111 protein-coding genes and 5 tRNA genes (2 of these 116 running past the window's edge) are annotated in these 115343 nt (G+C 68.6%); 61 read left to right on the forward strand and 55 right to left on the reverse strand.

The window, feature by feature from the left end; all coding sequences use genetic code 11:
* On the forward strand, nucleotides 1-164 hold the final stretch of the coding sequence (locus PV646_RS06515; protein WP_500340579.1) for a flavodoxin family protein. The gene continues 289 nt to the left of window position 1, outside the view; 164 of the gene's 453 nt are visible here — the last part of the coding sequence; the start codon falls outside the window, past its left edge; its stop codon occupies nucleotides 162-164.
* 71 nt (nucleotides 165-235) lie between these two features.
* Here the strand turns inward: PV646_RS06515 and PV646_RS06520 are convergent, their stop codons facing one another.
* From PV646_RS06520 to PV646_RS06535, 4 genes are read right to left on the reverse strand one after another with little or no spacing between them, the layout of a single operon-like run.
* On the reverse strand, nucleotides 236-1150 hold the full coding sequence (locus PV646_RS06520) for an aldo/keto reductase (protein ID WP_500342293.1): 915 nt from the start codon (nucleotides 1148-1150) through the stop codon (nucleotides 236-238).
* Nucleotides 1151-1197: 47 nt separating this feature from the next.
* Nucleotides 1198-1575, reverse strand: a complete 378-nt coding sequence (locus tag PV646_RS06525) for a MerR family transcriptional regulator (protein WP_452253671.1) — start codon at nucleotides 1573-1575, stop codon at nucleotides 1198-1200.
* A 34-nt stretch (nucleotides 1576-1609) separates the two neighbouring features.
* On the reverse strand, nucleotides 1610-1996 hold the full coding sequence (locus PV646_RS06530) for a type II toxin-antitoxin system death-on-curing family toxin (protein WP_500340580.1): 387 nt from the start codon (nucleotides 1994-1996) through the stop codon (nucleotides 1610-1612).
* A 32-nt stretch (nucleotides 1997-2028) separates the two neighbouring features.
* Nucleotides 2029-2235 (reverse strand): ribbon-helix-helix protein, CopG family, encoded by a 207-nt coding sequence (locus PV646_RS06535; RefSeq protein WP_093591654.1) that lies wholly within the window; start codon nucleotides 2233-2235, stop codon nucleotides 2029-2031.
* Nucleotides 2236-2291: 56 nt separating this feature from the next.
* Between PV646_RS06535 and PV646_RS06540 the strand changes: the two genes are divergently transcribed.
* Entirely contained in the window at nucleotides 2292-2891 is a 600-nt protein-coding gene (locus PV646_RS06540) for a TetR/AcrR family transcriptional regulator (protein ID WP_500340581.1), read from the forward strand.
* Nucleotides 2892-2982: 91 nt separating this feature from the next.
* Here the strand turns inward: PV646_RS06540 and PV646_RS06545 are convergent, their stop codons facing one another.
* Together PV646_RS06545 and upp are read right to left on the reverse strand one after the other, a co-directional pair.
* Nucleotides 2983-4281 carry a glycoside hydrolase family 18 protein gene (locus PV646_RS06545; protein WP_500340582.1) on the reverse strand — a complete coding sequence of 433 codons (1299 nt, stop codon included), beginning with the start codon at nucleotides 4279-4281 and terminating at the stop codon, nucleotides 2983-2985.
* 94 nt (nucleotides 4282-4375) lie between these two features.
* On the reverse strand, nucleotides 4376-4999 hold the full coding sequence (upp, locus tag PV646_RS06550; RefSeq protein WP_452253675.1) for a uracil phosphoribosyltransferase: 624 nt from the start codon (nucleotides 4997-4999) through the stop codon (nucleotides 4376-4378).
* A 34-nt stretch (nucleotides 5000-5033) separates the two neighbouring features.
* Between upp and PV646_RS06555 the strand changes: the two genes are divergently transcribed.
* From PV646_RS06555 to PV646_RS06570, 4 genes are all read left to right on the forward strand, one after another.
* The gene (locus PV646_RS06555; RefSeq protein WP_500340583.1) at nucleotides 5034-5645 is read left to right on the forward strand and encodes a maleylpyruvate isomerase N-terminal domain-containing protein; all 612 of its coding nucleotides are present in this window, start codon (nucleotides 5034-5036) and stop codon (nucleotides 5643-5645) included.
* Nucleotides 5646-5679: 34 nt separating this feature from the next.
* A complete protein-coding gene (locus PV646_RS06560) occupies nucleotides 5680-6672 on the forward strand; it encodes a Gfo/Idh/MocA family protein (protein WP_500340584.1) in 993 nt (330 codons plus the stop codon).
* Between the two features lie 128 nt (nucleotides 6673-6800).
* On the forward strand, nucleotides 6801-6998 hold the full coding sequence (locus PV646_RS06565) for a hypothetical protein (RefSeq protein WP_500340585.1): 198 nt from the start codon (nucleotides 6801-6803) through the stop codon (nucleotides 6996-6998).
* 19 nt (nucleotides 6999-7017) lie between these two features.
* A complete protein-coding gene (locus tag PV646_RS06570) occupies nucleotides 7018-7662 on the forward strand; it encodes a DUF1707 SHOCT-like domain-containing protein (protein ID WP_500340586.1) in 645 nt (214 codons plus the stop codon).
* Nucleotides 7663-7707: 45 nt separating this feature from the next.
* Here the strand turns inward: PV646_RS06570 and PV646_RS06575 are convergent, their stop codons facing one another.
* The 3 genes from PV646_RS06575 to PV646_RS06585 form a co-directional block, all read right to left on the reverse strand.
* The gene (locus PV646_RS06575; RefSeq protein ID WP_500340587.1) at nucleotides 7708-8937 is read right to left on the reverse strand and encodes a hypothetical protein; all 1230 of its coding nucleotides are present in this window, start codon (nucleotides 8935-8937) and stop codon (nucleotides 7708-7710) included.
* 27 nt (nucleotides 8938-8964) lie between these two features.
* Nucleotides 8965-10116, reverse strand: a complete 1152-nt coding sequence (locus PV646_RS06580) for a hypothetical protein (protein WP_500340588.1) — start codon at nucleotides 10114-10116, stop codon at nucleotides 8965-8967.
* A 135-nt stretch (nucleotides 10117-10251) separates the two neighbouring features.
* Nucleotides 10252-13155, reverse strand: coding sequence for an AfsR/SARP family transcriptional regulator (locus PV646_RS06585; protein ID WP_500340589.1), 2904 nt, complete (start codon nucleotides 13153-13155; stop codon nucleotides 10252-10254).
* 109 nt (nucleotides 13156-13264) lie between these two features.
* Between PV646_RS06585 and PV646_RS06590 the strand changes: the two genes are divergently transcribed.
* From PV646_RS06590 to PV646_RS06610, 5 genes are all read left to right on the forward strand, one after another.
* The gene (locus PV646_RS06590) at nucleotides 13265-14338 is read left to right on the forward strand and encodes a hypothetical protein (protein WP_500340590.1); all 1074 of its coding nucleotides are present in this window, start codon (nucleotides 13265-13267) and stop codon (nucleotides 14336-14338) included.
* A 5-nt stretch (nucleotides 14339-14343) separates the two neighbouring features.
* The gene (locus PV646_RS06595) at nucleotides 14344-14748 is read left to right on the forward strand and encodes a hypothetical protein (RefSeq protein WP_500340591.1); all 405 of its coding nucleotides are present in this window, start codon (nucleotides 14344-14346) and stop codon (nucleotides 14746-14748) included.
* 64 nt (nucleotides 14749-14812) lie between these two features.
* A complete protein-coding gene (gene deoC / locus PV646_RS06600; protein ID WP_500340592.1) occupies nucleotides 14813-15769 on the forward strand; it encodes a deoxyribose-phosphate aldolase in 957 nt (318 codons plus the stop codon).
* Between the two features lie 4 nt (nucleotides 15770-15773).
* Nucleotides 15774-17201 carry an aldehyde dehydrogenase family protein gene (locus PV646_RS06605; protein ID WP_500340593.1) on the forward strand — a complete coding sequence of 476 codons (1428 nt, stop codon included), beginning with the start codon at nucleotides 15774-15776 and terminating at the stop codon, nucleotides 17199-17201.
* Nucleotides 17194-18057, forward strand: a complete 864-nt coding sequence (locus tag PV646_RS06610) for an aldehyde dehydrogenase family protein (protein WP_500340594.1) — start codon at nucleotides 17194-17196, stop codon at nucleotides 18055-18057. Before PV646_RS06605 ends, PV646_RS06610 begins: the two co-directional genes overlap by 8 nt.
* 3 nt (nucleotides 18058-18060) lie before the next feature.
* On the opposite strand, the gene PV646_RS06615 is transcribed toward PV646_RS06610, so the two are convergent.
* From PV646_RS06615 to PV646_RS06625, 3 genes are read right to left on the reverse strand one after another with little or no spacing between them, the layout of a single operon-like run.
* Nucleotides 18061-18258 carry a helix-hairpin-helix domain-containing protein gene (locus PV646_RS06615; protein WP_500340595.1) on the reverse strand — a complete coding sequence of 66 codons (198 nt, stop codon included), beginning with the start codon at nucleotides 18256-18258 and terminating at the stop codon, nucleotides 18061-18063.
* A complete protein-coding gene (locus tag PV646_RS06620) occupies nucleotides 18255-18881 on the reverse strand; it encodes a response regulator transcription factor (RefSeq protein WP_189154391.1) in 627 nt (208 codons plus the stop codon). The genes PV646_RS06615 and PV646_RS06620 overlap by 4 nt, the downstream gene beginning before the upstream one ends.
* The gene (locus PV646_RS06625; RefSeq protein ID WP_500340596.1) at nucleotides 18878-20008 is read right to left on the reverse strand and encodes a sensor histidine kinase; all 1131 of its coding nucleotides are present in this window, start codon (nucleotides 20006-20008) and stop codon (nucleotides 18878-18880) included. The genes PV646_RS06620 and PV646_RS06625 overlap by 4 nt, the downstream gene beginning before the upstream one ends.
* A 109-nt stretch (nucleotides 20009-20117) precedes the next feature.
* On the opposite strand from PV646_RS06625, the gene PV646_RS06630 reads away from it, so the two are divergent.
* The 5 genes from PV646_RS06630 to PV646_RS06650 all read left to right on the forward strand — a co-directional run bounded on the left by PV646_RS06630 (nucleotide 20118) and on the right by PV646_RS06650 (nucleotide 24517).
* Nucleotides 20118-20807, forward strand: coding sequence for an ABC transporter ATP-binding protein (locus PV646_RS06630; protein WP_500340597.1), 690 nt, complete (start codon nucleotides 20118-20120; stop codon nucleotides 20805-20807).
* Complete coding sequence (locus PV646_RS06635; RefSeq protein WP_500340598.1) at nucleotides 20804-22981, forward strand: FtsX-like permease family protein; 2178 nt, start codon at nucleotides 20804-20806, stop codon at nucleotides 22979-22981. Before PV646_RS06630 ends, PV646_RS06635 begins: the two co-directional genes overlap by 4 nt.
* A 77-nt stretch (nucleotides 22982-23058) precedes the next feature.
* Complete coding sequence (locus tag PV646_RS06640) at nucleotides 23059-23580, forward strand: VanZ family protein (protein WP_500340599.1); 522 nt, start codon at nucleotides 23059-23061, stop codon at nucleotides 23578-23580.
* A 157-nt stretch (nucleotides 23581-23737) separates the two neighbouring features.
* Nucleotides 23738-23860, forward strand: a complete 123-nt coding sequence (locus PV646_RS06645) for a hypothetical protein (RefSeq protein ID WP_500340600.1) — start codon at nucleotides 23738-23740, stop codon at nucleotides 23858-23860.
* 66 nt (nucleotides 23861-23926) lie between these two features.
* Nucleotides 23927-24517: a MarC family protein gene (locus tag PV646_RS06650; RefSeq protein ID WP_500340601.1), complete on the forward strand. Its 591-nt coding sequence runs from the start codon at nucleotides 23927-23929 to the stop codon at nucleotides 24515-24517.
* Here the strand turns inward: PV646_RS06650 and PV646_RS06655 are convergent.
* Nucleotides 24514-25050, reverse strand: coding sequence for an SMI1/KNR4 family protein (locus PV646_RS06655; protein ID WP_500340602.1), 537 nt, complete (start codon nucleotides 25048-25050; stop codon nucleotides 24514-24516). The two genes, PV646_RS06650 and PV646_RS06655, sit on opposite strands and share 4 nt — an antisense overlap.
* Nucleotides 25051-25142: 92 nt before the next feature.
* On the opposite strand from PV646_RS06655, the gene PV646_RS06660 reads away from it, so the two are divergent.
* From PV646_RS06660 to PV646_RS06690, 7 genes are all read left to right on the forward strand, one after another.
* Nucleotides 25143-25469, forward strand: coding sequence for a type VII secretion target (locus PV646_RS06660; protein WP_500340603.1), 327 nt, complete (start codon nucleotides 25143-25145; stop codon nucleotides 25467-25469).
* A complete protein-coding gene (locus tag PV646_RS06665) occupies nucleotides 25466-26650 on the forward strand; it encodes a C40 family peptidase (protein WP_500340604.1) in 1185 nt (394 codons plus the stop codon). The genes PV646_RS06660 and PV646_RS06665 overlap by 4 nt, the downstream gene beginning before the upstream one ends.
* Nucleotides 26651-26706: 56 nt before the next feature.
* Nucleotides 26707-27060, forward strand: a complete 354-nt coding sequence (locus tag PV646_RS06670) for a YbaB/EbfC family nucleoid-associated protein (RefSeq protein ID WP_500340605.1) — start codon at nucleotides 26707-26709, stop codon at nucleotides 27058-27060.
* The gene (locus tag PV646_RS06675; RefSeq protein ID WP_500340606.1) at nucleotides 27057-27494 is read left to right on the forward strand and encodes a YbaB/EbfC family nucleoid-associated protein; all 438 of its coding nucleotides are present in this window, start codon (nucleotides 27057-27059) and stop codon (nucleotides 27492-27494) included. Before PV646_RS06670 ends, PV646_RS06675 begins: the two co-directional genes overlap by 4 nt.
* A gap of 54 nt (nucleotides 27495-27548) precedes the next feature.
* Nucleotides 27549-28766, forward strand: coding sequence for a SatS C-terminal domain-containing protein (locus tag PV646_RS06680; protein ID WP_500340607.1), 1218 nt, complete (start codon nucleotides 27549-27551; stop codon nucleotides 28764-28766).
* A gap of 81 nt (nucleotides 28767-28847) precedes the next feature.
* Nucleotides 28848-29591: a GntR family transcriptional regulator gene (locus PV646_RS06685; RefSeq protein WP_500340608.1), complete on the forward strand. Its 744-nt coding sequence runs from the start codon at nucleotides 28848-28850 to the stop codon at nucleotides 29589-29591.
* A 2-nt stretch (nucleotides 29592-29593) separates the two neighbouring features.
* Nucleotides 29594-30571, forward strand: coding sequence for a dTDP-glucose 4,6-dehydratase (locus tag PV646_RS06690; RefSeq protein WP_500340609.1), 978 nt, complete (start codon nucleotides 29594-29596; stop codon nucleotides 30569-30571).
* Here PV646_RS06690 and PV646_RS06695 read toward each other — a convergent pair.
* Nucleotides 30558-31649 carry an adenosine deaminase gene (locus PV646_RS06695; RefSeq protein ID WP_500340610.1) on the reverse strand — a complete coding sequence of 364 codons (1092 nt, stop codon included), beginning with the start codon at nucleotides 31647-31649 and terminating at the stop codon, nucleotides 30558-30560. The two genes, PV646_RS06690 and PV646_RS06695, sit on opposite strands and share 14 nt — an antisense overlap.
* A 401-nt stretch (nucleotides 31650-32050) precedes the next feature.
* On the opposite strand from PV646_RS06695, the gene PV646_RS06700 reads away from it, so the two are divergent.
* From PV646_RS06700 to PV646_RS06710, 3 genes are all read left to right on the forward strand, one after another.
* The gene (locus PV646_RS06700; RefSeq protein ID WP_500340611.1) at nucleotides 32051-33529 is read left to right on the forward strand and encodes a hypothetical protein; all 1479 of its coding nucleotides are present in this window, start codon (nucleotides 32051-32053) and stop codon (nucleotides 33527-33529) included.
* Between the two features lie 138 nt (nucleotides 33530-33667).
* Nucleotides 33668-36961 (forward strand): NACHT domain-containing protein, encoded by a 3294-nt coding sequence (locus tag PV646_RS06705; RefSeq protein ID WP_500340612.1) that lies wholly within the window; start codon nucleotides 33668-33670, stop codon nucleotides 36959-36961.
* 173 nt (nucleotides 36962-37134) lie between these two features.
* The gene (locus PV646_RS06710) at nucleotides 37135-38598 is read left to right on the forward strand and encodes a serine/threonine-protein kinase (RefSeq protein WP_500340613.1); all 1464 of its coding nucleotides are present in this window, start codon (nucleotides 37135-37137) and stop codon (nucleotides 38596-38598) included.
* Here PV646_RS06710 and PV646_RS06715 read toward each other — a convergent pair.
* From PV646_RS06715 to PV646_RS06740, 6 genes are all read right to left on the reverse strand, one after another.
* Complete coding sequence (locus PV646_RS06715; protein WP_500340614.1) at nucleotides 38595-39869, reverse strand: thymidine phosphorylase; 1275 nt, start codon at nucleotides 39867-39869, stop codon at nucleotides 38595-38597. The genes PV646_RS06710 and PV646_RS06715 overlap by 4 nt on opposite strands.
* On the reverse strand, nucleotides 39866-40255 hold the full coding sequence (locus PV646_RS06720) for a cytidine deaminase (protein WP_500340615.1): 390 nt from the start codon (nucleotides 40253-40255) through the stop codon (nucleotides 39866-39868). Before PV646_RS06720 ends, PV646_RS06715 begins: the two co-directional genes overlap by 4 nt.
* Nucleotides 40248-41489, reverse strand: coding sequence for an ABC transporter permease (locus PV646_RS06725; protein WP_500342296.1), 1242 nt, complete (start codon nucleotides 41487-41489; stop codon nucleotides 40248-40250). Before PV646_RS06725 ends, PV646_RS06720 begins: the two co-directional genes overlap by 8 nt.
* 8 nt (nucleotides 41490-41497) lie before the next feature.
* Entirely contained in the window at nucleotides 41498-42571 is a 1074-nt protein-coding gene (locus PV646_RS06730) for an ABC transporter permease (protein WP_500340616.1), read from the reverse strand.
* A complete protein-coding gene (locus PV646_RS06735) occupies nucleotides 42571-44151 on the reverse strand; it encodes an ABC transporter ATP-binding protein (RefSeq protein ID WP_500340617.1) in 1581 nt (526 codons plus the stop codon). Before PV646_RS06735 ends, PV646_RS06730 begins: the two co-directional genes overlap by 1 nt.
* Nucleotides 44152-44231: 80 nt before the next feature.
* A complete protein-coding gene (locus tag PV646_RS06740) occupies nucleotides 44232-45377 on the reverse strand; it encodes a BMP family lipoprotein (RefSeq protein ID WP_500340618.1) in 1146 nt (381 codons plus the stop codon).
* 564 nt (nucleotides 45378-45941) lie between these two features.
* Here PV646_RS06740 and sdhC point away from each other — a divergent pair.
* From sdhC to PV646_RS06760, 4 genes are read left to right on the forward strand one after another with little or no spacing between them, the layout of a single operon-like run.
* Nucleotides 45942-46364, forward strand: a complete 423-nt coding sequence (gene sdhC / locus PV646_RS06745) for a succinate dehydrogenase, cytochrome b556 subunit (protein ID WP_112264941.1) — start codon at nucleotides 45942-45944, stop codon at nucleotides 46362-46364.
* A 2-nt stretch (nucleotides 46365-46366) separates the two neighbouring features.
* Nucleotides 46367-46774: a succinate dehydrogenase hydrophobic membrane anchor subunit gene (locus PV646_RS06750; protein ID WP_500340619.1), complete on the forward strand. Its 408-nt coding sequence runs from the start codon at nucleotides 46367-46369 to the stop codon at nucleotides 46772-46774.
* A 22-nt stretch (nucleotides 46775-46796) separates the two neighbouring features.
* Entirely contained in the window at nucleotides 46797-48551 is a 1755-nt protein-coding gene (sdhA, locus tag PV646_RS06755; protein WP_500340620.1) for a succinate dehydrogenase flavoprotein subunit, read from the forward strand.
* A complete protein-coding gene (locus PV646_RS06760; RefSeq protein WP_500342298.1) occupies nucleotides 48548-49333 on the forward strand; it encodes a succinate dehydrogenase iron-sulfur subunit in 786 nt (261 codons plus the stop codon). The genes sdhA and PV646_RS06760 overlap by 4 nt, the downstream gene beginning before the upstream one ends.
* Nucleotides 49334-49445: 112 nt before the next feature.
* Here PV646_RS06760 and PV646_RS06765 read toward each other — a convergent pair whose 3' ends face one another.
* Together PV646_RS06765 and PV646_RS06770 are read right to left on the reverse strand one after the other, a co-directional pair.
* The gene (locus PV646_RS06765) at nucleotides 49446-50360 is read right to left on the reverse strand and encodes a hypothetical protein (RefSeq protein ID WP_500340621.1); all 915 of its coding nucleotides are present in this window, start codon (nucleotides 50358-50360) and stop codon (nucleotides 49446-49448) included.
* A gap of 39 nt (nucleotides 50361-50399) precedes the next feature.
* Entirely contained in the window at nucleotides 50400-50558 is a 159-nt protein-coding gene (locus PV646_RS06770) for an LPXTG cell wall anchor domain-containing protein (RefSeq protein ID WP_500340622.1), read from the reverse strand.
* On the opposite strand from PV646_RS06770, the gene PV646_RS06775 reads away from it, so the two are divergent.
* Nucleotides 50539-51048 carry a hypothetical protein gene (locus PV646_RS06775; RefSeq protein WP_500340623.1) on the forward strand — a complete coding sequence of 170 codons (510 nt, stop codon included), beginning with the start codon at nucleotides 50539-50541 and terminating at the stop codon, nucleotides 51046-51048. The two genes, PV646_RS06770 and PV646_RS06775, sit on opposite strands and share 20 nt — an antisense overlap.
* Before the next feature lie 96 nt (nucleotides 51049-51144).
* Here the strand turns inward: PV646_RS06775 and PV646_RS06780 are convergent, their stop codons facing one another.
* Together PV646_RS06780 and PV646_RS06785 are read right to left on the reverse strand one after the other, a co-directional pair.
* On the reverse strand, nucleotides 51145-51495 hold the full coding sequence (locus tag PV646_RS06780; protein ID WP_500340624.1) for a hypothetical protein: 351 nt from the start codon (nucleotides 51493-51495) through the stop codon (nucleotides 51145-51147).
* 8 nt (nucleotides 51496-51503) lie between these two features.
* The gene (locus PV646_RS06785; RefSeq protein WP_030478462.1) at nucleotides 51504-51731 is read right to left on the reverse strand and encodes an SCO4848 family membrane protein; all 228 of its coding nucleotides are present in this window, start codon (nucleotides 51729-51731) and stop codon (nucleotides 51504-51506) included.
* A gap of 61 nt (nucleotides 51732-51792) precedes the next feature.
* Here PV646_RS06785 and PV646_RS06790 point away from each other — a divergent pair, with 61 nt between their 5' ends.
* Entirely contained in the window at nucleotides 51793-53061 is a 1269-nt protein-coding gene (locus PV646_RS06790) for a D-alanyl-D-alanine carboxypeptidase family protein (protein WP_500340625.1), read from the forward strand.
* Nucleotides 53062-53119: 58 nt separating this feature from the next.
* On the opposite strand, the gene yhjD is transcribed toward PV646_RS06790, so the two are convergent.
* The 11 genes from yhjD to PV646_RS06845 all read right to left on the reverse strand — a co-directional run bounded on the left by yhjD (nucleotide 53120) and on the right by PV646_RS06845 (nucleotide 64106).
* Nucleotides 53120-54106 carry an inner membrane protein YhjD gene (gene yhjD, locus PV646_RS06795; protein WP_500340626.1) on the reverse strand — a complete coding sequence of 329 codons (987 nt, stop codon included), beginning with the start codon at nucleotides 54104-54106 and terminating at the stop codon, nucleotides 53120-53122.
* 24 nt (nucleotides 54107-54130) lie between these two features.
* On the reverse strand, nucleotides 54131-55156 hold the full coding sequence (gene trpS, locus PV646_RS06800; protein ID WP_500340627.1) for a tryptophan--tRNA ligase: 1026 nt from the start codon (nucleotides 55154-55156) through the stop codon (nucleotides 54131-54133).
* Between the two features lie 28 nt (nucleotides 55157-55184).
* Nucleotides 55185-55376 (reverse strand): hypothetical protein, encoded by a 192-nt coding sequence (locus PV646_RS06805; protein ID WP_500340628.1) that lies wholly within the window; start codon nucleotides 55374-55376, stop codon nucleotides 55185-55187.
* Between the two features lie 123 nt (nucleotides 55377-55499).
* A complete protein-coding gene (locus PV646_RS06810; protein ID WP_500340629.1) occupies nucleotides 55500-58022 on the reverse strand; it encodes a bifunctional FO biosynthesis protein CofGH in 2523 nt (840 codons plus the stop codon).
* Nucleotides 58023-58084: 62 nt separating this feature from the next.
* Nucleotides 58085-59710: a TIGR03767 family metallophosphoesterase gene (locus tag PV646_RS06815; RefSeq protein WP_500340630.1), complete on the reverse strand. Its 1626-nt coding sequence runs from the start codon at nucleotides 59708-59710 to the stop codon at nucleotides 58085-58087.
* A 180-nt stretch (nucleotides 59711-59890) separates the two neighbouring features.
* Nucleotides 59891-60424, reverse strand: a complete 534-nt coding sequence (locus PV646_RS06820; RefSeq protein WP_500340631.1) for a hypothetical protein — start codon at nucleotides 60422-60424, stop codon at nucleotides 59891-59893.
* Between the two features lie 9 nt (nucleotides 60425-60433).
* Nucleotides 60434-61237, reverse strand: a complete 804-nt coding sequence (locus PV646_RS06825) for an exodeoxyribonuclease III (RefSeq protein ID WP_500340632.1) — start codon at nucleotides 61235-61237, stop codon at nucleotides 60434-60436.
* An 11-nt stretch (nucleotides 61238-61248) separates the two neighbouring features.
* Nucleotides 61249-61467 carry a hypothetical protein gene (locus PV646_RS06830; protein WP_500340633.1) on the reverse strand — a complete coding sequence of 73 codons (219 nt, stop codon included), beginning with the start codon at nucleotides 61465-61467 and terminating at the stop codon, nucleotides 61249-61251.
* Nucleotides 61468-61477: 10 nt separating this feature from the next.
* Nucleotides 61478-61780, reverse strand: coding sequence for an SH3 domain-containing protein (locus PV646_RS06835; RefSeq protein WP_500340634.1), 303 nt, complete (start codon nucleotides 61778-61780; stop codon nucleotides 61478-61480).
* 180 nt (nucleotides 61781-61960) lie between these two features.
* The gene (locus tag PV646_RS06840; RefSeq protein ID WP_191298294.1) at nucleotides 61961-63184 is read right to left on the reverse strand and encodes an NADP-dependent isocitrate dehydrogenase; all 1224 of its coding nucleotides are present in this window, start codon (nucleotides 63182-63184) and stop codon (nucleotides 61961-61963) included.
* 79 nt (nucleotides 63185-63263) lie between these two features.
* Entirely contained in the window at nucleotides 63264-64106 is an 843-nt protein-coding gene (locus PV646_RS06845) for an SDR family NAD(P)-dependent oxidoreductase (RefSeq protein ID WP_500340635.1), read from the reverse strand.
* A 116-nt stretch (nucleotides 64107-64222) separates the two neighbouring features.
* On the opposite strand from PV646_RS06845, the gene PV646_RS06850 reads away from it, so the two are divergent.
* The 4 genes from PV646_RS06850 to PV646_RS06865 all read left to right on the forward strand — a co-directional run bounded on the left by PV646_RS06850 (nucleotide 64223) and on the right by PV646_RS06865 (nucleotide 68050).
* Nucleotides 64223-65029, forward strand: coding sequence for a metal-dependent hydrolase (locus PV646_RS06850; RefSeq protein WP_500340636.1), 807 nt, complete (start codon nucleotides 64223-64225; stop codon nucleotides 65027-65029).
* A gap of 78 nt (nucleotides 65030-65107) precedes the next feature.
* The gene (locus PV646_RS06855) at nucleotides 65108-66616 is read left to right on the forward strand and encodes a PHP domain-containing protein (protein ID WP_500340637.1); all 1509 of its coding nucleotides are present in this window, start codon (nucleotides 65108-65110) and stop codon (nucleotides 66614-66616) included.
* Nucleotides 66613-67095: a hypothetical protein gene (locus tag PV646_RS06860; protein ID WP_500340638.1), complete on the forward strand. Its 483-nt coding sequence runs from the start codon at nucleotides 66613-66615 to the stop codon at nucleotides 67093-67095. The genes PV646_RS06855 and PV646_RS06860 overlap by 4 nt, the downstream gene beginning before the upstream one ends.
* Before the next feature lie 10 nt (nucleotides 67096-67105).
* Complete coding sequence (locus PV646_RS06865) at nucleotides 67106-68050, forward strand: ribose-phosphate diphosphokinase (protein ID WP_500340639.1); 945 nt, start codon at nucleotides 67106-67108, stop codon at nucleotides 68048-68050.
* Here the strand turns inward: PV646_RS06865 and PV646_RS06870 are convergent, their stop codons facing one another.
* Entirely contained in the window at nucleotides 68051-68677 is a 627-nt protein-coding gene (locus PV646_RS06870; protein WP_500340640.1) for a TetR/AcrR family transcriptional regulator, read from the reverse strand.
* A 111-nt stretch (nucleotides 68678-68788) separates the two neighbouring features.
* On the opposite strand from PV646_RS06870, the gene PV646_RS06875 reads away from it, so the two are divergent.
* Genes PV646_RS06875 through PV646_RS06885 form a run of 3 tightly spaced genes read left to right on the forward strand, consistent with a single transcriptional unit; the run spans nucleotide 68789 to nucleotide 70883 of the window.
* Entirely contained in the window at nucleotides 68789-69838 is a 1050-nt protein-coding gene (locus PV646_RS06875; protein ID WP_500340641.1) for a medium chain dehydrogenase/reductase family protein, read from the forward strand.
* Nucleotides 69835-70311 carry a TetR/AcrR family transcriptional regulator gene (locus PV646_RS06880; protein WP_500340642.1) on the forward strand — a complete coding sequence of 159 codons (477 nt, stop codon included), beginning with the start codon at nucleotides 69835-69837 and terminating at the stop codon, nucleotides 70309-70311. Before PV646_RS06875 ends, PV646_RS06880 begins: the two co-directional genes overlap by 4 nt.
* Complete coding sequence (locus PV646_RS06885; protein ID WP_500340643.1) at nucleotides 70308-70883, forward strand: ABC transporter permease; 576 nt, start codon at nucleotides 70308-70310, stop codon at nucleotides 70881-70883. Before PV646_RS06880 ends, PV646_RS06885 begins: the two co-directional genes overlap by 4 nt.
* Before the next feature lie 5 nt (nucleotides 70884-70888).
* Here PV646_RS06885 and PV646_RS06890 read toward each other — a convergent pair whose 3' ends face one another.
* Entirely contained in the window at nucleotides 70889-71224 is a 336-nt protein-coding gene (locus PV646_RS06890) for a nitroreductase/quinone reductase family protein (RefSeq protein WP_500340644.1), read from the reverse strand.
* 60 nt (nucleotides 71225-71284) lie between these two features.
* Between PV646_RS06890 and PV646_RS06895 the strand changes: the two genes are divergently transcribed.
* Entirely contained in the window at nucleotides 71285-71899 is a 615-nt protein-coding gene (locus tag PV646_RS06895) for a TetR/AcrR family transcriptional regulator (protein WP_500340645.1), read from the forward strand.
* On the opposite strand, the gene PV646_RS06900 is transcribed toward PV646_RS06895, so the two are convergent.
* From PV646_RS06900 to PV646_RS06915, 4 genes are all read right to left on the reverse strand, one after another.
* The gene (locus tag PV646_RS06900) at nucleotides 71896-72156 is read right to left on the reverse strand and encodes a metallothionein (protein WP_030478439.1); all 261 of its coding nucleotides are present in this window, start codon (nucleotides 72154-72156) and stop codon (nucleotides 71896-71898) included. The two genes, PV646_RS06895 and PV646_RS06900, sit on opposite strands and share 4 nt — an antisense overlap.
* Nucleotides 72157-72176: 20 nt before the next feature.
* A complete protein-coding gene (locus PV646_RS06905) occupies nucleotides 72177-72548 on the reverse strand; it encodes an MmcQ/YjbR family DNA-binding protein (RefSeq protein WP_500340646.1) in 372 nt (123 codons plus the stop codon).
* Between the two features lie 31 nt (nucleotides 72549-72579).
* Nucleotides 72580-73815 (reverse strand): glycoside hydrolase family 18 protein, encoded by a 1236-nt coding sequence (locus PV646_RS06910; protein WP_500340647.1) that lies wholly within the window; start codon nucleotides 73813-73815, stop codon nucleotides 72580-72582.
* A gap of 140 nt (nucleotides 73816-73955) precedes the next feature.
* Nucleotides 73956-74030, reverse strand: a tRNA-Trp gene (locus PV646_RS06915).
* A gap of 106 nt (nucleotides 74031-74136) precedes the next feature.
* On the opposite strand from PV646_RS06915, the gene PV646_RS06920 reads away from it, so the two are divergent.
* From PV646_RS06920 to PV646_RS06970, 11 genes are all read left to right on the forward strand, one after another.
* Nucleotides 74137-75252 (forward strand): J domain-containing protein, encoded by a 1116-nt coding sequence (locus PV646_RS06920; protein WP_500340648.1) that lies wholly within the window; start codon nucleotides 74137-74139, stop codon nucleotides 75250-75252.
* Nucleotides 75253-75298: 46 nt separating this feature from the next.
* Nucleotides 75299-75865, forward strand: a complete 567-nt coding sequence (locus tag PV646_RS06925) for an HhH-GPD-type base excision DNA repair protein (RefSeq protein WP_500340649.1) — start codon at nucleotides 75299-75301, stop codon at nucleotides 75863-75865.
* 109 nt (nucleotides 75866-75974) lie between these two features.
* Complete coding sequence (locus tag PV646_RS06930; RefSeq protein ID WP_500340650.1) at nucleotides 75975-76877, forward strand: SdiA-regulated/phytase-like domain-containing protein; 903 nt, start codon at nucleotides 75975-75977, stop codon at nucleotides 76875-76877.
* A gap of 135 nt (nucleotides 76878-77012) precedes the next feature.
* The gene (locus PV646_RS06935) at nucleotides 77013-86324 is read left to right on the forward strand and encodes a LamG-like jellyroll fold domain-containing protein (protein WP_500340651.1); all 9312 of its coding nucleotides are present in this window, start codon (nucleotides 77013-77015) and stop codon (nucleotides 86322-86324) included.
* On the forward strand, nucleotides 86321-86563 hold the full coding sequence (locus PV646_RS06940) for a hypothetical protein (RefSeq protein ID WP_500340652.1): 243 nt from the start codon (nucleotides 86321-86323) through the stop codon (nucleotides 86561-86563). The genes PV646_RS06935 and PV646_RS06940 overlap by 4 nt, the downstream gene beginning before the upstream one ends.
* Nucleotides 86564-86638: 75 nt before the next feature.
* A complete protein-coding gene (locus tag PV646_RS06945) occupies nucleotides 86639-88015 on the forward strand; it encodes a serine/threonine-protein kinase (protein WP_500340653.1) in 1377 nt (458 codons plus the stop codon).
* Between the two features lie 34 nt (nucleotides 88016-88049).
* Entirely contained in the window at nucleotides 88050-88553 is a 504-nt protein-coding gene (locus tag PV646_RS06950) for a hypothetical protein (protein WP_500340654.1), read from the forward strand.
* 110 nt (nucleotides 88554-88663) lie between these two features.
* A complete protein-coding gene (locus PV646_RS06955) occupies nucleotides 88664-89374 on the forward strand; it encodes an ABC transporter permease (RefSeq protein WP_500340655.1) in 711 nt (236 codons plus the stop codon).
* Complete coding sequence (locus PV646_RS06960) at nucleotides 89367-90164, forward strand: ABC transporter permease (RefSeq protein ID WP_500340656.1); 798 nt, start codon at nucleotides 89367-89369, stop codon at nucleotides 90162-90164. The genes PV646_RS06955 and PV646_RS06960 overlap by 8 nt, the downstream gene beginning before the upstream one ends.
* Nucleotides 90161-91132: an ABC transporter ATP-binding protein gene (locus PV646_RS06965; RefSeq protein ID WP_500340657.1), complete on the forward strand. Its 972-nt coding sequence runs from the start codon at nucleotides 90161-90163 to the stop codon at nucleotides 91130-91132. The genes PV646_RS06960 and PV646_RS06965 overlap by 4 nt, the downstream gene beginning before the upstream one ends.
* Nucleotides 91133-91177: 45 nt before the next feature.
* Entirely contained in the window at nucleotides 91178-91525 is a 348-nt protein-coding gene (locus tag PV646_RS06970; RefSeq protein WP_500340658.1) for a DUF8711 family protein, read from the forward strand.
* A gap of 48 nt (nucleotides 91526-91573) precedes the next feature.
* Here PV646_RS06970 and tnpB read toward each other — a convergent pair whose 3' ends face one another.
* Nucleotides 91574-92944 carry an IS607 family element RNA-guided endonuclease TnpB gene (tnpB, locus tag PV646_RS06975; protein ID WP_500340659.1) on the reverse strand — a complete coding sequence of 457 codons (1371 nt, stop codon included), beginning with the start codon at nucleotides 92942-92944 and terminating at the stop codon, nucleotides 91574-91576.
* Between the two features lie 193 nt (nucleotides 92945-93137).
* On the opposite strand from tnpB, the gene PV646_RS06980 reads away from it, so the two are divergent.
* Nucleotides 93138-93329 (forward strand): DUF1918 domain-containing protein, encoded by a 192-nt coding sequence (locus PV646_RS06980; protein WP_189154448.1) that lies wholly within the window; start codon nucleotides 93138-93140, stop codon nucleotides 93327-93329.
* On the opposite strand, the gene PV646_RS06985 is transcribed toward PV646_RS06980, so the two are convergent.
* On the reverse strand, nucleotides 93326-94138 hold the full coding sequence (locus PV646_RS06985; RefSeq protein WP_500340660.1) for an inositol monophosphatase family protein: 813 nt from the start codon (nucleotides 94136-94138) through the stop codon (nucleotides 93326-93328). The genes PV646_RS06980 and PV646_RS06985 overlap by 4 nt on opposite strands.
* Nucleotides 94139-94180: 42 nt before the next feature.
* Nucleotides 94181-95161: a malate dehydrogenase gene (locus PV646_RS06990; protein ID WP_090067175.1), complete on the reverse strand. Its 981-nt coding sequence runs from the start codon at nucleotides 95159-95161 to the stop codon at nucleotides 94181-94183.
* 95 nt (nucleotides 95162-95256) lie between these two features.
* Here PV646_RS06990 and PV646_RS06995 point away from each other — a divergent pair, with 95 nt between their 5' ends.
* On the forward strand, nucleotides 95257-95856 hold the full coding sequence (locus PV646_RS06995) for a pentapeptide repeat-containing protein (RefSeq protein WP_500340661.1): 600 nt from the start codon (nucleotides 95257-95259) through the stop codon (nucleotides 95854-95856).
* A 57-nt stretch (nucleotides 95857-95913) separates the two neighbouring features.
* Here the strand turns inward: PV646_RS06995 and PV646_RS07000 are convergent, their stop codons facing one another.
* Nucleotides 95914-98724 (reverse strand): glycohydrolase toxin TNT-related protein, encoded by a 2811-nt coding sequence (locus PV646_RS07000; RefSeq protein WP_500340662.1) that lies wholly within the window; start codon nucleotides 98722-98724, stop codon nucleotides 95914-95916.
* A 138-nt stretch (nucleotides 98725-98862) separates the two neighbouring features.
* Here PV646_RS07000 and PV646_RS07005 point away from each other — a divergent pair, with 138 nt between their 5' ends.
* Genes PV646_RS07005 through PV646_RS07015 form a run of 3 tightly spaced genes read left to right on the forward strand, consistent with a single transcriptional unit; the run spans nucleotide 98863 to nucleotide 100935 of the window.
* Nucleotides 98863-99783 carry a DMT family transporter gene (locus PV646_RS07005; protein ID WP_500340663.1) on the forward strand — a complete coding sequence of 307 codons (921 nt, stop codon included), beginning with the start codon at nucleotides 98863-98865 and terminating at the stop codon, nucleotides 99781-99783.
* A complete protein-coding gene (locus PV646_RS07010; RefSeq protein ID WP_500340664.1) occupies nucleotides 99780-100628 on the forward strand; it encodes a bifunctional methylenetetrahydrofolate dehydrogenase/methenyltetrahydrofolate cyclohydrolase in 849 nt (282 codons plus the stop codon). The genes PV646_RS07005 and PV646_RS07010 overlap by 4 nt, the downstream gene beginning before the upstream one ends.
* Nucleotides 100615-100935: a DUF3017 domain-containing protein gene (locus tag PV646_RS07015; RefSeq protein WP_500340665.1), complete on the forward strand. Its 321-nt coding sequence runs from the start codon at nucleotides 100615-100617 to the stop codon at nucleotides 100933-100935. Before PV646_RS07010 ends, PV646_RS07015 begins: the two co-directional genes overlap by 14 nt.
* Here PV646_RS07015 and PV646_RS07020 read toward each other — a convergent pair.
* Complete coding sequence (locus tag PV646_RS07020) at nucleotides 100932-101507, reverse strand: TetR/AcrR family transcriptional regulator (protein ID WP_500340666.1); 576 nt, start codon at nucleotides 101505-101507, stop codon at nucleotides 100932-100934. The genes PV646_RS07015 and PV646_RS07020 overlap by 4 nt on opposite strands.
* Nucleotides 101508-101582: 75 nt before the next feature.
* Between PV646_RS07020 and PV646_RS07025 the strand changes: the two genes are divergently transcribed.
* From PV646_RS07025 to PV646_RS07045, 5 genes are all read left to right on the forward strand, one after another.
* The gene (locus PV646_RS07025; RefSeq protein ID WP_500340667.1) at nucleotides 101583-102149 is read left to right on the forward strand and encodes a dihydrofolate reductase family protein; all 567 of its coding nucleotides are present in this window, start codon (nucleotides 101583-101585) and stop codon (nucleotides 102147-102149) included.
* Nucleotides 102150-102407: 258 nt separating this feature from the next.
* Nucleotides 102408-102478 (forward strand) — tRNA-Arg (locus PV646_RS07030).
* Between the two features lie 118 nt (nucleotides 102479-102596).
* Nucleotides 102597-102681 (forward strand) — tRNA-Ser (locus tag PV646_RS07035).
* A gap of 8 nt (nucleotides 102682-102689) precedes the next feature.
* Nucleotides 102690-102778 (forward strand) — tRNA-Ser (locus PV646_RS07040).
* Nucleotides 102779-102791: 13 nt separating this feature from the next.
* Nucleotides 102792-102863 (forward strand) — tRNA-Asn (locus PV646_RS07045).
* A gap of 1 nt (nucleotide 102864) precedes the next feature.
* Here the strand turns inward: PV646_RS07045 and PV646_RS07050 are convergent.
* The 9 genes from PV646_RS07050 to sucC all read right to left on the reverse strand — a co-directional run.
* On the reverse strand, nucleotides 102865-106152 hold the full coding sequence (locus tag PV646_RS07050) for an error-prone DNA polymerase (RefSeq protein WP_500340668.1): 3288 nt from the start codon (nucleotides 106150-106152) through the stop codon (nucleotides 102865-102867).
* 60 nt (nucleotides 106153-106212) lie between these two features.
* A complete protein-coding gene (locus PV646_RS07055; RefSeq protein WP_500340669.1) occupies nucleotides 106213-107715 on the reverse strand; it encodes a DNA polymerase Y family protein in 1503 nt (500 codons plus the stop codon).
* Complete coding sequence (gene imuA' / locus PV646_RS07060; protein WP_500340670.1) at nucleotides 107712-108482, reverse strand: DnaE2-dependent mutagenesis accessory factor ImuA'; 771 nt, start codon at nucleotides 108480-108482, stop codon at nucleotides 107712-107714. The genes PV646_RS07055 and imuA' overlap by 4 nt, the downstream gene beginning before the upstream one ends.
* Nucleotides 108483-108902: 420 nt before the next feature.
* Nucleotides 108903-110474 carry a bifunctional phosphoribosylaminoimidazolecarboxamide formyltransferase/IMP cyclohydrolase gene (purH, locus tag PV646_RS07065; RefSeq protein WP_500340671.1) on the reverse strand — a complete coding sequence of 524 codons (1572 nt, stop codon included), beginning with the start codon at nucleotides 110472-110474 and terminating at the stop codon, nucleotides 108903-108905.
* Entirely contained in the window at nucleotides 110471-111088 is a 618-nt protein-coding gene (gene purN, locus PV646_RS07070) for a phosphoribosylglycinamide formyltransferase (protein WP_500342300.1), read from the reverse strand. Before purN ends, purH begins: the two co-directional genes overlap by 4 nt.
* Before the next feature lie 45 nt (nucleotides 111089-111133).
* The gene (locus PV646_RS07075) at nucleotides 111134-112714 is read right to left on the reverse strand and encodes a cell division protein PerM (protein ID WP_500340672.1); all 1581 of its coding nucleotides are present in this window, start codon (nucleotides 112712-112714) and stop codon (nucleotides 111134-111136) included.
* Nucleotides 112715-112832: 118 nt separating this feature from the next.
* Nucleotides 112833-113558, reverse strand: a complete 726-nt coding sequence (locus tag PV646_RS07080; protein WP_500340673.1) for a DUF5336 domain-containing protein — start codon at nucleotides 113556-113558, stop codon at nucleotides 112833-112835.
* 175 nt (nucleotides 113559-113733) lie between these two features.
* A complete protein-coding gene (gene sucD / locus PV646_RS07085; RefSeq protein WP_189154468.1) occupies nucleotides 113734-114621 on the reverse strand; it encodes a succinate--CoA ligase subunit alpha in 888 nt (295 codons plus the stop codon).
* Between the two features lie 5 nt (nucleotides 114622-114626).
* On the reverse strand, nucleotides 114627-115343 hold the 3' portion of the coding sequence (sucC, locus tag PV646_RS07090; protein ID WP_189154469.1) for an ADP-forming succinate--CoA ligase subunit beta. Its footprint extends 450 nt past the window's final position; 717 of the gene's 1167 nt are visible here — the last part of the coding sequence; the start codon falls outside the window, past its right edge — the gene reads right to left on this strand; it ends in the stop codon at nucleotides 114627-114629.

A 115343-nucleotide genomic window follows, 5' to 3' on the forward strand; every position in this document is an offset into this window, starting at 1 on the left:
ACAACGACACGACCGGGGCGGTGCGCAGCGTGGAGACCGCCACGACCGGGTTGGGCTGGGAGAAGGCGGCTCAGCACGTGGTCGTCACGGGCGAGCCGACCAAGGCCGACCTGCAGGCGTGCTGGGAGCTCGGCGCCACCGTCGCGGCACAGTTGTCCACATGAAACCCAGAGTTGTCCACAGCCTGTTGTCCCCAACCTGTGGACAACTCTGGGGATGATTTCGAACGTATGTTCTAGCGGCCGACCGAGCTCATGTCGGGGTACCGGTCACCGGCGACCTCGGAAGCCGGCACGGCCGCCTCGATGGCCGCGAGGTCGGCCTCGGACAGCTCCAGCGAAGCCGCCGCGACGTTCTCCTCCAGGTACTTGATGCGCTTGGTGCCCGGGATCGGCACGACGTCCGAACCGCGGTGCTGCACCCACGCCAGCGCGAGCTGACCGGCGGTGACGCCGCGTGCCTCCGCCAGCGCCCGCAGCGCGGCCACCATCTTCAGGTTCGTGTCGAGGTTGTCCCCGGAGAACCGCGGGTTCACGGACCGGAAATCGCCCTTGCCGAAGTCGGCGGAGGACGCGAACCGGCCGGTCAGGACGCCACGGCCCAGCGGTGAGTACGGCACGAGGCCGATGCCCAGTTCACGGGCGGTCGGCACGATCTCGGCCTCGATGTCCCGCGACCACAGCGACCACTCGCTCTGCAACGCGGTGATCGGGTGCACGGCGTGAGCGCGGCGCAGGGTCTCCGCGCCCGCCTCGGACAGGCCGAGGTGGCGCACCTTGCCCTCGGTCACCAGCTCGGCCATCGCGCCGACGGTCTCCTCGATGGGCGTGTCCGCCGGCACCCGGTGCAGGTAGTACAGGTCGATCACGTCGGTGCCGAGCCGCTTCAGCGACCCCTCGACCGAAGCGCGCACGTACTCGCGGTCGCCGCGGATCGAACGGCCTCCGCCGTCGCGCACGATGCCGAACTTCGTGGCCAGCACGACGTCGGAACGGCGGCCGGCGATCGCGCGGCCGACCAGTTCCTCGTTCAGGTGTGGCCCGTACATGTCGGCCGTGTCGAGCAGCGTGACGCCGAGCTCCAGGGCCCGGTGGATCACCGCGACAGACTCCGCCTCGTCGCCGGCGCCGTAGAACTCCGACATTCCCATGCAGCCGAGGCCCTGCGGCCCGACCTGCAACGATCCCAATGAACGGCTCACGCCGTCGCCTCCAAGTCACGCTCGACCACCGCGTAGTGGTCGATCTTGTAGTCGAGCACTTCCAGGGACGTCTGCAGCTCCGCGATGCGGGCGCGGACGTCGTTGCGGTGCTCGACGAGGATCTGCTTGCGGCGGCCTGCCGTCAGGTCGCCGCGGTGTCGCAGCTGCGCGAACTCGCGCATCATGCGGATCGGCATGCCGGTCGTGCGCAGGCGCGTCACGAAGCCCAGCCAGCCGAGATCTTCCTCCGAGTAGCTGCGACGGCCGCCCGAGTCACGCGCGGGCGGGTCGACGAGCCCGATTCGTTCGTAGTAGCGCAAGGTGTCGATGGACAACCCACTGCGCTGCGCGGCTTGGGCTATCGAGTAACTCACGGACTCGACGCTATGACCTGGAGTGCACTCTAGGTCAAGCGGAATCCTTCGAGATTCCCCACGCTTCGAGATGACCGGCCATCTCCGCCACGTCGATCTTGTCGCGGCCGAGCGCGCGCACGAGGCCCAGCGCGTCGTCCTCGGCGGCGTCGATCCAGTAGCCGTTGATGTCGCACATGGTGACGGCAGCGACCCAGGCGAGCCGCCAGTTGCCCTCGACGAGAGGGCGGGTCCGGACGATCGAGTCGAGCAGGGCGGAGGACTTCAGCCACAGCGTGTCGTAGGCCTCCACGCCGAGCACGGTGGCACGGGGACGGTAGGCCGCCGTGTCCAGCAGGCCGATGTCCCTGACGAGGAGATCGCCACCGGTCACGGCCGTGGCCAGCACTAAGAGGTCCCCGGCGTCGAGGTAGGAGATCACGGCACCCAGTTGATCACAGAGGTCTGACAGATTCAGGAAGAACCGAGCCTATCCAAAAGACTTCGGTACTTGGGCAGGACTCGCCCGAGTACTTCGCCGAGCTTCTCCTCCTGCTGCATGCGCTGGTAACGGTCCGCGATCGCGAGCCGCACGACCTCCTGCTTGGAGCGCCCCTCGGACTGCGCCAGTTCAGCGAGCCGCAGGTTCTCCTCCTCGGTCAACCGCAAGGTCATCGCCATGCGGGTGACGGTATCAACCTGATACCACTGCGGCCAGCGGCCGTTAGGATTGCGTGATGCCCAGGCCCAAGACCCACGACGACGCTCTGCGACGGCGTCTGCTCGAACGAGCGGGCGAGCTGCTGAGCACCGAGGGCCCGGCCGCGGTCAGCCTGCGCAAGATCGCCACCGACGTCAACACGTCGACCACCGCCGTTTATTCCCTCTTCGGCGGAAAACCGGCGCTGCTCGAGGCGCTCTACGACGAGGCGTTCACGCGGTTCGGGACGAGCCTCGCGGCGGTGCCCGTCACGGACGACCCGGCGGAGGACCTGCTGGAGATCGGGCTCGCGTACCGGCGCAGCGCGCTGAGGGACCCGCAGTTCTACTCGGTGCTCTACTCGAAGGTCGTCGAACCGACGAAGGAGATGAGCCGCGCGGCGGGCAGGACGTTCGCGCCGGTGATCAATGCCGTGCGGCGCGCGGTGGAGCAGGGCGTCTACCTCGCCGAGGACCCCGAGCAGATCGCGATGTCGATGTGGGGCGTCGCGCACGGCCTGGTGAGCCTGGAGCTCAACGGGAACCTGCCGCCCGGCGTCGACGCGGCCGCCACGTACGAACTGGCGTTGCGCGCGCACGGCAGGGGCTGGCGGGCGGAGACCGGGAAAACCCTGTGAACACCACGGAATCCGGGGAGGCGGCCGCCGCGAAACCTCCCCGGACCCGCTGAACTGTCCGGTTAGGACAGTCCGTCTCGGTGGTGCGGCCTTACTTCAGAGCTCCGTCGAGCGCCTTGATCAGTTCGCCGTTGGCGGTGTCGCCGTCGAGCGACCAGATCATCGCGCCGCCGAGCCTGCGGTCGTTGATGTAGCGGGCCTTCCGCTTCATCTCGGTCGCGTCGTCGTAGGTCCACCAGGTCTTGCCGTCGTAGATCCACGCGAAGCCGGCCTTCTCGTCGCGGTAGATCTTGTACGCGTTGCCGGGCTCGGAGAGCTTCGCCTTGATGCGGTGGAAGTCCTCGTAACCGGCCTCGTACTTGGCGGGCGCCGGCACACCGGTGCCGAACAGGCCGTTGCGCGTGCCGGGGGCGACGCCGTCCCAGCCGCGGCCGTAGAACGGAACGCCGAGCACGGCCTTGGAACGCGGGGCACCGCGCGAAAGCCACGCGTTGACCGTCACCTCGGTGCTGAACTCGAACTCCGACGGGTCGCCCTTGGGCACCCGCAGCGCGGACTGCTGGTTCGCCGGGGCGTCCCAGGCACCGTGGTAGTCGTAGCCCTGCAGCGTGCCGAAGGTGAGGTAGCAGAACACCTTCGAGACCTCGAAGCCCGCGTCGACCTGCTTCGGGTCGGCCGGCAGGAACGCGGTCAGGTCGCGGTTCCAGCCCATCTGCCTGCGGTACTCGGCGAGCAGCTTGGTGAAGTTCTGCTTGTCCTCGGGACGCACGACGTTGGGCGGGAGCATGTTGCCGTTGCTGCCGGGCCATTCCCAGTCGAGGTCGATGCCGTCGAAGACGCCCTTGGCGGCACCCGCGGGCAGACCGGGCAGGTCACCCTTGATCCACATGTCGGTGCACGACTTGACGTGCGCGGCACGCGACTCGGGCGTCAGCGCGGCGTTGGAGAAGTAGCGCGAGCCCGTCCAGCCGCCCAGCGAGATGTTGATCCTCAGCTTGGGGTACTTGGCTTTGAGCTGCTTGAGCTGGTTCAGGTTGCCCGCGAGCACCTGGCCGGCCTCGTCGGCCTTGCCGCTCACGGACTGCTCCGCGGTGTGCGGCATCTGCCAGTCGGCCCACGGGTCGGCGCTGACGCACTTGCCGGCCTCGTCGAGGAAACCGAAGGCGTAGTTGAGGTGCGTGAGCCGCGCGGCGGCCCCGCTGTCCACGAGGTTCTTGACGCGGAAGTTCCGGTCGTACACGCCCCACTGGATGAAGTACCCGACGGTGCGGGTCTTCGAGTAACCGTGGTGCCCATTGGTCTCGACGTCGGCGTTCGCGGGCGCAACGGCCAGCGACGCGGACAGGGCGCCGGCCGCGAGAGCGGCGACACCCCATCTCCGTCTGGACATGAGTCTCCTTGATCGTTCGCGGCAGCGGCGATGTGGTCCACAGCACGATAGGCCTGAGGTCTAGACCACTGCTACGTCCGATCGGAGGTATGTCCTAAACCGCCCCGTACAGACGGTCACCGGCGTCGCCCAGCCCGGGCACGATGAAGCCGGAGTCGTTCAGCCGCTCGTCGACCGACGCCGTGATGAGACGGCACGGGAGCTTCGAGTCCTCGAGGTGGTTGATCCCCTCAGGAGCCGCGAGCACGCAGATCGCCGTCACGTCCGTCGCGCCGCGCTGGGTCAGCAGGCGGATCGTGTACGCCATCGACCCGCCCGTGGCGAGCATCGGGTCGAGCACGAACACCGGACGCCCGGCGAGGTTCTCCGGCAGCGACTCCATGTACGGCGTCGGCTGCAGCGTCTCCTCGTCGCGCGCCAGGCCCACGAACCCCATCTGGGCGTCCGGGATCAGCTTGTGCGCCTGGTCCGCCATGCCCAGACCGGCCCGCAGCACGGGCACGAGCAGCGGTGGGTTTGCCAGCTTGTAGCCGGTGGTACGAGCTACCGGGGTGTGCGTGCGGTCTTCCTTCAGCGGCGCCTCGCGCATCGCTTCGTAAACCAGCATCACGGTCAGTTCCTGCAGCGCGGCACGGAATGCGGCATTGTCCGTGCGCGCGTCACGCATCGTGGTGAGTCTCGCCTTGGCGAGTGGATGATCGACGACCAGGACGTCCATGCTCGACACCGTAACCCGCTGGGAGGAGCAAAGGGTGTTCGAAGAGATCTACCGCGAGGCACGTCAGCGCATCGTCGGCCTGACCATGGGCCTGAGCGCCGACGAGCTCGCACGAGCCGTACCCGCCTGTCCTGAGTGGACCGTGCACCAGGTGGTCGCGCACCTGTCCGGCGAGGCGTCCGATCTGGTCAGCGGACGCATGGAGGGATCACCGTCGGACGAGTGGACGGCGCGGCACGTCGCCGAGCGCGCGGACGTGCCCGTGGAGGACCTGCTGGAACAGTGGAACGTGTTCGGCGACAAGATCGCCGAGATGCCGCGCATCCCGTTCCAGCTGGCACTGGACGCCATCACGCACGAGGCCGACCTGCGTGCGGCGCTCGGCCGCGAACGCCTGCCGGACACCGTGTGGCAGCCGACGCTGGTGTGGATGGCCCCGCGCAGGCTGACCGACGTGACGGTGAGGACCGAGTTCGGCGACCTCGGCGACGGCCCGATCACCGTCGAGGTCGAGGGGTACGAACTGTGGCGCGCGTTCTTCGGCAGGCGTTCGCGGCGCCAGATGGAGTCGTGGAACTGGTCCGGCCCGGCGCCGATCGAGAAGATCCCGTTCTTCCCGGCCCGAGAGACCGACCTGATGGAGTAAACACCGTTAACCGACGAGGTGTAGGGTCGGCCGCGTGACAGACCACGTGCGCATCGGAGTGCTCGGCGCGGCCATGATCGCGCCGACCGCCGTCCTCCGCCCGGCCCGTTCCTCGACGGTCGCCGAAGTCGTCGCGGTCGCCGCGCGGTCAGCCGACCGAGCCCAGGCCTTCGCCGACAAGCACGGCATCGCGCGCGTGCACGGTTCCTACGAGGACCTGCTGGCCGACCCGACGGTCGACGCGGTCTACAACCCGTTGCCCAACGGCCTGCACGGCAAGTGGACGCTCGCCGCGCTCGAAGCCGGAAAGCACGTGCTGTGCGAGAAGCCCTTCACCGCGAACGCAGCCGAAGCGGCCGAGGTCGCCAAGGCGGCGGAAGCCTCCGGACTGGTGGTGATGGAGGCGTTCCACTACCGCTACCACCCGCTGGCCGTGCGCGTCGCCGAGATCATGAGCTCCGGCGTCCTCGGCCCGCTGCGGCACGTCGAGGCCACCGTCGCGTTCCCGTTGCCGCGGTTCTCCGACATCCGGTACGACTACTCGCTCGCGGGCGGCGCGACGATGGACGCGGGCTGCTACGCCGTGCACATGGCACGGTTGCTGGGCGGCGAGGAGCCCGAGGTGAAGTCGGCCAAGGCGTTGCTGCGCGGGCCTTCCATCGACCGCGCGATGCGTGCGTCGCTGCGTTTCCCCTCGGGCCACACGGGTTCCGTGCACACGTCGCTGTGGTCGTCGACGGTCCTGAAGCTGTCGATGAAGGCGATCGGCGAGAACGGCACGCTCAGCGTGCTCAACCCGCTCGGCCCGCAGATCCTCCACCGGTTGTCGTTGCGGCTCAAGGACAAGAAGTCGGTCGAGACGTTCGGGAAGCGCCCCACCTACGCCTACCAGCTCGACGCGTTCACCGACGCCGTGCTGCACGGCAAGCCGTTCCCGACGACCGCGGACGACGCGGTGCGCACCATGACGGTGATCGACTCGATCTACCGGGCGGCCGGGCTGCCGCTGCGCCGGCCGACCCCCTGACCCAGATCACGAACCGATTCCGATCACCACCTGATCAGGGGGCCGCACAACCCGATCCGGGCGTCAAGAACCGGCGAAGCGACTCCGAAAAGTCTCTAATAGCCAGTTGAGACGCGGAGGTGCGAACGGTGACGATCGAACAGAAGCCCGTCCAGCAGTGGTGTGAGTCCCCCCTGGTCATCCTGGGTGTGTCGGGATCACTCGCCGTGTTGATCGGCGTGCTGCCGCTGATGTGGGGCCACAACCCGGCCCTCGCGGTGGCCGTCGTGGCACTCCTGGCGGTGGCTGTCGCGATCACCGTCAAGTTCGCACCGAACCGCAGGTGACACATCTAGACTCGTTCGGGTGAGCGACGAGCTGGTACCGGCTGACCAGAGTCACATGCGCGCCTCGGACGCGGACCGGGAACGGATCGCGCAGGTGCTGCACCAGGCGACCGCCGAAGGCCGCCTGGACATCCACGAGCTGGACGAGCGGCTGGTGGCCGTCTACGCCGCGAAGACGTACGGCGAACTCGTCCCCATCACCGCGGACCTGGTCCTGAGCGGCCTGCCGCAGACCCCCGCCGTGCCGCAGTACCAGCCCGCGGTGAGCAACCGCGTCGGCGGCGAGCCGGGCAGCGCGGTGTCGGTGGCCTTCTGGTCGGGCGTCAACCGCAAGGGCGGCTGGGTCGTCCCCCGCCTGCACAACGCCGTCGCGATCATGGGCGGCATCGAGATCGACCTGACCCACGCGAACTTCGCCGAGCGCGAGGTGACGATCAGCTGCTTCGCGTTCTGGGGCGGCGTGGAGATCCGGGTGCCCGACGACATCAACGTCAAGGTCGACGGGTTCGGGTTCATGGGCGCCTTCGAGGAACAGCTGGCGAGCCGCCGGCACATCCCGGGCGCTCCGACCGTGCGGATCACCGGGCTCGCGATCATGGGTGCCGTCGAGGTGAAGGGTCCCAAGAAAAAGAAGAAGAGCATCCTGCGCGAACTGCTCGACTGAACGAAAAGGGGCCCTTCATCACGAGGATGAAGGGCCCCTTTCTCATCAGGCCGGTGTGCTGTGGCCCGGTCCGCCCCACGGGCGGGTGTAGGTGGAACCGTCGTTGTAGAGGATGAGCCACTCGCTGGTCGACGGGCGGTAGACCGTGAAGTCCGCCATGCCGTTGGCGTTGTAGTCACCCGCCACCGGAACATCCCCCGGCTGGCCCCACGGCCGGTGGTACTCGTGGCCGTCGTTGTAGAGGATGTGCCAGTAGCCGTCCGACGGCGTGTAGGTGGCGAAGTCGGTCATGCCGTTGCCGTCGAAGTCGCCGGACACCGGGACGTGGCCGGGGCCGCCCCACTTGCGGTGGTACTCGGTGCCGTTGTTGTAGAGGATGTGGAACATCCCGTCCGCCGGCGTGTACGTCACGAAGTCGGACATGCCGTTCGCGTCGAAGTCGCCCGCCACCGGCAGATGGCCCGGACCACCCCACTGACGCGTGTACTGGCTGCCGTCGTCGTAGAGGATGTGGAAGGTGCCTGTCGACGGCCGGTAGATGGTGAAGTCCGACAGGCCGTTGGCGTTGAAGTCGCCCGCCACCGGACGATCACCGGGCAGACCGCCCCAGTTGCGCGACCACTGGCGGCCGTCGTTGTAGAGGATGTGCCAGAAGCCGTCGCTCTCGGTGTAGGTGACGAAGTCGGTCATACCGTTGGCGTCGAAGTCGCTGGAGAACCGCGCTCCCATCGCCATCACGGCCTTCGCGATCAGCTCGGCGTCCGCGGCCTGGGGCTGGTACCTCTCCGGGAACCCCGAACGCTGCACCGCCTGGCACACGTCGCCGACCGGCCTGGTCTGCCAGTTGGCCACGTTCGTGACCATGTAGTCGAGGAACTTGTTCGTGGCGTAGACCGGGTTCCGGATCTGCTCCGGCGTTCCCCAGCCCATGCTCGGCCGTTGCTGGAACAAGCCCTCGGAGTCCCGATCCCCGTAGTCGAGGTTCTCGATACGGGTCTCGACGATCGTCGTGGCCAGCGCGATGGTCGCCGCCCGGTCGCTCAGCCCTCTCGACTTGACGGTCTTGACCACCTCACGGGCGCAGGAGATCTGGTAGCCGTTGACGCCACCGCGAAGGTAGCCGGTGAGTCGGCCGTTCAGCGACATCGCCAACCTGTTGTCCGCCGCTGTCACTCCGTGCGGCGTGCACGGCAGTTTCGAGTCCGCATGGGCGACAGGTCCGATCAGCGATGCCGTGCCCGCCCAGGTCGCCGCGACGGCAATCACTGAAATCAATTTCCGCATGATTGTCACTCCTTTCGATCAGGCGGGCGGGAGGTGGCCCCAGCCACCCCAGGGGAGGCCGCGGGTGTAGGTCGAACCGTCGTTGTAGAGGATGTGCCATTCCCTGGTGGACGGCCGGTACACCGCGAAGTCGGCCATTCCGTTGGCGTTGAAGTCGCCGGAGACCGGGATGTCACCGTTCTGGCCCCACGGGCGGTGGTATTCGGTGCCGTTGTTGTAAAGGATGTGGAACATGCCATCCGCCGGCGTGAACGTCGCGAAGTCGGCCATGCCGTTGGCGTCGAAGTCACCGGCGACCGGGACGTGGCCGGGGCCGCCCCACTTGCGGTGGTACTCGGTGCCGTTGTTGTAGAGGATGTGGAACATGCCATCCGCCGGCGTGAACGTCACGAAGTCGGACATGCCGTTCGCGTCGAAGTCGCCCGCCACCGGCAGATGGCCCGGACCACCCCACTGACGCGTGTACTGGCTGCCATCGTCGTAGAGGATGTGGAAGGTGCCTGTCGACGGCCGGTAGATGGTGAAGTCCGACAGGCCGTTGGCGTTGAAGTCGCCCGAGACCGGCAGGTCCTCGGGCAGTCCACCCCACTGCCGGTGGTACTCGGTGCCGTTGTTGAACAGGATGTGCCAGGTGGCGTCACCCGGCGTGAACGTCACGAAGTCCGTCATCCCGTTCGCGTTCATGTCGCTGGAGTACGTCGCGGCACCGCCGCCCTGGATGACGTTCTTGTAGCGACGCGCCTGGTACACCGAAGTCGGGTGACCGTCGAGCGTGCTCCCGTTGAAGGTCGCCCCCGTGACCTTGCGAACCGGGGTCGAGCCGAACGTGTAGTAGGTGAAGTGCACGCGGTCCGCGTCGTAGCCCGCGAAGAGGATGACGTGCTCGGAGAACGTCAGAACGTCACCGGGCTTCAGTTCCGCGCGGCTCACCGGACGGAACCGCGAGTCGTTGAGCATCATCCCGGAAGAAGGAGAGTCCGTGAGGTGCAACGCCATCGAGACGTACCCGGAGCAGTCCGTCCGATATCTCTTGCCGCTCGAATCGGGGTAACTTCCCGCCTGGTTGTACTGGATCCCCTTGTTCAGCCAGTACTCGGCACGCGAGATCACCTCGGCCTGACTGATCGGACCACCGACGTTGCTCGCCACTGCCGCTGAAGGCGCGATCACCGACGCGAGCATTATCGACGCAATGGCGGCCAGAACGATTGCCACTATCTTTCGAAACATTTCCCCACCTCTCGTTTGCCTGACACGAGAAAGCTAGGAAGAATTTCTGGACGAAACCTGGAAAGAACCTGGACGTCAGTCCAGGCGATCCTGGACGCCCATCTGCCGGTACAGGTCATCCGCCCGGCCCCCGTGCATGCTGGCCGCGGCGTGCCGCCCGCTCTCCCGGTGGACTCGCGCGAGCCCGTCCTGCGCGTGCGCCTCCTCGACCCGGTAGCCGATCCGGGAAGCGATCGCGAGAGCGTCCTGGTGGTGTCCGGTCGCTTCGGCCGGCCTGCCGTCCGCGCGCTCCAGCGCCCCGAACACGTTGTGCGCCGTACTCAGGTGGTCGAGCGCGGCGCCGTGCCCCAGCGCGCCGAACGCGCGTTCACCGACCACGCGTGCCTCGGCGAGCTTGCCTGCGCGGCGGAGCGCGTCCGCGGTCTTGATCAACCCTCGCATGACGTAGTGCTCGTTGCCCAGCTCTTCGGCGAGAGCCAGACCGGTGGCGAGCAACTCCAGCGCCTGATCGTGAGCACCGAGCCTGCTGTGGGCGGCGCCGAGTCCGCACAGCACCGACGCCTCCTCGCTGCGCTCCCCGATCTCCCTGCTGAGCACGAGCGCCTTGTCCAGGTGCACTCGCGCCTGTTCGGCGTCGCCGCGCACCAGGTGAGCGCGGCCGATGTTGGCGACACAGATCGCCGCCATCCGGTAGGAGTTGTTGCGCTGCAGCACAGGCAGCGCGGAACGCCCGAGTTCGAGGGACTCGTCGAACCTGCCGAGCCGATGCGCCAGCATCGCGCGCACGACGAGCGTGTCGCTCTGCCACTTCTCGTCGCCGAGTTCACACGCGAGCGCGATGGACTGCTCCGCGTGCCCCACCCCGTCCCGATAACGCGCCTGGGCGTAGGCGACCTGCATCAGCATGTACTGCCCGCGCATCTCGGCGGTGCGGTCTCCGGTGCGCCGCATCTCGGCGAGCGCCGGCTCCTGGACGGCGACGAGGTCGTCCAGCCGGTGGGCGACGATCAGGCTGTGCCCGACGTACCTCAAGATCTCCCAGGTGTAGCGCCCGGATCCGGTGCGGGCGGCGTGCACCGCGGTGGCGACGAGGTTCTCCCGTTCCGCGGAGAACCACGCCATCGCGGCTCCCTGTTCGTCGAACGACGGCACCTTCGCGGGTTCGATGCCGATCGTCGGCGCGTCGAAGGCCCTGCCGGGCTGAACCAGGTGAGCGGCGGAATGAGCAACGCGCAGGTAGTAGTCGTGCAGCTCACCGAGGTCACCGTCTTCGCCCGCCTGCGTCCTGGCGTAGGCGCGAACGAGGTCGTGGAACGTGTACCTGCCCCGGACGCGCTGGACGAGCAGGTGGTGGTCGAGCAGCTCTTCGAGCAGATCGCGCGCGTCGAAGAACGACACGCCGGCCAACGCGGACGCCGCGTACGCGTCGACGTCCGGCCCCGGATGCCGGCCCAGCGCGCGGAACATCTCCTGCTGCGCCGCGGTCAGATGGTCGTAGGACACCGCGAACGAGGCGACGACGTTCCGGTCGCCCGCAGCCAGTGCCGTCAACGTGCGCCGCTGTTCCCCGAGCCGCTCGACCAGGTCCGCGACAGTCCACATCGGACGATGCGCGAGTCTGGCCGCCGCGATGCGCAACGCGAGCGGCAGCCCGCCGCACAGTTCGACGAGTGCCGTGACCGCCTCGGGCTCCGCGGCCGCACGCGCCCCGACCATGCCGCCGACCAGGTCACGCGCCGCGCCGGGCGGCAACACGTCGAGTGAGATCGACGTGGCACCGTCGAGGACCAGCCTGCGGCGGCTGGTCACGACGGTCAGGCAACCGGGCGCGCCGGTGATCAGCGACTCCACCTGGTCGCTGCTCGCCGCGTTGTCGAGCACGACGACCGCGCGCCTGCCCGCCATCTCCGTGCGCCACGCCGTGACGCGCTGATCCACGTCGGACGGGATGCGACCGCTCGGCACACCCATGGACTGGAGCAACGTCTGGATCGCCATGTGTGCGGTGAGAGGCTCCCTGCCGGGCGTGAACCCGTGCAGGTCGAGGAAGACGCGGGCGTCCGGATAACGGTCACCCAGCCGGTGCACGGCACGCACCGCGAGTGCGGTCTTCCCGACACCGGCCATCCCGTCGATCATGACGACCGTGCTGTGCGCGCCCACCTCGGCGAGTTCCTCGTCCCGTCCGGTGAAGTCGGGGAGGTCGAACGGCAGCGCGACGGGTGGCGCCGCGAGCGGAGGTGCCTCCTCGGTCTCGGCGACCAGCAGTGAGGGATCCGCCCGCAGGATCCTCGCGTGCGCGTCCCGCAGGTCCGCCCCGGGATCCAGTCCCAGTTCGGCGGCGAGCAACACGCGGGTGTCGTCGTAGCGGCGCAACGCGTCGGCCTGCCTGCCGCAGCGGTACAACGCGATCATCTCGAGCCGGACCAGGTTCTCCCGCAACGGATGCGCCGCCGAGAGCGAGCTCAGCTCGACGAGCACGTCCTGATGCCTGCCGGCGTCCAGCGCCGACGTCGCCCACTCCTCGGCGACGGTGAGCCGTTCGAGCTCGAGCCCGGCCCGGACGCGGCCGAGGACGTCGGTCTGTGCCGTTCCAGCGAGTGGTTCCCCCTGCCAGAGCCCGAGTGCGCGGCGCAGGTCGTCCGGTCCGGCCGCAGTGCGGGCGAGCGAGCGGAACTCGTGGAGGTCCACCGACTGCGGGATGACCTCGAGCACGTACCCGGCGGTGCGCCGCGCGATCTCGGCACCGGAAGGACGGATGGCCTTGCGCAGCCGGGAAACGTAGTTGTGCACCAACCCTCGAGCGTCGCCCGGCAACGCCTCGCCCCACAGCGCGTCGATCAACCGTTCGACCGTGACGACAGAGCCGGGCTCCAGGGCGAGAAGCGCGAACAGGGTCCTCTGCAACGGCGGACCGAGTGCCAATCGAGTATCGCCGTCCCACAACTCGACCCCGCCGAGAAGCACGATTCTTCCCACCAAACGGACCCTAGGGGAGAAATGGAATGGCTGTTAGGGTCTGCTCCGAAGAAGCTGACCTGGGGGGATCATGCGAGCTTTCAAGGTTTTGACGTGCGCGCTTTTGGCGGTGGGGCTGTCAGCACCCCCGCCGGCACTGGCCCTGGAACAAGGCCCGCAGGTGTGCGCGAAGCACGCGGCGAACGCCGGTTTCGGCGGTGAGCACCTCATCGAGGCGATCGCGATCGGCATGGGCGAATCGGACTGCCGTTCCTACTTCGACGACCCGACGCCGGCCGACCAGGGCACCTGGCAGCTGCAGTACAACGCCAGCGACCCGTGGCGCAACGGGACGTACGGAAACCTGCAGGATCCGGCCTACAACGCCCGCGCGACCCACCACATCTCCAGCGGTGGCACGAACTGGCGGCCGTGGAGCACGTACACCCAGACGTCGAGCCCGCGATATTACCGCAAGTATCTCGACGTCTCCCGCGCCGCGGCCGCGAAGTACCTGACGTCCCGCTCCTCGTCCGACATGAACGCGAACGGGATGACGGACTTCGTGACGTTCACGCCGGGTGACGCCACCTGGCACATCCTGTTCAACGACGGCAGCGAGTACCACCGCAGTTGGGGCGGACTGCCGGAGGACCTGCCCGTGTCAGGCGACTTCAACGCGAACAACCTGTCCGACTTCACCATTTACCGGCCGTCCACCGGCACCTTCCACATCCTCTACGACAACGGCAGCCAGTACACGCGCCAATGGGGCGGGCCGGGGCATGTTCCGGTGTCGGGAGACTTCAACGGCAACGGCATGACCGACTTCGTCACTTACACGGCGTCCGACGGTTACTTCCACATCCTGTACAACGACGGTTCGCAGTACCACCGCAAGTGGGGCGGCCCCGGCCACCTCCCGGTCGCCGGCGACTTCGACGGCAACGGGATGACGGACTTCGCCACGTTCACGCCGAGCGACGGTTACTTCCACATCCTCTACAACGACGGCCGCGAGTACCACCGGCCCTGGGGTCAGAACGGTGACATCCCGGTCTCCGGCGACTTCAACGCGAACGGGCTGTCCGACTTCACCGTCTACCGGCCGTCCACCGGCGAGTGGCACATCCTCTACGACAACGGTTCCCACTACTTCCGCGGCCGCCCATGGGGTGGCTACGGCCACATCCCGCCGGCCTGATGTTGTTGAGCGAGTTCGTCGAACGGGCCGGCGACACCGGCCTCGTGATCATGATCAAGATGGACGGACCGCGCCCGCGCAACAAGTGGACCTTGCGCATCAACAAGACGCCGTTCGTCGGCGAGCACTGGAGCGCGGGCGGCGACTTCGAGACCCTCGACGAGGGTCTCGCCTCCGCACGCAGGGCGCTGTCCGAACTTCCCGGCGACTGGTCGTGGACCGGCGAGCCGATCAGCGACGCCGCCGGGTACGCCGAACTCCTCGAGGCGATCGGCGAGACGGGCGAGCTGTTCATCGTCCAGTACAGCCTCGACCACAAGTGGGTGCTGTTCGCCGCCAAGGACAAGATCGAGGGCTTTCCGACCCTCGACGCGTGCGTCCTGGGCGGGCTCGCAAAGCTGGGCTGGTAGGCCTCTGATCTGCAAGAACTTCGCCACTTAGGACGGGCGTCCCATTCCGCTTAGACTCCCAGCCATGGCTGCTCCAACGACACTGCCGTCGGCCCTGGCTGACGCCACGCGCGACGAATCGTCGCTGCGGCGTTTCCTGCACGGGCTCCCCGGCGTCGACCAGGTCGGCGTCGAGCAACGAGCCGCGGGCCTCGGCACGCGGAGCATCAAGAAGGCCTCCAAGCTGCACGCCATCGACCTGGCGATCAGCATGGTGGACCTCACCACGCTCGAAGGCGCGGACACGCACGGCAAGGTGCGCAGTCTCGCGGCCAAGGCGAAGCGTCCCGACCCCGAACGGCCCGACGTGCCGCGGGTCGCGGCTGTCTGCGTCTACCCGGACATGGTGAAGACCGCGGCCGACGACCTCGAAGGCACCGGCGTCAACGTCGCCAGCGTCGCGACGGCGTTCCCCAGTGGCCGCAGCACGATGGACATCAAGCTCGCCGACACCCGGTTCGCCGTCGAGCAGGGCGCGTCCGAGGTCGACATGGTGATCGACCGCGGCGCGTTCCTCAGCGGGCGGTACGGGCAGGTGTTCGAGGAGATCGTGAAGATCAAGGAGGCGTGCGGGGACGCGCACCTCAAGGTCATCCTCGAGACCGGTGAGCTCGTGACGTACGACAACGTGCGCCGCGCGTCGTGGCTCGCGCTGCTGGCCGGGGGTGACTTCATCAAGACGTCGACCGGCAAGGTGCAGCCCGCCGCGACGCTCCCGGTGACGCACGTGATGCTGCAGGCCGTGCGGGACTGGAAGGACCAGACCGGTGAGCTGCGCGGGGTCAAGCCCGCCGGTGGCATCCGCACGACCAAGGACGCGATCAAGTACCTGGTGGCCGTGCACGAGGTGGCCGGTCCGGAGTGGCTCGACCCGAACCTCTTCCGGTTCGGCGCGTCGACGTTGCTCAACGACCTGCTCATGCAGCGTCGGACCCAGTTGGACGGCCACTACAGCGGCCCGGACTACGTGACGGTGGACTGAAGACATGTGGGAATACGCACCCGCGCCCGAGTCGCGGGACATCGCGAACCTCAAGCCGAACTACAAGATGTTCGTCGACGGCAAGTTCGTCGAGGGCACCGGTGAGCCGCTCAAGACCATCAACCCGGCCACCGAAGAGGTGCTCGCCGAGGTCTCGACGGCGTCGGAGTCCGATGTGGACACCGCCGTCAAGGCCGCGCGCAAGGCCTACGACCGCGTGTGGTCGAAGATGCCCGGATCCGAGCGGGCCAAGTACATCTACCGGATCGCGCGGCAGATCCAGGAACGTGGCCGTGAGCTCGCGGTGCTGGAGTCGCTCGACAACGGCAAGCCGATCAAGGAGTCGCGCGACACCGACGTCCCGACGGCGGCCTCGCACTTCTTCTACCACGCGGGCTGGGCGGACAAGCTCGGTTACGCGGGCTACGGGCCCGACCCGAAGCCCCTCGGCGTCGCGGGCCAGGTGATCCCGTGGAACTTCCCGCTGCTGATGGCCGCGTGGAAGATCGCACCGGCGCTGGCGTGCGGCAACACCGTCGTGCTCAAGCCCGCCGAGACCACCCCGCTGACGGCGCTGGTGCTGGCGGACATCATCCAGCAGTGCGACCTGCCGCCGGGCGTCGTGAACATCATCCCGGGCGCCGGTGACGTCGGTGCCGCGCTCGTCGGGCACGCGGACGTCGACAAGGTCGCCTTCACCGGCTCGACCGACGTCGGCAAGGTCATCCAGGGCCAGCTCGCGGGCACGAACAAGAAGCTCACGCTGGAACTGGGCGGCAAGGCCGCGAACATCGTGTTCGACGACGCCCCGCTCGACCAGGCCGTCGAGGGCATCGTCAACGGCATCTTCTTCAACCAGGGCCACGTCTGCTGCGCCGGATCCCGTCTGCTGGTGCAGGAATCCATCGCCGACGAACTGCTCGAGAAGCTGCACGCGCGGGTGTCCACGTTGCGCGTCGGCGACCCGCTGGACAAGAACACCGACGTCGGCGCGATCAACTCCCGCGAGCAGCTCACCAAGATCCAGGAGCTGACCGCGGCGGGCGACGCCGAGGGCGCCACCCGCTGGACGTCGTCGTGCCCGTTGCCGGACAAGGGTTTCTTCTTCGCCCCCACCGTCTTCTCCGGGGTGTCGCAGGCGATGCGCATCGCCCGTGAGGAGATCTTCGGCCCGGTGCTGAGCGTTCTGACGTTCCGCACGCCGGAAGAGGCCGTGGCCAAGGCGAACAACACGCCGTACGGCCTGTCCGCCGGCATCTGGACCGAGAAGGGCTCGCGCATCCTCTGGATGGCACAACGGATGCGCGCCGGTGTCGTCTGGTCCAACACGTTCAACCGCTTCGACCCGACGGCCCCGTTCGGCGGGTACCAGGAGTCGGGCTTCGGCCGTGAGGGCGGCCGCACCGGTCTGGAGGCCTACCTCGATGTCTGATCGCATCACGGTCGCGAAGACCTACAAGCTCTACATCGGCGGCAAGTTCCCGCGCTCCGAGTCGGGCCGCAGCTACCCCGTGACGGACTCCAAGGGCACGTTCCTCGCGAACGCCGCCCAGGGCTCCCGCAAGGACGCCCGTGACGCGGTCACCGCCGCCCGCAAGGCTTTCGGCGGCTGGTCGGCCACGACGGCCTACAACCGGGGCCAGGTCCTGTACCGGGTGGCCGAGGTGCTGGAGGGCCGTCGCGAGCAGTTCATCACCGAGGTCGCCGGCTCCGAGGGCGTCGCGCTGAAGAAGGCGCAGTCCCTGGTGGACACCGCCATCGACCGCTGGGTCTGGTACGCGGGCTGGACCGACAAGATCGCGGCCGTGCTGGGTTCCTCGAACCCGGTGGCGGGCCCGTACTTCTCGTTCTCCACCCCGGAACCGACAGGCGTGGTCGCCGTCCTGGCGCCGCAGCAGTCGTCGTTGCTGGGCCTGATCTCGGTGATCGCACCGGTGATCGCCTCGGGCAACACCTGCGTGGTCATCACCTCGCAGGACCGCCCGCTGCCCGCGATCACGTTGTCCGAGGTGCTGGCCACTTCGGACGTGCCGGGTGGCGTCGTCAACATCATCACCGGCCGCACCGCGGAGATCGCGCCGTGGCTCGCCTCGCACGGCGACGTGAACGCGCTGGACCTCACCGGTGCGCCGGAGTCGATCCGCGCGGACCTGGAGCGGTCGGCGGCGGGCACCGTGAAGCGCGTGCTGCGCAACAAGGCCGGCGAGGACTTCACGGCCACGCCGGACATGTCCCGCCTGCGCGCGTACCTGGAGACGAAGACGGTCTGGCACCCGATGGGTGTCTAGGAGCTAGTCGGCGGCGTAGGCCTTGCCCTGCGCCGCCAGCTCCTCCCCCAGGATCCTGATGGCCTTCGGGCCGACCCCGTGGATCTTGAGCAGTTCCTTCGCGGACACCTTCGTCAGCGAGTCGAACGTCGTGTAGCCGTTCGCCGCCAGCTCGCGGGCCGCGACCTTGCCGATGGTGCGCGGGAACTCCGGCTCACTCACGAGTTCACCAGCCCGGCCCGCCACGCCCACGACGCGATCCCGACGCGGTTCTTCACGTTCAGCTTCGTCTGCACCGAGGCCAGGTGCGTCTTCACCGTGGACAGCGACAGGAACAGCGAGGACGCGATCTCCTGGTTGGAGAGCCCGCGCGCCACCTCCCGGACCACGTCCTGCTCCCGTGCAGTCAGCAGCGACAGGTCAGGCCGCTGGGCAGGCCGGGCGAAGTGCTCCAGCATCCGCACGGTCACCTGCGGCGAGATCAGCGCGTTGCCCGCGGCGGCGGCCCGGACGGCCTCGACGAGCAGCGCCGGACCGGCGTCCTTGGTCAGGAACCCGGACGCCCCGTTCTCCAGCGCCGTGTGCACGTACTCGTCCAGGTCGAACGTCGTCACCACGACCACCTTCGTCGTGGGCGACAGCTTCTTGGTCACCTCGAGCCCGTCCAGCCCCGGCATGCGGATGTCCAGCAACGCCACGTCGGGGTTGTGCTCGCGCGCGGCGGTGACGGCCGAGATCCCGTCGGGCACGTCGGCGACGACCGTGATGTCCGGCTGCTTCTCCAGGATCATCCGGAAACCGACGCGCACCATCTCCTGGTCGTCGGCGATGAGAACCGAGATCACTTCGTCCCTTCCAGGGGTAGCTCGGCGAGCACCTGCCAGCCGTTCTCGCGCGGACCCGCGGAGAACAGGCCGCCCAGCAGGTCGACCCTCTCACGCATGCCCACGAGACCGTAGCCACCCTGGTTCAGCTCGTGCAGCTGACCGTCGTCGGCCACGACCACGCGCAGAGCCCCGCCGGACGTCCGGGAGATCTCCACGTCGATCATGGTGGGCCGTACGGCGTGTTTGTGCACGTTGGTGAGCGACTCCTGGACCAGGCGCAACACCGAACGGCCGAGCTCCGGCGGCACCACGTCGGGCAGGTCGATGCGCAGGCGGGTCTCGAAGCCGAGCTCGCGGGTGCGTTCGACGGTCTCGATGACGTCGGCGGCCAGGTCGGTGGTCGCGGCCTCGTTCTCGCCCTGGCGCAGCGTGCCGACGAGCCGGCGCATCGCACCGAGGGCTTCCGTGCCCGAACGGACGATGCCGGGCAGCAACCGGTGGGCGGCGCGCGGGTCGTCGTCGGAGACCTCCAGCGCCGCCTGGGCCTGCACGAGCATGCCCGTCACGTGGTGGGCGACGACGTCGTGCAGTTCGCGGGCCAGGGCGATGCGCTCTTCCTTCTGCGCGTCGGTGACGGCGGCGGCGATCAGGCGGCCGCCCTCGGTGTCGCGGGCGCGGAAGTACAGGCCGGTGCCGACCGCCGTGAAACCCAGGACCAGCGAGCCGAGCATCTCGTTGTAGTTGCTGCCCGAGAGCCAGTTGTCGCGGACGATGGCGGCGAAGAAGCTCACGGCCATCAGCCAGCCGACCGACCACGTGGCGGCGCGACGGGGTTCCTCGCGGACGACCACGGCCGTGATGACCAGGAACGCGGCGGTCTCGGCGATGGTCAGCGGGCTCAGCAGCGTCGGCAGGTCCACGTGGAAGAGCCGGATGACGAACGACGACACGAACGCCGACGCGACCGCCACCGGGATGGTGAAGGCACGCGACTTGAACGACGCGACGGCCGCGATGCACACCGGCACCGTCAGCAGCCACACGAGGGCCTCGGCGCTGCCCACGCCGTTCATCAGAAGGAGCTCGCCGAGCATCAGCAAGGCGAGAACGGCGGCGATCGGCCATTGGCCCCGTTGACTGTCCACGGGAGACAACGGTAGGACCACCACACCTTCCCGGCCTCGGTCATCCGGCTGATCCGGTGTGTCGTCAAGGCTGAGGTTTTCCCGGCCCGCGCACGGCACCTTGAGAAACATGAATTCGGTTCTGGCCGCTCGTGGCCTGGTCAAGACCTACGGCGACGTGCACGCGCTCGCCGGGGTGGACATCGACATCAAGGCCGGGGACGTGCTGGCGGTCGTCGGTCCGTCCGGCTCCGGCAAGACGACGCTGCTGCACGTGCTGTCCGGCATCCTGCGCTCCGACGGCGGCGACGTGTTCCTCGACGGGCGCGCGATCGGCGAACTGAACGAGACCGGGCGCAGCGCGCTGCGGCGCACGGCGTTCGGGTTCGTGTTCCAGTCGGGGATGCTCGTGGCCGAGCTCACCGCCGAGGAGAACGCGGCGCTGCCGATGCTGCTGGCGGGCGGTTCGCGCGAGGAAGCGCTCGGCGCGGCCAAGCTGTGGCTCGCGCGGCTGGGCCTGCAGGGCCTGGAGAAGCGGCTGCCGAGCCAGCTCTCCGGCGGGCAGGCGCAACGGGTCGCGATCGCACGGGCGCTGGCCCACAGGCCGCGGGTGATCTTCGCCGACGAACCGACCGGCGCCCTCGACACGCGGACCGGCCAGGAGATGATGACGGCCCTGCTGCAGGCGGCGGAGGAGACGGGCGCGGCCGTCGTCATCGTCACGCACGACAAGGCGATCGCGGACCGGGCGCTGCGCGTCGTCGAGATCCAGGACGGCAAGATCGCCATCGCCGAGTCCACCAGGGCGGTGTCCGCGTGAGGATCGCGCTCGCGGTGCTGCGCAGGGACCGGCGCCGACGGGTCGCGACCGTGCTCGTCGCGCTGGGCGTGATGATCGCGGTGTCGCTGGTCCTGTGGCTGCTCGCCGCACCGAACGGCTTGCAGGCGCGTGCCGACCGCACGGCGTGGCGCGACGCGTTCGGCCAGTCCGACAAGGGCACGATCTCCGTTGCCACGAACCGGGATTCGTTCGACGGCAAGCTGATCGAACGGTTCGACGTCGCCCGCACCGAACAGGGCGCGGTCCCCGTCGCGGCCGGCATCGCCCGGTTCCCGGAGCCGGGTGAGGTGCTGCTGTCGCCGGCGCTCGCGGACCTCGTGCGGAGCACACCGCCGGAGAAGCTCGGCAACCGCTTCCCCGGCACGATGATCGCGGAACTGGGGCCGGAGGCGCTCAAGTTCCCCGGCGAACTCGTCGCGATCGTCGGCCACCAGAAGGTCGAGAACGGCTACCCGGCGGCCGATCTGCGGGGCGGCGCCGGCTCGTACCGCGACGACTACCACGGCATGCTCTACCTGCTCACGCGCGTCGGGCTCGTGGTGCTGGTCGTGCCGTGCCTGGTGCTGGTCGCCTCGGCCGCCCGGCTGACCGCGGCGAAACGGGAACGGCGCCTCGCCGCGCTCCGGCTCGCCGGCGCCAGTCCCCGGCAGGTCGTGGTCATGACCGCCGTCGAGACCGCGATCGGCGCGGTCGTCGGCAGCGCGCTGGGCGTGGTGCTGGCTCAGCCGTTCAGCCACATCACCGCGAAGGTCCCGTGGGAGGGCGGCACCTGGTTCCCCGGCGACTTCGTGCCGGAACCGGCGGTCGTGACGGCGGTGGCCGTGCTCGCGCCTCTGCTGGTCATCGGGGCCGCGGTCCTGGGGTTGCGGCGCGTGGTGAACCAGCCGCTCGAGGCGGAGGCGAAGCGGAAGGTCCGGTCGTGGCGGCTGCTGACCATCGCCGGCGCGCTGGGCCTGTTCTTCCTCGGCATCCTGTACGCGCAGGAGGCCAGCGGCGACGGCCAGTTCACCGTCGTGCTGCTCGGTCTCGGCGCGGTGGCGCTCGCGCTGGTGCTGGCCGGGCCCGTGCTGACCGCGTGGGTCGGCAGGTTCTTCGTCGGCCGGTGGCGCAGGCCGTCGACGTTGCTCGCGGGGCGCAGGCTCGCCGGTGACCCGGTGGCGGCGTTCCGCGGTTCGGCGGGAGTGGTGATCGCCGTGTTCACCGGCTCGATGGCGCTCACGATGCTGCCGGGGCTGGAGAGCCAGGTCCCGTACCGCGACTCGACGTGGCTGGAGAACGCGATCGTGGCGGAGCAGGTGACGCACGACGTCACGCCGGTGCGCCTGGCGACCTCGGCACCGATCGTCACGATGCTCGACGGCACGATCAGAAGCGGCGACTACGGCACGTACGTCGTCGTCGGTGACTGCGCCGACGTCGCGAAGGTGCTGACCGGCCTCCGCTGCCAGGACGGGCCCGCCGTCTACTCGCAGGGCCCGTTGCAGGGCAACGAGTTCAAGTCGAGCGGCGGAAAGGAAGTGCTGACCGCGCAGCTGCCGGCGCAGTTCGAGACGCGGCCTTTCGAGGGCAGCGGACGGGTGAGCGCGGTCATCGACCGAGCCCTGCTGCCGTCGCTCGCGGGCGAGGTGTCGATGGTCGGTGTGCCGACGACGCCGGAGAACCGCGACGCCGTGCACACCGCGCTGGTCGGCACGTTGCCGGGCGTGCGGCTCGTGGACGGCGAGCAGCGGGACATCTACGGCGACACGTTGATGGCGGACCTGCAGCGGGCCACGATCATCGGCCTCTCGATCGCGGCGGTGCTGGGTGGAATCGGCGCGGCGGTGGCCGCGGCCGGGTCGGTGATCGACCGCAGGCGCACTTTCGGCGCGTTGATCGCGGCCGGAACACCGATTCGTGTGCTGGGTCACGCATTGCGCCGCGAAGTGATGCTTCCCGTGGTCGCCGTCACAATCGCGGCGTGTGCCGCGGGAATTGTCGTGGGCCTCGGATTGCTCACTCTGGCGCGCGGACTGGTGGGTCACGGCGAAATGCCGATCACGCCGTGGGTCATCGCGCCGGTGGGCGTCGGCGTCGTGGTCGCGCTGGTAGCAGCCCTGGCGTGCGGTCCGGTACTACGCGGCATCAGCCCGAGGGATTACGCGGCGGAGTAGTACTCGGCCGGAAGTACGAGAGTGGAACTGGCCCTCAGCGCGATGTGCGCGGAGGGCCATTTTCATACCTTTGATTCATGACGAATGCACAGCTCGCGAGCATCCAATGGGGCGTTTTCCTGTCCATCGTTTTCCTGCTCCCGCAGCTGTTGTTCCGTCAGCTGACCTTCCGCAGCGCCACCATCACCGTCTACGCGAGCATGCTGTTCTCGGCGACGTTCCTGCCCATGCAGGCCGTGGCGCCGCGCCAGTCCGTGCAGCTGGTCCCGTTCCAGTGGATCGCCGACACGTTCCGCGACGGCCAGATCGCGTTCGACCAGATGACGCTGAACGTGCTGCTGTTCGTGCCGCTCGGCGCGATGCTGATGTTCTGGGGCAGGCGCACGATCGGCCAGGCCGCGCTGATCGGCTACGGCGTCTCGTTGCTGATCGAGGGCTCTCAGCTGATGTGGGCCAACCGGATCTTCGACGTCGACGACCTGATCACCAACACCACCGGCACCGCGCTGGGCTGGCTCGGTGCGCTGGCCGCCGTGAAGGTCTACACCCGCGTGACGGCCGCCGCGGTGCCACAGCGCGAGCTCGTCAGCGCACGCTGACCTGCGGATTCCAGAAAACCTGCAAGGTGCGTGTGGATCCTCGGTCCATGCGAGCCAAGCGAACGATCGCCGTCACCGCCGCTCTGCTCGGTCTGACCGCGACGACGGTGAGCCCCGCAGCAAGACGGTCACGACCGACGTCGTCGCGCAGGTCTGCGTGATCAGGTCGTCCGGCGGAGGCTCGGCGCAGGGCGCGGTGATCGTGCGCAACAACCGACCCGGCCTCTACTGCTTCCGCTGGGCCGGGAGCAAGTACCTCGGTGTGACGGGCCTCGCCTGACCCCACGTTCACCCGGCGGCGTGAGGTGACGCGCGCCGCCGGGCCCTTCACCTGATCATGGCGGCCATGAAGTTCGTGGAGGCGTTCAGCATCCTGGTCGCCGTGGTCGGCCCGCCGAAGATCCTCCTGGCGTTCCTGATGGACACCGAGGGCGCCGACTCGCGGACGCGCTGGCGGGTGGCGCTCACCTCCACCGCGATCGCGCTGGGCGTCGGCCTGTTCGTCGTCGTGGCCGGGCGGGTGCTGCTCTCGCTCTTCCACATCAGCGAGGGCGCGCTGTACCTCGCGAGCGGCGTGATCCTGTTCGTGCACGCGCTGGACCTCGTGCTGGGCCGCAAGACGGACCCGTTGCACGACGAGACCCGCGGCACCCATGAGCTCGCGACCGCCTACTACGCGAACCCCGTGGCGCTGGCCTACCTGTTCCTGCTCTCCGACACGAAGTCGATCGAGACGACGTTCGTGCTGGCCGGCGGGTTCGCGGCGGTGATCGCGCTCGACCTCGCCGCCATCGCGGTGCTCGGCATCCTGCTGCGCTGGGTCAGGATGACCTACGCGTGGGTGCTCGTGCGGGTGCTCGGCGTGCTGCTCGCGGCTTTGGGCGTCGACCAGATCGTCGAGGGCCTGATCACGCTCGGGATCCTCGAACGCGTCTAGTTGGTGCGCCAGCCCAGTTCGCCCGCCGTGTTGACCTCGGGGAAGCAGTGCCCGACGCCGCTGCGCGTCTCCAGGGCCGTCGCCACCTGGTCGAACATCTCCACGATCGACGTCCACTCCGGCTTGACCATCTCGTTGCGCTCCTGGTCCCACTCGACCACGCAGCCGCGCAGCACACCGGGACGCAGGTCCACGGCGAGCACGTCACCGGTGCCGTCGAACGCGATCGGGAGCCACTCGGGGTGGAACCCGCTCGTCGGCGCGCCCGCCTCGGAGGAGTCCACGGGCTTGCTCACGTGGGTCTCCCGGAGCACGAACGCGCGGTCGGCGCCCAGCGGTGTGTAGAAGGGCGGCAGGATCTCGGCGAAGAGGCCCTCCTCGGTGCCGCCGTAGACGCTCCACCACAGCTGGAGATCGATCGGAACCCGAAGATCCGGCAGCGCGTCGTACCTCGGACGCAACACCGCACGGGTTGCCGGAGCGTGCTCCGCCAGCCATGCCAGGATCCGGTTCCAGTGCTCGATCACACCCACCGGTCCATGATCTTGGCGGAACGTCGGGCGAGGTACCGCCCATCGGGGCAGGATCAAGGCGAACAAGTCACTACTGGGGGAAGAGCGTTCAGATGGCGGAACAAGGCCTCAAGGTCGACTTCGACGCCTTGACCGGATACGCGTCGGCCGTGAGCGGTCTCGCGAGCGAGGTCGGCACCGTCGGCACCGGCACGTTGAACGGCACCACGAGCCTGCCGGGCGACTGCTTCGGCAAGCTGGGCAACGAGGTGGGGCTCAACGCCGCGTTCCAGGCGGCCGCGCAGGCCCAGCTCGACGCGCTCAAGGCCGCGTCGACGGGTCTCGCGGGCCTCGGCACCGCGGTCTCGAAGGCCCGCGAGGCCTACATCGCCCAGGAGGAGGCGCACAAGGCGTCGATCAACAAGGCGGCGCAGGTATGAGCGTCGAGGGACTGCTGAGCCAGTTCATCGCGCCCATGAAGGAGAACCTCGCGAAGCTCGACGGCGACACCGGCGGGGCGACGCGGGCGGGGGACGCGTTCGGCCGCGCGCAGACCGCGATGACCGACCTCGGCACGCGGCACGCCTCGGCCTCGACCGCCGTGCTGAACTCGTGGACCGGTGACAAGGCGAACGCCTTCACCGGCCGCGTCTCCACCTTCGCCTCGGCCACGAACCTGTTGTCCTCCAACGCTTCCGCACTCAAGACCGCAGCCTCGACGGGCGTCACCGCGGTGACCGGCGGCCGCACCGCGATCCAGGGCCTCATCGACGAGTTCACGTCGAAGGCGACCCCGAAGCTCTCGGCCGCGCTCGCCCTGTCCCTGGTGGCCGGGCCCGGCGTGGTGCTGGCGGCCGTCGCGGACCTCGCCGGCATGGCCTCCGGTTACCAGAGCAAGACCGCGGCCGAACTGCAGAAGGTGCGCGACCAGCTCACGCAGCTCGTCGGTCAGCTCAACGGCCTGCAGAAGCCCGACGCCGGCGCGCTCGGGAAGCTCGGCGAGCCGCTGGGCGGTGACGAGGGCACCACCTCGACGTCGGGCGCCACCGACACCAAGAAGCCGCAGGAGTCCGGTCCCGCCTCGAACTCCGGCAGCTCGGGTTCGGGTGGTGGCGGCGGTTCCGGTGGCGGTGGTGGCGGCGGTGGCGGCAGCGGTTCGGGCGGCGGTGGAGGTGGTGGCGGCTCCGGCCCGCGCCTGCCCGTCGCGATCCCGCCGCAGCCCGGTGAGGGTGTCGGCGTGAACCTGCCGGACGGCAGCAGCGCCGAGGCACCGAACGAGACCGCGGCCAAGGCCGTGCGCAACGCGTTGTCGGCGCTGGGCACCCCGTACGTGTGGGGCGGCGCGAACCCGCCCCAGGGCACCGACTGCTCGGGCCTCACGCAGTGGGCGTACGGCGGCGCGGGCTTCGACATCCCTCGCCCGGCCTCGTCGCAGGCGATGGGCGCGTCGGTGCCGGCGGACCAGCTGCTGCCCGGCGACCTGGTGGTGTGGGACGGGCACGTGGCGATGATCATCGGCAACGGCCAGATGGTCGAGGCCGGCGACCCGGTGCAGGTGCAGCCGATCCGCACGACGAACAGCGGGATGTCGTTCTACGGCTTCTACCGGCCCACCGGCTGACTTCACACCGAGGAACACCGCATGCGGCACACTGTCCCCGGCAGGGGGTGATCGAAGTGGACGACGACGTCCAGCGCGCCGCGCGGAAGGTGCGCGATGTCGAGCAGGCCGTGTCGGAGCACGTCACGCGCAGTGGTCCCATCACGGGACGAGCGTCCTCTCCGGACGGCGCGGTGACGGTGGTCGCGACCCCCGGCGGTCCGCCCCAGCAGATCGCGGTGAGCGCGGCGGCGTTGCGGATGGGCCCGCACGGGCTGGCCGCCGAGATCATGCGCGTCGCCGAGAAGGCCCAGCGCTCCGCGAACACCCGCCTGCACCAGACCCTGGAACGCGTGGTCGACCCGCGCGAGCTCACCGCGCTCGGGGTCGAACGCGGTCAGGACGAGGACGACCTCGGGTGGCGGCGGTGAACGAGGAACGCCTGCAGGCCACCGAGCAGCTCCAGCGTGAGCTCGGCGCCCTCACCGCCACGATCGAGCACCCGAACGGGATGTGCATGGTCACGGCGTCACCGAAGGGCGAACTCAAGGCCCTGCACCTGCACCCCGCGCTGCTCCAGCAGGGTGCGCAGGCCGTGGGCCAGGTCGTCACGGAGACCGTGCAGCTCGCCACGAACGCGGCCGTGCAGATCAGCTTCAACAAGATGGCGCTGGCACTCGGTGACGGAATGGCGATCGACGTCGAGTCCATCACCGGCGACTCACCCTTCCGGTCGACGTGGAACCCCGTCGTGGCGCCCGAACCGCCTGCTGAGCAGGCACCACCGGAGCGCAGGCAGCGGGCGCCGCGCGTCGAGGACACCGACGACGACGCCTTCTTCGACAACCCCTCGTGGCTCCGGTGAGCAGCACCGTTAGGCTCGTCGACGGCATCAGGCAGGCGTGACCGGGAGGTCAGGATGGCGCAGGACATCGTCCCCATCGAGCTGGGGCTGACGCAGGGTGACGTCGTCACGCTGTGGGCACCCCGCTGGCGCGAGAAGGGCGAGGAGTGGGAGGCGTTCCTCGGTGACGAGGAGGACCTGTTCGTCTTCCCCGACGCCGCGCACCTCGCCGCGTTCGTGCGCACCGCCGAGGAGCACGACCTGACCGACCACCCCGCGTGGCCGGTCGTGCCGTCGCTGGGCGTGGCGGACCTCTCGCCGGACGACAACCACCAGTTCGACCTCGTCGGCGTGCCCGAGCTCGTCGCGGAGGACCCGGACACCTGGACGATCGGTGAGCTCGCCGACGTCGTCGCGATCGTGCGAGCCCTCGCGGACGTCTGCGACCTGGAGAAGGTCCACGAGGTGCTCGACAGCGCCGAGGGCTTCTCGCTGCTGCCGCAGGGCACGCTGCCGTTCAGCGGCCGTGACGGCGGCAAGCTGTGGGGCGAGCTGTCCGAGGTCGTCTCCGAGAAGTGGGACGAGGTCCTCGACGCGATCGACAGCGTGGTGAACACGCCGGAGGTCCCCGAGAAGGAACTCGCGGTCGCCCAGGAGGAACTCGCCGCGCTGGAGGCCGCCACCGCTGCCGCCGCCGTCGACTCCCCCGCGGACGAGGACTCCGACGAGGAGAAGGCCGAGCCCACGGGCTTCTGGGCCGAGGTCGGCGTCGACCCGATCAAGATCATCACGTCGGCCGGCGAGTTCTACACGCTGCGCTGCTACCTCGGCGACGACCCGGTGTTCCTGGGCCGCCGCGGCAAGATCGAGGTCTTCTCCTCGCCGCGCGCGCTGAGCCGCTTCGTCGCCGAGAACGACGAGCACGACCTGGCCGAGGTCGAGACCTGGAACGACATCAAGGTCAAGGCCACCGCGGGCGAACTCGACGTCGAGGTCGACGACGACAACGTCTACGTGCTGACCGGCATCGCCGAGGACATGGAGGAGGGCCCCGACTCCCTCGACCCGCAGCAGCTCGACCTCGCCGTCGAACTGTTCGAGGACGCGGCCGAGTGGGCGGAGGACGAGTCCGTGAAGACCGCGCTCGCCTCGTCCGAGTCGCTGGGCTGGCTCGTGTCGTTCGTCGTGTCGCCGGACCCGACGCGTCTCGCGCCGTCGGCTCCGTACGACGCCGAGGTGGCCGCGTTCCGCACGCTGCAGGCCTCGTTCGAGGACCGGCTCAGCACCAACTGAGTCCTTGATTCGGGAAGGGCCGCTCACCACTGGTGAGCGGCCCTTTTTCATGTCTTGTACTCGTCTGTATGATACAGGTTTATGACAGGTTCGCGGGCGCAGCGCCTCGCCACTGAACTGCGCGAACGCATCACGCTCGGCGACTACGGCCCGGCCGGCTCGCTCGAGAGCGAAGCCGAACTGGGCCGTCGTTACGAGGTCAGTCGCGTGACCGTGCGCCGCGCGTTGGAGCAACTCCGCGACGAAGGCCTTCTGGCGTCGCGGAAAGGCGCCGGCTGGTACGTGGTGTCGTTCGCGCAGCCGCTGGCACTCGGCACCTTCCAACACGCGCAGTCGGCGGTCGCCGAAGCCGGTGTCTCGCTAGTGCGGACCGTTCTCGAGTACGGGTACCAGGCAGCTTCCGCCGGTGTCGCGTCAACGCTGGGTTCCGGCGAGATGCTGCGCGTGCGTTCGTTGCGCCGCACGGGAGACACGCCGCTGGACGTCGTCACGGAATGGGTGCCGCTGGCGCTGGCCGCACCGGTCAGCCGCGCCGACGCCGAGTCGCCCGGCACGTGGGAGACGTTGCGGCGCAACGGAACCCAGATCGCCGTGGTCCGGCAGAACATCGCGGCCGTCGCCGCCGGCGACCTCGGCGTGCTGCTCGGCGTCACGGCCGCCACACCGGTGTTGCTGGTGCGCCGCATCGCCTTGGACGCGTCGGAGCACCCGATCGCCCTGTCCGAGCACCACTACCTGGGCCATCGGTTCCAGCTGGAGGTCGAGTTCCGCGGCTGGCCCGGCGCGGAACCTCCCGGCGTCGCGGCTATTCCCTCGGAGGACTGACCATGCGCGTGCTCATCACCGGCGCGGCCGGGTTCATCGGCTCGCACTTCACCCGCTACTGGCTGCGCGAACACCCCGCGGACGAGGTGATCGCGCTCGACGCGCTGACCTACCGCGGCACCCGCGCGAACCTGCCCGCCGACGTGCCGTTCGTGCACGCGGACATCGGTGAGGCCGATGTCGAAGGCGTCGACGTGGTGGTGAACTTCGCGGCCGAGTCGCACAATTCGCTGGCCGTGCTGGATCCCGGCCGGTTCTTCCGCACGAACGTCCTGAGCACACAGGCGTTGCTGGAGTCCTGCCGTCGCGCGGGCGTTCGGCGTTTCCACCACGTGTCGACATGCGAGGTGTACGGGGATCTCGCGCTGGACGCGACCGAGGCGTTCCACGAGGAGTCGCCGTACCGGCCGCGCACGCCCTACAACGCGTCGAAGGCCGGCTCGGACCACGCCGTGCGTTCGTACTTCGAGACGTTCGACCTGCCGGTGACGATCACCAACTGCGCCAACAACTACGGGCCGAACCAGTTCCCCGAGAACGTGCTGCCGCTGTTCACGACCCGCGCGTTGAACGGCGAGCAGCTGCCCGTCTACGCGTCGAGCGACAACCGCCGCGAGTGGATCCACGTGCTCGACCACTGCCGCGCGATCGACGCCGTGCTGCAGGAGGGTGTCCTCGGCCGGACCTACCACGTGGGCACGGGCGTCGAGGCGAGCGTCGACCAGATCGCCGACCTGGTGCTGGACGAGCTCGGACTGCCGCTGTCGCGGAAGTCCGTCGTCGCCGACCGCCCCGGCCACGACCGCCGCTACCTGCTGGACTCCACGCGAATTGGCCGCGAACTGGGCTGGCGCCCGGAGATCGGCTTCGAGGCCGGTGTCCGGGACACCATCCGCTGGTACGCGGCCAACCGCGCGTGGTGGGAGCCGTTGCTGCGGCTCAGCGCGATCGACGAGGGCGCATGGGCTACGACGCGGTGAGCGAGGCGTACCCCGGCTTGACCAGCTCGTTGATGATCGCCAGCCGCTCGTCGAACCCGATGAACGCCGACTTCATGGCGTTGATCGTGAACCACTGCAGGTCCGCCCAGCCGTAGCCGAAGGTCTCGGCCAGCGCGGCGAACTCGCTGGAGAGCGTGCAGTCGCTCATCAGGCGGTTGTCGGTGTTGACGGTGACGCGGAACCGCAGCTTCGCGAGCAGGCCGATCGGGTGGTCGGCGAGCGTCGGCGCGGCACCGGTCTGCAGGTTCGACGTCGGGCACATCTCCAGCGGGATGCGGCGGTCGCGGACGTACGCGGCCAGCCGTCCCAGCTGGACGGTGCCGTCGCCGGAGACCTTGATGTCGTCGACGATCCGCACACCGTGGCCGAGCCGTTCGGCACCGCAGTGCTGGATCGCCTCCCAGATGGACGGCAGGCCGAACGCCTCACCGGCGTGGATGGTGAAGTGCGTGTTCTGCTGGCGCAGGTACTCGAACGTGTCGAGCCCCCTGGTGGGAGGGAACCCGGCCTCGGGGCCCGCGATGTCGAAGCCGACGACACCGAGGTCGCGGTAGCGGACGGCGAGCTCGGCGATGCGCAGCCAGCCCTCGTTCTGGCGCATGGCGCACAGCAGCGTGCCGACGCGGATCTTGCGACCGGTCGCCGCGACGCGCTGCTCGCCGATGCGGAAGCCCTCCTGGACGGCCTCGACGACCTGCTCCAGCGAGAGGCCCTTCTCGGTGTTCAGCTCGGGCGCGTACCGGATCTCGGCGTAGACGACACCGTCCGCGGCCAGGTCCTCCACGGCCTCGGCGGCGACGCGGACGAGAGAAGGCTCGTCCTGCATGACACCGCACGTGTGGGCGAAACCTTCGAGGTAGCGCACCAGCGAGCCGGAGTTGGCGTTGTCGCGGAACCAGCCGCCGAGGACACCCGCGTCTGTGGTGGGCAGGCCCTGGTAGCCGGAGGCATCGGCGAGTTCGATCACCGTCTGCGGGCGGAGGCCACCGTCGAGGTGGTCGTGCAGCAGCACCTTCGGCGCGCTGCGGATGGACTCCAAGGTAAGCGGCGTGGACATTGCTACACGTTACTCCAGGCGGCGGGTCCGACCGAGGGGCCGCGCGGAGCTCCACCGAACGCGACACGCCGCCCCGGTGCTGGCAGAAATGATCTTGTCACCGATATGATCATTTGCTGGATCAACGTCGTTGCAGATCCGTGATCAGCAACTTTCTGCAACCAACGCGAGGCTTGAGTCACCCCAAGGTAGGAACATCATCGGTGGCTACTGCGTGCTTTCAGGCGGCCACTCAGCGTTCAGAGTAGTCAGGTAACCTGATCGGGTTAGTTGCCCGTCCGTACCCGGCCATTCTCTGGCGGGGGTGGTACAGCGACGTCCCGTGACGCGGATAGGCTCCCGTGGTCTCCCCCTCCCCTGGACGAAGGCACTCAGCCGTGACAGAGAACAACAACTCCACGATGTCCTTCGATCGGATGCGCAACATGCTCACGCGCGCCGCGGAGATCCGTGAGAGCGAGCAGCAGCAGATCTTCGACGCGCTGGACGAGATCCACGCCCGGATGTCGCCTCTGGAGTCGCTGGGTTCGGTTCGCAAGCGCCTGTCGGAGCTGCCGGACCGCACCGAGGTCAGCGTTCTCGCTGAGCGCCTGGACGAGGCCCTCGCCAAGCTGGAGGCCCAGGACACCGCCGTCGCCGACATCGGTCGCGCGGTCGACGCCCTGGTGGACAAGCTCGCCAAGCCCTTCGCCCAGTTGGACGGCCGCCTCGACGGCGTCGCCGGCCGCTTCGAGGGAGTCGCGGGCCGCATGGACGGCCTGGAGGACAAGCTCTCCAGCATCCACAAGCGCATCGACGACATCGATGGCCACATGGACAAGCAGGACAGCAAGGTCGACGCGATCCCCGCCGCCGTCACCAACCCGCTGCGCGAGCGCGTCGAGGCCCTCGAAGCCGCCCTGCGCGGCCGTCTCGACGAGGTCGACGAGGGCGTGCACGAGCACCTCGACGGCACCCGCGAGGCGCTGCAGAAGATCCTCGCCGAGTCGTTCTCGAGCGTCCACGGCCGCGCCGACGAGCAGCGCGACGCCCTCGCCGCCGCCCGCGCCGAGCTGACGTCCGCCGTCGCCGAGAGCCGCGCCGCGGTGACGTCCGCCGTGACCGACAGCCGCACGCAGCTCGTGACCGCGCTGACCGAGCGCACCGACCAGCTGGCCGCCTCCCTCGGCGAGACCCGCACCGAGCTGTCCGGCGCCGTGGCGGAGACCCGCGGCGAACTGGCCGGCGTCGTGGCGGAGACCCGCGACTCGCTCGCCGGTTCCCTCAACGAGACCCGCGAGTCGCTGGTCGGTTCCCTCAACGAGACCCGCGAGTCGCTCGCCGGTTCGCTCGCCGAGACCCGCACCGAGCTCGCGACCGCCGTCGCCGACACGCAGAACGTCGTCAACGGCAAGCTCGACGAGGCCCGCACCGCCCTGTACGCGGCGATCGAGCAGTCCCGCGACCAGGTCGACGCCGCCGACCGCCTCGAGTCCCTGGCCCGCCGCCTGGAGCTCGTCACCTCGCAGCTCGACAACATGACCAACCGCCTCGACAAGGTCGAGGACGGCTTCGCCGCCCGGATCTCCGAGCTCGGCGGCACGGTCGACGCGAGCCTCACGAAGGTCGCCGAGACCGTGGGCGCCCGCCCGGACGCCGACTCGCTGCAGTCTCTGGTCCGCAAGTCGAACCAGGAGTCGGAACTGCGCATCGGCGGCCAGCTGGACGAGGCCATGGCCACCTTCGCCGAGCTCATCCTCGGCGGCGGCTCGCCCACCCCGCCCCCGCCGCCCACCGCCCTGCCGCGCCCGCAGCGCCGCACCCGCAAGAACGGCGGCCCGAAGCCGGCGAACGGCGGCAAGGACGTGGACGACGACGACCTGGCGGCCGAGGGCGCCTGATCGCCTGAACCGCTCGAGAGCGGCCCCCGGAGCAACGACGCTCCGGGGGCCGTTCGTCATTTCCAGCGAATTCCGCACGCCGTGTAATAGTCTGCAATTCTGGATCAACTCGGCATCGCGAGACTAAGATTTTCGACCATGAAACATCCGCCAATCACCTTTCAAGGCGCCCTGCAGATCCTCGGTCAACATGAACGGCCGTGGCTCGAAAAGGTGAACAGAGCAGCTGGCGGAATCATTCTCGCGACCGGGTTCATCCCCGCGTCGATAGCGATCTCGTCGATCTGGGGCTGGATCGACCAGAAGAACGAGGGCACGAGCCTCCTGCGCTCAGGCTTGGACGGCGCCGCACGACGACTCACCGACACCGTCGGTCTCGAACGCAACCAACTGGTGATCGCCGCTCACACCGCGCTGGCCATGAGCGCGTTCTTCGAGGCTGTCGCGGACTCGCCGTTGGGCAGGCTTTACGCGGAGGCGGCCGTATCTGACCGCTACAAGCTCCAGCTCGCCGGGGCGGACGAGGATCTGGTGGACTCGACCGTGCGCGCTCTGTACAAGGTCAACGTCCCCGCCCCGACCGCAGTGGTCGGATTCGTCGAGAACGCGGACCGCCTGCTGACGTGGGCAGAGGACATGTACCTCAGGACGGCCGCCTTCGTGCGCCTCGTCCTGGACGACCCGATCACCCTCGAAGCCTGGCAGTCAATCGGTGGGGCGCAACGTGCCGCAGGCCAGGCAATGGTGGACAAGTACCAAAGCCACTACTACGAGTTCTCCGCGAAGATACCCGAGTTCGCGGTGTGGTCGAACAGCTTGGAGCACGCTGCCACCCGTTCGGCGATGGGCGGTCTCGAACAACTGCTTTCACAGATCGCAGGATCGACGACCGAGATTCGGGACATGCGGTCAGTGGTCCGCGAGGTGAATGTCGGCGTGTTGCGTGACCCCGTGCTCGACTTGCACACCGACGGCTATGGATTCGACACTCCATTCCCTTCCGCGGAGGCGCTGTTCGTCAAGCCGGACTGCCGTGTCGCCACCTCGGGTTCCAGCGCCACGATCAGCAGCGAGGACTGGTGGCAGCGGCAGAAAGTCGAGAAAGACCTGTGCCTGGTGCTGGCCAGGCACTTCACCTCAGCGGACGCAACAGTGCTGCCGTTGCTGCTTCTCGGACACCCTGGCGCGGGCAAGTCATTGGTGACGAAGATGATCGCGGCACGGCTGCCGGATTCGCAGTACACGGTCGTCCGCGTACCTCTTCGCCACGTCGACGCCAACGCACTCCTCACCGACCAGGTGCAGCAGGCCCTGGATCAGTCGACGCACGGTCGCGTGCAGTGGTCGGATCTGGTCGACCAGAGCACCGAGGTCACCAAGGTGCTGCTGCTGGACGGTCTCGACGAACTGCTGCAGGCCAGCACCGGAGAGCGCACCGACTACCTGGTCAGGATCTCTGAGTTCCAACGCCGCGAAGCGGACATGGGCCATCCGCTCGCGGTGATCGTCACCTCGCGCACGCTCGTGGCGGATCGCGTCACGGTCCCCCGCAACACCCCCGTGGTCAAGCTGGAGGAGTTCAACGACGACCAGATCCGCGAGTGGGTCCGAAACTGGAACGACTCCAACACCAGCGATCGGCTCCCCGAGATGTCGATCTCGTGGGCGCTGACTCACCGGCATCTCGCATCACAACCGTTGCTGTTGCTGATGCTCACCCTCTATCGCGCCCACCGCGGCGCGGAAGCCGAAGTCGAGCTCTCGCCGACCGATCTGTACGAACGGCTCTTCAACGACTTCGCGCGCCGCGAGATTAGCAAGCGCGAAGGCAAGCCGCTGCAGGGCGATGAAGTCGAAGACGCCGTTCATCTCCAACTCCGCACGCTCGCGATCGCGGCGCTCGGCATGTTCAACCGAGGCCGTCAGGACATCATCGAGCAGGAACTCGGCGCTGACTTGAAGTCGCTGGAGGGCCCCACCACGTCGGGGAAGCGGCTGCTCGCCGAGTTCTTCTTCATCCACAGCCCCGAGGCGAGGGCCTCCGCAACCGTGCGCAGCTACGAGTTCCTCCACGCCACCTTCGCCGAATATCTCGTGGCCGACCGCATCGTGGACGTACTTCGCGACGTGACCGAAAGCGCCTTCGGCCGCAGGGCACGGCGCACACCTGAAGACGACCTCTTGTTCGCCCTGTTGTCACACCAACCTCTCGCCATCCAGCAACCCGTGCTCGAGTTCGTCCACGAGAAACTCGCCAAACTCGACGCAGACGAACTCGACCACGTTCGACAAACCCTCGACATCCTCCTGGACGGCTACCGGAGGCGATTGCCGTCGCGGCGCTTCGGCGACTACCGACCGACACCCTTCGACAGCATGCGTTCGACGGCTGCCTACGCGGCAAACCTGGTGCTGTTGCGAATCCAGTACCCGTTGTCGGGCACAGGAGCACCCCTGGAAGATGTCTTCTCCGACGAAGATCCCTTGCCACCGTGGCGTGCCACGGTGGACATGTGGAAGGCCTTCCTCGACGAGGCCGGCTACAACGCAATGCTCGGAGCCGTCGACCTGGTCGACGGACGTACCATTGCGAGAGTCGGCCTGACCGGTTCAGTGCCAGAACTCCACGCTTTTCACCACGCCAGGCTGCAAGATGATCGCGACACTCTCTCGATCTTGCGGACCGGCGCAGTCGTCACTCGATCGATCGCATATCTGAGGATGCGCGGCTCCGCACAGTCGCGAGCTGACGAGTGGTACGAGCACGTGTCGGCCTGGCTGCACGCAAGCGCCTCCGCAGAGCACCTCGTCTCACCGAGGATCGCGATTACGGACATGCCTTGCGAGGTCTCCCTGGAGAATCGAGCTGATATCGCTCAAAGAGCGACGGCGATCGTTCACGAAAGCGACTCGATAGTCAACAACACCGCTGCCATGCTGTGGCTCGCACAGCAATTGGGAGTTCCTGGGGAGAGCATCACGAGAGCGGTAGTAGAACGAGCTTCAGTCGGCTCCGATCTGAAAGTCCGCGAGAATATCACCGAATCCGCTCAACAGTCTCGCATCACCATCGCCGTGAGCCCCTCCAGCAAATGGCTCAGACGAGGCGGAGGAAACGAGTTGGACGAGCTTCTACTCAGCCCGAGAAGTCACAGAAAGACCTCGCACCACTTCGTCAAACCGGCGATCAAACTTGCCGACATCGGCCGAACTGCTGTGTACTACTGCGTTTCCTTCGACGACTCGAACGCCGAAGTGAAAGTACAGCAGCTCGAGTTCTTCGGCGGGTCCGGTACAACAGCTGCTCGCGACCTCGGACGATTGAAAGAGCTGTGGGAACCCACCGGATCTGGGATCGACCCTCACGTAACTACGCCTGGGACAGCTCATCCCGAGGTGCTCCCGGAAGACGCTGGATCTCCGCCGGATTGAGCACCTTCGGTCCGCGAACAGGCGGTGGCCTGGGACACACCACGCGACGCTGTTGAACCGCCACCACCCCGCATCACGTGACCACAACGAGAGCGCTCACACGCACCGTGGTTATGCTCGCGCCAGCTGGGGGTGACCAAAAGGGCAGCCGGGGGCGTCCAGAAGGGAAGTCCGTGCAACAGCGAGTTGTCGCCAACCGCTACTCACTGCTCGCCGAACTCGGCCGCGGTGCGATGGGCGTCGTGTGGCGTGCGCAGGACCAGGTGCTCAACCGGGCCGTCGCGCTCAAGGAGCTGCACCCACCGCAGGGCATGGCCGCCGAGGAGCGCAACGTCCTCGAAGAGCGCATGCTCCGCGAGGCACGGACCGCGGGCCGGCTGAACCACCCGGCGGTGGTGACGGTCTACGACATCGTCCGCGAGAACGACCGCACCTACCTCGCGATGGAGCTGGTCGACGCGCTCGACCTCGCCTCCATCGTGCAGCGGCACGGGCCGCGGGACTCGACCTGGATGGCGAACGTCGCGTTGCAGGTGCTGGGCGCGCTGGAGACCGCGCACCAGGCCGGCATCGTGCACCGGGACGTCAAGCCCAGCAACATCATGGTGCGGCCGGACGGCGCGGTGAAGCTCACCGACTTCGGCATCGCGCAGGCCATGGACGACCCGCGCCTCACGCACAACGGCGGCATCGTCGGCTCGCCCGCGTACATGTCGCCGGACCGGCTGCACGGCTTCGAGGCCTCGCCGGCGTCCGACCTGTGGGCGCTCGGTGTCACGATGGCGCACGCCGTCGAGGGTGTCAGCCCGTTCGAACGCACGTCCACCGCGTCGACGTTGCACGCGGTCATGAACGAGCCGCCCGTGTTGCGACGGGCCTCGCCCGGCCTGGCCGAGGTGATCCGCGGGTTCCTGACCGTCGATCCCGCACGCCGGCTGACGGCACCGCACGCGCGGCAGATGCTGACCGCGATCGTCCAGGGCGCCACGCAGGTTTCGTTGCCGCACAACAACAACGACGGCAAGAAGAAGGGCACCGCGCTCAAGGTCGCCGCCGTGGTCGTGGGCATCGCCCTGCTCGCCGGTGCCGCGTTCGCCGGTTACCAGGCGCTCAAGCCCAAGGAGACGACGAACGCCGGGCCGAACACCAGCACGAACCAGACGCAGGAGAACTCCACCGAGTGGACCGACCCCGCGTCGTTGCCCGTGGGCGCGCCGCTGCCGTCACGGCGCATCGCCACGTTCGGACGCGGTGGTGACGTGCCGGAGTGGAACCTCTCGGGCACGCAGTGCGCCAAGGACTTCCTCACGCAGGGCTCGCCGGTGCGGCAGGACGTGCCGTGCAGCGGTCCGCACGGCATCCAGCTCTTCTCGGCCGCGACCCCGTTGTGGGACAAGCCGAAGGACATCGCCTACCCCGGCACGCAGTGGCTGGCCGACTTCGCCAAGAACTACTGCACCGAGCAGTTCAAGGTCATCGAGCCGAAGATCAAGGAGCCGCTCGGCTTCACCGGGCTCGTGCCGACGCAGAAGGAGTGGGAGGCGTACAACGACGCCGCCGCGCCGGGCCGCCAGGAGGTCCTGTGCGTGCTGTGGAAGCAGGACAGGTCGCCCCTGGCGGGCTCGCTCGTCGGCTAACCGCGGATGGTGTCGATCACCAGCGGTGAACGCTCCGGCGCGGAGTCGGCAACGCTGTAGGCGCCTTCCAACGCCTGCAACGCACCGGCCACCGCGTCCGGGGTGTCGGTGTACAGCTCCAGCAACGGCTGCCCGGCCTCGACGACATCGCCGGGCTTGGCCAGGCAGAGCACGCCGGCGCCGAACTGCACCGGGTCCTCCTTGCGGGCCCGGCCGGCACCGAGGCGCCACGCCGCCACCCCGACGCCGTAAGCGTCCAAAGTGGACAGCACGCCGGACGCGGGCGCGACGACAACGTGCTTGTGCGACGCCACGGGCAGGGCAGCATCCGGATCGCCGCCCTGGGCCCGGATCATCCGCGCCCAGACCTCGAAAGCCTCACCGGACGCCAGCACGGCAGCCGGATCAACGGAGATCCCGGCCAGCGACAACATCTCGCGTGCCAGCGCCACCGTCAGCTCGACCACGTCGGCGGGGCCGCCACCGCGCAGCACGTCGACGGACTCCGCCACCTCGACCGCGTTGCCGACCGCGCGTCCCAGCGGCACGGACATGTCGGTCAGCAGGGCCGAGATCCGCACGCCGTGCTCGACGCCGATGGCCACCAGGGCCTCGGCCAAAGCACGGGCCGACCGAAGGTCCTTCATGAACGCGCCCGAGCCGACCTTCACGTCCAGCACCAGTGACTCGGCGCCCTCGGCGATCTTCTTCGACATGATCGACGACGCGATCAGCGGGATCGCCTCGACGGTGCCGGTGACGTCCCGCAACGCGTAGAGCTTGCGGTCGGCCGGAGCAAGTCCTTCGGTGGCAGCACAAACGACGGCACCGACCGACGAGAGCTGAGAAAGAATCTCCGAAGTGGACAGTGCGGCCCGCCACCCGGGAATCGACTCCAGCTTGTCCAGGGTCCCGCCGGTGTGGCCCAGCCCGCGGCCCGAGAGCTGTGGCACGGCCGCGCCACAGGCGGCGACGAGAGGTGCCAGCGGCAGCGTGATCTTGTCGCCGACACCGCCCGTCGAGTGCTTGTCGACGGTCGGGCGATCCACGTGCAACGACAGCCGCTCGCCGGACGAGATCATCGCCTGCGTCCAGCGCGCGGTCTCGGCGGCCGTCATGCCGTTGAAGAAGATCGCCATCGCCAGCGCGGACATCTGCTCGTCCGCGACGGCGCCGCGCGTGTACGCGTCGATGACCCAGTCGATCTGCGCGTCCGACAACGCCGCGCCGTCACGCTTGGCGCGGATGACGTCCACTGCGGAAAAGCTCATGGCAGGTCCTCCGGTCCGAACGCGTCCGGCAACACCGACGACATCGGCAACACACCGGAAGGCGTGTCCACCAAGCAGTCCCGGCCGCCCAGTTCGTAGAGAACCTGACGGCACCGGCCGCACGGCATCAGCAGCTCACCGGCACCGGACCGGCAGGCAACGGCCACGAACCGGCCGCCACCCGTCAGACGCAACTGCCCGGCCATCGTGCACTCGGCGCACAGGCCCACGCCGTACGAGGCGTTCTCGACGTTGCAGCCCGTCACGATGCGGCCGTCGTCGCACAACGCCGCGGATCCGACCTGCAGCCCCGAGTACGGGCAGTGGGCGAACGACGCCGCTTCCACAGCCCGTGCCCGGAGCAGGTCCCAGTCGACGTCAGCCACGGCGGTAGACCACACCGTCGGCGGCCGGCATTCGCAGGCGTTGCGAGGCAACGGCGAGCACGGCCAACGTCACCATGTGCGGCGCGTAGGACACGAACTCGCTGGGGATCTCGTCGAGGCTGATGTACAGCAGGTACATCAGCACGGCCACGACGATCGCCGCCGCCGCGGAGTACCACTTCCGGCGGATGAGCTGCCACACCACGATCACGCCGAGCAGCAGCACCACGCCGTAGACCAGCGCCAGCACCGTCTCGCCGCCCGAACGCAGCTGCAGGCCGTCGGCGTAACCGAACAGCGCCGCACCACCCAGCAGACCGCCGGGCCGCCAGTTGCCGAAGATCATCGCGGCGAGGCCGATGTAGCCGCGGCCGCCGGTCTGACCCTCCAGATAGGACAGCTGACCGGGGTTGAGCACCAGCGCGGCGCCACCCAGGCCGGCGAGACCACCGGAGACGATCACGGCGACGTACTTGTGGAAGTACACCTTCACGCCCAGCGAGTCCGCGGCGTGCGGGTTCTCGCCGACCGAGCGCAGGCGCAGGCCGAAGCGGGTGCGCCAGAGCAGGTAGTACGACAGCGGCAGCAGCAGGATCGCGAGCATCGTCAGCGGCGAGACACCGGTGACGAGGCCGCGCAGGATGCCCGCGACGTCCGAGATGAACAGGCGCTGCCCGGCTTCGAGCTCACCGAGCCAGTCCCCGAGGCCACCCGCCGAGTACGTGTCGAACGGTGCGACCGGCGGCGACTGGCGCGGGTTGTTCGAGAGCGGGAAGAACACCAGCGTCGACAGGTACTTCGTCAGACCGGCGCCGAGCAGGTTGATCGCCACACCGGAGACGATGTGGTTGACGCCGAACGTGACCGTCGCGATCGCGTGCAGCAGACCACCAAGAGAACCGAACACGACCGCCGCGACGACGGCGGCCCAAGGACCCCACTGGTAGCCGGCCCACGCCGCTCCCCAGGTGCCCATGATCATCATGCCTTCGAGGCCGATGTTGACCACGCCGGCGCGTTCCGCCCACAGGCCGCCGAGACCGGCGAGCAGGATCGGCAGGCCGAGCCGGACCGCGGTCTGGGTCGTGCCGGACGACGTGAGCTGCGGGAACCCGGTCTGCATCGAGGTGATCGACAGCAACGCGATCGCGCCCGCGACACCGAGCATGGCCACGGCCCAGCCGGGGACCTTGCGCTTGCGAGGCGCCGCCGGGATGTGCGGCTTCTCCTCCATCGTGCTGATCACGCCGCACCTCCGACAGTTCCGAGCTCACGGCCGACGCGACGCTGCTCCGAGGCGAGCTCGAAGCGCCGCACCACCTCGTAGGCGACGACGACCGACAGGACGATCGAGCCCTGCATGATGGTGACGATCTCCCTGGGCACCCCGACGTTGTCGAGCGCGAGGCCCGACTTGTCGAGGAACGCCCAGAGCAGCGCGCCGAACGCGATGCCACCGGGGTGGTTGCGGCCGAGCAGCGCGATCGCGATGCCCGAGAATCCGATGCCCGCGGTGAAGTTCAGGCTGAAGGTGTGGTCGCGGCCGAGCAGTTCCGGCAGCGAGATCAGGCCCGCGATGGCGCCCGAGATCAGCATGGAGAACAGCACCATCTTCTTGGCGCTCACGCCACCCGCCGACGCGGCGGTGGACGACTCGCCCGACGCGCGCAGCTCGAAGCCGAACCGGGTCTTGTTCATCATCACCCAGTAGCCGATGCCCAGGGCGATGGCCACGAAGATGAAGCCGAACATCGTGCCGCCGCCACCGAACGAGATACCGGGCATCCAGCCGCTCTCCGGGATCTCGGCGGTGCGGATGTTGTTGCCCCGCAGCTCACCGAACACGTCGCGGCGGATCAGGTAGGCGGACAGGCCGATGGCCAGACCGTTCATCATGATCGTCGAGATGACCTCGTTGACGCCCCGCGTCACCTTGAGGATCGCGGGGATCGCGGCCCAGGCGGCACCGGCGAGCGCGGCCACGATGATGATCACCAGCGTGTGGATGCCGGTGGGCAGCGCGATCGAGCCGCCGACGACCGCCGCGATGACGGCCGCGACGCGGTACTGGCCCTCGACACCGATGTTGAACAGGTTCATCTGGAACCCGATCGCCACCGCGAGCGCCGCGATGTAGTAGATGCCCGTCGAGTTGATGATGTCGATCAGGGTCGTGCCCTTGCCGACCTGCGTCACCATCGCGCCGAACGCGCTGAGCGGGTTCGCGCCGGAGATGACGAGCGCCACGCCGCACAACAGCAACGAGAAGACGATCGCCAACGCGGGCGGCAGGAGTTTGCCGCGCAGGTGTCCCATCAGTGCTCGCCTTCCTCAACCACCGCGGTCTCCTGGACCGCGGCGCTCGTGCTGCCCGCACCCGTCATCGCGCTGCCGAGGTCCTCGGGCGTGACGGTGTTCGGGTCGGCGTCGGCCACCAGACGGCCGCGCAGCATGACCTTGATCGTGTCCGACAGGCCGATCAGCTCGTCCAGGTCGGCCGAGATCAGCAGTACGGCGAGACCGGCGGCACGGGCGCGCTTGATCTCGTCCCAGATCAACGCCTGCGCGCCGACGTCCACACCGCGGGTCGGGTGCGACGCGATCAGCAGCACCGGGTCGCCGGACAGTTCACGGCCGACGACGAGCTTCTGCTGGTTGCCGCCCGAGAGCGCGGCCGCGGGCACGTCGATGCCGGGCGTGCGGACGTCGAAGTCCGCGACGATCCGCTCGGTGTCCTTCTTCGCGCCGTCGGTGTCGAGCCAGACGCCCTTGGCCGTCGGCCTGCGGGTCTGGTAGCCGAGGATCCGGTTGTACCAAAGTGGCTGGGTGAGCAGCAGGCCGTGGCGGTGGCGGTCCTCCGGCACGTAACCGATGCCCGCCTCGCGCCGGGCCAGCGTCCCGAGCTTGGTGATGTCCTTGTCCTGCAGCGTGATCGTGCCGCTGCCGGCCTTGCGCATGCCCATGATCGTCTCGACGAGCTCGGTCTGACCGTTGCCCTCGACGCCCGCGATGCCGACGACCTCGCCGGAACGCACGACCATGTCGACGTCGTCGAGGATCGGGCGCGAGCCGTCGGGCGTCATGAGCCTGAGGCCCTTGACGTCCAGCACGACCGTGTCGGTGACGGTGGACTCGCGGGTCTCCGGGCTGGGGAGCTCGCTGCCGACCATCATCTCGGCGAGCTGCCGGGAGCTGACGGTCTTCGGGTCGGCGCTGCCCACGGTCGTGCCGCGGCGGATCACCGTGACGGAGTCCGCGATCGCGCGGACCTCGTCGAGCTTGTGCGAGATGAACAGGAACGTGTAGCCCTGCTCCTGCATGCCGCGGACGGTGTCGAAGAGCTCGCTCACCTCCTGCGGCACGAGCACGGCGGTGGGCTCGTCCAGGATGATCACCTTGGCGCCGCGGTAGAGCACCTTGAGGATCTCGACGCGCTGGCGGTCCGCGACACCGAGCTGCTCGACGAGCACGCCGGGGTCGACGTTGAGGCCGGTCTTGCCGGAGAGCTCGATGATGCGCGCGCGGGCCTTCTTGCCGATGCCGTACATCGCCTCGGCGCCCAGGACGACGTTCTCCTGGACGGTGAGGTTGTCGGCGAGCATGAAGTGCTGGTGCACCATGCCGATACCGGCCTTGATGGCGTCCGACGGGGTGCGGAACCGCACCTGCTCGCCGTTCACCTCGATGGTGCCCTCGTCCGGCGGCTGCATGCCGTAGAGGATCTTCATCAGGGTGGACTTGCCCGCGCCGTTCTCACCGCACAGGGCGTGGACCTCGCCACGGCGGACGGTCAGGTGGACGTCGCTGTTGGCGACCACACCGGGGAATCGCTTGGTGATGCCTGTGAGCACCACCGCGGGGTGTTCGTCCGTCCCAACGGACGTGGAACTGCTCATCGTCGAGTGCTCCTCCTACCACGCACCGGGCCCTGTGAGGGCATTACCTCACAGGGCCCGGTGTGCGTGCGGCTTTCGGACTACGGCTTGTCCGCGACCTTGATCTTGCCCTCGATGATCTGGGCCTTGTAGCCCTCGAGGATGCCCTGCAGCTTCGCGTCGATCTTGCCACCCGACGTGGAGTAGCCGACACCGTTGACCTTCAGGTCGAAGACCTTCGGCAGGGACGCGATGTCGTTCTTCGCGACGGCCTTGACGAAGTCGTAGACCGCGACGTCGACACGCTTGAGCATGGACGACACGATGACGTCCTTGGTGTCGGCGACGGTCGCCTGGTTGTACTGGTCGGAGTCGACGCCGATGGCCAGCACGTTGCCCTGCTTGGCAGCCGAGAAGATGCCCTTGCCGGACGCGCCCGCGGCCTGGTAGATGACGTCGGCGCCCTTGTCGATCTGGCCCTTCGCCGCTTCCTGGCCCTTCGGGGCGTCCTGGAAGCCCGTGAAGTCACCGGCCGGGGTGATGTACTTCTTCTCGACCTGGATCTTCGGCGCGGCGGCCTTGGCACCCTGGAAGTAGCCGGCCTCGAACTTCTGGATCAGCGGGATCTCGACACCGCCGACGAAGCCCACGTGGCACTTCTTGCTCTGGTACGCGGCGATGACGCCGGCCAGGAAGGAGCCCTCCTGCTCGGCGAACAGCAGCGGGGTGACGTTCGTGGCACCCTCGACGGCCGAGTCGACCAGGCCGAACTTGACGTTCGGGAACTCCGCGGCGACGAGCTTCATCGACTCGGCGTAGGCGAAGCCGACACCGATGATCGGGCTGAAGCCCTCGGACGCCAGCTGGCGCAGACGGGTCTGCTTGGCGGACTCGTCCTCGTTCGGGGCGGCGGACAGCTCGCGCGTGTTCTCCTTCTTCACGCCCATGTCCGCGATGGCCTTGTCGAGACCGGCGGCGGCGGAGTCGTTGAACGACGCGTCGCCACGACCACCGATGTCGTAGGCCAGACCGATCTTCAGCGCGCTCGCGTCCACCTTGTCACCGTTGGCGGCGCTGGTGTTCGAGGTGGCAGGCGCGCTCGGGGCCTCGGCGAACTCGCAGGCGGCACCGGTACCGGTACCCGCGTTGTTGCTCCCGCCACCCGAGTCCTTCGCGCAGGCGGCCATAGTCATCACGCTGGTCAACGCGATCGCGGCGACCGCGACACCACGCATACGACGACGCACGGCTCGTCTCCTCCCTGAGTTTCCCTCCTCAACGACGTTGTTGAGGCCTAGAGGCGGCACCGTACCTCTTAGTAACCAACCCCGTTGCCGTCAGCACCTACAAAGACCCCTATCGGTTACGCATTCGACGCTTTGGCCGTACCAGTGGTGATCACTCGTGTTCGGGGCGTGGCGAAACGTCCCCTTCAGCCACTTCCCAGCTCTGATCTTCGTCCGGTTGGAGCAGTTCCGCTCGCCGGGAGAGGTGCGGTTCGAAGTTGGACGAAATTTCGGCGGGCGACGTTGAACCGTTCGCGGGCCGCGAGACGTGTGAAGGGTGGCAAGTGCCCTTGCCGACGACGACGGCCCGGAGCCATGGCGGAGGTCCGGGCCGTCGTCCTTTTGTGGCGCAGACCGCATTTCGGTATCGATAAAGACCGCTTGGCCGATCGACAGCGTGTCTCATCGATCACAGAGCGGGTGCGCCTGCTGGGAGTGTTCCAACGTGCGGGACTAGGATTTTCCGGTCATGGTCGGGCAGAACTGTTCGCCGACCACCACCACTGACGTTGGAGGCCGCGGCGCATGACCAGCGCAGGCGCACCCGAGCGGTCGGGCACCACCCGAGGGGGTGGGACGCTCTACCGCGGTGATCTGGGCATGTGGTCCTGGGTCGCCCACCGGATCACCGGTGTCCTCACGTTCTTCTTCCTCTTCACCCATGTGCTCGACACCGCACTCGTGCGGGTGTCCCCGAACGCCTACGACGCGGTGATCGAGACCTACAAGAACCCGGTCGTCAACCTCTTCGAGGTCGGCCTCGTCGGCGCGGTGCTCTACCACGCGCTCAACGGCATCCGGGTCATGCTGGTCGACTTCTGGGAGAAGGGCGCCAAGTACCAGCGCGTCATGCTCTGGACCGTGCTCGGCGTGTGGATCGCCGTCATGATCCCGGGCGCCTACTTCATGCTGGTGCGCACGATCTCCGAGCTGGTTGGGGGCCACTGACCATGTCGCTCGCACTCGACAAGCCCCGTTCGCCGCGCCGCCCTGCGGCCCGCCGCGGCAACGGCGAGCTCTACAGCTGGCTGTTCATGCGCCTGTCCGGGCTGCTGCTCGTGATCCTGGTGCTGGGCCACCTGTTCATCATGAACATCCTCGACGGTGGCATCCACCGCATCAACTTCGGTTTCGTCGCCGGCCGCTGGGCGTCCCCGTTCTGGCAGTTCTGGGACCTCGCGATGCTCTGGCTCGCGCAGATCCACGGCGGCAACGGCGTGCGGACGGTCATCAACGACTACGCCCGCAAGGACTCCACCCGGTTCTGGTTGAAGATGCTGCTCTACGTGTCGATGGTCCTGATCGTCTCGCTCGGCACGTTCGTGATCTTCACCTTCGACCCGAACATCTCGAACTGACCCGCGCGGGGAGCCCACCACAATGCAGTTCCACAAGTACGACGTGATCATCATCGGCGCTGGTGGTGCCGGAATGCGCGCGGCGATCGAGTCCGGCCAGCGCGCCCGCACCGCGGTGCTCACCAAGCTCTACCCCACGCGTTCGCACACCGGCGCGGCTCAGGGCGGCATGTGCGCCGCCCTCGCCAACGTCGAGGAGGACAACTGGGAGTGGCACACCTTCGACACGATCAAGGGCGGCGACTACCTGGTCGACCAGGACGCCGCCGAGATCATGGCGAAGGAGGCGATCGACGCCGTTCTCGACCTCGAGAAGATGGGCCTGCCGTTCAACCGCACGCCCGAGGGCAAGATCGACCAGCGCCGGTTCGGCGGCCACACGCGCAACCACGGTGAAGCCGCCGTGCGCCGCGCCTGCTACGCCGCGGACCGCACCGGCCACATGATCCTGCAGACGCTCTACCAGAACTGCGTCAAGCACGGCATCGAGTTCTTCAACGAGTTCTACGTGCTCGACATCTGCCTGACCGAGACGGAGAACGGCCCGGTCTGCACCGGCGCCGTCGCCTACGAGCTCGCGACCGGCGAGATCCACGTCTTCCAGGCCAAGTCCGTCGTGTTCGCGACCGGCGGTTTCGGCAAGGTCTTCAAGACCACGTCGAACGCCCACACGCTGACCGGCGACGGCATGGGCATCGTCTTCCGCAAGGGCCTGCCCCTGGAGGACATGGAGTTCTACCAGTTCCACCCGACCGGCCTGGCCGGCCTCGGCATCCTGCTGACCGAGGGCGCACGAGGCGAGGGCGCGATCCTGCGCAACGCCTCGGGTGAGCGGTTCATGGAGCGCTACGCCCCGACCATCAAGGACCTGGCGCCGCGCGACATCGTGGCCCGTTCGATGGCCCTCGAGGTGCTGGAAGGCCGCGGCGCCGGTCCGAACAAGGACTACGTGCTGCTGGACTGCACGCACCTCGGTGCCGAGGTCCTCGAGACGAAGCTCCCGGACATCACCGAGTTCGCGCGGACCTACCTGGCCGTCGACCCGGTCGTCGAGCCCGTCCCGGTGTACCCGACCGCGCACTACGCGATGGGTGGCATCCCGACGAACATCCACGGCGAAGTGCTGCGGGACAACGACAACATCGTCCCGGGCCTCTACGCCGCCGGTGAGTGCGCCTGCGTGTCCGTGCACGGCGCGAACCGCCTCGGCACGAACTCGCTGCTGGACATCAACGTCTTCGGCCGCCGCGCCGGCATCGCCGCCGCGGACTACGCGAACTCCCGCGAGTCGCACGTCGAGCTGCCGGAGAACCCGGCCGCGAACGTCGAGGCGCAGGTGGCGCTGGCCCTGTCGGAGCACGGCCAGGAGCGCGTCGCGGACATCCGCACCGAACTGCAGGCCACCATGGACGCCAACGCGTCCGTGTACCGCACCGAGGACACGCTGAAGACGGCACTGCACGACGTGCAGGCGCTGAAGGAGCGTTACGCCCACATCTCCGTGCAGGACAAGGGCAAGCGCTTCAACACGGACCTGCTGGAGGCCGTCGAGCTCGGCTTCCTGCTGGAACTGGCCGAGGTGCTCGTCCACGGCGCGTTGCAGCGCAAGGAGTCCCGCGGCGGCCACGCCCGCGAGGACTACCCGAACCGCGACGACACGAACTTCATGCGTCACAGCATGTTCTACAAGCAGGGCGACGGTCTCTCCGCGGACATCCGCATGGACTTCAAGCCCGTGACCTTTACCCGGTACAAGCCGATGGAGCGCAAGTACTGATGACCGCCACCGCTGAAACTGTTTCCGGCTCGCGCGGCTCGCAGCCCCCGGTTCCGGACGGCGCTGTCACGGTCACCGTGAAGATCCGCCGGTTCAACCCGGAGATCGACGACGAGCCGCGCTGGGACTCGTTCGACATCCCGGCGCTCCCGTCGGACCGCGTGCTGAACCTGCTGCACCACATCAAGTGGTACGTGGACGGGACGCTGACCTTCCGGCGTTCGTGCGCGCACGGCATCTGTGGTTCGGACGCCATGCGCATCAACGGCGTCAACCGCCTCGCCTGCAAGGTGTTGTTGAAGGACCTGCTCGAGAAGGGCGACAAGCACACCACGATCACCATCGAGCCCATCAAGGGCCTGCCGGTGAACAAGGACCTGCTCGTCGACATGGAGCCGTTCTTCGAGGCTTTCCGTGCGGTCAAGCCGTACCTCGTGACCTACGGCAACGAGCCGACCCGTGAGCGGATTCAGTCTGTCGCCGACCGTGAGCGGTTCGATGACACGACCAAGTGCATCCTGTGCGCCTGCTGCACGACGTCCTGCCCGGTTTACTGGACCGAGGGCTCGTACTTCGGGCCTGCTGCGATCGTGAACGCGCACCGGTTCATCTTCGACTCCCGCGATGAGGGGGCTGAGGAGCGGTTGGACATCTTGAACGACATCGATGGTGTTTGGCGTTGTCGGACCACGTTCAACTGCACTGATGCCTGTCCTCGTGGGATTCAGGTCACCAAGGCGATCCAGGAAGTGAAGCGGGCGTTGTTGTTCAAGCGCGTCTGACCGTTCTTGGTTGCTTCGAGGCGCCGCGTTCCCGTTGGGGGCGCGGCGCTTCGGTGTTCCGGGGTCGCTTCGCCCGAGCCGGGCGTTCCTCGCTCTCCAACACCTCTGCGCCTCAGGTCACCTCCACCACGTGCACCGGCGGCCGGGGCCTCGCCGCAGCCGCCCTGTGCGCCGCCTTGAGCTCGCGTGCCACCGCCTCCGGGTGGTCGCGCAGGCGCGTGGGCAGCGTTTGCACCACGAGGATCCCCGCTGCCGCGTAGCGGCTGTTGCGGGCGAGGGTGCGTTCGTAGTCGCGTGGGCTGTAGTGGAAGGCCTTCGAGTCGATCTCCCAGGCCAGGCCCACGTCGTCGTACCAGGCGTCGGGTCGGCCGATGACCACGCCATCGACGCCGCAGATCGTGGTGTTCCAGTGCGGTGTGGTGAGCCGGATCCTGCGCGACAACCGGCGGGCGTCCCGTTCTGCCACCGACTCCGCGCGGCCGAGTTCGCGCAGCACCGTGCGGACCAGCTTCGTGCCGAAGCGGTTCGTGCGGGCCTCCGCGCGCAACTCCTCAGGCGTGCAGGCGCCTCGTTGAACGGCGGCGGCCACCAGTGCCGTCGCCTCGTCCACCGAGCGCATGAGGCGGCAGGCGTCCACCACCGCGCGAGCGGCGGACACCACGGGGAAGCCGCCCACGTCGGTGGCGGCGGGGACCGGTGAGGCTCGTTCGAGAACCAGGGAGCCGCTGCCGCGCACCGAGCCCGGCACCAGCAGGTGGATCTCCGTGCCGCGGGCCGGGAGGCCGTGGCGGCGGCAGGCTTCGGCGCCCGTCACCGCCGCTCCCGGGCCCGCTCGCAGGAGGGCCGCGGTCAGCTGCTGGTCCGGGGTGGGCGGGCCGTTGTGCAGCAGCACCACACCTGGGTACATGCGCTGCCACGGCCCGCCCGAGGCGCATCTCCGCCACGGATCGGTGACACCCAGTGACTTCAGGGTGCCGGCACTGATGACGCCGAGATCGCTGCGTTCGCGCAGGTGTTCGATTCGCACGTCATCAGTGTGACGAAGAGCACCGACAGTTTCTGGCGGTCAGCGCCTGGGCTGTCGCCTGGCGCGGTCGAGCAGCATCAGGATCGAGCCGCCGACGAGCATCAGCACGCCGAGCAGCAGCGTCCACACCGGCGAGGTGCCGGTGTTGGCCAGGCGGTTGTCCTGGTGCACCGGGGGCGTGGCCGAGGTGGTGGTCACCGGCGGCGTCGTGAGCCACGGCTTCGTGGTGGTCGTCGTCACCGGTGGCGTGGTGGTGCCGGACGTCGTCGTCGAGGTCGGCGGCGTCGTGGTCGACGACGACGAGGTCGTGGTCGACGACGTCGGCTTGGTCGTGGTGGTGGACGACGTGGTGGACGTCGTCGTGTCCGTCGTGGTGGTCGTGGACTCCGTGGTGGTGGTCACCGGAGTCGTCGTGGTCGTGGACTCGGTCGTGGTGGTGGTCACCGGCGGCGTCGTCGTGGTGGTCGAGGTCGTCGTGCACGGGGTGGTGGTGGTCGTTGCCGGGGTGGTCGTGGTCGACGACGGAGGCTCTTCGCCTCGCGGCGACGGCGCGCGCCATCCCGGACGTTCTTTCGGGCACCACGCAGCGGCGCACACCTGGCCATCCCCGGAGGCCGAGGCCTCCGGGGCGGCACCGTGCAGTGAGACGACCGTCAACACTGCCCCGGCGGTGAGCACACCGATATAGGCGATACGTGACATGCCACGGATGGTGGCGCGCGGGTACAACACGTCGGGGGAAATAACGCCCATGTCACCCGCGAGTGATCACTACATCGCCCGATCAGGTCCAGAAGACGGCGACACCGACGTTCAGCACGACCAGCGACGCGGCCGTCGGCAGCAGCCAGGACGGTGCCTTCGGCTTGCTGACGTTGATCGCCACGACGGCGGCGATGGCGACGACGACCAGCAGCTTCACGCCGATCTTGATGTGGTCGTACTTCACCGCGTCGACCAGCGGGTCGATGCCGACCAGCGCGACGCCGGTCAGCAACTGCAGACCCGCGCCGTGCAGCCAGCCCTTGTTGACCGGCGCGTCCTTGCCGGCCTTCGCCTGCAACATGATCATCGCGACGAGCATGCCCATGCCGAGCAGGTGCAGGAACACCAGCAGCAGCCGTACGAAATCCACAGCGTTTCCTATCGACGTCGAGTGGCGAGGAATCCCCGCACGCCCAGCACGCCGATGACGGTGCCGAACACGAGCGAGGCGATCACGAGCACCAGGTGCACCGTGAAGAAGGCCGTAGGTCCGTCGCTGAACGAACGCGGGTCCTTCCAGATGTTCTTCAGGAACGTGGGCCAGATCACCCACGACCACACCCCGAAAGCCACCAGGAAGAGTGACATCGGGCGCGAGAGCTTCACGTTCACCAGTATCAGACGTGGCGCGTGCAAGCGGCTGAACGGGGGTGGATAGCCTGAACGTGTGCCCTTCCCAAAACGGCTCATCGTCGCCCTGGTCCTAGCAACGGCCACCGCCGCGTTCGCCGCACCGACGAGCACCGCACAGCAGGCCGCCGGCTCGGCGCAGTGCGCTAACCGCGAGACCCCGCCTCCACCGGTGGACACGTCCGAGCAGCCGGCGCCCGGCCAGAAGGCCCCGACGCCGCTCGAGGTGCCGGAGAAGCCCATCGGCGGCGACCGGCTGGGCGAGTGCGGCCTGATCCTGCCGCCGAACTCGGCGCAGCCGCCCAGCGGCATCACCGCTGCCTCGTGGATGCTCGCGGACATCGACAGTGGCGCCGTCCTCGCCGCGTACGACCCGCACGGCCGTCAGCGCCCTGCGAGCATCATGAAGGTGCTCCTCGCGATGGTCGTCGCCAAGGAACTGCGGGGCGACCTCGTCGTCACCGCCAGCGCCGAGGACACGCAGCAGGAGTGCACCTGCGTCGGCCTGAAGGACGGCGGCCAGTACACGGTCCGCCAGTTGATGCACGGTCTGCTGCTCACCTCGGGCAACGACGTGGCGCACACCCTGGCCCGTCAGCTCGGCGGCGTGCCGAACGCCCTGCGCAAGATGAACGCCATGGCCAAGGAGCTCGGCGCCCTCGACACCCGCGCCGTGACCCCGTCGGGCCTCGACGGCCCCGGCACCAGCACGTCGGCCTACGACGTCGGCCTGATCTTCCGCGGCGCGATGAAGTACGAGGAGTTCGCGCAGGCCATCAAGCTGCCGCAGTCGCAGTTCCCCGGCCGCAACGGCGGCACGATCGTGCTGCAGAACGACAACCGCCAGCTCACGAACTACCAGGGCGCGCTCGGCGGGAAGACCGGCTTCACGGACGACTCGCAGCACACCTACGTGGGCGCGGCCGAACGCAACGGCCGCCGCCTCGTCGTGGTGCTGCTGCGCGGCCAGCAGACGCCCACGCGCATCGACAACCAGGCCGGCAAGCTCCTCGACTACGGCTTCGCCATGGGCCCCGGCGGTGTCGGCAAGCTCGTCGACGGCGCGCCGCAGCCCAAGCAGAACGTCGTCCCCACCCAGAGCACCAACAGCAACTCCCCGGACGTGGCGGCCGACGCGGAGACGGGCCGCCCGACGCCCACCGCGTTCGGCACCGTCGGCCTCCCGATCACGGCGGTCGCGGTTCTCGGCCTGCTGGCCGGCCTCGTGCTGGTCGTCCGCAACAAGCGGGCCAAGGCGGCCAGGGCACGCCGCCAGGCCGCGCAGCAGGCGGCTCAGAGCTTCTGAGGCACCAACGACGACGGCCCCGGCGCACGCGCGCCGGGGCCGTTCTTCGTCTTGCGGGCTACTTGCGGCGCCACCGCAGTCCGAGGACCGCACCGAGCACCGCGCCGGCGCCGATCATCAGCGACGGCGAGGGGCCCTGCCGCACCGACACCACGGGCTGGATCACCGCGGGCGGCGGCGCCTTCACCACCTCGGGCTCGCGGTTCTCCCGGGCCGTGGCGGTCCAGGCCGTGATGAACAGGATGAACTGCGCCACGAGGTTCGCGAACACCAGCACACCGATCACCGACCCGAACGCGGCCGAGGTCGGCGACTTCGTCGTGAACGACAGGAAGATCGTGGCGGCCTGCTTGAGCACCTCGAAGCCGATCGCACCCGCCAGCGCGCCGCGCACCGCGCTCTTCCACCCCACGGGCTTGCGCGGCAGCCGCGAGAGCACCCACAGGAAGACCATCCAGTTCGCCAGCAGCGACAGCAGGATCGTGCCGATGCGCAGCAGGACGTGCGCCCAGCCGGCCTCGGCCAGGCCCATCCACTCCAGCACCTGCTCGGCGAAGCCGGTGCCCAGCGCCGTGATGCCGAACGACAGCACGATCGCGAGGCCCAGGCCGAGCAACGACAGCAGGTCACGCCACAGCGTGCCGAGGAACGGCAACTCCCCCTTGGCCTGACCCCACTGCGCGGTCAGGGCGTCGCGGAGGTTGCTCATCCAGCCGAGACCGGAGTAGGCGGCACCGAGCAGACCGATGATGCCGACGGTGCCCTTGGACTCCAGGGCGGTGTCCACGGCCTCGTTGATCTGGGTGCGCAGCTGCGGATCGGGCACTGCCTCCGCGATGCTGCTGCGCAGCGAGGCCAGCAGGTCCGGCTGCGACTGCAACACGAAACCGGCGACCGCGAACCCGATCATCAGGATCGGCACGAGCGAGAGCACGCTGAAGTACGTGACCGCAGCGGCGTGCTGGGTTCCGTACCGCTGGTCGAACCGCTCGTATGCGCGAATGATGTGGTCGAGCCACGCGTACTTCTGCCGCCACTTGTCCACGCACAAGACGCTAGTGCACTTGCACTACTCGGGCAGGACAAAGCCGATCTTGTCGTACGTACGGCGCAACGTGCCGGCGGCGACCTCGCGGGCGCGCTCGGCACCGGAGGCCAGGATCTTGTCCAGCGACGCCACGTCGTCGAGGTACATCCGGACGCGTTCCTGCACCGGCGTGACCCACTCCGTGAAGACCTCGCCGAGGTCCTTCTTCAGATCGCCGTAGCCCTTGCCGTCGTAGTCGGCGACCAGCGACTCGACCGTGCGGCCCGTCAGCGCCGAGTAGATCGTCAGCAGGTTGGAGACGCCCGGCTTGTTCTCGACGTCGAAGACGATCTCGCGGCCGGTGTCGGTGACCGCGGACCGGATCTTCTTCGCCGAGCGCTTCGGGTCCTCCAGAAGCTCGACGACGCCACCGGGCACCGACTTGCTCATCTTCGCCGTCGGTTCCTGCAGGTCGAAGATCTTGGCCGTGTCCTTGACGATGTACGCCTCCGGCAGGCGGAACGTCTTGCCGTAGCGCGAGTTGAAGCGCGTCGCCAGGTCGCGGGTCAGCTCCAGGTGCTGGCGCTGGTCCTCACCGACCGGCACGTAGTGCGCCTGGTACAGCAGGATGTCCGCGGCCTGCAGGATCGGGTACGTGAACAGGCCGACGCCGACGGACTGCTCCTGGCGTGCGGACTTGTCCTTGAACTGCGTCATCCGCGCCGCCTCGCCGAAGCCGGTCATGCACTGCATGACCCAGCCGAGCTGGGCGTGCTCCGGGACGTGCGACTGCACGAACAGGGTCGCCCGATCCGGGTCGATCCCCAGCGCGAGCAGCTGCGCGGCCGAGACGCGCGTGTTCTGCCGCAGTTCCTTCGGGTTCTGCTCCACGGTGATCGCGTGCAGGTCGACGACGCAGTAGAACGCGTCGTGCGCCTCCTGCAGGGCCACCCACTGCCGCACCGCACCCAGGTAGTTGCCGAGGTGGAACGACCCGGCCGTCGGCTGGATGCCGGACAGGACGCGGGGGCGCTTTACGGGCTCTGCAGGCGCGTTCTCCGTGGACACGGACGAAATCTTCTCAGAACCGGGCAGATCAGTTCTGCGCGGTGTCCTGCTGAACCAGGTCGATGCGCTGGTTCGCCGCGATGACCGGAGCGGGCTTACGCCTCTTGACCAGGCCGTACACCATGCCGCCGACGCCCGCGGTGACCGCGATCAGTCCGACGGGACCAGCAGCGGTGCCGGTCATGCTGCTTTCGACCGCAGCGCTCAGAACCAGACTCATGCCGTGCACTTGCCGAGCCTCCCCAAGGCACAGACTCACCCCGGAACGGGTGAACCTTGCTGACTGATTGGCCGCCAAGCTACCGATGGCCGGTAGCGTTCATGCGCCGAATCAGACTATCGGTCACGGATGATCGGATCGCACTCGCCCATATGTAGTAGTCCGCTGACGCGCGTTACGCCCTGCTAGTGATGCCAGGGTTTCAAGCTCACTCACAGTGCGCGCCGATCCGTGCTCGGACCCTGCCATGCGGCTGATGGTCTCCTCCATCAACGTGCCGCCGATGTCGTTCGCACCGCCGTTGAGGATCTCCGCGGTGCCCTCGTCGCCGAGCTTCACCCAGGAGCACTGGATGTTGTCCACGCGTCCGTGCAGCGCCAACCGTGCGAACGCGTGCACGGCGCGGTTGTCGCGGCGGCTGGGACCCGGACGGGCCACTCCCGCCAGGTAGATCGGGGCGTTGCGGTGCACGAACGGCAGCGCGACGAACTCGGTCAGCCCGCCGGTCCGGTCCTGCAGGTTCGCGAGCACCCGGAAGTGCGTGAGCCAGTGGCCGGGGTGGTCGACGTGGCCGTACATCATCGTCGACGACGAACGAATGCCCAGCTCATGAGCCGTGCCGACGACGTCGAGCCAGGTCGCGGTCGGCAGCTTGCCCTTGGTCAGCACCCAGCGGACGTCGTCGTCGAGGATCTCGGCCGCCGTACCGGGAATCGTGTCGAGGCCGGCTTCCTTCAGTTCCGTGAGCCACTCACGGACGCTCACGCCCGCCTTCGCCGCGGCGGAGACGATCTCCATCGGGCTGAACGCGTGGACGTGCATCCCGGGCACGCGCTTCTTGATCGCGCGCACGACGTCGGCGTAGTAGGTCACCGGCAGCTTGGGGTCGATGCCGCCCTGCATGCAGACCTCGGTGGCGCCGTCGTCCCACGCCTCCTGCGCGCGGTCGGCGACGTCCTCGGTCGAGAGCCGGAAGGCGTCCGCGTCGCGCTCGCGCTGGGCGAAAGCGCAGAAGCGGCAACCGACGTAGCAGACGTTGGAGAAGTTGATGTTCCGGTTGACCACGTACGTGACGTCGTCGCCCACCACCTCGCGCCGCAGTTCGTCGGCGAGGTGGACCATCTCCTCCAGCGCGTCGCCGTCGGCCGTCAGCAAGGCCATCGCGGCTTCGGTGTCGCCGAGCAACGCGCCCGGGTCGTTCGCCGCGATCTTCAGTCCACGTTGGACGTCTTCGGAGAGTCGTTGCGGGGCAACGGGAATCTTCAGTTCGTCCCAGTCGCCGTAGACCTCGTCGAAGTCACCGCGGCGGTCGCTCGTGCGGCCCTCGGTGTCGATCGCGGTGTTGAGGTCCGCGCGGCCGAACGTGTCGAGCCCGCCGTCGGGTTCCTGCCACTCGCGGCCGACCACGGCGGCGTCCGGGTTCGCGAGGCCGTTCTCCAGCGCCAGCGCGGAAAGGTGCGCGGTGAGGCGGGTGTCGATCCACTGCCCCGCCGCCGCGCGGACGTAGCGCGGGTAGACGTTCAGCCTCTCCTGCAAGGAGAAACCGGCCTGAGCGGTGATCTCCGAGAGCTGCTCCACCTGGGGCCACGGCTTCTCGGGGTTCACGTGGTCGGGCGTGATCGGCGAGACGCCGCCCCAGTCGTCGACGCCCGCGCGCAGCATGAGGCCGAACTCGCCGCCGACGAGGTTCGGCGGTGCCTGCACGCTCACGGTCGACGGCATCACAAGGCGCGCAACGGCGATCGTCGCCGCGAGCTCGGTCAGGTCGGCGTCGGGCATGCCGCGCATCGCCGTGTCCGGCTTGGCGCGGAAGTTCTGGATGATGACTTCCTGGATGTGCCCGTACTGCTTCGCGACTTGACGCATCGCGAGCAGCGACTCGGCGCGCTCGGCGATCGTCTCCCCGATGCCGATGAGGATTCCGGTGGTGAACGGGACGTTCACGCGGCCGGCGTCGGTCAGCACCCGCAGGCGGACGGCGGGGTCCTTGTCGGGACTGCCGTAGTGCGGGCCGCCCTTCTCGCTCCACAGCCGCTCGGCCGTGGTCTCCAGCATCATGCCCATGCTGGACGCGACGGGCCGCAGCCGCGTCAGCTCCTCCCAGCTCAGCACACCGGGGTTGAGGTGCGGCAGCAGCCCGGTCTCCTCCAGCACCGCGATGGCACTGGCCCGCACGTAGTCCAAAGTGGACTCGTAACCACGCGCCTCCAGCCACTCCTTCGCGGCGGGCCAGCGCTCCTCCGGCCGGTCGCCGAGCGTGAAGAGGGCTTCCTTGCACCCCTGCGCGGCGCCGGCGCGGGCGATCTCCAGCACCTCGTCGCGTTCGAGGAACGCGGCGGGCAGCTTGTGCGGCACGGTCGCGAACGTGCAGTAGTGGCACCGATCCCGGCACAGCCTCGTCAGCGGGATGAACACCGACCGGCTGTACGTGACGATCCCGGCACGCCCCTCGGCGAGCAGGTGCGCGTCCCTCACCTTGCCCGCCGCTGTCAGCAACGAGTCCAGGTCGTCCTCGCGCGCGTGCAGCAACACGGCGGCCTCGGTCGCGTCGAGCACGGCACCGTCGGCGGCCCTGCGCAGCGCACGCCGCATGGCCGCCGCACTCGGACGGGACTGCGGTGGGGTTAGCGAGATGTCCACTGCCACGTAAACGACCTTAGGCCGCCAAAATTCCTGATCAGGTGCGACTGGCTGTGGGACATCCCACTTCAGCGCACGGCGACGAGCAGCTCCGTGTTCCGGTCGAGCGGTGTGCCGAGGGGGTTCGTCCGCGAGTGGATGTCGTTGTAGGTGATCTCCCGGCACAGGCTGGCGAGTGCCGTGTCGCTGCGATCGTCGTAGTCGACCTGATAGGGCGCATCGGCTTCGAGCAACGTCGTGAACAGCGACAACGTGCCATCGCCGTTGTCCGCCACCTCGATCACGCGGGCGTGCTGCGGGTAGTCGACGTGCGCGGCGGTGTTGATCTCCCAGAAGCTCCGTGCAGGCGTGTCGTGCCGGTGCGGGGTGATGACGTTGCGGTGTGTGTGGCCGTTGACCCACGCCAGCACGTTCGGGAATCGGTGCAGGAGGTTGAGCAACGCGTCGCCGTTCATCCTCGGGTCGAACGGGCGGCGCTTGTCCGGCAGCACGTTGCCCATCGTCGAGCTCGTGTGGTGACTGAAGAGCACGAACAGCTCGTCGGTGACGTTCTGCCGTTGCGGCAGGCCGAGCCAGTCGTAGTAGAGCGAACTGTTGCGCTTGAGGGTCTTCTCGATCCAGTTGAGCTGATGCAGCCCTATCGACCCCGTGGAGAACCCCGCGAGGTTCGTGGTGTCCATGCTGATGCCAGTGACACCGGGCGCCATCCGGAACGTGTAGAAGACGTCCACACCATCCGCGTTGGCGTCCGTGTAACCGTGTCCGCCCGACGGTAGATGCTTGCGCACGAACTCGCCGGTGTTGAACAGCCTGCGCCTCGGATCAGGCGTCACGGTGCGGACGACGCCGCTGTTGCCCGCGAGGATGGTGAGGGCCTCAGGGATCGCCGTGGGATCGTTGAACGCCCGCGCGACCTTCGCGTTCTGCACGGGGTCACCGAACCCGACGATCTTCTTGCGGCCGGTGTACCAGCCGTCGAGCAACCCGTCCGGCAGCGCGCCGACCACGCTGTCGTCGTGGTTGCCGATCGTCGAGTACCAGGGGATGTCGAGGCCGGGGCTGGTGAACTCGCGGACCGCCGCGTCGAGCAGTCCGCTGAGCTGCGGGAAGCCCTTCGCCTTGTAGTCGTCGCTGCCGCTCAGGTCCGGCTGCCAGAAGGTGCTGAGACCCGCGTTCTGCACGCCCTCGTACCTGTTGTCGCCGGTGTTCGGGGTGATGCGACCGCCATTGAGGACCGTGAGGTACCAGTCGAGCTCGACGTTCTCGTGGTTGTCGGTGTTGTCGCCGGTCGTCATAAGGAAATCGAAGGGCCTGCTCGTGAGCGGTCCTCGGCGAACGGCGTTGACCCGCCGGACGAGCGACGTCGACCCCTGCGTCGTGAGCGCCTCCTGCGGCCGGTGCGCGCTGGACCCCATGATCGGGTGCAGGTACTCGAAGCGGAGCGGGCTCTGGGCGTCGCAGATGTGCATGTCGCTGAACTGCACGAAGCTGGCCAGAGCTGTTCGCCTGGCCGCCCTGTTCGGCTTGGCCGCGATCAGGTCGCCGCGCACGACCGTCGGCCAGCCGGGACCTGCTTGGAGTCGGCGATAACCGCTGGTCCCGATCGGTGTTGCCGTGACGTCGAGCGTGGTGCCCGCGGTCGACGCAAACGCTTGGCGGTCCAGGAGTGGCACGCCGGCCGCGCCCACACCCATCGCCAGGAGGAAAGACCGCCGGTTGAACCCTGTCATGCCGCCCCCGATTCATGGATGGTGAATCGTGTTCATGTTCAGGGAGCGGCAGGGTTGAATCGAGCCGTCAGGTGGGTGACAAGAGCGATAAAGGCTGTTCGGGCTGGGTCAGTCGGAGTAGACGACGGTGACCGGGTTGATCGCCTACACCTGCTTGAGGCCCTGATACAGCTCAGCACGGTAGATGTCTCGTAGGCGTTCCAGCTTGTCCTTGGTCAGCTGACCGCCGACGTGTGCGTCGGTGCGCCACTCACGATCAACGGCACGGTTCATCTCAGTTTCCTTGCCCAGTTCCCGGAGTCGTTCACTCCAGGCCGAGAGCGCCGCAAGAACTTCTCGCGTCATGCTGCCCGCAGTGTCGGAGCAGAAGAGGTCGACAGCCGTGTAGCTGTGCTCAGCCTGGTCCGTGAGTTCAGGAATGCGGGCGACTTCGGGTATGCGCACGTGAGGAAATGCCACATAGAGCGAAAGATCATGAAGCGCGTAGTACCACTTGTTGATCGCTGTCAAGGCATCCGCTACCGCAACTTTGCGGACGTCGAACTCACGCTCCTGGCGCTCCTGCGCCCACCTGAGCTGGTCGCGCTGGAACTCACGCCGGTTGGTCAGGATCTGAGTCAGCACCGCGGCCGCCAGCGTGCCGACGATGCCCAGCACAGCCACCCACACAGAGACCATGTCGGCAGGCTAGGGCTTGGGCCAATCGAACGTGACCGTCACAGGCGCGTGATCAGACCATCGTTCCTGATAAGTGGCCGCGCGCTCGACAACCGCGCTCGTAGCCGAGCCGGCGATACCGTCGCTGGTGACCACGTAATCGATCCTCCACCCGGAATCGTTGTCGAACGCCTTCCCGCGGTACGACCACCACGAATACGGCCCAACAACATCAGGGTGCAAAGACCGCATCACGTCGTTGTACCCAGACGCGAACACAGACGTCATCCACTCCCGCTCATAAGGCAGGAACCCGGACTCCTTCTGGTTCGTCTTCCAGTTCTTCAGGTCCGCCTGCTGGTGCGCGATGTTCCAGTCACCGCAGACGACCACCTCCCGGCCCGACACAGCCGCCTTCTCCCGCAGCGACACCAGGTACGGCAGGAAGGCCGCCATGAAGCGGTCTTTCTCCTCCTGCTTCTCGGTGCCGACGTCGCCGGACGGCAGGTAGAGCGACGCGACGACGACGCCGGGCAGCTCGATCTCCACGTAGCGGCCGCTCGCCTCGAACTCCGCGGTGCCGAAGCCCACACGGACCGAGGTGGGTTCCACGCGCGAGAGGATGCCCACGCCCGCGCGGCCCTTCAACGAAGAGGGCGCGTACACGCCGTGCCAACCGGCGGGCGAGTGGACCTCAGGCGCGAGCTCGGAGGGTTCCGCGCGGACTTCCTGCAGGCACACCACATCGGCTGAAGAAGCGGCGAGCCACGACAGGTAGCCCTTCTTCGCGGCAGCGCGCAGACCGTTGACGTTGACCGTGGAGACCGTGAGCACGACGGAGGAGCCTACTGGGAGGCCAGGCCCCAGGGCTTCGGGTACTCGGCGTTGCAGCCCGCGCAGCGCGCCGTCAGGTCGAGGTAACCGACGAGGGTCGCCATCTCGTCGCGGGGCAGGGCGAGCTGGCGTTCGCCGTAGACCTCGGTGTAGAGGCCCTGCCACTCGGGGTCGCAGGAGCACTGCGCGACGCTCTTGCCCCTGCCCCACCGGAACACGTTCCGCAACATGCCCGCGAGTTTACTTGCAGGTCGAGTCGCTGGTCAGCGCGACGAACGACTGGCTGACCCAGCGGCGGTCGCTCAGCATCCGGTAGCCGTTCTCCACGCGGCCCTGGGCGTCGGACACCGCGTCGCGCGGCATCGTCGAGACGATCGGCTGCATGTCGCCCGGGCCGGAGCGGACGTTGAGGATGTCCGCCGTCACCGTGATCTTGCAGATCTCCGCCGCCTTGTCACTGCCCATCGGCTTGCCGCCGTTGACGGCGTACATCACGCCGGCGACCCCGAGCACACCGATGACGATCATTCCCCGAACCGGCACACCGAACATCTCGAACCCTCCGCACACCACAAGCCCTGGAACAGCAGATATAGCGGCTGAACGGCCTGCGTGGACGGCTCGGCGCGGTTACCACCCGCAAGAGGAACCGACCGGGTGACACACCACGAAAAAGGCCACCCCGGTGTGACCGGGGTGGCCTTCTCAGAAGCAGTCAGGCGATCAGAAGGACGCCATCTTCTTCTTGAGGTTCTCGTCGAGCGCGGCGAGGAAGTCCTCGGTCGTCAGCCACGCCTGGTCCTTGCTGATCAGCAGGGCCAGGTCCTTGGTCATCTGACCGGACTCGACGGTCTCGATCACGACCTCCTCGAGCGCCTCGGCGAAGCGGATCACCTCGGGGGTGTTGTCCAGCTTGCCGCGGTGCATGAGGCCACGGGTCCACGCGTAGATCGACGCGATGGGGTTCGTGGAGGTCGGCTTGCCGGCCTGGTGCTGGCGGAAGTGACGCGTCACGGTGCCGTGCGCGGCCTCGGCCTCGACCGTCTTGCCGTCCGGCGTCATCAGGACCGACGTCATGAGGCCGAGCGAGCCGAAGCCCTGCGCGACCGTGTCGGACTGGACGTCACCGTCGTAGTTCTTGCACGCCCAGACGTAGCCGCCCTCCCACTTCATGGCCGCTGCGACCATGTCGTCGATGAGGCGGTGCTCGTAGGTCAGGCCCTTGGCGTCGAACTCCGCCTTGAACTCGGCGTCGAACACGGCCTGGAAGATGTCCTTGAAGGCACCGTCGTAGGCCTTGAGGATCGTGTTCTTCGTCGACATGTAGACGGGGTAGCCCCGCTGCAGGCCGTAGGAGAACGAGGCGCGGGCGAAGTCCTCGATGGACTTGTTGTAGTTGTACATGCCCATCGCCACACCGCCCTCCGCCGGGAACTCGGTGACGGTGTGCTCGATCGGGTCCGAGCCGTCCTCCGGCTGGAACGTGATCGTGAGCTTGCCGGCGCCGGGCACCTTGAAGTTGGTGGCCTTGTACTGGTCACCGTGCGCGTGACGGCCGATGATGATCGGCTTCGTCCAGCCCGGGACCAGGCGCGGGACGTTCGAGATGATGATCGGCTCGCGGAAGACGACACCACCGAGGATGTTGCGGATCGTGCCGTTCGGCGAGACCCACATCTTCTTGAGGCCGAACTCCTCGACGCGCGCCTCGTCCGGCGTGATCGTGGCGCACTTGACGCCGACGCCGTGCTTCTTGATGGCGTTGGCGGCGTCGACGGTGACCTGGTCGTCGGTGGCGTCCCGGTGCTCGATGCCCAGGTCGTAGTACTCCAGAGTGACGTCCAGGTACGGGTGGATCAGCTTGTCCTTGATGAACTGCCAGATGATCCGGGTCATCTCGTCGCCGTCAAGCTCGACGACGGTGCCCTGAACCTTGATCTTGCCCATAATCCTGGGCGCTCCTCTCGCGACGATGCAAGCAGGACAAGCGTACTGGTAAACCGTCCGTCCGCGCCTGCGACCCTGGTTACACCGGTTCAGGGTTGCGGTCGGTCGACCGGCTCACGTGCTCCCACTTGTCGATTTCCGCATTCCGTGCCTGGTCTACCAGGCGCACCATATCCACCGCGTCGCTGCCCAGCAGCAGACACAGCGGCGGCTCGTCCATGGCTACCACGTCGAGCATGACCTTCGCCGCCTTGGCCGGATCACCGGGCATGTTGCCGTCGGCTCCGCGCACCATGCCCAGTAGTACCCCGACAGACGGAACGTAGTCCGGTCCGTGCTCGGTCACCACCAGAGAGCTGCCGGTCCAGTCCGTCTGCATGCCGCCGAGCTCGATCAACGTGGACCGGACGCCGAACGGCGCGCACTCGGCGGCGAGCGACTCGTTGAACCCGCGCAGTGCGAACTTCGACATCACGTACGGGCCGAGCCCGCCTCCCAGCGCCGTGTGCCCGGCGGTCGACCCGGCGTGCAGGAAGTGCCCGGACCGCTGCTCGCGCAGCACCGGCAACGCGGCACGGGTGACGTTGACGGCGCCCCAGAGGTTGACCTCCAGCTGCTCGCGGAAGTCCTCCTCCGCGCACTCCTCGATCGACGTCACGCGACCCGCGCCCGCGTTGTTCACGACGACGTCGAGCCGGCCGAACTCGCGGACGGCGGTCGCCACGGCCACACGGGCTTGACCGGCGTCACGGACGTCAAGTGCAACAGATCTGACCCGGTCGCCGTGTTGAGAGACGAGGTCGTCGAGATCGCGCGGGTCGCGGGCGGTCGCGACGAGCCGGTGCCCGGCGGCGAGAACCGCTTCGGCGGTAGCGCGTCCGATGCCGCGCGAACTGCCGGTGATGAGCCACACCTGCGCCATGTCCGTACTCCATCCGTCAGGAATCAGTTGTCCGGACATATGGAGTTCTCGTCTCAGCGCTTGATACCGAACGACTACTGTTTCCCACTGACGGGTGATCACCAGAAGGGGCGTAAGTGTCAACTGGGCCAACACATGCGATGAGTGGACTGCTCGCCTGGAGCGCTGTCACCGCACTCGCGTCAAGTCACCCGATCGGCCAGCTCTCGCCGCAGAGCTGGGCCGTTGGCGCGGTTCTCGCTACTGGAGCGGCACTTCTGCCCGACCTCGACCACCCCGGTTCGACCATCTCGCGCACGTTCGGAGCACTGAGCAGCGGGCTGTCCGCGGGCATCAACGCGTTGAGCAGCTTCGTCTACCGGACCACGCGACTGAAGAGAGATTCCAAGCGGGACGGCGGACATCGCGGTCTCACGCACACGCTCGTCTTCGCGATCTTCTCCGCCGTCTTCACCGCCGCGGTCATCCAGAACAGCCAGAAGTGGGCCCTGCCGGTGCTCATGTTCGTGTTCGCCGGTCTCGCGGTGCGCGGCATCATGAACGACTGGTGCCCCAAGCAGGACGCGTTGCTGATCACCGTGGTGTCGGCGGGCATCACCTGGGCGATGATCGCGTGGACCTCGCAGACGGACGCCTCCGCGGCGGCGTGCGGGATCGCGGTCGGCATCGGGTGCTTCGCGCACTACATCGGTGACGCGATCACCGAGCAGGGCTGCCCGATCCTGTGGCCGATCCCGATCTTCGGCAAGACCTGGTACCCGGTCGCGCCGCCGAAGATCATGCGGATGAAGACCGGTGGCGTGGTGGAGATGGCCATCGTCGGGCCGGTCGTGACGATCCTGTCGATCTGGCTGGGGCTCGCGGCGTTGCAGGGCACCGGTGCGCTGCCGTTCCTGGACTGGGTGGATCTGCTTCCCGTGTAGTTCACGCGGCGTCCACCTGCGCCACACCCGATCGGCCTAGCCTCCACGCACCCCGACCCGTCGCGTGGAGGTCCAGCCGTGTCCGAAGTAGCTCGCAGGCGCTTCCTGCAGGGAGCCGGCGTGCTCGGCGTGGCGGGTGCACTGGGGACCGGGACCGCGGCGGCTTCCCCGCGCTACCAGTGGCTTTCCGGTGACCACCACACGCACACGCAGTACTCGTACGACGGCATGTACACCGTTGAGCAGCAGATCCGCGGAGCGTTGCGGCACGGCACGGACTGGCTCGTGGTCACCGACCACGGCCACGCGTCGCACGAGGCCCACTCCGTCGAGGCGACGGCGGCCGATCTCCGTCGAGCCGCCCGGAAGTTCCCGCAACTGCTGCTGTGGCACGGGATGGAGTGGAACGTCCCCGGCGCCGAGCACGCGACGTTGTTCTTCGAGGACTGCCACGACGAGGCCGGCGTGCTGCGCGACTTCGAGCGGCAGTTCGACTGGCGGCTGAACGGCGCCGAGGCCTCGAACCCGGCGAACGAGCGCAAGGCGCTGGACGCGATCCGGTTCCTGCAGACCAAGATCCGCAACGGCACCATGAAGTCCGCGCTGGTGTTCGTGAACCACCCGATGCGCAACGGCCGGGTGGCGCCCCACGAGCTCCGGACCATGCGTGACCTGGCCCCCGACATCGTTGTCGGCATGGAGGGCGCGCCGGGAGCGCAGGGCGACGGCGACCCGTTGCGCGGTCCGGGCGGCCATCGCGGCGGCTACGCGAACAGCCCTGGTCCGAACTCGTACGCGCCCTATCCGCCCGAGGCGTACAGGACCTACGGCGGCTTCGACTGGATGACGGCGAAGGTCGGCGGAGTCTGGGACTCGCTGCTCGCCGAGGGCCTCGGCTGGTGGATCACGTCGAACTCGGACTCGCACTTCAACTCGCGCGACACGATCGTCCGCGTGCCGGAGCCGGGAGATCGGTTCGACCTCACGGGCAAGCACCTCGACCCGGTCGAGGGCACCGTGCCGCAGGTGTCGCCGCCCTACGTCGACTTCTTCCCCTGTGAATTCTCACGAACCGTCGTCGGCGCCACCCGGCGCACGCGCGGAGCAGTGATGGAGGGCCTTCGCGCAGGTCGGGCGTGGGTGACGCACGGAGGCCTGGTCGAGGACCTGCGATTCGACGTTTACGCATCCGGCGGAACGCGGACGATGGGCGGGCGGCTGCGCGTCCGCCGGGGCTCGGACGTGACGGTGCTGGTCAAGGTACGTCTGGCAACTCGCCCCAACAGCGCGGGATTCGTGCCACGATTGCGCCGTTTGGACCTCATCAAGGGCGCGGTTACCGGACGATCATCATCTGAAACGTTGGCCACGCCACATGTGAAGGTCGAGCGATCCTACGAGCCGCGCTGGCACTATGCGGTCTTCACGCACACGTTCCGCAACGTCCGGGAGCCTTTCTACCTCCGGCTGCGCGGAACCGACGGCAACCGCGGCGCTTTCGAACCGCAGGCGGACGCACCGGGAGCCGCGAACCCGTGGGAGGACCTGTGGTGCTACACCAACCCGATCTTCGTGGAGGTCAGGTGACCAGCACCTTCGTCGGCATCGACGCCGGCTATGAAAACCGCTGGGAAGCGGAGAAGATCGCGTTGGAGCTGCACGACACCGTGCTGACCACGGCCCGAACGGTCGTGGTGCACGAGGTCGACAGCCACTTCGCGATGTCCTTCCTCCTGCCCGTTCCCCCGTCCGACGCAGTGGTGAACTCACTGGTCGCGCAGGGTTTCGGCGTCTCTGTACGCGGCGCGTCCTCAGGACGCCTGGTAGGCCCGGAGGCGCTTCGAGTAGGCGCCTCCACTGCTGCTGAGGCCCACCAGTACCGCCGCGAGGGGCGCGCTCTGCGGTACCAAGGCCAACGATCGTTGCGCGGCCGTCACGGCGTGTCGGACATCCTCGCGTTCACGGCCATAGAGGCCGTTTTCCCGCGCGGCACCCACACGGTCGACACGCGCGGAAACCTCACGCCGTTCTTCCGCGACGGCAAGTTGGTGCTGGTCATCGACTAGGTTCGCGGGTGTGCGTGACATCGCTGTCTTCAGTGGTTCTGCCCATCCCTCACTCGCCGCCGAGATCTGTGGTCACCTCGGTGTCGATCTCTCCCCCAGCCGGCTGACGCGGTTCGCCAACGACTGCCTGGAAGTGCAGTTGCAGGCGAACTGCCGTGAGCGGGACGTGTTCCTGATCCAGCCGCTGGTACCGCCCGTCCAGGAACACCTCGTCGAACTCCTGCTGATGCTCGACGCTGCCCGTGGCGCCTCCGCCGCGCGCACGACCGTCGTCCTGCCGCACTACGCGTACGCGCGTTCGGACAAGAAGGACGCTCCCCGGATCTCGATCGGCGGCCGTCTGGTCGCCGACCTGATGGTGGCCGCGGGCGCGTCCCGGGTGCTGGCGATGACGTTGCACTCTCCGCAGGTGCACGGGTTCTTCTCGGTGCCCGTCGACCACCTGCACGCCCTGCGCGAACTGGCCGCGCACTTCTCCCAGCACGACCTGTCGAACACGGTCGTGGTGTCCCCGGACCTGGGCAACGCCAAGGAGGCCGCGCACTTCGCGCGGATCCTCGGGCTGCCGGTCGCGGCCGGCGCGAAGCAGCGGTTCGCCGACGACAAGGTGCAGATCTCGACTGTCATCGGCGACGTGGCCGGGCGGGACGTGATCGTGCTGGACGACGAGATCGCCAAGGGCTCGACGGTGATCGAACTGCTGGACAAGCTGCGCGAGCGCGGGGCGGGGTCGATCCGGGTCGCCTGCACGCACGGGCTGTTCTCGGCCGGGGCGCTGGACCGGTTGCAGGCGTTCGACGACGTGCTGGAGATCGTCGCCACGAACACCGTGCCGATCCCGGACGACAAGGTGGTGCCGAAGCTGAAGGTGCTGTCGATCGCGCCGGCGATGGCCGAGGCGATGCGGCGGATCAACGTCGGCGAGTCGGTGTCGACCCTCTTCGAGGCCCCGTAGTCACTTGAGGTGCGCGAGCGCCCTGATCAGCCGGTCCCCCACGTCGGCAGGTCCGGGCATCTTGCGCACCACGGCCCGCTGGTGCGCGAGGCCGTGCAGCCCCAGCCACAACGCCACCGCGTCGCCGAAGAGGTCGTCGCTGGTGTGCGCGATCCCCTCCTCGATGCACGCGCCGAGCACCTCGACGAGCAGCGTGAACGCCTCCACGCCCAGCGACTCGAGGTCGGCGTCGGTGATCGAGGTGTCCTCGGTCGACGGTGTCCACAGACCGCCGAACATGATCCGGTAGCGCTGCGGGTGCGCCTTGGCGAAGTCCAGGTAGGCGTTGCACACCGCGAAGAGCCTTGCTCGCGCGTCTGAACCCGCGGTTCCGTCAGCCTCGCGCAGGGCTGCGGTGAGCGTGTCCATCTCCTGCTGCACCACGGCCAGCATGATCGACGGCTGGTCGGCGAAGTGCGGGTAGATCGACGGTGCCGCGATGCCCGCCTTGCGCGCGACCGAGCGCAGGGTGACCGCGCGTTCGTCGCCGCCTTCGTCCAGCAGCGCGACGGCCGCCGCGATGATCTCGTCTCGCAGTTTCCCGCCCTCGCCCCTGCGGTTGCGCCTGCGCGGTTCCGTGTTCGTCACGGCCGTAACCATACACCTGAAAGTTTATGGGTGTTAGGCCTTGCGCTCGTAGACTTACGGGCGTTAGCTTATGTCCGTAAGCACAACCGAGAGACACCGAGGAGCCCCCAGATGAACGCCACCACCGCCACCACCCGCGCCACCGAGATCGTCCTGCCGGGTGTCGTCGAGCCCGCCGGCCTGCACGTCCAGGTCCGCGACCTGCCCGCACCGGCCGAGGGCCAGGTCGTCCTGCGGATGGAGGCGACCGGGGTCTCGTTCGCCGAGCAGCAGATGCGCCTGGGCAAGTACTACGACCAGCCCGCGTTCCCCTTCGTGCCCGGTTACGACGTCGTCGGCACGGTCGTCGCGGCAGGTCCCGGCGTCGACCGCGACCTGCGGGGACGCCGGTTCGCCGCGGTCACCAAGATCGGCGGATGGGCCAGCCACCTGATCGTCGAGGCGGGCGACCTGGTGCCCGTGCCGGACGGCGTGGACTCCGCCGCCGCCGAGACCGTGCTGGTCAACGGCGTCACGGCGTGGCAGATGATGTACCGGACCGCGAAGGTCAAGCGCGGCGACACGATCGTCGTGCTCGGCGCGAACGGTGGCGTCGGGTCGACGTTGGTGCAGCTCGCCCGCCACGCCGGCATCAAGGTCATCGGCACGGCGTCGGAGCGTCACCACGACGCGGTGCGCGAGCTCGGCGCCATCCCCGTCGACTACCGCGACCCGAACATGTACGACCGCATCCGCGAACTGGCGCCCGAGGGTGTGGACGCCGTGTTCGACCACGTCGGCGGCCCCGGCGTGCACGAGTCCTGGAAGCTGGTCCGCCGCGGCGGCGCGCTGGTCAACTACGGTTCGGCCGCGACGAAGGACGAGCAGGGCAACGGGATGCTGCCGGTGCTCAAGAACTTCGGCCAGCTCGCGCTGTGGAACCTGCTGCCCAACGGCAAGCGCGCGGGCTTCTACAACTTCTGGGCCGGCAAGCGCTTCCGCAAGGCCGCGTTCCGCGCTCGCCTGGCCGAGGACCTCACGCAGGTGTTGCAGCTGGTCAAGGCCGGTGCACTCAAGCCGCAAATCGCCGCGCGCATCCCGTTGTCGGACGCGGGCGCCGCACTGGCACTGGCCGAGTCGCGCACGGTGCTGGGCAAGGTCGTCATCGTCCCGGAGCCGTGAGCAGGCCGGGCTGCCGCCAGGCGATCGTGGCGGCGGCGACGGCCCTGGTCGACTCGGACCACGCCGTGACGCTGCGGGCGGTGTCCCGCGCGGCGGACGTCCCGACTTCTTCGATCTACCAGCAGTTCCCCGATTCCACGGCCATCTTGCTGGCTGTCTGCCACGAGGCGTTCGGCGAACTCGAAGCCGCCGTTCTCGGCGCACCCGACGCCTGCTCCGCGGGCCTCGCGTACCTCGACTTCGCCGTCCTGCACCCCCGCCGCTACCGCGTGATGTTCGGTGCGGCCGACCTCTCCTCGCAGGCGTTGCGGCTGTTCACGCGGGTCCTCCCGGACCCGGACCGCGCGCTGACGTTCTGGCTGGGCCTGCACGGCCTCGCCGACCAGCGCGCCTCGATCCGCCGCTCGCCCCAGTTCAGCGTCATCGCACCGCGCCTGATCAACTCACTCGTCTTCCAGGAGTCCCCGTCATGAACGCCACCGCTGTCCGCGCCACCGCCATCGCGTCCACCGAGGTCGACAACCGCGCCGCCTACCTGGGCTTCGCGTTCGCCTACGTGTTCGGCCACGGTGCCGCGCTGCTGTCCAGGTCCGGAGCGGTGGTCATGCCGGCGTGGCTGCCGATCGCGCTGCTCGCCTTCGGGCTCATCGCCGGCACGGTCTTCGCTATGAGCGCGTCGCTGCGAGCCCAGAAAACCGCCTCGGAGGCCCGGCGACGAGCCGAGAAGCTGGTCGGCACGGCCTGGATCACCGGGTTCACCGCCCTGGCGTTGGCGGTCACGGGCCTGAGCACGGTGTTCGACAAGCCGGAGCTGCAGACCGTGCTGTGGCCCGCCGGCTCGACCATCGTCGTCGGCCTGATCTACATCGCCGAGGGCGCGATCCGCGGCAACGCCCTGCACTACAACCTGGGCACCTGGCTGATGCTGGTCGCCGCCGCGACGCTGTTCGTGCCGGGAGCCGGGTTCTTCGGCGTGCTGGCCGTGCTGGGCGGCGGCGCCTACCTCGTGGCGGCGTTCCTGGAGCGTCGACGCCTTGCCGCGTAAGGCTTCTACAGCTGCACTCGCACCGTGACACGACCCTTGTCGTCACGGTGCGATGTCGCGTGTCCGGTCCGTTCGGCGCCATCGAGCTCAAGGGTGAGAGGGCCGCCCTCACCGTTGAAGTTGCGCCACCACGTCTTGGAGTCCGGCATCATCACCTGGATGTTCACGGTGTCACCTTTGCGTTGGTAGCCAACGGGTGTGGTGAAGGTGCGACCCGACTTGCGGCCCGTGTAGGACACGACGGTGATCCCCTTGCGCACGAGCTTCCCGACGAGCGGCGCGTCACGCAGCCCGACGATCAGCTTGTTGACCCGGTTCACGATCGGCCTGTTGAAGTTCATGCTCACGAACGTAGCCTGCTAAGTGGAGACCCCCGTCCACTTGGCGCGAAGTGAGAAGAAGTGACTGCTGAACCGTCTCAGATGCGAGCCGACGCGCGAGAGAACCGCGCACGGGTGCTGACCGTCGCACGGGAGTTGTTCGCCGAACGCGGTCTGGAGGTGCCCATGGCCGCGATCGCGCGGCGGGCAGGCGTGGGCGTCGCGACGTTGTACCGGCGCTTCCCGACCAAGGAATCGCTGGTCGCCGAGGCCTTCACCGAGCAGTTCGCCGTGTGCCAGGCCGTCATCGACGACGCGCTGAAGGACCCCGACCCGTGGCGCGGCTTCTGCACGGTGATCGAGAAGGTGTGCCAACTGCAGGCGTGCGACCGGGGTTTCACCGCCGCGTTCACGGCGTCGTTCCCCGACCTGCACACCGAGGTGCGCGACCGGACCTGGCAGGACTTCGGCGCGCTGGTGCGGCGGGCGAAGGACAGCGGACGGCTCCGGGCCGACTTCTCGCCGCACGACCTGACGCTGGTGCTCATCGCCAACGGCGGGCTGTCCAGCCTGCCCGTGGAGGTCGCGACGGCCGGGTCCCAGCGCCTGGTCGCGTACCTGCTGGAGTCGTTCCGGGCGGGCACGGACGTGCTGCCGCCGCCCGTGCCGCTCAGCCTCGACCTCGTGCTCGGTTAACCGGGATGCGCGCCGACGGTGTCGCGGATCATCGCGCCCAGGTCGGCCGACCCCATGCGCGCGCAGTGGGCGCAGCAGAAGAACTTGCCCTCCACCTCCACGCCGTGCCCGATCACGCGGCAGTCGCAGTGCTCGCAGCGCGGCGCGAGCCGTTGGATCGCGCACTCGAAGCTGTCGAACGTGTGCACACCACCGCCGACGGTGCGCACCTCGAAGGCCATCCAGTACTCGTTGCCACAGACGTCACAGGTCGCCATGCGCGGAAGACTGCGGCAGGTCAGTCGGGTCGGCAACTCGAAGCGTCGAGTTGCGCGACCAGCGTCTTCGGCGCAATCACCCGATAGGCGTCCTCGACGAGGTCGGCGACGACACCCCAGTCGAGGGGCACGTCCAGGTACACGCCGAGCCAGCCGCGGTGGCCGACGTAGGGCGGGCGGAAGTACTGCTCGGGGGCCTGGGCGACGAGCGTCTGCTGCACGTCGGGGCCCGCCGCGCACCAGAACGCCGACCGGTCGTCGTGATGGTGGTCGGCGAGTGTCACGAAGGTCTTCTTGCCACGCACGAACCAGGTCGGTTCGCCGTGACTCAGGCGTTCCGTCACCTCTGGCAGCGCAAGACAGAGGCGGCGCAGGTGTTCGAGTGCGTCCACCCGAACATCCTGCGCCTTGCGGGCCGGTTTATCAGCCGATGCCGGAACGGACCGCGCTGATCAGCTCGCCGTTGGTCGTGTCACCGGAGAGCTCCCAGAAGAAGACACCGCCCATGTTCTGGCCGGACGCCCACGAGATCTTGCTGCGGATCGTGGCCGGGGTGTCGTAGCTCCACCACTGGCTGCCGCACTTGGCGTACGCGGTGCCGGCGACTGTTCCGTTGGCGGGACAACGGGTCTTGAGCACCTTGTAGTCCTCGATGCCCGCCTCGTACGTGCCGGGTGCGGCGCCGGTCGCCGTGCCGCCGGGCGCGGTCTGCGTGACGCCGGTCCAGCCGCGGCCGTAGAAACCGAGGCCCAGCAACATCTTGTTCGCCGGGATGCCCTTGCTCTTGAGCTTCTGGATCGCCGCGTCGGTGTTGAACCCGGCGGTCGGGATGCCGGGGTACGACGTGAGCGGCGAGTGCGGCGCGGTCGGGCCCTGCGGGGCGAACGCGCCGAAGAAGTCGTACGTCATCGGGTTGTACCAGTTCACGTACTGCGCGGCGCCGGCGTAATCCGCCTTGTCGATCTTGCCGCCGTTCGACCCGTCCGCGGTGATGGCGGCGGTGACGAGGTTGTTGCCGCCGAAGCGGGCGCGCACGGCGCCCATCAGCACCTTGAACTTGTCGAACCCGCTGTTGTCACAGGTGAGCCCGCACGCGTTGGGGTACTCCCAGTCGATGTCGATGCCGTCGAACACGTCCGCCCAGCGCGGGTCCTCGACGAGCCGGTAGCAGGAGTCCGCGAACGCCGCAGCCGCCGCGGGACTCGCCGCGGCCGCCGGGAAGCCGCCGGACCAGGTCCAGCCGCCGAAGGAGAACAGGATCCTGAGGTTCGGGTTCAGCTTCTTGAGCTTGCGCAGCTGGTTGAAGTTGCCGCGCAACGCACCCGCGTCCCAGGTGTCCGACGTACCGTCCACAGAGGACGCGGCGTCGTAGTACCTGTCGTAGTCGGCGTAGGTGTCACCGAGCACGCAACGGCCACCGGAGACGTTGCCGAACGCGTAGTTGATGTGCGTGAGCTTGCCGGCCGCACCGGACGTGCGGATGTTCTTCACGTGGTAGTTGCGCTGGTAGACGCCCCACTGGACGAAGTAGCCGACGACCCGGTTCGTGATGGCCTGGGCGCCGACGCCCTGCTGTGGTGCGGCTTGGGCCGGAGATGCCGTGAGCGTTGCCGCCATCAGCAAGGCAGTCACGGCCGCGATGGTTCTGCGCCTGAACATGCGGTCTCCTCGAAGGGTGACAGGCGCGGCGGCAGGTCTCCCAGCTTGGTGGACTAGACCACTGCCGTCAACAGCTGAACCGGCCGCGCGGCACGGCCGTACGAGCAAGAGGGAAGGCGGGAGCGCGGGAGTGTGCTGAGCGGGACCGGCCGGATTCGAACCGGCGTTCTCCCTCCCCTGGAGGAGGGCGCGTCAACCACTGCGCTACAGGCCCCATCGCCACCGCACCACTCACACTAGTCGGCGAACTCCGGGCCGTATGCCCTGCGAAAGTGTTGGACCCAATAAGGTTCACGGACCAACCCCGAACTGGACGGTGTCGTGCCAGGGATCGACTACTACGAGTTGCTCGGTGTCGACCGGGGCGCCAGCGCCTCGGAGATCAAGTCGGCCTACCGCTCTCTCGCCAAGGTCATGCACCCCGACGCGGGTGGGACGTCTGGCGGCTTCCGCCTGCTCCAGGAGGCCTACGAGACGCTGAAGGACCCGGTCCGGCGCCGTGACTACGACCGCCCCGCCCCGGTGGCGCCGACGTTCGTGCGGCCGCCGACACGGCAACGACCTCGTAGAACAGGCCACACGGGCAGGCTGCGCGACTTCGGCGACGACCCGAACTACATGGCGCCGCGCCCCCGTGTCGACCTCGGCTCGATGGACTGGTGGCACCGCATCGACCTCGGCGCGCGCGTCCGCTACGTCCCCGCGACGGGCCTCGGCCACGCCCCCGCGGCAGCCGCGATCGGCGGGTGGTTCGTCCTCCTCATCCCGTTGACGATGACCCTCTCACCGCTGCTGCTCGCCGTCTGGCTACCGCTCGTGGCGGCCGCCGGTTACGGGGCGTTCCGACTGGTGCGCCGCTACCTGACGGTCGCGAGGGCCGAACGGGCGTTCGCGGGCGAGTACGACGGGAACACCATTTTCGGCCGTCCGGGTGAAAACAGACGCGAACGGCTGACCGCCGGATTGCTCACGGAGTACATGACCCAACTACCGGGCGTGCGCATCTTCCACGGCCTCGCCTGGCCGGGCTCGGTCTTCACCGACATCGACCACGCCCTGCTCTGCGGCCGTCGCCTGGTCCTCATCGAGTCGAAGTCGTGGCTGCCCGGCCACTACTACTGCGACGAGGACGGCGAACTCTGGCGCAACGGCCACCCGTTCCGCGGCGGCGGCTCCCAGCTGATCGAGAGCGTCGAGCGCTTCGCCGAGCTCCTGCCGTGGCTCGAGATCCGCGGCGCCCTGCTCGTCTACCCGAGCCGCGCCGGCGAGGTCACGTGCGACGACGACCTCGACTTCGAGGTACCGCCGATGACCCCCGAGCAGTTCGTCAGCGAGATCGGTGACTGGCTCGCCGACGACCCGTCCACCGTCGACCGCGAGGCGTTGCGCGTTCTCGTGCGCCAGGTCGTCTCGGAAGTCCGCGTGGCCGGGGCCTGAGCACCTCCTCCGGTGATCTCGGGCGGGGCGTGACATCCTTCTCGCCATGACCCGCACGGTGTGCCTCGCGCAGAACCCCGACGCGGACGCACTCCTCGCGTCGGACATGTTCGCCCTGCTCACAGGGATGTTGCTGGATCAACAGATCCCGATGGAAAAGGCCTTCTCCGGCCCCAAGGTCCTGGCCGACCGCATGGGCGGCCTCGACGTCCACCGCATCGCCGACGCCGACCCCGAGGCCTTCGCCACCGTCATGGCCACGCCTCCCGCCGTGCACCGGTTCCCCGGCAGCATGGCCAAGCGCGTGCAGGCGATGGCCCGGTTCGTCGTCGAGAACTACGACGGTGACGTCACGCGGATCTGGGCCGACGGGGACGGGGCCGCGGTGTTCAGGCGGCTCAAGGCGCTGCCCGGATTCGGGGACCAGAAGGCCAAGATCTTCCTTGCACTTCTGGGCAAACAGTTCGGCGTCCAGCCCGAGGGGTGGCGCGCGGCCGCTGGGCACTACGGGGACGAAGGAAGCCGACGTAGCGTCGCTGACGTGCGCGATCAGGTGTCGTTGCTGGAGGTTCGCGACTTCAAGAAGGCCGCGAAGGCCGCCGCCAAGAAGTAGCACGACTGTTCATCGTCTGGTGCACTGGACGTCCGCCGCCAGCCTGCACGAGGTGCGACCTTGCCTCGTGAGAGAAGGGGCGTTTGCGTTGCGCATCAAGGTGATCGGCGTGTTCACCGTCCTCGTGCTGGGTCTGGCGGGTTCGCCCGCGGAGGCTGCCTCGTCGTGGCCGGGTGACTCGGCCACGAAGTACGCGGACGGGACGAACGTCTTCGGCAAGAACCTCAGCGGGTTGTCGTTCGAGAGCCCGAACGTCGTGTGGGCGGTCAAGAACGGGCCCTCGACGCTGTACCGGCTCGTGCCCAGCGGGAGCACGTGGAAGGTCGACCAGAAGCGGTCGCTCAAGTTCGCGGACGGGTCGGGTGATCCCGATGCCGAAGGTGTCGTGAGCACGCCGGACGGGCTCTTCGTCGCGGTCGAGCGGGACAACGACGACGGTGACGTGAGTGCGCCGAAGATCCTCAAGTACGGCACCGGCAGCAACGCGGTCGCCGAGTGGGAGCTCGGCGGCATGCCCGAGGTCGATCCCAACGACGGGCCCGAGGCGATCTCCTGGGTGCCTGACTCGTACCTCACGCAGAACGGCTTCAAGGACGACAGCGGCAAGACCTACAACCCCGCGGACCACCCGGGGCACGGCACCGGGCTGTTCTTCGTCGGGCTCGAGGCCACCGGTGAGGTGTACGTGTACGCCTTGCAGGGCACGAACGCGAAGCTGCTCAGCAAGTTCGCGAGCGGGCAGAGCCAGGTGATGGACCTGGAGTTCGACGGCGCCAAGCTGTGGAGCATCTGCGACAACCACTGCAGCGGGCGCACGACGGCGCTGACCATCAGCAGTGGGAAGTTCAAGGCCACGGCCACGTACAACCGGCCGTCGTCGTTGCCGAACGTGAACCTCGAAGGGTTTGCGATCTCGCCGAGCTGCGTCAACGGCAAGAAGCTGGCTCTCTGGGCGGACGACGACAACACGAGCAGCCACGCGCTGAGGAGCGGCACGCTGAACTGCCCGTGAGGCAGACATCCCGCCCCAGGACAATGTGACTCAAGCCACATTGTCCTGGGGCTGTTGCTTTCTCCAGGCTGAAGCCGCGGACGCAAGGGAGGGCGTGCGCGGCTCGGACACAAGTCCATCTGGGGGGAAAGAAACATGGGCAAAGCCCGTCAGTTCGGCGTGCGCGGAAGACGGCGCGCTCTCATCCCGTTAGTGGTCGTCGCGCTCGTCCTCGGGCTCTCCAGCCCGGCTCTCGGACAGGTGCTGACCGAACAGCTCTCCCGCATGGCGGCCGCGAAAGCGCCAGGTCACGGCCCCGATCAACAGTGGGGCACCGCCAGTGCGGACGGCGAGAACGGACTTCGCAACAACGCCAAGGCCGACACGCTGCAGTCCAAGTACCCGCCGATCAAGCTCGGCACGCAGCCACCTCCCCGCAACGACGCCAAGGTCGTCGACGTACAGCGGAAGGTCACCGGCTTCGACGCCGCCACCAGCAAAGAGGTGCCGGAGCAGCGCGGTGAGCGGAGCAGGACGTTCCGCAACACCGACGGCACGCTGACCTCGGAGTACGCCAAGGATCCGCTGCACTTCAAGGCGCAGAACGGCAAGTGGCAGCCGATCGACACGAACCTGGTGGCGGACAACGGTTTCCGCAGCGCTGCCGACTCGGTCACCAGCAGGTTCGCCGCCAGGGCCGACGCCCCCGTCCTCGCGAAGCTGGAGCTCGACGCCGATCACAAGGTCGAGTTCGGGCTCTCCGACGCCGCGCCGGTACCCGGTGTCTCCTCCGGCGGCACGGTCACCTACGCGGGCGTCCGGCCGCACTCCGACGTGCGGTTCGAGGTCGAGGCAGGCGGCTTCAAGGAGTTCCTGGTCCTGCGCGACCAGAACGCTCCGCACGTGTGGCGCTTCCCGCTCACGCTCACCGGTCTGACCGCCGAGATCAAGAACGGCGACGTCGTCCTCAAGGACAAGAGCGGCACCGAACGCGCCGTCATCCCGCACGGTTTCATGGCCGACTCGAAGAAGGGTGAGACCTCCGGGACCACCGCCGAGTCGCGTGGCGTGCGGTACGAACTGCTGCGCCAGAACGGCCGGCAGGTGTTGCAGGTCAGCCTCGACTCCGCGTGGCTGCGCGATCCCGCTCGCGTCTACCCGGTCACCGTCGACCCGCCGGTGCACCGCAAGGACGCGTCGCGGTCGATGTTCGTGCAGCGCAACGGCGACGGCTCGAGCTTCAGCCAGGGTGGAGGCGAGCTGCGGGCCGGTCACGTGGTGGACAACGGCTCGTTCACCGCCGCCTCCTACATCGACGTCCCCGACGTCCAGAACGACCTGCGCGACCACCGGATCCTGGGCGCCCAGCTCGCGATCACCAACTACCACGCCACGTCCTGCTCCGCGACGTCGCCGATCACGGTGCACGCGGTCACCCAGGGCTGGGCGGCGGACAGCAGTCACCGCTTCCCCGGCCCGAGCTACGACGCCACCGTCCTGGGCAGCGCCGAGTTCGCGCACGGGTGGATCGCGTCGGGCACCACCGTGTCGCGGTGCCCGACGGCGACCGAGCTCGTGACGCTCGGCGAGGCCGGCCGTGCGCTCGTCCAGCGCTGGGTGACCGGGCAGCAGCCGAACTTCGGCCTCACCGTGCGCGCGTCCGAGACGGACCCGCGCAGCTGGAAGAAGTTCACCGGCGCCGGCACCGCGAACCCGCCGCGCCTCGCGATCACGCACTCGCCCTACGACGCCGCGTACAAGTTCGAGAACCCGGTGCCCGACCCGCCGGTCACGCGCACCAACGGTGGCAAGGTCAAGATCACGGTCACCAACCGCAGCGCGATGGACTGGTCGGCGAACGACTTCGTGCTCGCGTACCGGCAGTTCGGCGCGAGCGGCAACTACATCGGCTGGAACGAGTCGGCTCCGCTGCCCGCGGGTGGAGTGGTTCGCGGCGCGTCGGTCACCCTCGACGCGAACATCCTCAAGACCGAACCCGGCACGTACGGCTACGAGTTCTCGATGCTGCGGCGCGGTGTCGTGATGTTCACCGACGAGCAGGTGCCACCGGCCGGACTCACGTTGCGCGTGGAGAACCTCGCGCCCGCGGTGCAGGAGCAGTGGCCGCCGAACGGGTACTCGTCCCCGTCGCTCACCCCGACGTTCTGGGCCAGGGCGATCGACGTCGACGCCCCGCCCGGCGGCGGCGCGCTGCGGTACCGGTACACGATCTGCGACAAGAACGAGCAGAACTGCTTCGACTCCGGTGTGCTGGACAGCCAGACCTGGACGGTGCCGTGGGGCAAGCTCCGCTGGAGCGTCGACTACAAGTGGCGGGTCGACGCCATCGACAGCGATGGCAAGGAAAGCCTGAAGATCCCGTTCGCCGACCTGCTGACGGCCGTGCCCCAGCCGGAGATCACCGCGCACCTCGGCACCGCGCCCTACAGCGGTAGCGGCGGTGACTTCTCGCCGCACGTCGGCAACTACACGACCGCGGCGATCGACGCGACGGTGACGACGGTCGGCCCCGAGCTGTCGGTCAACCGCACGTACAACAGTCTCGACCCGCGCGAGGACGCGTCGTTCGGCGCCGGCTGGTCCAGCCGGTACGACATGAAGATCACGCCGGACGACGACGGCTCCGGCAACGTCGTGGTCACCCACCCCGACGGCCAGCAGGTGCGGTTCGGCGCGAACCTCGACGCGCAGGGCCTGCCGACGCCCGGCCGGCTCGCCCCGCCACCGGGCAGGTGGGCGACGCTCGTGCCGCAGGCGGGCGGCGGCTGGGTGATGACGGACAAGTCGAACACGACCCACGTGTTCGGCGCCGACGGCACGTTGCGCCAGACCGTGGACGCCGCAGGCCGCCGGGTCGAGCTGACCTACGAGCAGGGCAGGCTCAAGACCGCCACGAACAAGACCAGCAACCGCACGCTGACGTTCACCTGGTCCGGCAACCACGTCGGCACCGTCACCTCCGGCGCGGTGAACGGCAAGACCGCGACGTGGCGCTACACCTACACCGGCGACCGGCTGGACCGCGTCTGCGACCCGCTCGACAAGTGCACGAACTACGACTACCAGCAGGGCACGCACTTCCGCAGCGCGGTGGTCGACAGCGGCCCGGACGGTTACTGGCGGTTCCGCGAGCAGCAGGGCACCGACGTCCGCAGCGAGGTCGCGACCAACCTCGGCAAGGACACCGGCCGCTCCACCGACGTGACCCTCACGGCAGACGGCAGCGGTGTCGCGGGCAGCGGGGACCGGGCGGCCTCGTTCAACGGCAGCACCTCGGCCGTCACGCTGCCGCAGGGCGCGATCAAGAAGAGCCGCGAGGTCACCGTCGAACTGTGGTTCAAGACGGCGGGCAACGGTCCGCTGGTGGGGGCGCAGAACACCCCACTCGGCACGGCGCCGGACCACACAGTTCCGGTGCTCTACGTCGGCACGGACGGCAAGCTGCGCGGCCAGTTCTGGCACGGTGCGGTGGACCCGATCACCAGCACCGGCGCGGTGAACAACGACCAGTGGCACCACGTCGTGCTCACCAGCACCGTCGCCAAGCAGTGGCTGTACCTCGACGGCGCGCTCGTCGGTTCCCGGACCGGCACGATCGACAACTCGATGCTCACGCACGTCCTGGTCGGTGCCTCCCAGCAGCGCGACACGACCAGCTGGGCCGCGTACGGCGGCACCGTCCGCAGGCACTTCGCCGGCCAGATCGACGAGGTCGCGATCTACCAGCACACGCTGGGGCAGGTGTCGGTCAACGCGCACCGCATCGCGCGCGACCCCGCCGACCAGCTCAGCAAGGTCACGCTGCCGAGCGGCAAGGTGGCCGCCGAGATCGCCTACGACGGTCAGCGCGACCGGATGCACACGCTGGTCGACCGCAACGGCGGCAAGTGGACGCTGAGCGAGCCGATCGTCTCCGGGCCCAGCCGGGAGACGATGATCCGCACGGTCCGGGTGATCGATCCCGGAAACCGCGCGCACTTCTACGAGTACGACCCGTTGCGCGGCCGAATACTGCGTTACCTGGCGCCGCTCGGCATGGAGGCGCGACCGGAGGACCGGCCGACGCTGCCGACGACGACCACCACGACGACCCCGGTCACCTGCGTGAGCCAGCCGGACGGTCAGATCTGCAACGTGCCGATCGGTGGCGGCCCCGGTTCGTTCGTCCCGGTGGACATGCAGGGCGCGCGGTCCTACCGGTACGACGAGGCTGGGTTCCAGAGCACGATCACCGACGAGACCGGCAACGAGCTCACGCTCAAGCACGACAAGCGCGGCAACGTCGTCTCGCGCACGACCTGCCGCAACGTGCGCGCGGACTGCGCCACGACGCACTTCGAGTTCTTCAACGACGAGTCGAACCTGACGGATCCGCGGCTCGACAAGGTGCTCTTCTCGCGCGACGGCCGTTCGGCGTCCGCGACCGACAACACGTACCGGACCGGCTACACCTACACGCAGCTCGGCGAGCTGGAAACCCAGACCACGCCGGACGGCGCGGTGGTGCGGCACGTCTACACCGACGGCAACGAGCCCGCGGTCGGCGGCGGCAACACCCCGGCGGGGCTGGTCGAGGAGAGCACGGACCCGCGGGGCGCCAAGACGAAGTACCGGTACCACGCGACCGGTGACCTCGCCGAGGTGACTTCACCGACCGGACTCGTCACCACCTACGCCTACGACGCGTTGGGCCGCAGGGAACGCACCACCCAGAACGGCGTCACCTCCGTCACGACCTACGACCAGCTGTCCAGAGTGGACAGTGTGACGCAACCCCCGGTGAAGAACGTCGTCACCGGCGTCTCGCACCAGTTGAAGGTGACGACCCAGTACACCGCGGACGGCTTCCCGGAGATGGTCAAGGCCGTCGACCTCACCGGTGGTGACGCGGAACGGATCACCACGACCGAGTACGACGACCGCAACCGCGTGCGCCGGGTGGTGGACGCGGAGAACCGTGAGACCCGCTTCGGTTTCGACAGCTACGGCAACCGCACCTGGACCGTCGGCGTGGACGGCGTGAAGTACGAGTACGCCTACACCGCCCGCAACATGGTTTCCGAGGTGCGTCTGCGCGGCTGGCGTGACCAGTGGAAACCTGCCCAGCCGGACGAGGAGACGAGACCCGTCGCCCAGGACGACTACCTCGTCGTCGCGGCGTTCGGGTACGACCTCGCCGGTGAGCTCGTGTCGCAGACCGACGCGATGGGACGCAAGACCGGCTACCGCTACTACAGCGACGGCCTGCTGAAGCAGACCTACGCGAAGGGCTTCCGCAACGAGAACGGCAGCACGCGCGACATCGTGCTCGCCGACTTCAGCTACGACAACGCCGGCAACACGACCAAGGTCGTCGGCACCGGCAACCGGGTCACCACCACCGAGTACGACGCCGTCGGCAGGATCACCGCCACGACCGCGGACCCGGACGGGCTGCGCCGGCGTTCGGTGCTCTCGTACGACCTCAACGGCAACGTCACGAAGGTCGTCCGCACCGGCAACGAGTCCAACACCGGTTCCGAGTTCTCGCCGGTCGACGCGGAGACCGTCGAGTTCGGTCACGACGCGTTCGGACGCCAGACGTCCGAACGCGTGTGGCTGGAGGGCAGGTGGCTGACCACCACGCGCGGCTACAACGCGCAGAACCAGCTCACCTCGGTGTACGACCCGCGTGGCGCCACGACCACCGCGGAGATCAGCTACGACGTGCTCGGCCGGGTCATCGGCACGAAGGCGCCGGAGGTCTCGGTCGAGTCCGGGGACGGCAGTGCGGCCGTGCGCACCCGTCCGGAGACGAAGTTCGGCTACAACACGTTCGGTCAGGGGACCGAATCCGTTGACGTGAACGGGAAAACGACCCGCGCGACGTTCGACAAGCTCGGCAGGCTGGTCGACGCGTTCGCTCCTTCCTACACGCCACCGGGTTCCACCTCGGCGATCACGCCTCGCCTGATGCACCGCGACTACGACGGCGCGGGAAACCTCGCCGCCGTCACCGACGCACGCGGTGCAGTGACGCGGATGAAGTACGACCAGATGAACCGCGTCGTCGGGGTCGAGCACCCGGATCCCGTCACGCCGGGTGCCTCGCTCGGGAGCTCGGCGTACACCTACACCCGTGTCGGTGAGCTGCTGTCCGTGGTCAACGCGGACGGCGCGCGTGCCGAACGCACCTACGACGACCTCGGCCGCCTGGTCACCTCGACGCAGCTGGAACGCAAGCCGCAGGCGGGCACGTTCACGAGCCGGTTCAAGTACTCCGACTCCGGCGACCTGCTGGAGACGTCGTCCCCCGGCGGTTCCAAGTCGACCTTCAGCTACGACGCGGTCGGCGCGCTGACCAAGGTGGTCGACCCCGCCGGCGTGCCCACGCACTACGGCTACGACCGGGCGGGCCGTCCCGCCACGGTGAAGGACGCGCTGGGCCGTTCCAACCGCACCAACTACGACCTGGCAGGCCGCGCCACGAGTTCGGTCGACCTCAGCCCGGCGGGCCAGTTACTGCGCCGCTCGTCCGTCACCTACGACGCCGCGGGCAACGTGGAGACGACCCGCGACACGCTCAACCGCACCACGGCGTTCACCTACGACGCCCTGAGCCGCCTCACCCAGCAAACGGAACCGTCGTCGGTCACGACCAGCTTCGGCTACGACGCGGCCGGGAACATCACCCGCTACACCAACGGAAAGCAGATCTCGACCTACAGCACCTTCAACTCGCTCGGCCTGCCGGAGAAGACGGTCGAACCGTCGACCGCGGCGCACCCCGCCGTCGCGGACCGCACGTGGACGACCTCGTACGACACTGGTGGTCTGGCAGTTCGCTCGGTCGCTCCCGGCGGCGTGACGCGTGAGCGCACGTTCGACCTGCGTGGTCAGCTGACCAAGGAGACCGGTTCGGGAGCGGAAGCCTCGACCGTCGACCGCGTCACGGCCTACGACGTGCTCGGCCGGGTCACGTCCGTGTCGGCTCCCGGTGGCACGAACACCTTCACCCACAACGACCGCGGCGGCCTGCTGACCACCGCGGGGCCGTCCGGCGCGTCGTCGTTCGGCTACGACTCCGACGGCCGCCTGACCTCGCGTTCGGACGCCTCCGGTGCCTCGACCTACACCTACTCCAACGGCCGGCTGGGCAGTGTCCAGGACGCGTTGACCGGTGCGTTGCAGGTCGCGGCCTACAACGAGGTGGGTCAGCTCAAGTCGCTGGACTACGGCGCCGGCCGCAAGCGCGAGTACGAGTACGACGACTTCGGCCGACTGAAGACCGACAAGGTCGCCGGTGCGACGAAGACGTACGCCTACGACACCGCGAACCAGCTCAAGTCGGCCACCTCGGCCGGTTTCGCCGGACCCGCGCTCCAGGAGTACGGCTACGACGCGCTGGGCCGGTTGACCTCGTGGAAGTCCGACGGGGTCGAGACGGCCTACGGCTGGGACGCGGCGGGCAACCGCACGTCCGCGGCGGGCAAGACGGCGACCTACGACGAACGCAACCGCCTGCTGTCGGACGGGACGGACTCGTACGTCTACTCCGCCCGCGGCACGACGGTGTCGAAGGGATCGCAGCAGTCGAAGTTCGACGCGTTCAACCGCCTGATCTCCCAGGGCGCGGCCGCGTACTCGTACGACGGCCTCGACCGGGTGGTCAAGCGCAACGCGACGACGTTCGCCTACTCCGGGGCCGGCAACCACCTGGCGTCCGACGGCTCGTCGACCTTCAGCCGCGGACCGGGAGCCGACCTGCTCGCCGTGCAGCAGAACGGCTCCAAGCGGCTCGCGGTGACCAACACCCGGTCCGACGTGGTCGGTTCGCTGGACCCGGCCACCGGTTCGCTGACGGACACGACCTCCTACGACCCGTTCGGCAAGATCGTGAGCGGGACGAAGCGGCCGCTCGGGTACCAGGGCGACTGGACGGACCCGGACACCGACCAGGTCAACATGTCGGCGCGCTGGTACGACCCGGCGCGCGGTGCGTTCAGCAGTCGTGACTCGGCGGCACTGCCGGCGAACCCGTCACCGATGGCGCACCGCTACAACTACGGAGCGGGCGCACCGACGAACTTCGTCGACCCGAGCGGCATGCGCCCGGGAGGCGTCACCTGCGACTACCCGCGCCCCTACCCGTACTGCACCTGGGACGACGACCCGGAGTTCCAGCACGGCAAGCCGTCACCGCCGTTCTACGACAACCACGACCAGGGCCGCAGTCAGGGCGGTGACGACTGCACGGCACTCAAGGCCTTCGGTGGCGGCGGTGGCTGCGACGTCGCGTGCGGCGGCCCCGGCCGCGACCCGGCCAAGCTGGTGTCGTTCGACGGTGGCGGCGGTGGCAGCGGGTGCATCGGCGGTTCGGGCGACGGCAGCACCGAGCCGGGCGGGCGCAACCCCGCCAAGCCCAACGGCTACAACTACCAGCCGCCACCGGACCCCGCGATCGCGGCCCGCGCGGAGAACCGCCGCGCGGCCATGCAGAACCCGATCCCGATCCCGTCCGCACTGGGCCAGCCGCTCTACGGCGACTCCTACGACCCACCGGTGTCGTCGACGCCGGAAACCCCGTCACAGCAGTTCGCCGACCAGGTCGACCCGGTCAGCGGCGTGGCGATGACCTACCAGAAGATCGAACAGTCGATCACGCGCGCCGAGATCCTGCTGATGGACAACGTCATCGAGGTCACCGGTTCGTCGGAGTTGAACGAGCCGAGGCGCGAGACCGGCAACATCTTCTTCGCGCAGATCCAGAAGGCGTTCAAGGACTACCAGGCGAACCCCGGCGAGTTCTGGCACCTGTACTTCGACCTGCTCGGAGTGGTGCCCGGTGTCGGGGAGATCTTCGACGGGTTGAACGCGGCGCTGTACGCGATTCAGGGGCGGTGGCTCGAGGCCGGGTTGTCGGCGGCGGCGATGGTGCCGGTGGCCGGGATCGCTGCGACCGCGGGGAAGCTGCTCAAGAGGACCGTCGGCGCGGTGTCGGAACTCGCACCTACGTCGATTCGCGCAGGGTCCGGCAAGTCGGGTCCCTGGGTGCCGGACACCGGGGTGACGATCGGTGGAGCAGTGTCCCAGTCGCGACCGGGATCATGTGGTTCCGCCTGCGGTGAAATGGTCACCGGAGGCGCGGTCACGGAGGCCGAATTCCTGGACGACATCGGTGAGTGGGTCAGCATCGAGCAGCTGACCGGAGCGTTGAACAGACGAGGTGCCGACCCTCAGTGGATCGGCGGCGCCTTCCCCGGCCCGGAGCAGGCCGTCCTCGTCGCGACCAACGCTCCCCAGGCGATCCTCTTGCTGTGGGCATCCGGCAGGCGAGCCGGCCACTTCGTGGTCAGCGAGCCACTGGAGAATGGCGGCGTGCTGATCCGAGACCCGGATCCCGGGGTGACCTACGTCGTCGACTCCGACTGGATCAGCAAGTACGTGGCAGGAGGGATCTTCCGATGACAGACCCGCGACTGGCCCAGATCAGTGCGCTGCCGGACGGAACCTACGAGTTGTTGTTCGACTCCGGGACCGGTCGTCTTCGCTACGTCTGCGAGGTCCAGGAACGGCACGGCATCGAGGTGGTGAGCAGCACACCGTCGCTCACCGTCATGGATCCGTCGTCCGACGCGCCCGACGTCGGCGACCCGCGGCCGATAGCCGCGGCAGTCCTCGCGATGCATCGAGCCCGCCGGTTCTGAGTGACGACGCGGAAGGCCGGGGACGTGAGTCCCCGGCCTTCTCGTTTTGTCGGTGGCATCGCCTAAAGTGCGCCCGTGACCGCACCCCACATCCCCGGCCTGACCGAACTGAGACCGTTGGGCGCAGGCGGGTTCGCCACCGTCTACACCGCCCACCAGGCCCAACTCGGCCGGGACGTGGCGGTCAAGATCGACAACCGCGTGCTGGTCGACGAACGGGACCGGCGGCGGTTCCTGCGCGAGGCGCAGGCGGCGGCCAAGCTGAGCGGGCATCCGCACGTCGTCGGGGTGCACGACGCGAACATCACCGGCCGCGGCACGCCCTACATCGTCATGGAGCTGTGCACGGGCGGGTCGCTCGCCGACCAGCTCGACCGGCAGGGGTCGTTGCACCCCGAGCAGGTTCGGGACCTCGGCATCAAGCTCGCGGACGCGCTGGCCGCGGCGCACCGGGAAGGTGTGCTGCACCGGGACATCAAGCCCGCCAACATCCTCGTCGACCGGTACGGGACGCCCAAGCTCGCCGACTTCGGGCTCGCGGCGCTGCTCGACGCTCAAGGCGGCAGCACGGTCACGCGGGACGCCCTGAGCCCCAGCTACGCGCCGCCCGAGGCGTTCGCGATGGCCGAGCCGACGCCTCAGGCCGACGTCTACTCGCTCGCCGCGACGCTCTACACGTTGCTCGCGGGCAAGCCGCCGCGGCCGGTGCCGTGGCCGATCACGTCGTTCGACCAGCTCGGCGAGATCCTGCGCCGGCCCATCACGGCGGTCAACGGGGTGCCGCCGGCGTTGCACGAGACCCTGGCGAGGGCGCTGCACCCCGACGCGAACCTGCGCACGCCCAGTGCCGCGCAACTGCGTGACGAGCTGACCGACCCGATGCGGCAGCAGACAGTGCCGGTCACTCCTCCCCCCAAGCGCAAGACGTGGCCGCTGGTCGCCGCCGCGGCCGGGCTCTCCGCCGTGATCGTGGCGGGAGTGCTCGTGTGGAATCCCTTCGGGGGCAGGGAACAGTCGACCGCCCAGGGAGCTGGACCGTCGACGGCGCAGCAGGGCGACACCGAGACCGTGCCGCCGTTCCTCAAGAAGTGCGACGACAAGTTCTGCGTCGACAAGTCGACCTGCTTCCGCGGGATCAACGAAGTGGGCGGCAAGCCGGCCACGGCGCGCAAGGTCGGCAGCTGTGCGGACGAGCACTACTGGGAGGCGTTCGGAGGTGGCTGGCTGTCCGGGGAGATTCCGGCGGTCGCGTCGGAGGAACTGCTGAACTCCGCGGAGGTGAAGAACATCTGCACGCCTGAGCTGATGAAGGCGAACACGCGCCCGACCGTCGACACCACCGGCTGGGAAATGGCTGCCGTCGGGTACGCGGACGGCAACCGCAACTACTTCCTGTGCTTCGGTGCCGAGCCTGGTGCCGGCGAAGTGGTGACCAGCGCGTTCGGCAGCTGACTATGATCCCCCCGACAACTCCCTGGGGGGAATCATGAAGAAGCTTCGCGCCCTTGTCGCATGCCTTGCCGTCGCGGGTTCGCTGGTGGTGAGCGCCCCGGCGGCGCAGGCGGCCGGCAGCTGCTACCAGTCGGCCGGGCGGGCCGGCTACGGAACGACCTACACCTGCAACCTCTGGCGCTCCAACCACCTGTGGTCGATGTACGGCTCCGGGAGGTTCGTCGGCCGCGACAACACCACCGGTCTGCTCGGCGCGGGCAACAGCTGGTTCGTCTGCCAGAGGAAGTGGGTGATCAAGTTGGAGTACGGGCCGATCAAGAACGACTGGTTCGCCTACACCCTGGGCGACAACGGGTCCTGGGGCTGGGCCAGCGCCACTCACTTCTCCGCGGGCGGGAACTGGGAGGCGGTGCCGGGGCTCGGCATCTGCCCCGGCGGCTTCGGGGAGACCGAGAACTACCCCGGTGACCGGCCGAGGGGCGGCTCGCGCTTCGACATCCCCGGACCCGACCGCGAGTCCTCCGTGCGGATCAACTGAAAATCCACTTGCGACGGTCACTAATGTAGATCGACGTGCGTGTTCACGCCGATTTGATCATTGCTGGATTCCGAAGGTACTCGACCTACCGACAAGCGATGCTGGCCGGAATGACCGCGAACGTGGTCTTCGGCCTGCTGCGGGTCGCCGTGCTCGCCGCTGCTCTCACAGCGGCGAACGGCGAGATCGCGGACTACGACATCGCTGCCACCAACACGTACGTCTGGATCGGGCAGGGGCTGCTCGGGTTCATCCTCCTGTGGGGGACCAACGAGCTCGCCGAGCGCGTGCGATCCGGTGACGTCGTCGTCGACCTGTACCGGCCGTGGCACCTGCAGAGCGCCATGCTCGCGCAGGACCTCGGCCGCGGCGGGTTCGCGTTCCTGACCAGGCTCGCGCCGCCGATGGTGTTCGGCATGCTGCTGTTCCCCTTCCAGTTCCCGACAGGCCTGGCGCAGTGGCCGCTGTTCCTGGTCAGCGCGGTCATCTCGCTGGTCATCAGCTTCGCGTGCCGCTTCCTGATCGACGCCAGCGCGTTCTGGTTGCTCGACAACCGGGGGCTGTACGGGTTCTGGAACGTCACGTCCGGGCTGCTGTGCGGGCTGACCGTGCCGATCACGTTCTTCCCCGAGTGGGCTCGGGACGTCCTGTGGATGACCCCGTTCCCCGCGTTGATGCAGGCGCCGATCGACGTGTTCCTCGGACACGGCGACCCGGCACGAATCCTGCTCCACCAGGTGTTCTGGGCTGTGGCGCTGCTCGCGGCCGGTCACCTGGTCCTCCAGCGCGCGGTGCGCAAGGTGGTGGTCCAGGGTGGCTGACACCATCTACCTGAGGCTCGTCGGCGCGCGGCTGCGAAGCCAGATGTCCTACCGCGCCTCGTTCGCGCTCGACCTCGTCACGCAGGTGCTGGCGCAGTGGGTCGAGCTGGCCGTCATCCTCGTGCTGTTCGGCCACATCAGCGCACTCGGCGGGTTCACCAGGGACGAGGTGCTGCTGATGTACGCGTTCGCGGGCATCGCGTTCGGCATCGCCGACCTCTTCGCGGGGCAGCTCGACAACCTGCCGACGTACATCCGCAGCGGCACCTTCGACGTGCTGCTGATGCGGCCGCTCGGCACGCTGCCGCAGATCATGGTGTCGGACGTCCGCCTGCGCAGGGTCGGGCGCATCCTCGGCGCGCTCGCCGTGATGGTCTACGCGCTGACACACGTCAGCGTCGGCTGGACACCGGCGAAGGTCCTGCTGGTCGTCGCCACACCGCTGGCCGGCGCCGTCATCTTCAGTTCGATCTGGGTCGTGACGTGCTCGGTGTGCTTCTGGATCGTGGAGGGCCGCGAGTTCGCCAACGCCTTCACCTACGGCAGCGGCGCCTTCACCTCGTACCCGGTCAACGTCTACTCCGCCCCGCTGCGCTGGCTGATGGCGTTCATCGTGCCGGGGGCGTTCGTCGCGTACTACCCGAGCCTCGCGCTGCTCGGGAAGCAGGATCCGCTCGGCCTGCCGGGCTGGGTCGGCTGGACATCACCGCTCGTCGCGGCACTGGCGGCGGTCGTCGCCGGGTTCGTGTGGCGGTTCGCGGTCAGGCACTACCGGGGAACGGGATCATGATCGAGGTCAGGGAGCTCCGCAGGGAGTTCAAGGTCGCCACGTCCAAAGGACTGCGCCGCAACTACAAGACCGTCACGGCGGTCGACGGGGTCACGTTCGACGTGCGGGCCGGTGAGGCCGTCGGGTACGTCGGGCCGAACGGCGCCGGCAAGTCCACGACGATCAAGATGCTGACCGGGATCCTGGTGCCGACCAGCGGTGACATCTTGGTCAACGGCGTCGACCCGTCGAAGCAGCGGCGCGATCTCGCGAAACGCATCGGCGTCGTGTTCGGCCAGCGCAGCCAGCTCTGGTGGGACCTGCCGCTCAAGGACAGCTTCGACCTCCTCAAGTCCATCTACCGCGTGTCGGCGGAGGACTACCGGAAGCGGCTCGACGAGTGCGTCGAACTCCTTGGCCTGCAAGAGCTTCTGATCACCCCGGTGCGGCAGCTCTCACTGGGGCAACGGATGCGGGGCGAGATCACCGCCGCTCTCCTGCACGCGCCGGAACTCCTCGTGCTGGACGAACCGACGATCGGCCTGGACCTGGAGTCGAAGGAACGCCTCAGGGAGTTCCTCGCGGACATCAACACCCGCCGCGGCACCACCCTCCTGCTCACCACGCACGACCTGGACGACATCGAACGGCTCTGCCCGCGGCTGATGGTGATCGACCACGGCCGCGTGCTCGCCGACGGCCCGCTGGAGGAGTTGCGCGCCGAGGTCACGCCCGACCGCGAGCTCGTCATCGACCTCAGGGAACCCGGACCCGCACCGGACGTCCCTGGAGTAACGGCAGTGCGCAGCGAGGCGAACGGGCTGCGACACCACCTCACGTTCAGGAGAGCGGAGACGACGGCGGCACAGTTGATCACCCAGGTGGTGCGGCAGGTGGAGGTCCACGACCTCGCCGTCGTGGAGCCGGAAATCGACGACGTCATCCGCAAGCTCTACCAACGCCAAGTCGATCAGAACGTTCCTCGGTAGAGTCATAGGTAACACAAACGGACACATCGGGCAGAAGGAGCGCGAATGCGCCTTATTGGACCGCTTGCCGCGGCTGTCATCGCGTTGGGCAGCTTGACGGCGTGCGACACGATCCAGGGCGTCAGCGACACCGCGGACAAGGTGAAGCTGTGCGCCGACGCGATCTCGCTGGTGGGCTTCTCGCCGGACATGAGCGACCCCCAGAAGGCTCTGGAGGACACGCAGGCGAAGGCCAAGGAGCTGGAGACGCTCGCGAACTCCGCGCCTGACGAGCAGGTCAAGAAGGCTCTCGAAGAGGCCGCGAACGGCATGCAGAACGTCGGTTCCGCGGCGGACTGGGTCACCCAGAAGGCCGACCTCGTCGCGAAGGTCTCCTCGGCCTGCGGCGGATGAGCACTTGAGCCGTTACCTGAAGCGCAAGTGGACGTGAGTCCACCGCATTCAGGCAGTCGTCGCCTTGCGGCGGCGGCGTTGGCCCGCACCAACTGGTGCGGGCCTTCCCGTGGCGGTACCCGCTGCCCACGCGGTGTGGGTCTGACATGGGTTTCCATCGGGCTTGTTTAGCGTCCCGGCGCAACTCGCCGCGGACGTGCTTCCCGTCGTCTCGCCGATGAGTGCGGCGAGATTGCGGGCGGCGTTGAGATCACGATCGAGCATGACGCCGCACTCGTCGCAGTGGTAGATCCTGACGCGCAGCGGCAGTTTGGCTTTCACTGCGCCGCAATCCGAGCAGGTCTTCGAGGATGGATACCAGCGATCGGCGATGACCAGCCGGACACCACCCCACGCTGTCTTGTAGCCGACCTGCCGCCGCAACTCACCCATGCCCACACCCGCAATTCGGCGAGCCAGACGGCGATTGCGCATCATCCCGGCCACGTGCAGGTCTTCCAGCACGACCGTGCCGAACCTGCGGACCAGGCGAGTGGTGAGCTTGTGCAGCCCGTCCCGGCGTGTGTTCGCGATACGCGCGTGCAGCCGCGCGATACGGGCCTGCGTCTTGCGCCACCGGTTCGAGGGAACCCGGCCGGTGCGCCTGTCGGGACCGGCACGCCGAGCGACCTGGCGCTGGAGGCGGCGCAATTCCCGCTGCGCGTCTTCCAGGTGCATCGGGTTGGGGACGATCTCACCGGTGGACAACACCGCGAGAGATGCAACTCCGAGATCCACGCCCACCGCCGTGCCGGATCGTGTGAGCGCCGGGTCAGCGCGGGTGATCTCCACCGAGAACGCGCAGAACCAGCGCCCGGACCGATACGAGACCGTGGCCGAGCGGATACGAGCCGTACCGCGCTCCACATGGCGGGCCAGCTTGCGGGTGGACTCGTGCGTGCGCACCACACCGATGCGGGGCAGCTTCACGTGCCGCCGATCGTGCATGAGGCCAAACGCGCCTGTGGTGAACCGGCACGACGCCCCGGCCCGCTTTCCCTTGAACCGCGGAAACCGCACAACGGGGCCACGCCGCCTGCCGATGCGGGAATCCCGCCAGTTCGCCAGCGCCGTGGCGAGGTTGGCCAGCCCCGACGAGTACGCCTCTTTGGAGTTCTCACCCCACCACGGCGCGACCCCGTCCTTGGCCTGATTCCAGTCCTTGCGCAGGCTGTAGGCCGACCAGGACACCGATGGTGTGAGCTGATCGTCGGGGAGGTCGTAGGTCTTCTCTGCGGCACGCTGATCCAGGTTCGCCTTGATCCGCGCCAAGCCCCAGTTGAAGGCGTAACGCTGCCCACCACAGTGCGACCGCAAGACCGGCCGCTGTCCTGCAGTCGGATCGAGCGCGAACTGATAAGCCTGGATCACCGTGATCATTTCACCGTCACGGTAGCGGACGACACTGACAGTCCCAGCCCGCAGCGCGCCGACACATACGCCTGTCCGCACTCACACACGTTCCACCCAACAGTTACCTTGAGCCCTGTTGCGCACCTCCGGTAGCGGCTTAGGCTTTGACGCGTTCATCGTGCCAAGGCCTCACGCCGCACACCGGAGGTGTTGCAGCACCATGCAAGCAACAGTGGGTGACAGGCTCCACGTCCACAGCCGCTCCATCGGACTCGAGGAGCGCCTGGGCGAAATCCTCGAAGTGCGCGGGAACGACGGGCATCCGCCGTACCTCGTCCGCTTCAACGACGGCCACGAAGGTCTGGTGTTCCCCGGACCCGACTGCGTCGTCGAGTCGCGCGGAAGCGTCTAACCGAGCACGGTCGCGATCAGCTCCTCGGCCAGCTGGGGAGTCGCTGCCGCCACGCCTGACCACCGGTGGGTCAGGTCGGGCTCGAACGTGAACGGCCGCCCGTGCAGGTCGACCAGCACACCACCCGCGGCCGGCACGGTGACCAGCGCCGTCGCGAGGTCCATGATCCGGTGTGTGTCGCTGCCCGGGTCGATGAACGCGTCGACCGTGCCCTCCGCGACCAGCATGGTCTCCAGGCAGGTCGTGCACAGCACACGGATGCGGTCAGCCTTGTTCGCGATGCGCAGCCACGCGTCCTGAGTGCCTGTCTTGGGGCGCATCAGACACACGGATGCGCCCTTCAACGTCGTGCGCCCGGTGGTGCGGAACGACGTCGGCACTCCTGCGCGCGCATGCCACGCACGGCCCGTGTCGAACCACGTCGTCAGAGCTTCTTTTGCCGTGCCGTCCTCTACGAGCGCACCGGCGAAGCACGAGAGAGGGACGCCGAACGCGGCGTTCGCGGACCCGTCGACCGGGTCGATGACGAGGGTGATCGAGGAGCCGTTGTCGACGTACCCGGCTTCCTCGGAAAGAAGGTTCACGCGATTGCGGTGGATGGACTCCAGGATCGCGTCCTCGACGATGCGGTCGACGCGCATCGTCGGTGTTCCGTCTGCGCCGTCCGCCACTTCTTCGCGGAGTTCGAGGCGCGTGTGCAGAGATCGGGCACGCCCGTACGCCGCCGACGCCGCACGGGCGGCGTCGGCGAGCGCGGGGTGCACGTCATCGGAGAGCTGTGGCTGGGGGACGTCCCAAGGAATCAGCACGTCCCCCACACTGCCACGGAAAACTCAGATCAGTGCCCAGGATCAGATCAGGCCGAGGCCCTTGACCGCGTCGCGCTCCTCGACGAGCTCGGCGACCGAGGCGTCGATGCGGCCGCGCGAGAACTCGTCGATCTCCAGGCCCTGGATGATCTCGTACGAGCCACCCGAGGTGCGGACGGGGAACGAGGAGATGATGCCCTCGGGCACGCCGTACGAACCGTCCGACGGGATGGCCATCGAGGTCCACTCGGTGCCGTTGACCCAGTCGTAGACGTGGTCGATGGCGGCGTTCGCGGCCGACGCGGCCGACGACGCGCCACGGGCCTCGATGATCGCCGCACCGCGCTTCGCGACGGTCGGGATGAAGTCGTTCTCCAGCCACGCCTGGTCGTTCACGGCCTCGGCGGCGGTCTTGTCGCCGACCTTGGCGTGGAACAGGTCCGGGTACTGGGTGGCCGAGTGGTTGCCCCAGATCGTCATGTTCTGGATGTCGGTGACCGCGACGCCCAGCTTCTTGGCGAGCTGCGACAGGGCGCGGTTGTGGTCCAGGCGCGTCATCGCGGTGAAGCGCTCGCGCGGGACGTCCGGCGCGTGCTGCTGGGCGATGAGGGCGTTGGTGTTGGCCGGGTTGCCGACCACGAGGACCTTCACGTCGTCAGCGGCACCGGCGTTGATCGCCTCGCCCTGCGGCTTGAAGATGCCACCGTTGGCCTCGAGCAGGTCGCCGCGCTCCATGCCCTTGGTGCGGGGGCGGGCGCCGACGAGCAGGGCCACGTTCACGCCGTCGAACGCGGTCTTCGCGTCGTCGGTGATCGTGATTCCCTTGAGCAGCGGGAAGGCGCAGTCGTCGAGCTCCATCGCGGTGCCCTCGGCGGCCTTCAGCGCGGGGGTGATCTCCAGCAGCCGCAGGTTGACCGGGGTGTCCGGGCCGAGCAGGTGGCCGGAAGCGATGCGGAAGAGAAGTGCGTAGCCGATCTGGCCGGCTGCACCGGTGACAGTGACGTTCACGGGCGTGCGGGTCATGAGCCTTCCCGAATGACGATCGTCCTCGTTGACGTCGGGCAGGTCGCCCGGCGTCCCGCACGTTACCAACACGTGGCCAATGGCAGAGTGTGAGAGTGGACAACCCCGACGAAGAGATCGGCGAGGACTACGCCGACGCAAACCTGCCGGGTCAGCACTGGGAGAAGCGGTCTTTCACCGACTGCGACTTCACCGAGGCCGATCTCCGCGAGCTCGTGACGACGGGGTGCACGTTCACCCGTTGCGACTTCACCCGTACGGATCTCGGCGAGTCGAGGCACCAGGCGACGGCGTTCCGGCAGTGCACCTTCGACCGCACGGTCCTGACCCGGTCGAGCTTCGACTCGTGCAGCCTCATGGGATCGAACTTCGTCGACTGCGTGCTGCGGCCCGTCACCTTCACCGAGGTGGACTTCACCCTGGCGTCGTTCGTGAGGGCGCCGCTGTACGACCTGAAGCTCGCCGGCCAGCGGTTCCGCGAGACGAACCTCAGCGAGGCCGACCTGCGCAACACCGACCTGAGCCAGGCGGACCTGATGGGCGCGCGGCTGCTCGACGCGAAACTCGAGGGCGCGGACCTGCGCGGGGCGAAGGTGGACGCGAACGGGCTGCGGCAGGCCAAGCTCGCCGGAGCCCTGATCGACGTCGAGCAGGCGATCGCCTTCGCGGCGGCCTACGGGCTGGTCGTCAGCTGACCCGCACCGGACACGGCAACGGCCCCGGACTCTTCGTCCGGGGCCGTCGTCATGCCACTACTTGTCGTTCGATCCCGTGATCTCCACGAGGACACCGTCCGCGACCATCTCTTCAACGGACTTCGGCAGCAGGTAGGCGGTGCCGCCGCCCGGCTGCTCGAACCACGGCACGGCCACGCCGGTCAGCACCTCGAGCGGGCGGCGCAACCGGTACACGCGGTACGGGCGGTTGATCCACGACGGCACGAGGCTGCGTTCCGGGAACGGCGTGCCCGCCACGTAGACGAGGTTGCCGGTCTGGTCGCCGTAGCGGTCGACCTCGGTGCCCGCCGGCAGCTCGAACATCTGCTTGTGGCGGAACAGGGTCAGCGGCGGCTCGCCCGCGAGCGGCGAGATCGGGAACTTCCGCTTCGACGGTTCCTCCTGCGCCACCGCGGCGGCGACCGGCGAAGGGGCCGGGGCCTGCTGCGGTGCGGGCGGCGGAACCGGCTGCACCTGGGTCGGCGCGGCTGCCGGGGAAGGCATCGGCGGAGCCTGCTGCACCTGCGTCGGCGCCTGCTGCGGAGGCATCGGCGGGCGCTGCGGCGGCACGGGACGGCGAGGCTCCTCGCGGAAGCCGTTCGTCATCGGCCGCTGCGGCGGCTGGGGCGCCCGCGGCGGGACCGTGCGGAAGTTGCCCAGCACCAGCCTGCCGATCAGGTACGCCGACGCGTCCTCGACCTTGTCGAACCGCACCGGGTTCTTCGGGCCGTGGTCGAACCAGCTGACCTCCCAGCTGTCGCCGTCGAGGCGCAGCGTCCAGGTGCGGTCGGCGGGTTCGCCGCCGATCCGGAACACACCGTGCGGCACGTTGAGGTCGTCCAGCGCGCGGCGGGTGCCCGCCAGCTCGCGGTCCTCCTCCGGGGTGACCTGCCTCGGCGGCTTGACCGGCTCGGGCTCCGGTTCCGGCTCGGGCTCCGGTTCCGGTTCGTTGAACAGCGCCGCGTCGAACTGGGTCGTCTCCTCGGACCGCGTCGGCGCGGGAGCCGTGACCACGGGCAGGGGCTCGGGTTCGGGCTCCTGCTCCGGTTCGAAGTGCGAGTCGAGCTGCGCCTCGAACGACGTCGTGGACTCGATCTCCTCCTCGGCGGCGAGGTCGGGCTCGTCCTCGGTCACCGCGACGACCGGGTGCTCCTCGGTGACCTCGGCCGCGCTCTCCAGCGGTTCGTCCAGGACCGGGCTCCACGCCATCGTGTCCTGCATGGCGTCGCGCGGACGTTCCTCGGTCTCGGCGTCGAGGTGGTCGGTGAGCTCGGTGTCGCGGTGGTGCGTGAGAAGCTCGGGCTCGTCGGGCCCTGCGGTGGGGATCTCGGGTTCCTCGGGAACGTCCACGTCTTCGTGTTCGTCCTCGGCGGCCGTTTCGTTCGAGTTTTCGGCGACGAACTCCTCGACCGGCTCGGGAACGACCTCGCGGACGGGCTGCCGGACGATCTCCGGTGCGCTCTCCCGCACGGGCGCGGGTGGCCGGACGGGTTCCGGTGCCTCGGGCTCCGCGAGATCGCTCGGGTGCGGCGCGAAGAGGTCCATGCCCGCGCCGTACGTGTCGCGCAGGGTCCGGTCGGCGACCGTGTCGGGCACGCCGTCGGAGTCGAAGACCACCCGGTACGGAGGACCGTCACCGGACAACGGGGGCGTGGCCACCGCGAGCGTCTCGCCGAGATCGTCGCGGACCGGCAGTGGCTCCGGCGCGAACTGCGGCTGCTCGGCCGTGACCTCGGCCGCGCGCGGCTCGGGGTACATCGGCTCGAAGTCGTACTCCTCCTGCTCGTCCTCGGCCTCGAACTTCGTGGCCTCGAACTTCGGAGCGGACTCGAACTGGGAAGCCGAGTCGAACTTCGGAGCGGCGGCTTCGAACTTCGGCGCCGAGTCGAACTGGGGTGCGGCGTCGAACCTGGGGGCCGAGTCGAACTTCGGAGCCGAGTCGAACTTCGGGGCGGCGACGAACTGCGTCGCGTCCGCGGCGGGTTCGGGCTCCGGCTCCGGTTCGGGCTCGACCGGCGTCGGCACGACGGTGCCGGGAGGCGCGGCGGGGGCGCCCAGGCTCGCGGCGGCGGCGAGCCTCGACTCCTCGCTCACCTCGGGCAGGCCGAACCCGGCGGCACGCGCCCGTTCGACCAGCTCCGGCTCGGGCGGCACGCCGTACTTGCGCAGGTAGTACGAGACTCCGGCGGGCCAGATCCACGCGCCGTCCGTCTGGAATCCGGACGGCACGACCGGGGGCGCGTCCGGGTGCAGCACGTCGTTGTCGAAGCCTCGCCCGGCCACGGCGACCGGCGCGTTCGACAGGTACGTGAGCAGCGGCGCGACCTCGGGCTCCGGCACCGGCGGGCGGTTGACCGAAGGACGACCGTTCGGTCCGGCGCCGTCGAAGACGCGGACCGTGCGGAACGCCGGCGTCGGCGGGTTCAGCCTGCGGCGCAGCCAGTCCGGGATGTTCTCCTCGACGCGCGGGAAGAACCTCATCTCGTCGACGTAGGCCTGCTGCGGCGGCGGGGTCTGCCAGCTCGGCTCCGCGCGGTCGAAGTCGAGGTTGTAGCTGGAGGGGTGATCGAGCTGGTACTTGGCGTTGGTCCAGCTGCCCCGGCCCTCGCGGTGCATGCCGGCCCGCAGCCGCGCGAACAGCGAGGCCGCCTCCTGGGGCACGGCCCACGCGCGCTTGGATCCGTCCTGCAGCCGGAGTTCGGCCTCCAGCTCGAAGTACCGGCCGGTGGCGCGGTACTGCGCGATCACACTGCGCCAGTCCTCTGGTGCGGCCCGCATCAGAGTCAGGCCGATCTGCTTAACCAGAGCGTCCTGCTCGGTAGGGTTCAACGGCTTCGGCTCGGACACGCCAACATCTTCCCCCGCAACTCGCCGGATCGCACACGTCCCCCGCCACTGCGCCGAACGGTGGAGACCCGACCATAACGCGGCGGACGTGCAAGGTTAAAGCTGATCAAGAACACTTTTGGTCCGTCTGGAGGCGATGTGACGCGGTCCGCGCAGGTGACCGGCGGTCTGCTGGCGGCAGCGGGCGGAGTGGCCATCGCGGTCCAGGCGCGCGTCAACGGATCGCTCGCCCAGGAACTCGGCAACGGCCTGCTCGCGGCGTTGATCTCCTTCGGCGGCGGGTGGTTCGTGCTGCTCGCGGTGGTCCTGACGCGACAGTCCGGACGGGACGGCCTGCTGCGGCTGCGGGACGCGCTGAGGCACCGCCGCATCCGCTGGTGGGAGTGCGTCGGCGGCATCAGCGGCGCGGTGCTCGTGGGCTCGCAGGGGCTCGCGGTCGCGACCATCGGTGTGGCGGTCTTCACGGTCGCGGTCGTGATCGGACAGGTCGTGAGCAGCATGGTCATGGACAACCTCGGGGTCGGGCCCGGCGAGTCGAAGCCGATTACAAAGACACGTGTCGTCGGAGCGGCCGTCGGTGTTATCGCCGTCACGGTCGCGGTGTCGGACCGGTTCACGTCGCCGGGCGCGTTGTGGCTCGCGGTGCTGCCGCTGATCGCCGGCCTGATGATGGGCTGGCAGCAGGCGGTGAACGGGCTGGTGCGCGAGGCCGCGGCCAACTCGATGGCGACGATCCTGGTGAACTTCAGCGTGGGCACGGTGGCGTTGACGCTGGTCAACGCCGTGACGTGGAGCGGGGTGCCCGGTGCGTTCCCGTCTGACTGGTGGCTGTACCTCGGCGGGTTGCTGGGCATCGTCGGCGTGGGTGGCGCGATCACGTCGGTGCGGTTCATCGGCGTGTTGATGGTCGGGCTGTGCGGTGTGTCCGGGCAGCTCATCGGGGCCGTGCTGCTCGACGCGGTGAGCGGGCACCTGGCGTTGCCGACGGCGATCGGCGTGGCGCTGACGCTGGTGTCGGTGGGCGTGGCGGCCCTGCCCAATGGGAGGATGAGGACGTGACTGCGACGCTGCTCAACGGCAACGAAACCCGGAACGCGCTGTTCGAGGACCTGAAGGCGCGGGTCGCCGCGCTGCCCGGTTCCGTGGGCCTGGCCACCGTGCTGGTCGGCGACGACCCCGGCTCGCACTCGTACGTCAAGGGCAAGCACAAGGCGTGCGAGAAGGTCGGCATCAAGTCGATCCGGCGCGACCTGCCCGAGTCGATCACGCAGCAGGAGCTCGAGGCCGTCATCGACGAGCTGAACGCGAACCCCGAGGTCACCGCGTACATCGTCCAGCTGCCGCTGCCCAAGCACCTCAACGCGAACGCGATCCTCGAGCGCATCGACCCGGCCAAGGACGGCGACGGCCTGCACCCGGTCAACCTCGGCAAGCTCGTGCTCGGCGAGGAGGCCGCGCTGCCCGCGACGCCGCGCGGCATCGTGGAGCTGCTGCGCCGCTACGAGGTGCCGATCGCGGGCGCGAACGTCACCGTCATCGGCCGCGGTGTCACCGTGGGCCGCCCGATCGGCCTGCTGCTGACGCGTCGTTCCGAGAACGCCACCGTGACGCTCTGCCACACCGGCACCAAGGACCTGGCGGCGGAGGTGCGCCGCGCGGACATCGTGATCGCCGGTGCCGGCAGCCCGGGCCTGATCACCGCGGACATGGTCAAGCCGGGCGCGGCCGTGGTCGACGTCGGCATCACCCGCACCGAGGCCGGTCTCGTCGGCGACGTGGCCCCCGAGGTCCGCGAGGTCGCCGGCTGGCTCGCCCCGATCCCCGGTGGCGCCGGCCCGATGACCGTTGCGATGCTGCTGACCAACACCGTCGAAGCCGCCGAGCGCGCCAATGCAGCGGTCTGACGCCGAGGCGCTCATGCCGGAACAGCGCTGGCGCTCGGGCCCCGCGAAGCACCTGCCGTTCGCGCTGGTGCTGGGGATCGGCGCGCTCGGGTTGGTGCGGACGTTCCAGTACCACTGGCGGCAGGGCGCCGTGCTGCTCGGCGTGGCGCTGCTGGTCGCGGCCGTGCTGCGGATCCTGGTGACCGACGAGCAGGCTGGTCTGATCAAGATCCGCGGCCGCGGCATGGACGCGTTCCTGTACTCGACGCTGGGCATCGTGGTGATCGCCGTCGCGCTGACGATCACCGGCGGTCCGCTGAGTCGTTAGCTCGGGCCGATGGCGCGGTCCACCATGACCTCGACGAGCTCGTCGAGGTCCATGGGCGCGACCACGTCCGGCAGCGTCAGCCGTTCGTAGATCAACCCCGTCATCGCGAAGTAGAGCGAGACGACGGTCATGCGGTCGCCCGGCAGCTTCGACTCCTCGTTGAACGCGACGTTGGCCTCGATGTTGTCGGCGATCGTCTTCGTGAGCGCCCTGCGGATCTCCGGCCTTCTCGTGGCCTCCAGCCGCAGCTCCATCATCGCGAGGTAGCAGGCCTTGTCGGCGTCCGCCCGCTTGATGATGTCGTGCATGAACTTGACCGTGAGCTGCCGGTCGCGCGGGAGTGACAGCGACTCCGCCACCGACTCGTCCGACGGCATGAGCCTGTCGTGCACCCGAGTCATCACCTCGGACATCAGCTCGTCGCGGTTCGCGAAGTAGTTCGACGCCGTACCCGCTGGCGTCTCGGCTTTGGCGTCGATCGCGCGGTAGGTCAGTCCCCGCGCGCCCTCCTGCGCCAGGACGTCGATCGCCGCGTCCAGCAGAGCAGTTCGCCGTGCCTCGTTCCTGACCACGATGCCTCCTTGACAACCACTACAGGCATAGTACTACAGTTGTCGTGGTTGAACGAGATCACAGGGGGTTCAGTTATGCGAAAGCTCGTCTACTACGTGGCAGTGACACTCGACGGCTACATCGCGGCCGAGGACGGGACCTTCGACGGGTTCATCTACGAGGGCGACCACATGGCCGGCATCAACGAGCACTACCCGGAGACGCTGCCGACCCAGATCCGCGAGCCGTTCGGCCTGGCGGACGCGCCGAACCAGCACTTCGACACCGTGCTGATGGGCCGCAACACCTACCAGGTGCCCGGCGGCCCGGCCTCGCCGTACGCACACCTGCGCCAGTTCGTCGTGTCGACGCAGGTGACCGACACCCCGTCCGACGTCGAGGTGATCCGCTCCGACGTCGCCGGGCGGGTGCGGGCCCTGAAGGCGGAGGACGGCCTCGACATCTGGCTGTGCGGCGGCGGCAAACTGGCCGCCGAACTGCTGCCCGAGATCGACAAGATGCTGCTGAAGATCCACCCCGTGGTGTTCGGGCGCGGCATCCCGTTGTTCGACGGGAAAGCCGACATCAGGAAGTTCCAGCGCACCGATGCGCGACTGTTCGAGAGCGGAGTTTCGTTCATGACTTACGAACCTCGTTCGTAAAAATGATTGACGGGCGCCATGTGCGCCCGCAATACTCGTGTCACACACCAAGCCTAAGGGGAACGTCATGACGAGCCAGGAGATGCGAGGCAGCAGCTCGAGCAGCGCTGTCGCGTGCCTGCACTCATCGCGGCGCCCCAGCTCCTCGCGACCGTTTTCGCAGGTGAGCTCCTTGTAGTGGCATGTCGACGCCATACAGGGAGCCGCCCATCGGGAAACCGATCAGGGCGGCTCTCTTTGTTTGTTGTGCAATTCTTTCCCTTGTAGCTCAATGGAGAGAGTGCGGCGCTACGAACGCCGAGATTCAGGTTCGACTCCTGGCAGGGGTACTTCCGGGTGCGAGGGAGACGGCAACCCACCTCATTTGGGATGAGGACACACCGCGTTCGACTCGCGGGCATCCGACGGAAAGGCGCTTTTCGGGGCGCAGCAGTGCAGCAGGGCAAAGGAGGGCTGGCCGAGTGGTAAGGCACCGGATTGCTAATCCGAGGTCCAGCGATGTCTGGCGCGCGTTCGATCCGCGCGCCCTCCGCGTCCTGAGGAGGATTGGCCGAGCCCGGTAAGGCAGCTGTCTCGAAAACAGTGGTCAGCGCGCGAGCGCTGCGCAGGTTCGAATCCTGCATCCTCCGCTCCACCACCGTGTCCTCTGAAGTGCTGATGGCAGCACGCCCGACTGTTACGCGGGAGGACCAGGTTCGAATCCTGGCAGGGGAACTCAGCGGAAGTCCCGTGACTTCGACGGGATCCGCAGGTCCAGGTGCTGCAACCGGTCCGCCAGCAGGCTGACCACGCCCTCGGCGGACTCGACCACGCCCCGCACGAGCATCGCGCCGCTCCCCCGCGCCACCCGCCGGTACCGCGCCCACAAACCCGGCGAGCACACGACGTTCACCATCCCGGTCTCGTCCTCGATGTTGAGGAACGTGACCCCGCCCGCCGTCGCCGGCCGTTGCCGATGGGTCACCGCGCCACCGATCAGCACGCGGGTGCCGGGGTCGACGGACGCGAGCGACTCCACCGGCAGTGCGCCCATGGAGTCCAAGGTGGACCGGACGAACTGGGTCGGGAAGCTGTCCGGGGACAGGCCCGTGGCCCAGACGTCCGCTACCGCCAGTTCGACGTCGTCCATGCCGGGCAACGCGGGCGCGTCGACGCCGACCACGGTGCCGGGCAGGCGATCGGACCGGATGGCCGCCACCGCGCCGGCCGCCCAGAGCGCCTCGCGGCGTTCCAGGCCGAAGCAGGAGAACGCGCCCGCGGTGGCCAGGGCCTCCACTTGTGCCGCGGTGAGCTGCACGCGGGTGCCGAAGTCCTCCATGTCGTGGAACGGTTGGGCGGCAACGATCCGCTCCGCGTCCGCCTCGCCGACGCCGCGGACGGCGGACAGACCGATGCGGACGGCCTGCGCTCCCTCGAACGGTTCCAGGCCTGCCCAGGGCAGGGAACGGTTCACGCACGGGCCGTGCACCGTCACGCCGTGGCGGCGGGCGTCGATCACCAGCGACTGCGGTGAGTAGAAGCCCATCGGCTGGGCCCTGAGCAGGGCCGCGCAGAACGCCGCCGGGTGGTAGAGCTTGAACCACGCGCTCACGAACACCAGGTGCGCGAACGACAGGGCGTGCGACTCCGGGAAGCCGAAGTTGGCGAACGCCAGCAGCTTCGCGTAGATGCGGCCGGCGAGTTCCTCGTTGATGCCCCGCTCCGCGCAGCCCTCGTAGAAGCGGTCGCGCAGACGTTCCATGCGGGCGGTCGAACGCTTGGCGCCCATCGCGCGGCGCAGTTCGTCGGCCTCGGCGGCGGTGAAGCCGCCCACGTCGACCGCGATCTGCATGAGCTGTTCCTGGAACAACGGCACGCCGTAGGTCTTCTTCAGCGCGTTCTCCAGCAACGGGTGGTCGTAGTCCCACTTCTCGACCTCGTTGCGGCGCCGGATGTACGGGTGCACCGAACCGCCCTGGATCGGGCCCGGCCTGATCAGCGCGACCTCGACGACCAGGTCGTAGAACTCGCGCGGCTTCAGACGCGGCAACGTCGCCATCTGCGCGCGGCTCTCCACCTGGAAGACCCCGACCGAGTCGGCTTTCTGCAGCATCTCGTAGACGCGCGCGTCCTCGAGGTCGATGCGACCCATGTCGACGTCGACGCCCTCGTGGTCGCGGACGAGATCGATGGCGTAGTGCAGCGCGGAGAGCATGCCGAGGCCGAGCAGGTCGAACTTCACCAGGCCGATGGACGCGCAGTCGTCCTTGTCCCACTGCAGGACCGTGCGCTTGTCCATGCGCGCCTTCTCGACCGGGCACACCTCGCTGACGGCGCGGTCGCAGATCACCATGCCGCCGGAGTGGATGCCGAGGTGGCGCGGGAAGTTCTCCAGCTGCGCTGACAGTTCCAGCACGTCACGCGGGATGTCGCAGTCGTCGGTGGTGGTGCCGAGCGGGCCCCACCTGTCTATCTGCTTGCTCCACGCGTCCTGCTGGCCCGGCGAGTGCCCGAGCGCACGGGCCATGTCGCGCACCGCGGAACGGGCGCGGTAGGTGATGACGTTCGCGACCTGCGCCGCGTGCCGCCGGCCGTACTTCGCGTAGACGTGCTGAATGACCTCCTCGCGCCGGTCGGACTCGATGTCGACGTCGATGTCGGGAGGGCCGTCGCGGGCGGGGGCGAGGAACCGTTCGAAGAGCAGGTCGAAGCGGACCGCGTCGACGTTGGTGATGCCGAGCGCGAAGCACACCGCGGAGTTCGCGGCACTCCCCCTGCCCTGGCAGAGGATGTCGTTGCGCTTGCAGAAGTCCACGATGTCGTGCACGACGAGGAAGTAGCCGGGGAAGCCGAGCTGTTCGATGATCCTCAGCTCGTGCTCGATCTGCCCGAACGCCTTCTCGTCGCCTTCGGAGTACCTGCGCCGGGCACCGATGTAGGTGAGCTCGCGCAACCACGTGATCTCGGTGTGGCCGTGCGGCACGTCGAACGGCGGCAGCTTCGGCGCGACCAGCCGCAGGTCGAACGCCAGTTGCATGCCGAGCAACGCGGCGTTGTGCACGGCGCCGGGAAATCGGCGGAACCGGTGGAACATCTCCTCGCCGCTGCGCAGGAACGCGGCGGGTGACGGCGGCAGCCAACCGGCCATGTCGTCGAGGCTGCTTCGCGCGCGCACGGCGGCCATCGCGGCGGCGAGCCTGCCACGGCTCGGTGTCGCGTAGTGCGCCGCATTCGTTGCCACGACAGGGAGTTGCAGCTTCTGCGCCATCGCGTTGAGGATGTCGTTGCGCCTGCTGTCCTCGGGCAGGCCGTGGTCGGTCAGCTCGACGTGGACGCGGCCCTTGCCGAACAGGTCGGTGAGCCTGACGATCTCTTCGTAGGCCGCCTCCGGCCCGTCCCTGACGAGCGCCCGGCGGACGGTTCCCTTGCGGCAGCCCGTGAGCACGACGACGTCACCCTTGGTGTCGGCGACGATCTGGTCGATGTCGTAGACGGGTTTGCCCTTCTCGGCGTTGTCGTCGAGATGGCCGGTGGTGAGCGTGCGGCACAGCGCGTGGTAGCCGTCCTGTTGGCGCGCAAGGAGAAGCAGGTGGTCGCCCTCGGGGTCCGGTTCGCCGTTCGCGGGCCTGCTCAGTCCGATGCTCAGCTCGGCGCCGAACACCGTGTGCATGCCCAGTTCCTTGGCCGCCTCGGCGAACCGCACGACGCCGTACATGCCGTCGTGGTCGGTGATCGCGATGGCGTCGAGCTTGAGCCGTTGCGCCTCCTCGACCAGTTCCTCGGGGTGGCTCGCGCCGTCGAGCCAGCTGAAGTTGGAGTGGCAGTGCAGTTCCGCGTACGGGACGCGCTTGCGGGCGGCCGCCATCTCGTCCGCGCGCAGCCGGAAACCCGGCGGGGCGGTGTACCGGTCGCGGTGCCTGCTCCACGCCGGGCTGTCGCCGCCGTCGGGTTTCTGCTCGGCGGGTTTGCCGGACAGGGCCCGTTCCAGGTCCTTCCAGCGGACCGGTGGGTTATTCCACCCCATCGATTTCCTTGCGCGGCAACGGAATCAGAGTCTCCAGCAGATCCCAGTAATCGTCCTGCATCAGTCGTACACCCCTTCCAGAAACCACCTCTGGTCCCTGCGGATCAGCAGGAACGCCTGGTCGTCCGTCTGCACCTGGACGCGCGCGGCCCGGTGCGGATCCGGTGCCCACCACCGCTCGTCGACCGGGAACGGCCCGGCCCACGCGGTCACCTCGCGCGTTCTTCCTTTGACGGTCAGCTTCTTCGGCCTCGCGGTGAGTTCGAGCCTGCCGGTCACGCCGACCTCGCCGCCCGCCTCGTCCGTCAGCTCCGCGGGGTCGTCGGCGAGCGTCGCGGGCGCCCTGGTGAGCCGGCCGGGCCACGGGTGGTCCGGGTTGCGCGACGGGACCCGCTCGTCACCCCACGGCACGAGCCTGACCTGCTCCTTCGGCCCTCTGCCGCCGTCGATGACCCCGGTGAGCACACCGTCCGGGCCGAGCAACCCCTGCACGTGCAGCAACGCCCGCACCGCGCGTTCGTCGTCGTGGCCCCACAACCCGAGCTGGAGCGCGGTGCCGTCGACGACCTCGACCGGTTCGAGGGTGAGCGCGCGGATGCCGGACGTGAGGCGTTCGCGGGTGAGCCAGCCATCGAGCTGCCAGCGCACCCGGTCCGCGATTCCCCGCGGTGTCAACGGTTCCGCGGCCCGCCACACCCGGTGCAGTTCCTCGCCGTTCTCGGTGCGCGCGTGGATGCCGAGCCGGGTGCACGCGAGGCTGCGGGCCGCGAGGTTCTCGTGCAGGCGTTCCGAGAGGACCTTCGCGGCGAACGCGGCCGAGTCGATCCGCTCGACCGGTTCGTCGAAGGTCTCGGTGACCGCCAGTTCGGGCGCGGGCCTGCGCTTGTCGAGCGGACGTTCCGGCAACCCGCGCGCCAGCCGGTGCTGCCGCGTCGCCGGTCCGCCGAACCGGGACGCCACCGCGTTCTCCGGCACGTCCGCGAACGCGCCGAGCGTCTTCAGCCCGAGCCTCCTGAGCAGGTCGACCAGTTCGGGCGCGTCGAGTTCGTGCACGCCCAACGGCCTGAGGAACTCCGCCGTCCGGTCCTGCGGCACGATCACGTTGCGGTGCGCGGCTTTCGTGGCCGCGAACAGGCTGCCGGCCACCCCCACCTGGGCTTCCGTCCCGGTGCGGGTGGCGATGTGGTCGACGATCCGTTCGGCCGCCTGCTCCGCGGACTGGAAGTAGCCGACCGGCCCCTGCGCGGGCACCGCGACCAGCCCGGGCTGCACGACCTCGATGCCGGGCGCGAGTTCCTCGACGGCCTCCGCCACCGGCTCGAAGAACCGGGCGTCGCGCTGCGGGTCGTGCTCGAAGGTGATCAGCTCGGGACACATCGCCTCGGCCGCGCGCCTGCGCATCGCCCGGCGGATGCCCTCGACCCGCGCCACGGCCGAGGTGGACACGATCTCGTTGCCGTCGACCACCGCCACCGGTACGTGCGGGGCGGTGCCGGTGGCGGTGCAGGCGGCGATGACGGGCCAGTCGGGGCACCAGACCGCGAGCAGACGGGTGTCCTTCACGTGGCAGGACCCTTTTGCGCGAGCCTGACCAGGCGTTCGATTGCTTCTGCCCGCCTGGTGGCCAGTTCGTCGGACCGCTCCGGACCGGCATCAGCCGGCTCGTCGGAACGGTCCGGTCCACCGGCCACCAGCGGGAGCTCGATTTCTTCCTCGCCGAACGTCAGCAGCACCTGCTTGGCGCGCCCGGCCGAGCCCCGGCCGCCGCTGCGCACGCTGATCTGCTGGCGCCGCAACGTTTCCGCGCCGTCGTCCAGGGCGTTCCAGCCCACGGACTCCGCCGTCAGCTCCACGTCGGCCGAGGGCCACGAGCCAAAGGCGATGAGCACCGCACGACGTTGACGGGCGCGGGCCGTCAGACGACGCGCGAGGGAAGGGGGAAGTGGGCAGGCGACGGCGACCAGGTCGACGCCGTCCAGCAGGGCCGCGATCACCTGGCCGGGATCGGAGCCGGGGCGCGGCACGAGCGCCAGCCGCTGCACGGCGACGCCCAACTCGGCAGCGGCCAGCACTCCGAGCTGCGGCAGGCCGACCACGGCGGCCCAACAGCCGTCCGCGGTCGCTCCCGCCAGCAGGGCGAGCAGCAACGATGTCGATCCGCCCACCGACACCGTGCTGCCACGCCGCAAGCCGCCCCACGGGAGCAGGCCCGCCAGTTCCCCGCGAACCGGCAGGACCCGCCCCGTGGCGTGGTCGGTGGTGGTGCTGGTCAGCTCGCTGGCCGGGTTCACCCCGAGCGCGGCCAACGACGCCGTTGCCGACCTGGACACTCCACCCACCTCCCTTCACGGACCGTGCGCACCCCTGTGCACGGCCGCCGAGGGAAGTTCGGCGACTTGCTATTCGAACGCTTGTTCGAACGAACGAGATGATCGTAGCGCGTGAACGCACCCCTGTGTCAATGCCAGAGCGTCACCCTTTTGGTGGACACGGCCACACAGGTGCGGGAGGTCCTCCAGCGTGGCCCGATCACCATGGGGGAACTGGGAAAACCACGAATCGGCCACTGCTGGCCGGCAGCATCGCCGCGGGCCGGCTCGTGTTCGGCGGTGTCGCCACCGCGTTCACGGTCAGCCACGTCCGCAACACGAATGGCGGCAGCGGCGGGCGGCCTGCGGCACCGTCTCCGCGGCTTGTGAAGCAAAAGGGCCGCTCCCCCGACGGAAGCGGCCCCTTTCCAGCAACGAGCGTCAGTGGGCGAAGTGACGCGTCCCCGTCAGGTACAGCGTGATGCCCGCCTGCTCGGCCTTGGCAATGACCTCGGGGTCGCGCACCGAACCACCGGGCTGCACGACCGCGCGCACGCCGGCCTCCAGCAGCACCTCCAGGCCGTCCGGGAACGGGAAGAACGCGTCGGAGGCACCGACCGCGCCCTTGGCCCGCTCACCGGCGCGCTTCACCGCGAGGATCGACGAGTCGACCCGGTTGACCTGGCCCATGCCGACACCGACGGTCGCGCCGTCGTTCGCCAGCAGGATCGCGTTCGACTTCACCGCGCGGATGGCGCGCCACGCGAAGTCGAGGTCCGCCAGCGTCTTCTCGTCCGCGGGCTCGCCGCACGCCAGGGTCCAGTTCTTCGGCGAGTCGCCGTCGGCGTCGATGGCGTCGCGCTGCTGCAGCAGCAGGCCGCCGGACACCGGGCGCATCTCCGCGCCACCGCGGGCGGGTGCCTCGGCCACGAGGATGCGCACGTTCTTCTTGCGCTGCAACACCTCGATGGCACCGTCCTCGTAGGACGGAGCGATGACGACCTCGGTGAAGATCTCCGAGACGAACTCGGCCATCTCGACGGTGACCTCGCGGTTCGCCGCGATGATGCCGCCGAACGCGCTGACCGGGTCGCACTCGTGGGCCTTGCGGTGCGCGTCCGCGATGCTCAGCTCGGACACCGCGATGCCACACGGGTTGGCGTGCTTGATGATCGCGACGCACGGCAGCTCGTGGTCCCACGCGGCACGCCACGCGGCGTCACCGTCGAGGTAGTTGTTGTACGACATCTCCTTGCCGTGCAACTGCTTCGCCGACGCGAGGCCCGTACGGCCGTCGCCCTGCGTGTAGATCGCGGCGTTCTGGTGCGGGTTCTCGCCGTAGCGCAGCACGTTAGACCGGTTCCAGGTCGCGCCGACCCAGCCGGGGAAGCCGCTGCCCTCGTCGTCGGGCGCCAGCACGTTGCCCATCCACGAGGCCACGGCCACGTCGTAGGAGGCGGTGTGGCGGAACGCGTCCGCGGCCAGGCGCTGGCGGTCGGTCATGGTGAAGCCGCCCTCGCGGACGTTCTCCAGCACCCAGTCGTAGCGGGCCGGGTCGACGACGACCGCGACGTTGGCGTGGTTCTTCGCCGACGCGCGGACCATCGCGGGGCCGCCGATGTCGATCTGCTCGACGCAGTCGTCGGGGGAAGCGCCCGACGCGACGGTCTGCGTGAACGGGTACAGGTTCACGACCAGCAGGTCGAACGGCGCGATGTCCATCTCGCGCAGCTGCTGGACGTGCGAGTCCTTGCGCAGGTCGGCCAGCAGGCCGGCGTGCACGCGCGGGTGCAGCGTCTTCACGCGGCCGTCGAGGCACTCGGGGAACCCGGTGACCTGCTCGACCTTCGTCACGGGGACGCCCGCGTCGGCCAGCACCTTGGCGGTGCCGCCGGTGGACACGATCTCGACTCCGGCCGCGTGCAGGCCGGTGGCCAGTTCCAGGAGGCCGGCCTTGTCGGAGACCCCGATCAGGGCCCGGCGGACCGGTCGCCTCTCGGCAGGAGTGCTCACGGAATGCTCACCTTTCGTCCGTTCACGGTGCAGCCCTCACGGGCGAGTCGGCCGACTGTCTCGACGAGCAGCCGGCGTTCGACGACCTTGATGCGTTCGTGCAGGGTGTCCTCGGTGTCGCCGGGTTCGACGACCACGGCCTCCTGCGCGAGGATCGGCCCCGTGTCGACACCCGCGTCGACCAGGTGCACCGTCGATCCGGTGACGTGCACGCCGTAGGCCAGGGCGTCACGCACGGCGTGCGCGCCGGGGAAGGACGGCAGCAGCGCGGGGTGGGTGTTGATCATCCGGCCGCCGAAGCGGGCGAGGAACCGCTCGCCGATGATCTTCATGAAGCCGGCGGACACGACCAGGTCGGGCTCGTGCGACGCGACCGCCTCGGTCAGCGCCTCGTCCCAGGCCGTGCGGTCGGCGTGGTCGCGCAGCTTCACGGCGAAATGGGGGACCCCCGCGCGTTCGGCGCGCTTGAGGCCCTCGATGTTCTCGCGGTCGGCGCCGACCGCGACGACCTCGATCGGGAGGTCGGCGTCCAGCAGGGCCTGCATGAGGGTTCCGGAACCGGAGACGAGTACGACGACGCGCGCCGGTGTGGGAAGCCGAAGTTCGGTGCTCAGCGTCTACTCCTGGTCGTTGCAGCAGCTCAGGAGCAGCCTATGACGTCACCGTCCCGGCTTGCCGTCCAGGTCCTCCTCGGCCTCCATGCCGAGCATCTCGTCGAACTCCGAGTCGAGATCCTCTTCTTCCTCGAGGTCCTCCTCGTCTTCGGGTTCGGCGTCGTCTTCCTCTTCGTCCTCAACGTCTTCGAGCTCGTCGACGTCTTCAGGCTCGTCGTCTTCGAGCTCTTCGTCTTCAAGCTCTGCGTCTTCGAGCTCTGCGTCGTCGTACTCGTCCTCGTCGTAGTAGTCGTCGTCCTCGAGGTCCTCGTCGACCTCGAACTCGTCGGCGTCCACGACCTCGAGCTGCTCGAACTGCTCGGTGAGCTCGTCGTCCTCGAACACGACGTCCGGGTCCTCGGCGTCGTCCCCGGCGTCGTCCGGTTCGGCGAACTCGGTGGCACCCGCCGCCACGGCGGCCTTCCCGCGGTTGCCGGCGAGCCAGGCCACCAGTGCGCCCGGCACCAGCACCCACAGCGCCACCGCCAGCGCCAGCAGACCGGCGGGGATCGTCACGGGGTCGAACGCGCCGCCCGCGAGCCGTCCACCGGCCGTCGCGGCGAGCACGAGACTGCCCACGCCCGCCGTGATCGCGGCCACCAGGACCGCGCGGAACCGCGAGGTCGGCCGGTCGGACACCTTGCGGCAGGTCCAGCCGACGACCAGGCCGATCACCAGACCACCCACCAGCACGGCGGGGCTCCACACGAACTCGTTCTCCGGCATGGCCGCCAGCAACGGCACCGGGGGCACCTGGCCGCCGACGAACTTCAACGGCGTGACCTCGACGCCACCCATCGAGAACCCGGCGCCCGCGACGTAGGAGAAGCCCGCGATGATCGCGTTCGGAAGGTAGGCGAGGCACAGCAGGAACACGCCGAGGCCGACGCCGAACGACGCACCGGCGCCCGCGAAGAGCTCACTGGTGCGCTGCCACGAGGCGGCGAGACCCGCCGCCACCGCCAGCGCGCCAACGCTGACCAGCGCGAACAACGCCATGAACCCGGCGCGCAGCCCGTGCAGCGCCACCGGGTCGAGCTTGTCGAACACCACCTCGTACAGGCCGCAACGGCGTGCCACACCGATCGTGGCCGCGAGACCGGACACCGCCGCACAGCCGAAGAACGCCACGGCCGGTGTGGCGCGCACGACCCCGTCGCCCATCACCAGCGCGATCGCACCGCCGACGATGGCGTGCGATCCGGCGATGCTGAGCACGACACCGCGGGCCTGCAACGGTTCGTAGAGGCCGAGGCGGTCGGCGGTGCCCGCGGCGGTGCGGCTGACCAGCAGCATCAGCAACGCGGTGGGCAGCAGCGGCAGCACGCCGAGCTGGCCCGAGTCGAAGCGCAACGGCACGTGGTGCGCCGCCAGCCAGGCGGGCGCGGCGGCGCTGAGCACGCCCGAGGTCGAGAAGTCCGCGTACGTGGCCGTCGCGGAGACCAGCGCGAGGACCGCGGCGACCGCGGCGTATCCGACGACCACCGAGCCGACCGCGGCGGCGACGAGCACCCGCATGCGTTCGGACCGCGAGAACTCCGGTGGGCGCACGGTGTTGACCTCGCGGGTCACATCGCGTTGCAGCACGGGCACTTCTCCACTGTGTCAGGCCGGCTGGGCCATTCGAGGCAGGCACGCCGGGTCATACGACAGGGGTGGTGCCGGCGAACCGGCACCACCCCTGAGGTCGAACGGTGTGCGGACCCTACTGCTGCGGTCCGCCGAAGCCACCGGGCGGCGTGCCCGGCGAGCCGAACTGGCCCGGCTGCGGCATGAAGCTGGTCTGCTGCGGCGGCTGACCCGGCTGCGCGGGCTGCTGAGGCTGCTGACCGAACTGCTGCTGCTGGCCGAACTGCTGCGGTGCCTGCTGCTGCGGGGCCTGCTGGGGTGCGGCGTGCTGCGGGGCCTGCTGGCCCTGCTGCGGGAACGCACCGGACTGCGGGTTCCAGCCACCCGGCTGGCCCTGGCTCTGGTGGCCCGCGTACGGGTTCGCCGGCTTCGGCTCGAACTTCACGATGCCCTCGGCGAGCAGGAACGCGAGCACGATCGCGGCCGTCTCGAGCAACGCGACGATGAGCAGCACGATGTCGAGGCCCTGCACGGACACCGACTTGATGACGCCCTGCAACTGCAGCAGCGTCTGCACACCCGCCAGGACCGCCGCGACCGGGATGAAGCCCTTCGGAGTGCTCGGGAGCACCGAAAGTCCGGCGAGCAGGCCCGCGGCGAGCAGGTAGACCACGTTGCCGCTGCTGACGTCGTCCGCGAACGCGACGAGGTACGCCACCAGGCCGAGACCCGCCGCGACCAGCGGGAGGATCAGGGCCAGGTTGATGTTGTTGGCGCCGGGGGCCCCAGGGGGCGGCGGCGGTGCCTGGTGCTGTGCCGGACCCGGCGGCTGCTGTTGGGGTGCGCCGTAAGGCACGGACATGTCGAGGTCTCCTCCTCAAACCAGGGTGCGTCGACTGACGCTAGCAGTGCTCTGCCACCCGCCACTAAGACGTTGGACCGATCACGCCGGTTCCGCCATACGAGCGAGGACCGGACTCCGAAAGTACTCGGAATCCGGTCCTCGCGTTGCTCTACGTGCCTGAAACGTCAGACTTTCAGAGCGCCTTCATGATCTCGCGCATCAGGTCGGCGGTCTCGGACGGCGTCTTGCCGACCTTGACGCCGGCGGCCTCGAGGGCCTCCTTCTTCGCCTGTGCGGTGCCCGCCGAGCCGGAGACGATGGCGCCGGCGTGGCCCATGGTCTTGCCCTCGGGAGCGGTGAAGCCCGCGACGTAGCCGACGACCGGCTTGGTCACGTTCTCCTTGATGTACGCGGCCGCACGCTCTTCGGCGTCGCCACCGATCTCACCGATCATCACGATCGCGACGGTCTCCTCGTCGGCCTCGAAGGCCTCCAGGGCGTCGATGTGCGTGGTGCCGATGATCGGGTCGCCACCGATGCCGATCGCGGTGGAGAAACCGAAGTCCCGCAGCTCGTGCATCATCTGGTAGGTCAGCGTGCCCGACTTCGACACCAGGCCGATCTTGCCGGCGCCCGCGATGTTCGCCGGGATGATGCCGGCGTTCGACTTGCCGGGGCTGATGATGCCGGGGCAGTTCGGGCCGATGATGCGGGTCTTGTGGCCCGTCGCGACGGCGTGCGCCCAGAAGTAGGCGGTGTCGTGCACCGGGATGCCCTCGGTGATGACCACGGCCAGCTCGATCTCGGCGTCGATCGCCTCGACCACGGCGGCCTTCGAGAAGGCCGGCGGGACGAAGATCACGGTCACGTTCGCGCCGGTGGCCTCCATGGCCTCCTTGACGGTGCCGAAGACCGGGAGGACGGTGCCGTCGAAGTCGACCTTCTCGCCCGCCTTGCGCGGGTTCACGCCACCGACGATGTTCGTACCGGACGCGAGCATGCGCTTGGTGTGCTTGGTGCCTTCGGCACCGGTCATGCCCTGGACGATGACCTTGCTGTTCTCGTTGAGGAAGATAGCCATCTGACTCAGACCCCCGCAGCCGCGAGCTCGGCGGCCTTGGCGGCCGCGTTGTCCATCGTGTCGACAACGGTCACCAGCGGGTGGTTGGCCTCGGCGAGGATCGCGCGGCCCTCCTCCACGTTGTTGCCGTCCAGGCGGACGACGAGCGGCTTGGTGGCCGAGTCGCCGAGGATCTCCAGCGCCTTCACGATGCCGTTGGCGACGGCGTCGCACGCGGTGATGCCACCGAAGACGTTGACGAAGACCGAGCGGACGGCCTCGTCGCCGAGGATGACGTCCAGGCCGTTGGCCATGACCTCGGCGGACGCGCCGCCACCGATGTCGAGGAAGTTCGCGGGCTTCACGCCGTACTGCTCACCGGCGTACGCCACGACGTCCAGAGTGGACATCACGAGACCGGCGCCGTTGCCGATGATGCCGACCTCGCCGTCGAGCTTGACGTAGTTGAGGCCCTTCTCCTTGGCCTTCGCCTCGAGAGGGTTCTCGGCCGCCTTGTCGACCAGCTCGGCGTGGGCCGGGTGGCGGAAGTCGGCGTTCTCGTCGAGCGTGACCTTGCCGTCGAGCGCGACGATCTTGCCCTGCGGGTCGCGGACCAGCGGGTTGACCTCGACCAGCGTGGCGTCCTCGGAGACGAAGGTCTCCCAGAGCTTCACGATGGTGTCGACGACCTGGTCCTTGACCTCGGCCGGGAAGTTCGCGGCGTCGGCGATCTCCGTCGCCTT

The sequence above is a fragment of the Streptomyces sp. ID05-26A genome (assembly GCF_033794685.1).
In the GTDB taxonomy this organism is placed as follows: Bacteria; Actinomycetota; Actinomycetes; order Mycobacteriales; family Pseudonocardiaceae; genus Lentzea.

Coding starts and splice junctions, on each gene's coding strand:
- PV646_RS06520 (WP_500342293.1), bottom strand. CDS start 1,150: ATGGGAATGTCGGAGTTCTACGGCGCCGGCGACGAGGCGGAGTCTGTC.
- PV646_RS06535 (WP_093591654.1), bottom strand. CDS start 2,235: ATGGCGATGACCTTGCGGTTGACCGAGGAGGAGAACCTGCGGCTCGCT.
- PV646_RS06540 (WP_500340581.1), top strand. CDS start 2,292: ATGCCCAGGCCCAAGACCCACGACGACGCTCTGCGACGGCGTCTGCTC.
- PV646_RS06545 (WP_500340582.1), bottom strand. CDS start 4,281: ATGTCCAGACGGAGATGGGGTGTCGCCGCTCTCGCGGCCGGCGCCCTG.
- upp (WP_452253675.1), bottom strand. CDS start 4,999: ATGGACGTCCTGGTCGTCGATCATCCACTCGCCAAGGCGAGACTCACC.
- deoC (WP_500340592.1), top strand. CDS start 14,813: ATGGCTGCTCCAACGACACTGCCGTCGGCCCTGGCTGACGCCACGCGC.
- PV646_RS06605 (WP_500340593.1), top strand. CDS start 15,774: ATGTGGGAATACGCACCCGCGCCCGAGTCGCGGGACATCGCGAACCTC.
- PV646_RS06610 (WP_500340594.1), top strand. CDS start 17,194: ATGTCTGATCGCATCACGGTCGCGAAGACCTACAAGCTCTACATCGGC.
- PV646_RS06630 (WP_500340597.1), top strand. CDS start 20,118: ATGAATTCGGTTCTGGCCGCTCGTGGCCTGGTCAAGACCTACGGCGAC.
- PV646_RS06640 (WP_500340599.1), top strand. CDS start 23,059: ATGACGAATGCACAGCTCGCGAGCATCCAATGGGGCGTTTTCCTGTCC.
- PV646_RS06650 (WP_500340601.1), top strand. CDS start 23,927: ATGAAGTTCGTGGAGGCGTTCAGCATCCTGGTCGCCGTGGTCGGCCCG.
- PV646_RS06660 (WP_500340603.1), top strand. CDS start 25,143: ATGGCGGAACAAGGCCTCAAGGTCGACTTCGACGCCTTGACCGGATAC.
- PV646_RS06665 (WP_500340604.1), top strand. CDS start 25,466: ATGAGCGTCGAGGGACTGCTGAGCCAGTTCATCGCGCCCATGAAGGAG.
- PV646_RS06680 (WP_500340607.1), top strand. CDS start 27,549: ATGGCGCAGGACATCGTCCCCATCGAGCTGGGGCTGACGCAGGGTGAC.
- PV646_RS06685 (WP_500340608.1), top strand. CDS start 28,848: ATGACAGGTTCGCGGGCGCAGCGCCTCGCCACTGAACTGCGCGAACGC.
- PV646_RS06690 (WP_500340609.1), top strand. CDS start 29,594: ATGCGCGTGCTCATCACCGGCGCGGCCGGGTTCATCGGCTCGCACTTC.
- PV646_RS06695 (WP_500340610.1), bottom strand. CDS start 31,649: ATGTCCACGCCGCTTACCTTGGAGTCCATCCGCAGCGCGCCGAAGGTG.
- PV646_RS06700 (WP_500340611.1), top strand. CDS start 32,051: ATGTCCTTCGATCGGATGCGCAACATGCTCACGCGCGCCGCGGAGATC.
- PV646_RS06705 (WP_500340612.1), top strand. CDS start 33,668: ATGAAACATCCGCCAATCACCTTTCAAGGCGCCCTGCAGATCCTCGGT.
- PV646_RS06715 (WP_500340614.1), bottom strand. CDS start 39,869: ATGAGCTTTTCCGCAGTGGACGTCATCCGCGCCAAGCGTGACGGCGCG.
- PV646_RS06725 (WP_500342296.1), bottom strand. CDS start 41,489: ATGGAGGAGAAGCCGCACATCCCGGCGGCGCCTCGCAAGCGCAAGGTC.
- PV646_RS06730 (WP_500340616.1), bottom strand. CDS start 42,571: ATGGGACACCTGCGCGGCAAACTCCTGCCGCCCGCGTTGGCGATCGTC.
- PV646_RS06735 (WP_500340617.1), bottom strand. CDS start 44,151: ATGAGCAGTTCCACGTCCGTTGGGACGGACGAACACCCCGCGGTGGTG.
- sdhC (WP_112264941.1), top strand. CDS start 45,942: ATGACCAGCGCAGGCGCACCCGAGCGGTCGGGCACCACCCGAGGGGGT.
- PV646_RS06750 (WP_500340619.1), top strand. CDS start 46,367: ATGTCGCTCGCACTCGACAAGCCCCGTTCGCCGCGCCGCCCTGCGGCC.
- sdhA (WP_500340620.1), top strand. CDS start 46,797: ATGCAGTTCCACAAGTACGACGTGATCATCATCGGCGCTGGTGGTGCC.
- PV646_RS06805 (WP_500340628.1), bottom strand. CDS start 55,376: ATGAGTCTGGTTCTGAGCGCTGCGGTCGAAAGCAGCATGACCGGCACC.
- PV646_RS06815 (WP_500340630.1), bottom strand. CDS start 59,710: ATGGGTGTGGGCGCGGCCGGCGTGCCACTCCTGGACCGCCAAGCGTTT.
- PV646_RS06820 (WP_500340631.1), bottom strand. CDS start 60,424: ATGGTCTCTGTGTGGGTGGCTGTGCTGGGCATCGTCGGCACGCTGGCG.
- PV646_RS06830 (WP_500340633.1), bottom strand. CDS start 61,467: ATGTTGCGGAACGTGTTCCGGTGGGGCAGGGGCAAGAGCGTCGCGCAG.
- PV646_RS06840 (WP_191298294.1), bottom strand. CDS start 63,184: ATGGGCAAGATCAAGGTTCAGGGCACCGTCGTCGAGCTTGACGGCGAC.
- PV646_RS06845 (WP_500340635.1), bottom strand. CDS start 64,106: ATGGCGCAGGTGTGGCTCATCACCGGCAGTTCGCGCGGCATCGGACGC.
- PV646_RS06875 (WP_500340641.1), top strand. CDS start 68,789: ATGAACGCCACCACCGCCACCACCCGCGCCACCGAGATCGTCCTGCCG.
- PV646_RS06885 (WP_500340643.1), top strand. CDS start 70,308: ATGAACGCCACCGCTGTCCGCGCCACCGCCATCGCGTCCACCGAGGTC.
- PV646_RS06890 (WP_500340644.1), bottom strand. CDS start 71,224: ATGAACTTCAACAGGCCGATCGTGAACCGGGTCAACAAGCTGATCGTC.
- PV646_RS06900 (WP_030478439.1), bottom strand. CDS start 72,156: ATGGCGACCTGTGACGTCTGTGGCAACGAGTACTGGATGGCCTTCGAG.
- PV646_RS06910 (WP_500340647.1), bottom strand. CDS start 73,815: ATGTTCAGGCGCAGAACCATCGCGGCCGTGACTGCCTTGCTGATGGCG.
- PV646_RS06925 (WP_500340649.1), top strand. CDS start 75,299: ATGACCCGCACGGTGTGCCTCGCGCAGAACCCCGACGCGGACGCACTC.
- PV646_RS06935 (WP_500340651.1), top strand. CDS start 77,013: ATGGGCAAAGCCCGTCAGTTCGGCGTGCGCGGAAGACGGCGCGCTCTC.
- PV646_RS06940 (WP_500340652.1), top strand. CDS start 86,321: ATGACAGACCCGCGACTGGCCCAGATCAGTGCGCTGCCGGACGGAACC.
- PV646_RS06950 (WP_500340654.1), top strand. CDS start 88,050: ATGAAGAAGCTTCGCGCCCTTGTCGCATGCCTTGCCGTCGCGGGTTCG.
- PV646_RS06955 (WP_500340655.1), top strand. CDS start 88,664: ATGACCGCGAACGTGGTCTTCGGCCTGCTGCGGGTCGCCGTGCTCGCC.
- PV646_RS06965 (WP_500340657.1), top strand. CDS start 90,161: ATGATCGAGGTCAGGGAGCTCCGCAGGGAGTTCAAGGTCGCCACGTCC.
- PV646_RS06970 (WP_500340658.1), top strand. CDS start 91,178: ATGCGCCTTATTGGACCGCTTGCCGCGGCTGTCATCGCGTTGGGCAGC.
- tnpB (WP_500340659.1), bottom strand. CDS start 92,944: ATGATCACGGTGATCCAGGCTTATCAGTTCGCGCTCGATCCGACTGCA.
- PV646_RS06980 (WP_189154448.1), top strand. CDS start 93,138: ATGCAAGCAACAGTGGGTGACAGGCTCCACGTCCACAGCCGCTCCATC.
- PV646_RS06990 (WP_090067175.1), bottom strand. CDS start 95,161: ATGACCCGCACGCCCGTGAACGTCACTGTCACCGGTGCAGCCGGCCAG.
- PV646_RS07015 (WP_500340665.1), top strand. CDS start 100,615: ATGCAGCGGTCTGACGCCGAGGCGCTCATGCCGGAACAGCGCTGGCGC.
- PV646_RS07025 (WP_500340667.1), top strand. CDS start 101,583: ATGCGAAAGCTCGTCTACTACGTGGCAGTGACACTCGACGGCTACATC.
- PV646_RS07050 (WP_500340668.1), bottom strand. CDS start 106,152: ATGGGGTGGAATAACCCACCGGTCCGCTGGAAGGACCTGGAACGGGCC.
- PV646_RS07080 (WP_500340673.1), bottom strand. CDS start 113,558: ATGTCCGTGCCTTACGGCGCACCCCAACAGCAGCCGCCGGGTCCGGCA.
- sucD (WP_189154468.1), bottom strand. CDS start 114,621: ATGGCTATCTTCCTCAACGAGAACAGCAAGGTCATCGTCCAGGGCATG.